General features: G+C 42.9%; 116 protein-coding genes and 2 pseudogenes (1 of these 118 running past the window's edge). 16 read left to right on the plus strand and 102 right to left on the minus strand.

Annotation, left to right across the window (positions count from 1 at the left end; all coding sequences use genetic code 11):
* Window positions 1–302: 302 nt before the first annotated feature.
* The 4 genes from JMF81_RS05375 to JMF81_RS05390 form a co-directional block, all read right to left on the minus strand.
* On the minus strand, window positions 303–1931 hold the full coding sequence (locus tag JMF81_RS05375; protein WP_201310426.1) for an IS1182 family transposase: 1629 nt from the start codon (window positions 1929–1931) through the stop codon (window positions 303–305).
* Window positions 1932–2117: 186 nt separating this feature from the next.
* Entirely contained in the window at window positions 2118–2765 is a 648-nt protein-coding gene (locus JMF81_RS05380) for a hypothetical protein (protein WP_201310427.1), read from the minus strand.
* Between the two features lie 79 nt (window positions 2766–2844).
* Complete coding sequence (locus JMF81_RS05385; protein ID WP_243282547.1) at window positions 2845–4230, minus strand: MATE family efflux transporter; 1386 nt, start codon at window positions 4228–4230, stop codon at window positions 2845–2847.
* Window positions 4231–4404: 174 nt separating this feature from the next.
* Window positions 4405–5502 (minus strand): iron-containing alcohol dehydrogenase family protein, encoded by a 1098-nt coding sequence (locus tag JMF81_RS05390; RefSeq protein WP_201310428.1) that lies wholly within the window; start codon window positions 5500–5502, stop codon window positions 4405–4407.
* Window positions 5503–5677: 175 nt separating this feature from the next.
* Between JMF81_RS05390 and JMF81_RS05395 the strand changes: the two genes are divergently transcribed.
* The 3 genes from JMF81_RS05395 to JMF81_RS05405 all read left to right on the plus strand — a co-directional run bounded on the left by JMF81_RS05395 (window position 5678) and on the right by JMF81_RS05405 (window position 6774).
* Window positions 5678–6076 (plus strand): SdpI family protein, encoded by a 399-nt coding sequence (locus JMF81_RS05395; protein WP_201310429.1) that lies wholly within the window; start codon window positions 5678–5680, stop codon window positions 6074–6076.
* A complete protein-coding gene (locus tag JMF81_RS05400) occupies window positions 6076–6225 on the plus strand; it encodes a hypothetical protein (protein WP_201310430.1) in 150 nt (49 codons plus the stop codon). The genes JMF81_RS05395 and JMF81_RS05400 overlap by 1 nt, the downstream gene beginning before the upstream one ends.
* Before the next feature lie 186 nt (window positions 6226–6411).
* Window positions 6412–6774 carry an ArsR/SmtB family transcription factor gene (locus JMF81_RS05405; RefSeq protein ID WP_201310431.1) on the plus strand — a complete coding sequence of 121 codons (363 nt, stop codon included), beginning with the start codon at window positions 6412–6414 and terminating at the stop codon, window positions 6772–6774.
* A 92-nt stretch (window positions 6775–6866) separates the two neighbouring features.
* On the opposite strand, the gene JMF81_RS05410 is transcribed toward JMF81_RS05405, so the two are convergent.
* From JMF81_RS05410 to JMF81_RS05425, 4 genes are all read right to left on the minus strand, one after another.
* On the minus strand, window positions 6867–8777 hold the full coding sequence (locus JMF81_RS05410; RefSeq protein ID WP_201310432.1) for an FtsX-like permease family protein: 1911 nt from the start codon (window positions 8775–8777) through the stop codon (window positions 6867–6869).
* Window positions 8774–9535: an ABC transporter ATP-binding protein gene (locus JMF81_RS05415; protein ID WP_201310433.1), complete on the minus strand. Its 762-nt coding sequence runs from the start codon at window positions 9533–9535 to the stop codon at window positions 8774–8776. Before JMF81_RS05415 ends, JMF81_RS05410 begins: the two co-directional genes overlap by 4 nt.
* Before the next feature lie 111 nt (window positions 9536–9646).
* Complete coding sequence (locus JMF81_RS05420) at window positions 9647–10624, minus strand: sensor histidine kinase (protein ID WP_201310434.1); 978 nt, start codon at window positions 10622–10624, stop codon at window positions 9647–9649.
* Window positions 10621–11301, minus strand: coding sequence for a response regulator transcription factor (locus JMF81_RS05425; protein WP_201310435.1), 681 nt, complete (start codon window positions 11299–11301; stop codon window positions 10621–10623). The genes JMF81_RS05420 and JMF81_RS05425 overlap by 4 nt, the downstream gene beginning before the upstream one ends.
* A 184-nt stretch (window positions 11302–11485) precedes the next feature.
* Between JMF81_RS05425 and JMF81_RS05430 the strand changes: the two genes are divergently transcribed.
* Window positions 11486–12823, plus strand: a complete 1338-nt coding sequence (locus tag JMF81_RS05430) for a uracil-xanthine permease family protein (protein ID WP_201310436.1) — start codon at window positions 11486–11488, stop codon at window positions 12821–12823.
* Window positions 12824–13049: 226 nt separating this feature from the next.
* Here the strand turns inward: JMF81_RS05430 and JMF81_RS05435 are convergent, their stop codons facing one another.
* The 28 genes and pseudogenes from JMF81_RS05435 to JMF81_RS05570 all read right to left on the minus strand — a co-directional run bounded on the left by JMF81_RS05435 (window position 13050) and on the right by JMF81_RS05570 (window position 41668).
* Window positions 13050–13610, minus strand: coding sequence for a chromate transporter (locus JMF81_RS05435; RefSeq protein WP_201310437.1), 561 nt, complete (start codon window positions 13608–13610; stop codon window positions 13050–13052).
* Window positions 13607–14197: a chromate transporter gene (locus tag JMF81_RS05440; RefSeq protein ID WP_201310438.1), complete on the minus strand. Its 591-nt coding sequence runs from the start codon at window positions 14195–14197 to the stop codon at window positions 13607–13609. Before JMF81_RS05440 ends, JMF81_RS05435 begins: the two co-directional genes overlap by 4 nt.
* A 194-nt stretch (window positions 14198–14391) precedes the next feature.
* Window positions 14392–14973, minus strand: a complete 582-nt coding sequence (locus JMF81_RS05445) for a hypothetical protein (protein ID WP_201310439.1) — start codon at window positions 14971–14973, stop codon at window positions 14392–14394.
* Window positions 14974–15178: 205 nt separating this feature from the next.
* Window positions 15179–15448: a hypothetical protein gene (locus JMF81_RS05450; RefSeq protein WP_201310440.1), complete on the minus strand. Its 270-nt coding sequence runs from the start codon at window positions 15446–15448 to the stop codon at window positions 15179–15181.
* 152 nt (window positions 15449–15600) lie between these two features.
* A complete protein-coding gene (locus tag JMF81_RS05455) occupies window positions 15601–16200 on the minus strand; it encodes a sugar O-acetyltransferase (RefSeq protein ID WP_201310441.1) in 600 nt (199 codons plus the stop codon).
* 118 nt (window positions 16201–16318) lie between these two features.
* On the minus strand, window positions 16319–16462 hold the full coding sequence (locus JMF81_RS05460; protein ID WP_201310442.1) for a hypothetical protein: 144 nt from the start codon (window positions 16460–16462) through the stop codon (window positions 16319–16321).
* A 2-nt stretch (window positions 16463–16464) separates the two neighbouring features.
* Window positions 16465–16701 (minus strand): LytTR family transcriptional regulator DNA-binding domain-containing protein, encoded by a 237-nt coding sequence (locus JMF81_RS16890; protein WP_378171626.1) that lies wholly within the window; start codon window positions 16699–16701, stop codon window positions 16465–16467.
* 15 nt (window positions 16702–16716) lie between these two features.
* Window positions 16717–17217 (minus strand): LytR/AlgR family response regulator transcription factor, encoded by a 501-nt coding sequence (locus JMF81_RS05470; protein ID WP_201310444.1) that lies wholly within the window; start codon window positions 17215–17217, stop codon window positions 16717–16719.
* A gap of 82 nt (window positions 17218–17299) precedes the next feature.
* Window positions 17300–17857, minus strand: a complete 558-nt coding sequence (locus tag JMF81_RS05475) for a VanZ family protein (RefSeq protein ID WP_201310445.1) — start codon at window positions 17855–17857, stop codon at window positions 17300–17302.
* 171 nt (window positions 17858–18028) lie between these two features.
* The gene (locus tag JMF81_RS05480) at window positions 18029–18715 is read right to left on the minus strand and encodes a putative ABC transporter permease (RefSeq protein WP_201310446.1); all 687 of its coding nucleotides are present in this window, start codon (window positions 18713–18715) and stop codon (window positions 18029–18031) included.
* A gap of 43 nt (window positions 18716–18758) precedes the next feature.
* Window positions 18759–19463 (minus strand): gamma-glutamyl-gamma-aminobutyrate hydrolase family protein, encoded by a 705-nt coding sequence (locus JMF81_RS05485; protein WP_201310447.1) that lies wholly within the window; start codon window positions 19461–19463, stop codon window positions 18759–18761.
* A 123-nt stretch (window positions 19464–19586) separates the two neighbouring features.
* A complete protein-coding gene (locus JMF81_RS05490; protein WP_201310448.1) occupies window positions 19587–21815 on the minus strand; it encodes an ABC transporter permease in 2229 nt (742 codons plus the stop codon).
* A gap of 13 nt (window positions 21816–21828) precedes the next feature.
* Window positions 21829–22527: an ABC transporter ATP-binding protein gene (locus JMF81_RS05495; RefSeq protein WP_201310449.1), complete on the minus strand. Its 699-nt coding sequence runs from the start codon at window positions 22525–22527 to the stop codon at window positions 21829–21831.
* A gap of 68 nt (window positions 22528–22595) precedes the next feature.
* Complete coding sequence (locus JMF81_RS05500) at window positions 22596–23264, minus strand: TetR/AcrR family transcriptional regulator (protein ID WP_201310450.1); 669 nt, start codon at window positions 23262–23264, stop codon at window positions 22596–22598.
* 122 nt (window positions 23265–23386) lie between these two features.
* Entirely contained in the window at window positions 23387–24022 is a 636-nt protein-coding gene (locus tag JMF81_RS05505) for a TetR/AcrR family transcriptional regulator (RefSeq protein ID WP_201310451.1), read from the minus strand.
* Window positions 24023–24137: 115 nt separating this feature from the next.
* Window positions 24138–25295, minus strand: a pseudogene (locus tag JMF81_RS05510) (iron-containing alcohol dehydrogenase).
* 55 nt (window positions 25296–25350) lie between these two features.
* Window positions 25351–25905 (minus strand): flavin reductase family protein, encoded by a 555-nt coding sequence (locus JMF81_RS05515; RefSeq protein ID WP_201310452.1) that lies wholly within the window; start codon window positions 25903–25905, stop codon window positions 25351–25353.
* 167 nt (window positions 25906–26072) lie between these two features.
* The gene (locus tag JMF81_RS05520; protein WP_201310453.1) at window positions 26073–27476 is read right to left on the minus strand and encodes a glycoside hydrolase family 1 protein; all 1404 of its coding nucleotides are present in this window, start codon (window positions 27474–27476) and stop codon (window positions 26073–26075) included.
* 12 nt (window positions 27477–27488) lie between these two features.
* Window positions 27489–29369, minus strand: a complete 1881-nt coding sequence (locus tag JMF81_RS05525; RefSeq protein WP_201310454.1) for a beta-glucoside-specific PTS transporter subunit IIABC — start codon at window positions 29367–29369, stop codon at window positions 27489–27491.
* Window positions 29370–29654: 285 nt separating this feature from the next.
* Window positions 29655–30542 carry a MurR/RpiR family transcriptional regulator gene (locus JMF81_RS05530; protein ID WP_201310455.1) on the minus strand — a complete coding sequence of 296 codons (888 nt, stop codon included), beginning with the start codon at window positions 30540–30542 and terminating at the stop codon, window positions 29655–29657.
* Entirely contained in the window at window positions 30520–32889 is a 2370-nt protein-coding gene (gene hemC / locus JMF81_RS05535) for a hydroxymethylbilane synthase (protein WP_201310456.1), read from the minus strand. The genes JMF81_RS05530 and hemC overlap by 23 nt, the downstream gene beginning before the upstream one ends.
* A complete protein-coding gene (gene hemA / locus JMF81_RS05540; protein WP_201310457.1) occupies window positions 32886–34133 on the minus strand; it encodes a glutamyl-tRNA reductase in 1248 nt (415 codons plus the stop codon). Before hemA ends, hemC begins: the two co-directional genes overlap by 4 nt.
* Window positions 34115–35395, minus strand: a complete 1281-nt coding sequence (gene hemL / locus JMF81_RS05545) for a glutamate-1-semialdehyde 2,1-aminomutase (RefSeq protein WP_201310458.1) — start codon at window positions 35393–35395, stop codon at window positions 34115–34117. The genes hemA and hemL overlap by 19 nt, the downstream gene beginning before the upstream one ends.
* Window positions 35396–36367, minus strand: a complete 972-nt coding sequence (gene hemB / locus JMF81_RS05550) for a porphobilinogen synthase (protein ID WP_201310459.1) — start codon at window positions 36365–36367, stop codon at window positions 35396–35398.
* Complete coding sequence (locus JMF81_RS05555; protein WP_201310460.1) at window positions 36346–36993, minus strand: precorrin-2 dehydrogenase/sirohydrochlorin ferrochelatase family protein; 648 nt, start codon at window positions 36991–36993, stop codon at window positions 36346–36348. Before JMF81_RS05555 ends, hemB begins: the two co-directional genes overlap by 22 nt.
* Before the next feature lie 83 nt (window positions 36994–37076).
* Window positions 37077–38621: a nitrite/sulfite reductase gene (locus tag JMF81_RS05560; protein ID WP_201310461.1), complete on the minus strand. Its 1545-nt coding sequence runs from the start codon at window positions 38619–38621 to the stop codon at window positions 37077–37079.
* Between the two features lie 95 nt (window positions 38622–38716).
* Entirely contained in the window at window positions 38717–39928 is a 1212-nt protein-coding gene (locus tag JMF81_RS05565; protein ID WP_330611479.1) for a MalY/PatB family protein, read from the minus strand.
* A 15-nt stretch (window positions 39929–39943) separates the two neighbouring features.
* Window positions 39944–41668, minus strand: coding sequence for a B12-binding domain-containing radical SAM protein (locus JMF81_RS05570; protein WP_201310462.1), 1725 nt, complete (start codon window positions 41666–41668; stop codon window positions 39944–39946).
* Window positions 41669–41872: 204 nt separating this feature from the next.
* Between JMF81_RS05570 and JMF81_RS05575 the strand changes: the two genes are divergently transcribed.
* The gene (locus JMF81_RS05575) at window positions 41873–42655 is read left to right on the plus strand and encodes a DeoR/GlpR family DNA-binding transcription regulator (RefSeq protein WP_201310463.1); all 783 of its coding nucleotides are present in this window, start codon (window positions 41873–41875) and stop codon (window positions 42653–42655) included.
* A 39-nt stretch (window positions 42656–42694) separates the two neighbouring features.
* Here JMF81_RS05575 and JMF81_RS05580 read toward each other — a convergent pair whose 3' ends face one another.
* Genes JMF81_RS05580 through JMF81_RS05615 form a run of 8 tightly spaced genes read right to left on the minus strand, consistent with a single transcriptional unit; the run spans window position 42695 to window position 49652 of the window.
* Entirely contained in the window at window positions 42695–44143 is a 1449-nt protein-coding gene (locus JMF81_RS05580) for a xylulokinase (protein ID WP_201310464.1), read from the minus strand.
* 6 nt (window positions 44144–44149) lie between these two features.
* Window positions 44150–44995 carry a class II aldolase gene (locus JMF81_RS05585; RefSeq protein ID WP_201310465.1) on the minus strand — a complete coding sequence of 282 codons (846 nt, stop codon included), beginning with the start codon at window positions 44993–44995 and terminating at the stop codon, window positions 44150–44152.
* Entirely contained in the window at window positions 44973–45212 is a 240-nt protein-coding gene (locus JMF81_RS05590; RefSeq protein ID WP_201310466.1) for a hypothetical protein, read from the minus strand. The genes JMF81_RS05585 and JMF81_RS05590 overlap by 23 nt, the downstream gene beginning before the upstream one ends.
* Window positions 45212–45703, minus strand: a complete 492-nt coding sequence (locus tag JMF81_RS05595) for a PTS sugar transporter subunit IIB (RefSeq protein WP_201310467.1) — start codon at window positions 45701–45703, stop codon at window positions 45212–45214. The genes JMF81_RS05590 and JMF81_RS05595 overlap by 1 nt, the downstream gene beginning before the upstream one ends.
* Window positions 45704–45716: 13 nt before the next feature.
* Window positions 45717–46832: a 2-hydroxyacid dehydrogenase gene (locus JMF81_RS05600; RefSeq protein ID WP_201310468.1), complete on the minus strand. Its 1116-nt coding sequence runs from the start codon at window positions 46830–46832 to the stop codon at window positions 45717–45719.
* A 15-nt stretch (window positions 46833–46847) separates the two neighbouring features.
* On the minus strand, window positions 46848–48452 hold the full coding sequence (locus tag JMF81_RS05605) for a PTS system mannose/fructose/sorbose family transporter subunit IID (protein ID WP_201310469.1): 1605 nt from the start codon (window positions 48450–48452) through the stop codon (window positions 46848–46850).
* Window positions 48453–48482: 30 nt separating this feature from the next.
* The gene (locus JMF81_RS05610) at window positions 48483–49190 is read right to left on the minus strand and encodes a zinc metallopeptidase (protein WP_201310470.1); all 708 of its coding nucleotides are present in this window, start codon (window positions 49188–49190) and stop codon (window positions 48483–48485) included.
* Between the two features lie 21 nt (window positions 49191–49211).
* Window positions 49212–49652 carry a PTS sugar transporter subunit IIA gene (locus JMF81_RS05615; protein WP_201310471.1) on the minus strand — a complete coding sequence of 147 codons (441 nt, stop codon included), beginning with the start codon at window positions 49650–49652 and terminating at the stop codon, window positions 49212–49214.
* A 221-nt stretch (window positions 49653–49873) separates the two neighbouring features.
* On the opposite strand from JMF81_RS05615, the gene JMF81_RS05620 reads away from it, so the two are divergent.
* Window positions 49874–50659, plus strand: a complete 786-nt coding sequence (locus JMF81_RS05620; protein WP_201310472.1) for a DeoR/GlpR family DNA-binding transcription regulator — start codon at window positions 49874–49876, stop codon at window positions 50657–50659.
* 36 nt (window positions 50660–50695) lie between these two features.
* On the opposite strand, the gene JMF81_RS05625 is transcribed toward JMF81_RS05620, so the two are convergent.
* The 4 genes from JMF81_RS05625 to JMF81_RS05640 form a co-directional block, all read right to left on the minus strand.
* The gene (locus JMF81_RS05625) at window positions 50696–51424 is read right to left on the minus strand and encodes an alpha/beta fold hydrolase (RefSeq protein WP_243282548.1); all 729 of its coding nucleotides are present in this window, start codon (window positions 51422–51424) and stop codon (window positions 50696–50698) included.
* Window positions 51414–52379, minus strand: coding sequence for a sugar-binding transcriptional regulator (locus tag JMF81_RS05630; protein WP_201310473.1), 966 nt, complete (start codon window positions 52377–52379; stop codon window positions 51414–51416). The genes JMF81_RS05625 and JMF81_RS05630 overlap by 11 nt, the downstream gene beginning before the upstream one ends.
* Window positions 52380–52442: 63 nt before the next feature.
* Window positions 52443–53489: a zinc-dependent alcohol dehydrogenase gene (locus tag JMF81_RS05635; protein WP_201310474.1), complete on the minus strand. Its 1047-nt coding sequence runs from the start codon at window positions 53487–53489 to the stop codon at window positions 52443–52445.
* A gap of 13 nt (window positions 53490–53502) precedes the next feature.
* The gene (locus tag JMF81_RS05640) at window positions 53503–54384 is read right to left on the minus strand and encodes a class II fructose-bisphosphate aldolase (protein ID WP_201310475.1); all 882 of its coding nucleotides are present in this window, start codon (window positions 54382–54384) and stop codon (window positions 53503–53505) included.
* Window positions 54385–54608: 224 nt separating this feature from the next.
* On the opposite strand from JMF81_RS05640, the gene JMF81_RS05645 reads away from it, so the two are divergent.
* Window positions 54609–55271 carry a Crp/Fnr family transcriptional regulator gene (locus tag JMF81_RS05645; protein WP_201310476.1) on the plus strand — a complete coding sequence of 221 codons (663 nt, stop codon included), beginning with the start codon at window positions 54609–54611 and terminating at the stop codon, window positions 55269–55271.
* Here JMF81_RS05645 and JMF81_RS05650 read toward each other — a convergent pair.
* From JMF81_RS05650 to JMF81_RS05670, 6 genes are all read right to left on the minus strand, one after another.
* Window positions 55266–56960, minus strand: a complete 1695-nt coding sequence (locus tag JMF81_RS05650) for an FAD-dependent oxidoreductase (RefSeq protein ID WP_201310477.1) — start codon at window positions 56958–56960, stop codon at window positions 55266–55268. The genes JMF81_RS05645 and JMF81_RS05650 overlap by 6 nt on opposite strands.
* A 14-nt stretch (window positions 56961–56974) precedes the next feature.
* Window positions 56975–57280, minus strand: coding sequence for a thioredoxin (gene trxA / locus JMF81_RS05655; RefSeq protein WP_201310478.1), 306 nt, complete (start codon window positions 57278–57280; stop codon window positions 56975–56977).
* Window positions 57281–57371: 91 nt separating this feature from the next.
* The gene (locus JMF81_RS16505; RefSeq protein ID WP_279323882.1) at window positions 57372–57503 is read right to left on the minus strand and encodes a hypothetical protein; all 132 of its coding nucleotides are present in this window, start codon (window positions 57501–57503) and stop codon (window positions 57372–57374) included.
* Window positions 57500–57871 carry a hypothetical protein gene (locus JMF81_RS05660; protein ID WP_201310479.1) on the minus strand — a complete coding sequence of 124 codons (372 nt, stop codon included), beginning with the start codon at window positions 57869–57871 and terminating at the stop codon, window positions 57500–57502. Before JMF81_RS05660 ends, JMF81_RS16505 begins: the two co-directional genes overlap by 4 nt.
* A 703-nt stretch (window positions 57872–58574) precedes the next feature.
* Window positions 58575–59585, minus strand: coding sequence for a GGGtGRT protein (locus tag JMF81_RS05665; RefSeq protein WP_201310480.1), 1011 nt, complete (start codon window positions 59583–59585; stop codon window positions 58575–58577).
* A 13-nt stretch (window positions 59586–59598) separates the two neighbouring features.
* A complete protein-coding gene (locus JMF81_RS05670) occupies window positions 59599–60291 on the minus strand; it encodes an iron-sulfur cluster assembly scaffold protein (RefSeq protein ID WP_201310481.1) in 693 nt (230 codons plus the stop codon).
* A gap of 188 nt (window positions 60292–60479) precedes the next feature.
* Between JMF81_RS05670 and moaC the strand changes: the two genes are divergently transcribed.
* Window positions 60480–60956: a cyclic pyranopterin monophosphate synthase MoaC gene (gene moaC / locus JMF81_RS05675; RefSeq protein ID WP_279323883.1), complete on the plus strand. Its 477-nt coding sequence runs from the start codon at window positions 60480–60482 to the stop codon at window positions 60954–60956.
* 69 nt (window positions 60957–61025) lie between these two features.
* On the opposite strand, the gene JMF81_RS05680 is transcribed toward moaC, so the two are convergent.
* The 10 genes from JMF81_RS05680 to JMF81_RS05725 form a co-directional block, all read right to left on the minus strand.
* Complete coding sequence (locus JMF81_RS05680; RefSeq protein WP_243282550.1) at window positions 61026–61916, minus strand: hypothetical protein; 891 nt, start codon at window positions 61914–61916, stop codon at window positions 61026–61028.
* 17 nt (window positions 61917–61933) lie between these two features.
* Window positions 61934–62602, minus strand: coding sequence for an acyltransferase (locus tag JMF81_RS05685; protein ID WP_201310483.1), 669 nt, complete (start codon window positions 62600–62602; stop codon window positions 61934–61936).
* A 13-nt stretch (window positions 62603–62615) separates the two neighbouring features.
* Window positions 62616–63518, minus strand: coding sequence for a cysteine synthase A (gene cysK / locus JMF81_RS05690; protein ID WP_201310484.1), 903 nt, complete (start codon window positions 63516–63518; stop codon window positions 62616–62618).
* 14 nt (window positions 63519–63532) lie between these two features.
* The gene (locus tag JMF81_RS05695) at window positions 63533–64603 is read right to left on the minus strand and encodes an endonuclease/exonuclease/phosphatase family protein (RefSeq protein WP_201310485.1); all 1071 of its coding nucleotides are present in this window, start codon (window positions 64601–64603) and stop codon (window positions 63533–63535) included.
* An 11-nt stretch (window positions 64604–64614) separates the two neighbouring features.
* Entirely contained in the window at window positions 64615–65367 is a 753-nt protein-coding gene (xth, locus tag JMF81_RS05700; protein WP_201310486.1) for an exodeoxyribonuclease III, read from the minus strand.
* Window positions 65368–66237: a DMT family transporter gene (locus tag JMF81_RS05705; RefSeq protein ID WP_201310487.1), complete on the minus strand. Its 870-nt coding sequence runs from the start codon at window positions 66235–66237 to the stop codon at window positions 65368–65370. It lies immediately after the preceding gene.
* Window positions 66237–66794 carry an elongation factor P gene (gene efp, locus JMF81_RS05710; RefSeq protein WP_201310488.1) on the minus strand — a complete coding sequence of 186 codons (558 nt, stop codon included), beginning with the start codon at window positions 66792–66794 and terminating at the stop codon, window positions 66237–66239. Before efp ends, JMF81_RS05705 begins: the two co-directional genes overlap by 1 nt.
* Before the next feature lie 62 nt (window positions 66795–66856).
* Window positions 66857–68041 (minus strand): iron-containing alcohol dehydrogenase, encoded by a 1185-nt coding sequence (locus JMF81_RS05715; protein ID WP_201310489.1) that lies wholly within the window; start codon window positions 68039–68041, stop codon window positions 66857–66859.
* A 42-nt stretch (window positions 68042–68083) separates the two neighbouring features.
* Window positions 68084–68863: a shikimate kinase gene (locus JMF81_RS05720; RefSeq protein ID WP_201310490.1), complete on the minus strand. Its 780-nt coding sequence runs from the start codon at window positions 68861–68863 to the stop codon at window positions 68084–68086.
* Between the two features lie 104 nt (window positions 68864–68967).
* Complete coding sequence (locus JMF81_RS05725; protein ID WP_201310491.1) at window positions 68968–69855, minus strand: LysR family transcriptional regulator; 888 nt, start codon at window positions 69853–69855, stop codon at window positions 68968–68970.
* A 135-nt stretch (window positions 69856–69990) separates the two neighbouring features.
* Between JMF81_RS05725 and JMF81_RS05730 the strand changes: the two genes are divergently transcribed.
* Window positions 69991–71979, plus strand: coding sequence for an oxidoreductase (locus JMF81_RS05730; RefSeq protein WP_201310492.1), 1989 nt, complete (start codon window positions 69991–69993; stop codon window positions 71977–71979).
* 103 nt (window positions 71980–72082) lie between these two features.
* On the opposite strand, the gene JMF81_RS05735 is transcribed toward JMF81_RS05730, so the two are convergent.
* A complete protein-coding gene (locus JMF81_RS05735) occupies window positions 72083–72592 on the minus strand; it encodes a YqeG family HAD IIIA-type phosphatase (RefSeq protein ID WP_201310493.1) in 510 nt (169 codons plus the stop codon).
* Between the two features lie 262 nt (window positions 72593–72854).
* On the opposite strand from JMF81_RS05735, the gene JMF81_RS05740 reads away from it, so the two are divergent.
* Window positions 72855–73922 (plus strand): hypothetical protein, encoded by a 1068-nt coding sequence (locus JMF81_RS05740; RefSeq protein ID WP_201310494.1) that lies wholly within the window; start codon window positions 72855–72857, stop codon window positions 73920–73922.
* Between the two features lie 90 nt (window positions 73923–74012).
* On the opposite strand, the gene JMF81_RS05745 is transcribed toward JMF81_RS05740, so the two are convergent.
* From JMF81_RS05745 to JMF81_RS05780, 8 genes are all read right to left on the minus strand, one after another.
* On the minus strand, window positions 74013–75029 hold the full coding sequence (locus JMF81_RS05745; RefSeq protein WP_201310495.1) for a TRAP transporter substrate-binding protein: 1017 nt from the start codon (window positions 75027–75029) through the stop codon (window positions 74013–74015).
* A gap of 1 nt (window position 75030) precedes the next feature.
* Entirely contained in the window at window positions 75031–76329 is a 1299-nt protein-coding gene (locus JMF81_RS05750; protein ID WP_201310496.1) for a TRAP transporter large permease, read from the minus strand.
* On the minus strand, window positions 76317–76817 hold the full coding sequence (locus JMF81_RS05755) for a TRAP transporter small permease (RefSeq protein WP_201310497.1): 501 nt from the start codon (window positions 76815–76817) through the stop codon (window positions 76317–76319). The genes JMF81_RS05750 and JMF81_RS05755 overlap by 13 nt, the downstream gene beginning before the upstream one ends.
* A gap of 13 nt (window positions 76818–76830) precedes the next feature.
* Window positions 76831–78135 carry a GntP family permease gene (locus JMF81_RS05760; RefSeq protein ID WP_201310498.1) on the minus strand — a complete coding sequence of 435 codons (1305 nt, stop codon included), beginning with the start codon at window positions 78133–78135 and terminating at the stop codon, window positions 76831–76833.
* An 18-nt stretch (window positions 78136–78153) separates the two neighbouring features.
* Window positions 78154–79074 (minus strand): alpha/beta hydrolase, encoded by a 921-nt coding sequence (locus tag JMF81_RS05765; protein ID WP_201310499.1) that lies wholly within the window; start codon window positions 79072–79074, stop codon window positions 78154–78156.
* Window positions 79075–79156: 82 nt separating this feature from the next.
* Complete coding sequence (aroD, locus tag JMF81_RS05770) at window positions 79157–79918, minus strand: type I 3-dehydroquinate dehydratase (RefSeq protein WP_201310500.1); 762 nt, start codon at window positions 79916–79918, stop codon at window positions 79157–79159.
* Between the two features lie 39 nt (window positions 79919–79957).
* Entirely contained in the window at window positions 79958–81148 is a 1191-nt protein-coding gene (locus JMF81_RS05775; RefSeq protein ID WP_201310501.1) for an MFS transporter, read from the minus strand.
* Between the two features lie 37 nt (window positions 81149–81185).
* Window positions 81186–82061, minus strand: a complete 876-nt coding sequence (locus JMF81_RS05780) for a shikimate dehydrogenase (RefSeq protein WP_201310502.1) — start codon at window positions 82059–82061, stop codon at window positions 81186–81188.
* Between the two features lie 219 nt (window positions 82062–82280).
* On the opposite strand from JMF81_RS05780, the gene JMF81_RS05785 reads away from it, so the two are divergent.
* A complete protein-coding gene (locus JMF81_RS05785; RefSeq protein WP_201310503.1) occupies window positions 82281–83171 on the plus strand; it encodes a LysR family transcriptional regulator in 891 nt (296 codons plus the stop codon).
* A gap of 136 nt (window positions 83172–83307) precedes the next feature.
* Window positions 83308–85305 carry an oxidoreductase gene (locus tag JMF81_RS05790; protein ID WP_201310504.1) on the plus strand — a complete coding sequence of 666 codons (1998 nt, stop codon included), beginning with the start codon at window positions 83308–83310 and terminating at the stop codon, window positions 85303–85305.
* 77 nt (window positions 85306–85382) lie between these two features.
* Here JMF81_RS05790 and JMF81_RS16510 read toward each other — a convergent pair whose 3' ends face one another.
* From JMF81_RS16510 to JMF81_RS05800, 3 genes are all read right to left on the minus strand, one after another.
* A complete protein-coding gene (locus JMF81_RS16510) occupies window positions 85383–85505 on the minus strand; it encodes a hypothetical protein (protein WP_279323884.1) in 123 nt (40 codons plus the stop codon).
* On the minus strand, window positions 85498–85671 hold the full coding sequence (locus JMF81_RS05795) for a hypothetical protein (RefSeq protein WP_201310505.1): 174 nt from the start codon (window positions 85669–85671) through the stop codon (window positions 85498–85500). Before JMF81_RS05795 ends, JMF81_RS16510 begins: the two co-directional genes overlap by 8 nt.
* Before the next feature lie 230 nt (window positions 85672–85901).
* Entirely contained in the window at window positions 85902–86825 is a 924-nt protein-coding gene (locus JMF81_RS05800; protein WP_201310506.1) for an alpha/beta hydrolase, read from the minus strand.
* 230 nt (window positions 86826–87055) lie between these two features.
* Here JMF81_RS05800 and JMF81_RS05805 point away from each other — a divergent pair, with 230 nt between their 5' ends.
* On the plus strand, window positions 87056–87481 hold the full coding sequence (locus JMF81_RS05805; protein ID WP_201310507.1) for a MarR family winged helix-turn-helix transcriptional regulator: 426 nt from the start codon (window positions 87056–87058) through the stop codon (window positions 87479–87481).
* 8 nt (window positions 87482–87489) lie between these two features.
* Window positions 87490–88788, plus strand: a complete 1299-nt coding sequence (locus tag JMF81_RS05810; protein WP_201310508.1) for a cytidylate kinase family protein — start codon at window positions 87490–87492, stop codon at window positions 88786–88788.
* Between the two features lie 101 nt (window positions 88789–88889).
* Here JMF81_RS05810 and sigK read toward each other — a convergent pair whose 3' ends face one another.
* The 10 genes from sigK to mtaB all read right to left on the minus strand — a co-directional run bounded on the left by sigK (window position 88890) and on the right by mtaB (window position 97454).
* Window positions 88890–89513: an RNA polymerase sporulation sigma factor SigK gene (gene sigK, locus JMF81_RS05815; RefSeq protein WP_201310509.1), complete on the minus strand. Its 624-nt coding sequence runs from the start codon at window positions 89511–89513 to the stop codon at window positions 88890–88892.
* A gap of 108 nt (window positions 89514–89621) precedes the next feature.
* On the minus strand, window positions 89622–90803 hold the full coding sequence (locus tag JMF81_RS05820) for an iron-containing alcohol dehydrogenase (protein ID WP_201310510.1): 1182 nt from the start codon (window positions 90801–90803) through the stop codon (window positions 89622–89624).
* Between the two features lie 144 nt (window positions 90804–90947).
* A complete protein-coding gene (locus JMF81_RS05825) occupies window positions 90948–92171 on the minus strand; it encodes a peptidase U32 family protein (RefSeq protein WP_201310511.1) in 1224 nt (407 codons plus the stop codon).
* Window positions 92158–92823 carry an O-methyltransferase gene (locus JMF81_RS05830; RefSeq protein ID WP_201310512.1) on the minus strand — a complete coding sequence of 222 codons (666 nt, stop codon included), beginning with the start codon at window positions 92821–92823 and terminating at the stop codon, window positions 92158–92160. The genes JMF81_RS05825 and JMF81_RS05830 overlap by 14 nt, the downstream gene beginning before the upstream one ends.
* Window positions 92823–93218, minus strand: a complete 396-nt coding sequence (locus tag JMF81_RS05835) for a hypothetical protein (protein WP_201310513.1) — start codon at window positions 93216–93218, stop codon at window positions 92823–92825. Before JMF81_RS05835 ends, JMF81_RS05830 begins: the two co-directional genes overlap by 1 nt.
* Before the next feature lie 28 nt (window positions 93219–93246).
* Window positions 93247–95031: a ribonuclease J gene (locus JMF81_RS05840; protein WP_330597321.1), complete on the minus strand. Its 1785-nt coding sequence runs from the start codon at window positions 95029–95031 to the stop codon at window positions 93247–93249.
* A 42-nt stretch (window positions 95032–95073) separates the two neighbouring features.
* Complete coding sequence (locus JMF81_RS05845; RefSeq protein WP_201310515.1) at window positions 95074–95340, minus strand: DUF1292 domain-containing protein; 267 nt, start codon at window positions 95338–95340, stop codon at window positions 95074–95076.
* 6 nt (window positions 95341–95346) lie between these two features.
* Window positions 95347–95772 carry a Holliday junction resolvase RuvX gene (gene ruvX, locus JMF81_RS05850; RefSeq protein WP_201310516.1) on the minus strand — a complete coding sequence of 142 codons (426 nt, stop codon included), beginning with the start codon at window positions 95770–95772 and terminating at the stop codon, window positions 95347–95349.
* Window positions 95773–95781: 9 nt separating this feature from the next.
* Window positions 95782–96036: an IreB family regulatory phosphoprotein gene (locus tag JMF81_RS05855; protein ID WP_201310517.1), complete on the minus strand. Its 255-nt coding sequence runs from the start codon at window positions 96034–96036 to the stop codon at window positions 95782–95784.
* 83 nt (window positions 96037–96119) lie between these two features.
* A complete protein-coding gene (gene mtaB, locus JMF81_RS05860) occupies window positions 96120–97454 on the minus strand; it encodes a tRNA (N(6)-L-threonylcarbamoyladenosine(37)-C(2))-methylthiotransferase MtaB (protein ID WP_201310518.1) in 1335 nt (444 codons plus the stop codon).
* 85 nt (window positions 97455–97539) lie between these two features.
* Here mtaB and JMF81_RS05865 point away from each other — a divergent pair, with 85 nt between their 5' ends.
* Complete coding sequence (locus JMF81_RS05865; protein ID WP_201310519.1) at window positions 97540–97773, plus strand: HPr family phosphocarrier protein; 234 nt, start codon at window positions 97540–97542, stop codon at window positions 97771–97773.
* Here the strand turns inward: JMF81_RS05865 and thiI are convergent.
* From thiI to JMF81_RS05945, 16 genes and pseudogenes are all read right to left on the minus strand, one after another.
* The gene (thiI, locus tag JMF81_RS05870; protein ID WP_201310520.1) at window positions 97757–98935 is read right to left on the minus strand and encodes a tRNA uracil 4-sulfurtransferase ThiI; all 1179 of its coding nucleotides are present in this window, start codon (window positions 98933–98935) and stop codon (window positions 97757–97759) included. The genes JMF81_RS05865 and thiI overlap by 17 nt on opposite strands.
* Window positions 98936–98950: 15 nt before the next feature.
* Window positions 98951–100093, minus strand: a complete 1143-nt coding sequence (locus tag JMF81_RS05875) for a cysteine desulfurase family protein (RefSeq protein ID WP_201310521.1) — start codon at window positions 100091–100093, stop codon at window positions 98951–98953.
* 17 nt (window positions 100094–100110) lie between these two features.
* Complete coding sequence (locus JMF81_RS05880; RefSeq protein WP_201310522.1) at window positions 100111–100848, minus strand: 16S rRNA (uracil(1498)-N(3))-methyltransferase; 738 nt, start codon at window positions 100846–100848, stop codon at window positions 100111–100113.
* Window position 100849: 1 nt separating this feature from the next.
* Window positions 100850–101812: a 50S ribosomal protein L11 methyltransferase gene (prmA, locus tag JMF81_RS05885; RefSeq protein WP_201310523.1), complete on the minus strand. Its 963-nt coding sequence runs from the start codon at window positions 101810–101812 to the stop codon at window positions 100850–100852.
* Window positions 101813–101909: 97 nt separating this feature from the next.
* Window positions 101910–103496 carry a potassium/proton antiporter gene (locus tag JMF81_RS05890; RefSeq protein WP_201310524.1) on the minus strand — a complete coding sequence of 529 codons (1587 nt, stop codon included), beginning with the start codon at window positions 103494–103496 and terminating at the stop codon, window positions 101910–101912.
* Window positions 103497–103639: 143 nt separating this feature from the next.
* Entirely contained in the window at window positions 103640–104257 is a 618-nt protein-coding gene (locus JMF81_RS05895) for an ATP-binding protein (RefSeq protein ID WP_201310525.1), read from the minus strand.
* A 140-nt stretch (window positions 104258–104397) separates the two neighbouring features.
* Complete coding sequence (locus JMF81_RS05900; protein WP_201310526.1) at window positions 104398–104679, minus strand: polysaccharide deacetylase family protein; 282 nt, start codon at window positions 104677–104679, stop codon at window positions 104398–104400.
* Window positions 104680–104873: 194 nt separating this feature from the next.
* On the minus strand, window positions 104874–105377 hold the full coding sequence (locus JMF81_RS05905; RefSeq protein ID WP_201310527.1) for a VanZ family protein: 504 nt from the start codon (window positions 105375–105377) through the stop codon (window positions 104874–104876).
* A gap of 99 nt (window positions 105378–105476) precedes the next feature.
* A complete protein-coding gene (locus JMF81_RS05910; RefSeq protein WP_201310528.1) occupies window positions 105477–106376 on the minus strand; it encodes an ROK family protein in 900 nt (299 codons plus the stop codon).
* Between the two features lie 65 nt (window positions 106377–106441).
* On the minus strand, window positions 106442–106762 hold the full coding sequence (locus JMF81_RS05915) for a PTS lactose/cellobiose transporter subunit IIA (protein WP_201310529.1): 321 nt from the start codon (window positions 106760–106762) through the stop codon (window positions 106442–106444).
* A 15-nt stretch (window positions 106763–106777) separates the two neighbouring features.
* Window positions 106778–108073: a PTS sugar transporter subunit IIC gene (locus JMF81_RS05920; protein ID WP_201310530.1), complete on the minus strand. Its 1296-nt coding sequence runs from the start codon at window positions 108071–108073 to the stop codon at window positions 106778–106780.
* Window positions 108074–108095: 22 nt separating this feature from the next.
* Complete coding sequence (locus JMF81_RS05925) at window positions 108096–108404, minus strand: PTS sugar transporter subunit IIB (RefSeq protein ID WP_201310531.1); 309 nt, start codon at window positions 108402–108404, stop codon at window positions 108096–108098.
* Window positions 108405–108424: 20 nt separating this feature from the next.
* On the minus strand, window positions 108425–109849 hold the full coding sequence (locus tag JMF81_RS05930; protein ID WP_201310532.1) for a 6-phospho-beta-glucosidase: 1425 nt from the start codon (window positions 109847–109849) through the stop codon (window positions 108425–108427).
* 124 nt (window positions 109850–109973) lie between these two features.
* Entirely contained in the window at window positions 109974–111866 is a 1893-nt protein-coding gene (locus tag JMF81_RS05935; protein ID WP_201310533.1) for a BglG family transcription antiterminator, read from the minus strand.
* Between the two features lie 119 nt (window positions 111867–111985).
* Window positions 111986–113344: an MATE family efflux transporter gene (locus tag JMF81_RS05940; protein ID WP_201310534.1), complete on the minus strand. Its 1359-nt coding sequence runs from the start codon at window positions 113342–113344 to the stop codon at window positions 111986–111988.
* A 280-nt stretch (window positions 113345–113624) separates the two neighbouring features.
* Window positions 113625–114647: pseudogene (locus JMF81_RS05945) on the minus strand (IS110 family RNA-guided transposase).
* A 276-nt stretch (window positions 114648–114923) separates the two neighbouring features.
* Here JMF81_RS05945 and JMF81_RS05950 point away from each other — a divergent pair.
* Window positions 114924–115343: the 5' portion of a Cof-type HAD-IIB family hydrolase gene (locus JMF81_RS05950; RefSeq protein ID WP_201310536.1), read on the plus strand. Its footprint extends 396 nt past the window's final position; the window shows 420 of its 816 coding nt (coding positions 1–420); the start codon lies at window positions 114924–114926; the stop codon falls past the right edge of the window.

The following is a 115343-nucleotide window of genomic DNA, read 5'->3' on the forward strand; positions in this document are numbered from 1 at the left end:
CCTGAAGCCGTGGGTACCATTGAGGTATTCCATAAGAATATGCTCTTTTTCTTCGTAGGAATACTTATGTTTATATGCCATAATAATACTCCCTTCTAAGTGACAAGTTTTTATTATTTCACTTGTCTACCTAGAAGGGAGCATATCAAATGATTAAAAAAAATCATAGATGCGGCAGCATCTTTTTGTCATTTTTGAGCCGAAATGTCTTCTCCATTTCCACTGTTTTTAAAAAAGGCGAACTTTAATAAACCTTTCACAAAAAAAGGTTTTTTTTGAAATCTATTTTTGACCAGTCAAAATCAGCGGCTCTTTTTGAGCGGGAATAAATGCTGCCCTATCCTCCCTGACTGGATCTTATGATGTAGTTTTTTCATGTTATATCCGATCGCCAGCAGGATACTCTGAGCCGTCACATTTTCTTTCCCTCGATAGAGATATCTCCGGAATCCCATATCCTCTTTGATATCCGCAAAGCTTCCTTCTGCCTGTATGCTCCGGTTCATCCGAAGCTGTGTCCCATATTCACTGGTGATCCGTTTTAATGTCTCCTGTCGTTTCTCTTTCATCTTTTTTGAAACATACAGCACTTTCTGTCGGTCTTCCATTGGAGTCTTACAGTGATTCCCCTTGATACACTTTGTTTTGAATGGGCACCCATGACAGTTGCTACATCGATACACGGTGACTGTCCTGCGGTAGCCGCTGGCTGTTTTTTCATGCTTTTCATACTGTTTTGTCAATACCTGTCCATTTTTGCAGTGATAACAGTCCGCTCCCTCATCATACTCCATGTTTTCCATCCGTCCGATATCCTGACGATATTTCCGAGTCTTTGAGATCTCATAGTTCTGAGGTTTGATATAGGCCAGTTGGTCGTTTCCTTCCAGGAACAGATAATTCTCTTCGCTTTCATATCCTGCATCTGCTACGATCTCTTGATATTTAAATGGGAGATATGCTCCCATATCTTTTAGAAAGGGGATCAATGTCCTTGTATCTGTGGGACGGGGGCTGATATCCAGCCATGTGACGTATTCGGAATCGACTCCATGCTGGAGATTATACGCTGGTTTTAACTGTCCGTTCATCATGGCATCTTCCTTCATCCTCATAAAAGTCGCGTCAGTATCTGTCTTGGAATAGCTGTTACGCTCTCCACAGATATGGAGTTTTTGATCGTACTCTTTCAACTTCTCGATATAGGACTCCAAAGTCTCTAACGATCTCTGGAGATGTGTTTTTCTATGCCCACGTCCATGGACAAACACGATCCCTTCCTCTCGTTTGAGCCTGTACAGTTTCTTGCGCAGTCTCTTTAAGGTATGGAGAGAAACTTTTCTATGATGGACGATCCTCCATCCATAAAGTTCTTCACATTCTTTTACAAGGAGAAGGATCTTATCAAAAAGTCTTGCCTGATGTTTGGTGACAGCCTTTTTCCAGATAAAAGTATATTTGTTTGCGGCTGATTCTATCTTAGTCCCATCAATAAAGATGGTCTTCCCGGAGATCTCGCCAAGGGAATATAAGAGTTGTGACAGCTCGGCCAGTGTCTTTTTTGAGCACTGTGCGAAATGCAGGGAAAGGAACCGGGCAAAGGTTGCGTGATCCGGTACAGGTTTTCCCTCTAAGAGATACATGAAATTGATATCCCTGTGACATGCAGTTTCGATATCCCGGCTGGAATAGATCCGGTTCATGCTGGCGTAGACCATGATCTTGAACAGCTGTCTCGGAGTCGCCCGATTTTTCTTTATCTTTCCGTATGTCTGATAAAGATCGCTGAGTTCCATTCCCTCCACAAAAGCGCTCAGAAGGCGGACCGGATCATCTGCCGGGATCAAAAGTTCCACATCCAGCGGAAGTTTGATTTGATAATACAGAGAAGATAGAGTATAATCTTTCTGTAAAAGTTTATTTGGTAGCATAAATAAATTTTACATCAAGAGCCCGGTCTTGCACAGACCGGGCTCTTATTCTTTACAAAAAAAGTGCTGCCACACTAATTTTACTTAGTGCGACAGCTCCTTTCAGATATTTCCTGTTCATTTTATTCCATTAACTTCCAATTACCGGCATAATACAAGGAAAAACATTTCTGTCCTTCCTGATTCTTAATCTGCTGTCATCTTTGAGATTACCCACCGGTCATCTTTCCGGATCACGGTTGCTTCAGCTGTCCGCTCCTCCGGTTTTTGTCCATCGATCAGCTTCTTCATCTCTCCCAGAACAATGCCCATTGTGTCTCCCATAATCTTCTTCTCAAAGGCATCTTCTCCCTGCTGGGTATAAACTTTTTCCAGTTCGTCTTCATTGTCTTTGACATACTGCTGCAGCTTCTGATTGGCTGCTGCCTGCCCTGTCTCAATATCAATATCGCTGATATCCCTAAACTTAATGGAAACCGGTACTGTATAAGCATCATCCCAGTCTTCTGATTTCTCCGCTTCACCAACTTCATAAGATTCTATGCTGCTTCTGATACAGTAATCAATAAATTCCTCGGTCTGTTTCTTTGTCTTCTCACTCAGATTAAGGGCTTCAAACTGTTTCTGAAAACCAGCCTTATAATCATCAAAGTCAAACTCATTGTCAACATTCGGCGAACAATACGTTTTCGCCTTGTCAAGATCCGCATCTTTTACCGCAGCGAAATACTGATTCACCGTCTTTCTGGCGTCCTCTTCATAAGATTTTTCGCATCCTGATAAAGTCAGAACAGCGCCTAAAATCATCATTAAGATCAAACATCGTTTCATCATCCATCTCCTTTTTGTTTTGTTTTAATCCTACCTTCGCCATTATCTCATATTTTGTTGTGTGATACAATCTTTTTTTATTTTATATTACTTTAAATTCCTTCCATTTTCCGCTTCGGAATCTGAAATAAAAAACCGCTGCCCGGATTCCCCAGTCCATGCACATGGCAAACGCAATCCCGATCACTCCCATCTGACATCCGATTCCCAGCACTACAGAAAACACAAGCCTGCATCCCAGGGTAGAAATCAGGCTGACCGCCATTGTAAATCTTACATCTCCTGCCGCGCGCAGTCCGTTGGATAAAGCACCGGACAATGGATAGAAACCAGCATTAAATACATTATGGATCAAGATCAGGATCAATACCAGCCGTACCGCCTCCTCTGACAAGGCATATCCCTGAAGAACCAGAGGTGATATGAGCAAAATGCATCCATTCCATACAATGGAAGCCAAAAAGGTAATCCTCAGCAGTTTCTTCATATAATAATCGGCTGCCTCCCTGTCTCCTGCCCCCATGCATTGTCCAATTACTGTGACAAAAGCCAGACCGACTGAAGTTCCCATTAAAGCCGCAACTGACCAGAAACTTTGGGCAACGCCATTGGCTGCGATCTGTACTGTTCCAAACAAAGCCGTAATACTGCTGAGAGCTACTTTTGTCAACTGAAAAAGTCCGTTTTCAATTCCATTTGGAATGGCAATTCCCAGAATTCTTTTCAGCATGGAGCTGCTCCAGCGAAAAATATCCGGTGCTTTTAAGTATACAGGATTCTTTTTCCTGAAACAAAGGCCTGTGATTACAACCGCAGAAAAACTTCTGGCAATCAGGGACGGATAGGCGACCCCCGCAACTCCTGCATGAAGAATAAAGACTCCCACCGCATTTCCTATGATATTGATCCCGTTAGACACTGCTGAAAGATACATCGTTACATTTGTTTTTCCCATACTGCGGTACATGGCAGCCCCGGCATTGTAAACAGCAATAGCCGGATAAGAATAAGCGGAAATTTTTAAATAAGTCACGCAGGCATTCATAACCGGTCCATCTACTTCTCCAAACAAAAGGCGAAGCAGATTACGATTAAAAATTAAAACTGCCGTCATAAGAAACACAGAAAAAACCACAGAAATCATAAGAAGCTGCCCGGAAGAAAAGTTTCCGTTTTTTCGATCCCGGCATCCAATATACTGACTGATTACCACGGCCCCTCCCGCTGCCAGAGCAGAAAAAAGATAAATAAAAACCGTATTAAACATATTCACAAGTGACACTCCGGATACTGCGGCTTCACCGGCATAACTCACCATAAAAGTATCCGACACCCCTACAAAAACTTCCAGAAACTGTTCCAAAAACAAGGGTATGATCAAAACTTTTAAGTCATGATCAGAAAAAAGTTTTCTCTTCTCTTCCAGTCCTTTTCCCGGCTCAATCAGCCGCCGTATGATTTCATTCATTTCTTAACTCCCATCTCCAGTATCCGCAGAATTTCTGCCTTTTAAATCCATTTTAAGAATCCGGAGTTAAAAAGTCTAATACTTATCTTTCATATCTCATCATGCTCCGAAAGTATAAGAAATGGCAGTCTGAATCAATCCAGACTGCCATAGTATCATCTGTGAGAACTTTTTCTATTTTGCTGCTTTAAACGCTTTTCCCGCTTCATTCTGTTCTTTCATGCACTGAATGAATTTTTCTTCTGTTACATCTTTTGGACGGAACTCCCATTCTGTACTGGTTACCGCCTTCTGAGCCATTGCGTCAAATTCGCTCTCGTCAATGCCGAGATCGTCAAAGCATACCGGAAATCCCATATCATAGTTAAACTGCATGATACGGTCTCTCTGCTCCAGCTGTCCGTCATAAGTAAGCAGACAGAGAACTCCCAGCGCTACGATCTCTCCATGGAGATGTTTATGTCCTTCTGCCGTTACTGTCGCTCCATAATATACACAGTGTGCCAGAGAGGCATTATAATAGTAGTTTGGCATTTGTGTCGTCATGTTGGATACCAGTCCGGTAGAAATAATAATATCGAGTACAACCTGTTCCAGAGCATCGGTTACTTTCTTTTCCTTACAGGCTTTCAGCGCTTCTTTGCCGTAATCCACCAGCGGTTCCGTACAGATCCTGCTCAGCTGGACTCCCATCAGCGGAGTGTGAGACAGATCATCATTCTTGCTTGAGAAAACAGCTTCACATTCTTTGGATAAGGCATCCCCTATTCCTGCCCACAGCAGTTCATAAGGAGAATCCGCAATGATCTCTGAATTAATAAATGTATGTTCTGCAAGCTTTGGATAGTAGTATTCCCTGAAACTTCCATCCGGATTATAAATAACACAGATTGCCGTTACAGAAGCACAGTTGCTTCCAACCGTTGGAAATGTAAACAAAGGTTTGTCCATCTCATTTGCCACATATTTACATGTATCACAGGCTCTTCCGCCTCCGACTCCGAAAATAATATCAGCTTCCTGCACCGTTGGATTGGCAATCAGAGCATCTCCATTCTCATACGTGGAATCTCCGCCATACCAGATAAAATCAAGAATCTCAATATCGGAATCGGCAACCCCGTCCAGCAGAGCTGCTTTTGCCTTGGACATGGCCGTTTTTCCTCCGATTACAACTGCTTTCTTTCCATAATATCTTGCAAAATATCCGATTTCCTTATAACAATCCGTTCCGATCGAATAATTTGGCAGACACACATTATAATGTTTCAATTTTATTCATCCTTCTTTCTGTTTCTAATTCCTGCTGTTTATTATATCACTGCATTGTCCCAGAGTAAAGCAGACATTCTGGAACCCTTTTACCGGTAAAGATTTCCCTGAATTTCTGATTTTCTTTCCGCAAAATGTTATAATGACGAAAAGAATGAACGAAGGAGGGGTTTTTATGAAGTTTGATCCGATTCTTTTTCTTACCATTATGCTGATTCCTCTTACTATGATTGGATTTGGTTTCTACTTTTTTAAAAGAGGACCTCAGACAATCAATGGTTTTTTCGGATACCGCACGAGCAGATCCATGAAAAATCAGGATACCTGGAGATTTGCCCATAAGCACTGCGGACGGATCTGGATGATATGGGGAACCGTACTCCTGGCCGCTTCCACAGCCGCATTCCTGTATGGCAGCCTGGCGTCACATCCACTGTTTTCCATTACCGATGACCATATTTTTTTCCTGCAGGTCCTGGTTCTGATCCTTTCTATCCTTCCAACAGAAGTGGCCTTAAGAAAAAATTTTGATAAAAACGGAAACCGCCGTTATGTTACAGGAAAAAAGTTCTGATGCATTTAAGCAGTTACGGGCCGGAAGACTGCCCTCATCCGGCAGAATTATTTTATGATACGATTCATGCCATAAACCAGGCTGACTGCAGTTATGGGCGATACAGGGCAGCTGAATTCTCTCTTCCGCTGCAGCAAAAACTTTTTTGAAAACGGAGGGGTTCGGGCAATTGAAAAGCAGCAGGTAATCCAAAATGGCATTGCCCTTACCAATTATATTATAAAGAAAAAGGATAATGATCAGGTCTCTTTCTCCGGCGTCTCCTGGAAATTGCGGTTCCTTTCTGGAAAATTATATGATAAAATATCCTTTAAGGTTAAGAAAGGAGACATCCTATGACATCAGTACAATTACCACATGATCACGGGCAGGATCTCAAAAAAAAATTTGACCATATGCCGGAGACGGAAGATTTTCAAACCGTATCCGAAATATTTAAACAGTTAAGTGACAGCAGCAGAATTCGCATTTTCTGGCTTTTATGCCACTGCGAGGAATGTGTTACCAACATTTCTGCCCTGGTCGGCATGAGCAGCCCTGCCGTGTCACATCACTTAAAGCAGTTAAGAGCCAGCGGGCTGATCACAAACCGCAGAGACGGCAAAGAAGTTTATTACAAAGCGGCCGATACAAAACAGGCAGATCTGCTGCACCATATGATTGAAAAAATGGTGGAAATCACCTGCCCGGATCAGTAAACTGACACATTTTCACATAGTTCTTTTATGTGAACCAATATGAAAAAGGAACCGGTGTTAAAAATATTCCGGTTCCTTTCTTTTATTATCTCTTACGGATGAATTTCTGCGTTCTTCAGATAAAAGCCCAGTGACAGTCTGTAGCACAGATAAAAACATACAAAAATAATTCCAATGCTGATTATCTGAATTCCGAGAAGATCCGTACTCATCATTTTTGCCAGAGCATGAACAGAAAAATAAGACGATACCGCCATAACCAGAAACGGCGCCGCATAGGCAAATCTCATTTCTTTCTGAGCCGCTTTTTTCAGAGTTTTTTGCGCGATTCCCAGTTTCCTGAGAACTGCATATCTTTCTTTTTCTTCAAATGCATCATTATAAACTTTCATAAACAGAATGCTTCCGCTTGCCAGGATAAACACCATGAACATAAAGACACAGAAAGAATACATGACTTTGATCCACTCGATGTCACTGCTGTCTGGATCGATCGTAACCAGGGCAGTCTGACCGGAAGCCATCTCCTGTGTGAATGCCTTTAATTCCCCCTGTGAAGCTTTCACATTATAAATGTCCTTCAGTTTGTAATTATACACATACATTTTCTGTCCCAGAGATGAAAGTCTTTCAAATTCCTTATCATTTACAATATAATATGAACTGGCCAGTTCCTGGAGATATCCAAGATACGGTTCCGATGTCTCCGCCGTTTCCTGATAACTTTTCTTATTGATCGTCACTTTTTCCCCGGAATGATCTGTAATGATACTTAAGAGGTACAGCCTCGAAACATCAATGATCTCATTGTCTTTCGGTTCTTTCAGATCAAAATCCAGGCCCGCATCTTCTGCCAGTTTTTTTACCTGAGAATAAGCCATCAGTCCATATGTGCTGTCCTGATATCTGGTATCAAAATAAGAGCTGTCCAGATTTAATATCTGTATTTTTGTCTGATAATCAATCTTATTTTCTTTCTCAATGATCCCTGCAATCTTCCCTTCAAGGTGATCCTTAGTGCTCATAATCTGGAAAGAATACGTATTTCTGAAATGAACGATTCCGTCATATCTCTGTTTCATGGCAAAAGAAGTTGCAAGCGCTGTCACAGAACAAAGCATCAGCACGCATACAATGGCATAAGTCCGATAGTTTTTCCGAATCCGGAAAATCATATTGTTAATCCAGAGATTTCTTTCCTTCCGATAGAGAAAGTGCTTATTTCCGGCAAGTTTCTGGAAAATCAGCGGGATCAGTCCCCCAAACAGCAGATAAACTCCAATAACGACAAAAACAACCGCTGCCGTAACATTTCCCATAACTTCCATTCCGCCTTCTTTGACCGCAAGATAATAGCCGGTTCCCAGAATTCCCACACCCAGTACCGATTTTAATATCAGCACTGCAGGTTTCTGTCTTACATATTCATTCTGACGAGACGCAGACACCATATCAAGGACACTGCTCCGTACAATATTGATATATCCTTTTAAAATAAAAATAAGGTATATGATCAGGTACACAACTGCGGATGTCAGAATCGGCTGCAGGGAAATCTGGAAATGAATGACTGTGCTGATCTCGGAAATCCGCATCAAAATCATCTGGAACAGCTGAGTTGTCAAAATTCCAAATCCTATCCCAAGAATCATGGCAGCCAGTCCGGTCATCAGTGTTTCCAGCATATATAGTTTTCCGATTTTCTGATTGGTCAGCCCCATGAAAATATAAATGCCTATCTCTTTTTTTCTTCTGGATAAAAAGACATTAGTAGAATACCAGATGAAGAAAAACATAAAACATCCTAAGACAAATGTGACTGCCCGGATCATAATATCTACGTTCTCTTTATTCATTTTCCCAAGAACATCCATTGCATCGGAATACAGCAGATTCTGAAAATTAAGAAAAATCAGAATCGTAAATGCCAGTGACAAAATCAGTGACAGATAATTCCGAATGCTCTGCTTAAAATTTAAATACGCTAATTTTATCACACTCATGAAAAATCACTCCCCATTGATGCCTGCATATCTACAATCCTGTCATAAAAATCCTTCCGGCTTTTTCCACGAGTCAGCTGACATTTCATCATTCCATCATTCAGAATATAAACGTCTTTGGCATAAGAAGCGCTGAATGCATCATGGGTCACCATAAGGATCGTTGCATTTCCCTGATCATTGGCCGCACTTAAACAGTCCAGCAGATCCCGGCTGGACTTTGAATCCAGCGCTCCGGTAGGCTCATCTGCAAAAATGATTTCCGGATCCGTGATCATAGCTCTGCATGCAGAACCTCTCTGCTTCTGCCCTCCGGATAACTGATAGGGGTATTTCTTCAGATGCTGTTCCAGTCCGAACATCTCTGCCAGTTCCCTGGTCCTTCGGATACAGGTATCTGCCGGTACTCCGTTTAAAGACAGCGGCAGCGCAATATTATCCTGAAGAGTCATTGTATCCAGCAGATTATAATCCTGGAAAATAAATCCGATCTTATCTCTGCGCAGTTTGGACAGTTCCTTATTTTTCAGTTTGGAAATTTCTTTCCCATCCAGAAATACAGATCCCTGTGTCGGTTTGTCAATGGTGGAAAGAATATTCAGCAAAGTAGTCTTCCCAGATCCGCTGGGTCCCATGATCGCAATAAAATCATGCTGAAAAATCATAAGATCAATGCCCTTGAGTACTTTCGTCTGAAATCCTCTGGTCCCATAAGTTTTTGTGAGGTTTTTTATTTCGACAATTTTTTTCTCTGTCATTGTCTCATCACTCCTTTTCTAAAAGATCTGATTTCATTATAGAAAAATTTCATACAAAAATCCTTACATTCCCATTACAAAAGAATCTCCAACCTTACACTTTATGTAAGATTAGAGATGAAAAAATCTGCGGTTATCACGAAATGTAATCGTAAACCTGGTATAGCTTCCCGGCTGGCTCTCTACTTCAATCTGATGTTCCAGCCGTTTTAAAATCTGTGACACCATGTAAAGTCCCATGCCTGTGGATTTATATTGTCCATTGCGATGACTGCTTCCTGTAAACCCTTTTTCCCAGATCCTGCGCATGTCTTCCGGCAGGATCCCTTCACCATGATCTTCCACTGCCAGCCGGATGCCATCTTTCGATTCCTCAGTCCAGATACAGAGTTTTGGTGTGCTGCCGGCATATTTCACCGCATTTGCGATCAGCTGATCCAGCACATAGATCATCCATTCTTTATCTGTATATACCGTAAGATCCTCTGCTGAAATATCCAGCTCAAAGTGTTTCTGGATCAGAAAAAACTGCTGATTGCGTATAGATTCTCTGACACATTCATTGATATGAACCGGCCGGATCTGAAGATCAAAGATCTGGCTCTGAACTTTGCAGCCCGCCAGAGCAGAATTCATCAAATGTCTGATTTTTTCCAAAGGTTCCCGCATGGACTGACGGATCTGGGGATCCTGAATCCTTTCACTTACCAGCAGCGCCGATGACAGCGGGATCTTCACCTCATGACACCATCTGGTAATATAATCCTGGAGATCTCCTTGAAGCTTCACCTGTTTTTCCAGCTGATCTGCCATGATCTGAAGATCATGCCGGACAATCTCTGCATTTTCGAACTCACCCAGATCCCGGGCAATCAGTCTGTCATAACTGAGATATTCCTCTTTTTTTCTCTCCTGCTGACGGATCTGATACATCCGGCCGGTCAGATAGCAGACAAAACAAACGCCAAGCAGAAGATCTAAATAAATCAGATTCCAGGTATCTGCATTTTCCATCAAAAATACAAAATACAGATTATAGGCAGCTGCCGGAAAAATAAACAAAAGGATTTCTTTTCTAAGTTTTCTCATTGAATAAAATATCCCGTTCCTTTCCGTGTCCTGATAACTTTGCTTCCGCTTACCTGTTCTAATTTTTTCCGCAGTCTTGAGATCATCGTAGTCAGTGTCCCGTCGGAGACAAATTCATCTGTATTCCAAAGCACCATCATCAATTCATCCCTTGTCACCACACCAGGACGCATTTCGATGAGTTTCTCCATGATTTTCTGCTCCGAACGAGTCAGTTCCACTTCTTTTTCTCCATAAAATACCGTAAGTGAATTCTGATCAAACATCAGATTTTCATCGATGGATACCCGGTCCCGTACCTGATACTGATAGGTCCTCCGCAGAGAAGCCTCTATTTTAGCTTTTAACAGTTCCAGGTGAAATGGCTTTTCAATATAATCATCACCGCCCTGGGCAATTCCCATGATCTTATCTCTGTCATCATTCCGGCTGCTGATATACAAAATCGGCACATGCGAAATCTCCCGGATTTTCCGGCACCAGTGATAACCATCATAAAACGGCAGATTGATATCCATCAGTACAAGCTGAGGCCGTATTTTCTGAAAATCCCCCAGGATATCTTCAAAATTTCTGCAGCTTACCGCACGATACCCCCACCGCTCCAGAAAATCACAGATTTCTCCCGAAAGAGATCGGTCATCCTCCACGATCATAATGCAAAGAACTTCCTGCATTCCTGCCCTGCTCCTTTCCGCCTGATTCGGCATTTAAATAAATATCATTGTATCATAAAGACTTTTTCCTATCAAATCGACAGATATTCCGACAGAAAGATACAATTTTTTCTATAATTCTATGTCATATTGCTCAAAGTATAGTATAATGAGATGAAAAATGAAAAAAATTTAGGAGGATTTTATGTCAAACTTTCAATCATCACCCAAAAAAGCACGAGCTTCCGTCTTTGATCTTCAGGGAGTACCAAGTTTTGGACAGGCACTGCCTCTGGCACTTCAGCATGTCGTTGCTATGATCATTGGATGTGTCACTCCGGCAATTATTGTATCCGGAGTCGCAGGACTCAATGACACGGACCGTGTTATTCTAATTCAGGCGGCACTGTTTACTTCCGCTCTCAGCACTTTGCTGCAGCTGTTTCCATTTATACGTGTTGGAAATTTCCAGCTGGGATCTGCCCTTCCTGTCATCATGGGAATCAGTTTTGCCTATGTACCAAGCATGCAGGCTATTGCTGAAACATCAGATGTGGGAACAATCCTGGGCGCACAGATTGTCGGCGGTGTGGTCGCTATCATCGTAGGATTTACTATTAAAAAGATCCGTATTTTGTTCCCGCCTATTATTACCGGTACCGTGGTTTTTACGATTGGACTTTCTCTGTATCCTACCGCGGTGAACTATATGGCAGGCGGAACTTCCAATCCAGATTACGGTTCATGGAAGAACTGGGTTGCCGCTTTATTCACTCTGATCGTAGTGACAGGCCTCAATCATTTTGCTAAAGGCTTTTTAAAACTGGCTTCCATCCTGGTAGGAATCATTGCAGGCTATATTTTTGCTTCCTTCCTGGGACTGGTCGATTTGTCCGGCATTGCTTCTGCCGGCATTCTGCAGTTCCCTCAGCCAATGCATTTCGGGGTAAAATTTGACCCATCTGCCTGCATTGCCATTGGACTGCTGTTTGCGATCAACTCCATCCAGGCCATCGGTGACTTTTCCGCAACAACCGTCGGAAGTATGGACCGCCAGCCGGAAGATCAGGAATTACAGGGCGGTATTGTAATGTACGGAGTATCCAATATTTTATGCGCCCTCCTTGGTGGGCTTCCTACCGCTACTTACAGCCAGAATGTAGGTATCGTTACAACAACAAAAGTCATCAATCGGTGTGTCCTTGGACTGGCAGCCATCATTTTAATGATCGCCGGCATTATTCCGAAATTTTCCGGTCTCCTGACAACCATTCCACAGTGTGTCTTAGGAGGAGCTACGATTTCCGTATTCGCTTCCATCGCCATGACTGGAATCAAGCTGATCACCCAGCAGAAAATGACATTCCGCACCACATCCATTGTCGGTCTTGCCGTTGCTCTGGGTATGGGAATCACACAGGCGCCGGATGCATTATCTTCTTTCCCATCCTGGGTTATGATGATCTTCGGAAAATCACCGGTTGTCATCGCGACAATTACCGCAATTCTTTTAAATGTCATACTTCCAAAAGAGGAAGAATAGAATAAAAAAGCTCCGGGACGCCAGAAAAAAAGTTCCCAGAGCTTTTTTTGTTCTACACTTTAGAAGCCTTCAGCCCCCTCTCTGCAAGTTTTTTTGATCCATGGGAGGCTCTTTTCCTCCCGTATGCCTGAAAAAAACCAAAAAAGATCAGATGCATTTTCACACATCTGATCTCAATCACAATTTTAAATTTATCTCCATATTTGAAAAAGAGCCTTTTTAAGACTTAGAAAAAGAGTCCCTGAACAGTCCGCAGAACTCCGGCCAGCACCATGACCACAATGGGATTTGTCTTCTTTTTTAACATCAGAAACAGACAGATCGCAAAAATCACTGCCATGGAACCATCAATTCCATTGAGAGATACCGCCTGCCCTTCTCCCCAGAAAGCAGATACAATGATCGTCAGTCCGGCTGACGCAATCAGCGCGATCACCGCCGGCCGGAGAGTATTTAATACTTTCTGAAGCATGTCCATATGCCGGTATTTCATATAAAAATATGCGATGATCGTCACGATCACACATGACGGGAAAACACACCCTATGGTTGCTGCCGCGGCCCCAAGAGGTCCTGCAATGCGAAGGCCTACAAACGTTGCCGCATTGATGGCAATGGGGCCTGGCGTCATCTGTGAGATTGTAACCAGGTCTGAAAATTCTTTGATCGTCAGCCAGTGATGCAGGTCAATCACTTGATGCTGGATCAGCGGCATTGCCGCGTATCCTCCGCCGAAACTGAACAATCCAATCTGAAAAAAGCTCAGAAATAACGTCAAATAAGTCATATCTGCCCTCGTCCTTTCTCCCATAATGCTTTCCCAATTCCATAAACAATACAGAACAGAAATATATATACTGCATTGATTCCAAAAAAGACATTCGCTAAAAACGCTCCCGCCATTATCACTGCCAGATCTACCTGACAATGACTGTGAAACAGATTCTGGATCATCTCAATGACTACTGCCGCAATGACAGCTCCGACACCTGCCTGCATTCCTTCCAGCATAAGCGCAATGATCTTATTTTGCCGAAATGCCTGATAAAAAACAGATACCAGCGCTATAATAAAAAACGGCGGCAGCACAGCACCGGTCACACTGACCAGCACCCCCGGAATTCCTGCCAGCTTATATCCGGCAACAATCGCCCCGTTTACCGCAATCGGTCCTGGCGCTGACTGGGCAATGGCTGTCAGATCAAACATTTCCTCTTCATCAATCCAGTGATATTCATCTACAAACTTTTTCTGCATCAGCGTAATAATGACATATCCTCCGCCAAAAGTAAATGCACTCAGATAAAAGGTTGCCGCAAACAGCTGAATCAGCAGTTTCCGGTCCTTTGGACGTGATATTTCTTTTTTCTTCATGGTTTCTCCAAATCCCCTTCATAATCCTAAGAATTTCTTCATCAAAATTTAGAAACTGTTTAGAATTGTTTAGATTCTTTCTATTGAATCATCGTCTTCCAATCAGTATACTAAAGACATAGTTTTTCATATATATTTTTTAATCCTCTCTTTTCATTAGCAGCCGCTTTCCAGCGGCTGCATTTTTATTGTCATTATAATACCTGTATTCTGTATGCTGCAGTCTGCGGCGGTATGCTGCTGGTTTGAAAATCAGCGTACTGCACTCTTACAAACTGCCCCCTCCTTAAATTCCATAAATGAATCTGCATTCCTCTCCGGCTCAAGATCCTGGTCTCTTTGGAAATTGTAAATTTGATCTGCCGTGATGGCTGACCAGGTACTCCTGTATAAAGAATATGATTCCTGACATCCACCATCAGGATTCTTGTCTCTGTTGTACGATACTTTTTCTCTTTTAAGATACGGATCTTGCAGACGGCTGTCTGCGGCGGAAGGCTCCTCGTCATCTCGGAAGACGCTATTGCGTCAATTCTCATGCCTTCCTTCAAATCTTTCAAAGACTTTTTCTTCCCGGATTCATCCTGTACCTCTGTATTTTCCCCCGCAGCCAAAGTCACTGTCGTTACAAACTTCAGACCAAACTCACCTGAGGTTTTATACGTAACTGTCACAAAAGACTCCTGTTCTCCTTGCCGGATCTCATCTATCACTCCATTTTTTATGCGAATGCAGCTGTCCGCGTTTTTACTGGAATTATGGTCACAACAACTCATAGCTTCCCCGCTTTCATTTTTTATTATACTATTCAGCAAAGCTAAGAAGTGACGATACAAAGCTTTTTTCTATTTTATCACAAGAAGAAATCTGATAACAAGCATGCTGATGTAAAATATGACCTTGAAATCTCAAATAGAAAAACAAAAAACCCGGTTCCTCTTGGAACCAGGTTTTCCCCTCTTACTTTTCCGCCTTATTATATTACTCTAAAAATGATGGTTTAGAATTCTGTATTTCCTGCATTTCTTCATCAATCGACAGTAATTTTTCCTTATAATATGGGCAGGACGTTTTACAGTAATCATGCTGGGTCTGCATCACCCTCTTACATTCAACATATGGAAGATCAAAACCTTTCGGTATATTGGCAAGTTCCCCACATGTAATCATCGTAAGTTCTTCTCTTCTATTTTTTAAATCCATCCATCTGTTTTTCAGAGCTCGTTCTGTTTTATTCTGATATTCTGCCATAACCTTTTCAGCTCCTCCTTGTGTACCACTTTATTATAACGTATACAAACGAAAAGGTAATTTGATTATCAAAAAGAAATTATTAATTTTTTATTAACATTTCTGATAATTTTATTTTACTCGATATTTTTTCAGTTTTTTCTTCTCATATCCTATAATAGTGTGCCATTTTCAGCAGAGCTGATCCTATCTTCTTCTGTAATTTCTCTCACTACCCTGCATGGATTTCCTACAGCGATCACATTAGCCGGGATATCTTTGTTCACAAGACTTTTGGCTCCGATCACGCTTCCTTCTCCGATCGTTACTCCCGGAAGAATGGTGACATCCGCTCCAATCCAGACATTATCTCCCACCGTAATCGGCTGGGCAAGCTCCAGTCCCTGATTTCTCTCTTCCACATTCAGCGGATGATTGGCGGTATACATTCCGCAGTTAGGTCCGATAAAGCAATGTTTCCCTATGGTGACCGGCGCTCCGTCCATCAGATAAGCATTGTGATTGATAAACGTCCCTTCTCCAATGCGGCAGTTATATCCGTAATCCGTGTAAAATGGAGGAAGAATGTCGACATTTTCCTCCCGGTTTGGAAGCAGCTCTTTCAGAAGTTCTTCCTTTTTCTTTGCATCCTTCGGACTGGCCTGGTTAAATTGAAAGTAAAGCGTCTCCGCCTCTTTTCTCTCCTTTAATAAATCCTGATCAAAATTGGCATCGTACCATAATCCGGCTTCCATCTTTTCACGTTCCGTCATTTTCCAAACTCCTTTTTCATTATTATTGATCAGACAAATGTCTCATCTGATATATCCTGTCTATTATACGAAATAAAACAGACAAGAACAACTGATTTCATATGCAATTCCATGATATTTAATATTCTGGCTGGCAGCTTCCTGTTTTTTCGCTTAATATCAAATTTAAAATTTTATTTTTGCAAAAAAATGCTTCTTTAAAATCTGCAATTCTCCCATTCATGTTTTGTATCACCGATATAATTTCATGATTCTGCTCCATCTTTATCCTTCCTCTCTTCTGTTTCTTCTGTACTTTTGTCCTAAATACTGAGAAAATCTTTTATGAAACCTCTCCTTTTTGGATCTCGAAATATTCAGCATTGTAGAATCTTCCAGCTGAATGGAATTATTTTTCAGACCAACAACCGCCTGAAAATTTACAATATAACTATTGTGGGCATACTCAAAATGCTGGTTTTTTAATTCCTCGTATATTACTTTCAATTTCCGATTGCAGATAAATTCCTCTGATTTTTATGTTTGTTTTGAGAATGTATGAATATTTGAACCATGTTTTCTGTTGGAAATATATAGAATGTCTCTGACCGGAACTTTATCCATCCTTCCGTCACTGCAGACAATAAGAAACGTTTCTTTTTTGTTTTCTATCATTTTCTCAAGAATAAGCCGAATTTCATATGTCAGTTTTTCTCTGGAATATGACTTCATTAAATAACGAAACGGATGAACATCGAAGAATTCGGGTTTTAGCATTTGAATGCCGCTGCAGAACACCAGAATTCCATCCTGATCAGATTCTCTGTATTTTAAAACCACAGCCATACCGTCAACCTTCTCCATTTTCATATCCAAAACCAAAAGATCAAAAGATGAAGCCGGATTTTCCAGAAATTCTTCTCCCGAATAAAATTTATAAATTATATTATCCTGCGGTTTTTCTGACACCTGACAAATGATTTGTTCCAGAAAATCCACATATTTTTTGTCATCATCGCAAATTGCTATTTTGTACATAAGTCCTCCCTGTTGTGAATCATATAATTACTATCTTTTTGTACAGAATATCATAATTTTACCAAAAGAAAAACTCCTCCGATCATCGGGGAGTTTTCAAATGCCATATTGTACTGCATATTTTATAAATTCCAAACCCTGTGAGCCCGCCAAGACAGTTCAGCAGAATATCATCAATATCTGCAATCCTTAAGCCGATTCCCAGAAATCTCTCCACCGTCTGGAAGATTTCAATGCAAAAAGAAACACAGAAACAAACAAGAATAATATAATAAACCGTTGTTTTTTTCTCTCTTAACAGCGGAATCAGAAATCCAAATAGCAGAAACAGCAATACATTTCCCAATAAATTTTTTACTGCAATGGAAACATAGAACGAATCCATTTGAATCGATGAATGGTACTCCTCAATGAAATGGAACGGTCTGATGTTTATATCAATAGAATCCCATGTCGGATGGTAACCGATTCTTATATATATCGGGAGTAAGGTGACTCCTATCACTCCGAAAACAAATTCAGCAAAAATAAATTGAATCCATTCTTTTTTGCGATTGCAGTTTCCCTTCTTCTTAATAGAAAAAATTCTGCTTCCCAGATAGATCAGGGTCATAAAACCAATAAAACATAGCTGCTGCATTTCTATACTCCTTACCTCATAAACTACATTCTTTATACATGAATTTTTTTCTTCTTTCTATGAAATGTCCAAAACAGCATATAATTCGTCCATAATCACCACAGAAAAAAACGGCCATGTCCGAAAGCATGACCGCCAGACTATGCAAACCAATATAAATAAAACTTTCCGTCATTTTCCCGGCACAATCCCTTTCATTTTCGGAAAGAAGCTTTGCAGCATCTGGTCACCGAAGTAATGATCTAATACATAATCAATGCGGCTGTCTGCTTCTTTTCCCAGCTGTCTTGTATGCATACGGAACAATGCAATGCCGGTAATCAGCTGAGTCAAAAGAATAAACATCAAAAATATCTTTAAAATCCATTGTGTCACTGTTTTTTCCGGCTTCTCACATTTTTGATCTATGACCGGACAGATTTTTCTTACCCAGATAATCCCAAATACGCCCCACATGAAGCAAAATGGAAGATTTACAAATCTTCCGATATGCAGAGGCATAGCAGAATAATCCCAGAAGGTTACTTCCAGTACGTATTCTCCCAGATATCCGCATAAAAATTCAAATCCCGCACTCAGACACGCACATTTTAAAAATATGTAAAGGCCATGATTCCACCGGTTTTTCATCGTGGCAAGATAAAGGATCACTCCTCCCAGTCCCCAAACCCAGCTAATTGGAAAAAATAAATCACTGGTCCTGCTGCTGAAATGCCGAAAGTCAATCCAGCACCAGATCGTTTCAATCACAAAACCTAAAGTTCCGCAAATGATATAAATCCAGAACAGTTTGTAAAATGTGTTTGCGTCCGCTCCTCTTTTTGTATTTTCTTTTCTGATCGTCAGAGCCTTTTCCATAAGCCTATTCCTTTCAGTCTTTTCTTTTGTGATCTATTTCCATCTATTTACAGTATGCTGTAAATTCCCGAAGTACTGCCTGGCTGTGCTGATCCGATAAATATGAAAACTCCGGATGCCACTGCACGCCCCATACAAATGGTTTATCAGGAACATATACTGCTTCGATTAATCCATCCTCCGAAACGGCCATAGAACACAGTCCCGTCCCCAGTTTCCTGACCGCCTGATGATGATAACTGTTGACTGCCAGCTTCCTGACTTTCAGCAGTTCATACAGAAGAGTATCTTCGATGATTTCTACCTGATGAGACGGTACATCGTAAGGCGGCTTCTGATGATGAATCACATCAGATGGATGCTCTTTGTCAAGGTCCTGATACAGCGTTCCGCCCATCAAAGCATTGAGCAGCTGAATTCCCCGGCAGATTCCAAGGATCGGCTTGTCCATTTCCATCGCATCCCAAAACAGGACTTTTTCCATCTCATCTCTTTCCGGGCAGCATTCTCCGCACCATTTCTTTTCTTCCTGTCCATAGACAGACGGTGACACATCATGGCCGCCGGTAAATAAAAATCCATCCATCATCTCTGCCATCTGACGGATCTCATTCCTGTCACCGGTAAGCGGCATCATCATCGGCAGTCCTCCTGCCTGACGAATTCCCTCCATGTATCCCGGAAGCATCCAGTAACTTCCTTTTTCTACGTCTATCAGGGGCACAACCCCGATCACAGGTCTTTTCATACTTGTCCTCCTCGTCAGTCAATCTCTTTGCTGCAAAAATGAGGCAAGAAAATTCATTTGAACGTTCTTGCCTTTTCTGACTTATTATAATATATTTTACCGGTAAGATTCAACTTAAAATGTCTATTCCCTTTGTTTCAGTACCTCTTCCGGCGTTATTTTCTTCAATTTTCCCATAACCAGAGCCTGTATGATCAGATAACAAATGATTACTCCCATATATACCGCAAAATATAACTGCCATTCCCACTCAAAATCCAGTCCACAGGCTATATTAGCAACAAAAGAAGGATACATCTGATCCATGATCCATTTTGCCAGAGGAACCATGAAAACGGCTCCGGCGCCCGTCACCGTAAAACAGCCGTTTAAATACAGCCGTTTCAGTTCTCTGTCGCGGTATCCAAACAATCTCATAAGAGAAAGACTGTGGCTGGCACGGTCAATCATTACCTTCACCATCTGATACAACACAATCAGAAAAATCAGAATTCCGCATCCTGTCATAGTGAAAAACATCGGCATCATAAGATCCATAAAGACAGCTCCGGTTTTTATTACATCTTTTTTCTCTGTGATTGTGTAAATCTGTCCGGCTTTCAAATCCAGGGAATGATCGGAATACAGCACATTATAGTCCTCCGGTCCGCGGCCGCAGACTGCCCGCATACCGTCAATATCCATAAAACAGGTCAGACCTGAATTATAAGAAACAATTTCCACAACTGTGAAAGAATGATTTTCCCCATCCGCCTTATCTTTCAATGTCAGTGTATCGCCTTTTTCCAGGTGAAATTTCTGGGCCACAGAAGAAGAAACACTGATTTCATCTTTTCCATGACTTTTTACTGCAGGGAAAAACGGATTGTTTTTTTTAAGCCCAATGACCGTCAGATTCAGTTCGTAACCCATATTTTCTTTGGAAAATGTTTCTGCATATGCCGGTTCACTGCCTTTGGGAATCGTATCCGGCGTCTGCTTCAGCTGATACATATATTCATATTTCGTGTCTTTCATGGTGCTGCGCCTGATCTTCTTGCAAAGCACATAACAATTCAGTCCCAGATCCAGAACCAGAAGCGAAATCAGCATTCCTGCCAGGATAGCAAGACAGCTTCTTTTTTCTCTCAGAATCCGCCGGATTTGAAAATTTCTCACAAAAGAGCGGGTTCTTAAGTGAACATATGAAACCTTTTCTTTCATGCCGCCCCGGATCAGAGAAAGCGCCGTCTCACCCAGCCGTCTCCGGATCACCAGCCAGTTGACTGCATAAGCGGTTACCGCAGGAACAGCTGTCCCATAAAGAATCAATGCCGGACGACAGCAAATCTCGATTTCCGGGATGGAATAATAATTGTAGGTTTCTCCTCCCAGGAAGGAAAGAGCCAGCGGCGAATATCCCAGAATGGTCCCGATAATACCTCCTGTGAAACAAATAAGAACCGGCAGCATGGTATATTGGGTCAGCAGTTCCTTTCGCTTGACCCCCATAGCGTACAGAGTTCCAATAACAGAACTCTCTTTATCAATTGAATGTACGACAAAAACAGAAATCACAAATGCCAGCATCATCAGAACGATAACTCCGGCAGCCAGTCCTGCCCGGATATTGATCTGGACATCTCCATTGGCTGGTTTGATCCTCGGATTATTTTCTGCTGTTTCAAACCGAAGCAGCCGGCCGGATAAATATTCTCTCACTTCATCCGCATCTGCATCTTTGCCCAGATGGTACGCATAGGTAAGATCCTCACTCTGCCGGACGGCTCCGCTTTTCTTCAGATTCTCATAAGCTTCCGGTGTCACGAAAGCTGTGCCGAAGATATCTCCATCTGCGGCAGCATCCGATGGATTCTGCACACACAATTCATAATCTCCTGTAGTTCCAATTCCGCAGATTGTAAAAGTCTTATCTGCCAGTGTTATTGTATCTCCCGGATTCAGATGATGAGCCGCCGCATAAATCCGCTCCACTGCAATTTCATCTTCTTGTTTCGCCTCCCTTCCCTGGGAAATATGAATTTTATTGATAGATCTACGATTCTTCATAACCCGTATTACAGAATTGTCTTTCTGTTTCAGATCCAAAGAAAACACAGCCTCCACTGTAACGCCCATTTTCTCAATGTTTTGAATGGCTTCTTTCCCCAGAGGCACAGCCAGTGTAAATTCACCATCTTCCAGATGGTCCTCTTCTGCTGTCTGATTTATCGTTTGAATCGTGCTCTGTGCAGAACTTACGATTCCTACAACGAGAAACATTGACAGAATCACCAGCATCCAAAGTGCAAAGTACCGGAGAAAGTTTTTCTTTAATTCCCGGAACGTGCGTTTCCAAAAGATCTTGCCCATGATAATCCCTCCTCTATAAACACAGCGAAGCCGCTGAAGCCGGATGTTCACATGTTTCTGTCTTTGATATCATCCCATCTTTCAAATAAATAATCTTATGTGCCATTTTCCGGATTTCCTCATTATGCGTTACTATAAAAATGGTCGTTTTGTACTGTTGATTGATCTGTTCCAGCAATATCAGAAGTTCCCCTGCTGTTTTGGAATCCAATGCTCCGGTCGGCTCATCGCACAGCAGAAGTTTTGGATTCTTTACCAGCGCCCGGGCCAGGGAACACCTCTGCTGCTGACCTCCAGACAGCTGAGCCGGAAATTTATCTCTATGTTTTGATAACCCCAGAACCCTGAGTAATTCTTCCAGATCCAGCGAATCCTCTGTCAGATAACGGCATACTTCTATATTCTCCTGTACAGTGAGATCCTGCACCAGATTATAAAACTGGAAAACAAAACCAAGGAAATCCCTTCGGTAATCAGAAAGCTTCTCTTCCGGCATTTTTGTGATCTCCTGTCCGCCAATCTGGATTTGTCCACTGTCAGCGGTCTCCAGGGCGCCGATCAAATGAAGCAGTGTGGATTTCCCGGAACCAGAAGCTCCCAGGATCACACAAATCTTTCCTTCTTCCAGTTCCATGGAAACACGAGAAAGAACCTGATTTCTATTTTCCTTCGTTCCGTAACTTTTTGAAATATCCGTGATTTTAATATACATTGTTCCCTCCTTTTAAATAACATTGTTATTTGATTGTTATTTAAAAAGGACCTTTCGGTCCCTTTTTATCATTTTTGATGATATATTTTTAACGAATTTCCATCCTGTACCAGAGCATAGAGTCCTCCTCTCAGAAAACGAACCATGTTTCTTACCTGAATCTCCGCCTGCTTTTCTTCCATTTCATGTTCAATCAGATAAAAAATCATATCCATCTGCAGATGAGAAAACCAGTGAATCATATCTTCCGAAAAAGCTTCTTCCGGATTCTCCTGTTCTCCTGCTCCTAACAATTTCGCAAGATGTTTTCCCTGCTCATCCAGCAGTTCGATCAAATCGTCAAAAAATCTGCTGACCGCCGGATGCTCTCTGTGATGAAATAAAATTGAACAGACATCCTGATGCCGAAAATAATAGTGAAGAATCTCCATCACAGCCTGAATATCATTCTTCTCACCCTGGGCATCCAGAAGTTCCCGTCCGGTTGACGCTCTCTCTCCCTTAAAATGCGTTTCGATTACATGAAAGATCTGCTCCATTACCGGCGCAACCACGCTCTCAAACAGATCATTTTTGTTCGCAAAAGAAGAGTAAAGCGCACCCGTAGTCACCTCTGCTCTGGAACAGATCCGGCGCAGAGAAGATTTCTCAAATCCATATTCAGCAAACTCTTCTGTGGCAGCTTTAATCAGTGCTGCTCTTGTTTCTTCCGGCACATTGCCTGTCTTTCTTGACATCTCTTTCATCTCCATTGCAGTTTTAAATAACGTTGTTATTTATTCTACAGCAAATCCGACTCTGTGTCAATTTCCCTATTGATTTATTTTATCATTATTGGGCAGAGGCTTTGTTTTTTCACCTATTTCGGAATAAATCCATGCAGTAATTTTACTGTAATTGATTCTATGATTTCATGGATGGAAAGGAACACATAATTTGCATGAGCCTGCTCCATCGCTTCTTTCTGCTTGTCTGTCACAACCGTATAAGGGTACACTCCAAATAAGAAAGGGAAAAAGGCATAAATAAACCCTTGTCTGTCATCTGGTGTCATTTGCGGAAAAAACTTTTTCAGACATCCTGCTACTGTTCTCATTGATTTTCCATACACCGTTTTGAATGCAACAAGATTTTCCATCCTGCTGTTGCTCTCCATATCATAATGATTCATAGACATCAGTTTCAGCAGCCGGTCGCGCCGTTCCAGAGAACGGGCCAGTTCATCAGCGAACTGTTCCACTGACATCTTCTGATGGCTTTGCTGTATAGAATTCAGATCCTGAATCCAGGCTTCATATTCCCTTTGGAGCAGCGCAAGAAAAATTTCTTCCTTTGTATGAAAATAATAATAGATCAAAGTACGGGAAAATGAGGTTTTCTTTCCAATCTCTTTCAGGGTAACATCTTTAAAATTCATAGTTTCATAAAGTTCTGCACAGGCATTGATAATTTCTTCTTTTCTCGCCCGTGTCAGTTCCGGGGATCCTTTTGGCATAGCTGGCACGCTCCTTATTTTCAGATTGATTGAAATTTATTATACCGATTTCCTGACATTGTGTCAATTAATGAAAGAAGAAGCAGCCGCAATAGCTGCTTCTCATTAAAATATATTACATACACATTTTCAGAATTTCCACAACATCTTTTTCATTCAGCGGAACATACGCCCCGTCAAGACGTCCCACTTCCACAGCCTTTGCTGCCATTTCTTCAAATCTGGAATCATCAATTTTGAATTCACCCGGCGTCACTGGCAGACCAATGGACTTAAAGAACTCCTCTGTAGCGTCAATTCCAGCATTTGCCACGGCAAATTTATCTTCTGCCGGCGTTACTCCCCATACGTTTACCGCATAAGTATAGAATTTGTCTACCGTCTCATCAGAAAGAACATAACGCATCCATTTCGGTGTCAGCATGGCAAGCCCTGCTCCATGTGTAATGTCATAATGCGCGCTCAGCTCGTGCTCGATGTAATGGCAGCTCCACATAAAGTTCTTGCCTGTCGTTACCAGTCCGTTCAATGCAAGAGAACTGGTCCACATAAGCTGGGCTCTGGCTTCATAATTTTCCGGATCTTTCAGGGCGATCGGCGCATATTTGATTACTGCACGAAGCAGACCTTCACTGATCGCATCCGGTACAAACGCCTCTTCCTAATCAAAATAACTCTCAAGGATATGTGACATCATATCAGCAGCTCCGGATGCCGTCTGATATGCCGGTACAGAAAATGTGTTTTCAGGATTCAGAACAGATACTTTCGGAAGAAGAAGCGGGTGTCCCATCAAAAGTTTCTCTTCTGTCTCTTCATTTGAAATAACCGCTGCACAATCCATTTCACTTCCGGTAGCCGCCAGCGTCAATACCACTGCCAGAGGAAGTGCATTTTCAATCGGCGCTTTTCCTGTTACCAGATCCCAGGCATCCCCGTCATAGTAGGCGCCTGCTGCGATTGCCTTTGAGCAGTCAATGGTGCTTCCGCCGCCAACTGCCAGAATCATATCGATTCCTTCTTTTCTGCAGATTTCCACTCCCTTATTTACAGTGCTGACTCTGGGATTCGGCTCAATGCCGCTCAGCTCAAAGATTTCAAAATCCTTCAGCAGCCCCAGCAGTTTATCATATAAGCCGCTGCGCTTAATGCTGCCTCCGCCGTATGTCATTAAAATTTTCTTCCCGTAACCTTTCAGTCTTTCAGGCAGATTGTCTTCCTGATTCCTGCCAAATAAAATATCTGCAGGAACAAAAAATTCAAAATTTTTCATTTACCATTTTCTCCTTTTTCTATCATTTTTATGATGGATTTTGTTTCGGCTGCTGTTATTTCTGTAAGTCATTTTTGAAAGACAGGCATTTTCCAATCACTTCCCCTGTCTTCAGATATTCATAGGTCGGAAATTCAAACAGTACAGGTTTCAATGTCTGATAGTTGATCTTATTATCTTCGTTCAAATGCTCTTCTTCCACATAAGTATGATCGATCGTGCAGATAAAGCTTTCAAACCCTTCGGTGTTGTAAACATCTGCCACAGAACATTCCATTGTAAGAGGCGCCTTGTTAATCACAGGCGCGCCGGATTCTCCCATCTCGTATTCAAATATCTGAGATTTATCTGTTTTTTCACCACTGACGGAACCTGTGTAATCTGCCTCCGGAAGCATATCCTCATTTACAAGGTTAACTGTCAGTTTGTTATTCTTCTTAATAAACTGGTTGATATAATGAGCAGAAGCTAAACTAACCAGAATTCTGTCATGTCCGATAATGCCTACATGCGCCACAAGCGTCCATGTAGGTTTATCACCTGTCATGGCGCCTACTACTACAACAGGAGTTGGATATAAAGCCAATGCTGAACCAATATTTTTCTTCATGATCATTACCTTCCTTTCTATTTTGACATCGTGTCAACACTTGTAATGTATCACTATTTTGACATCGTGTCAATATATATTTAAAAATTTTTTACCTGTCTGTTCTGACAATTTAAAAGAGCTCCGGGCAAATGCTGTTTTGCAGCCCGCCCGGAGTTTCTTTTCTGTTATTCTTCTATTCCATTGCGTTTGATTACTTCTTTGTACCAGTAATAACTGTCTTTGCAGATTCTCCGCATATCTTTCAAATCATCTTCTCCCCGGTTGACGTAGACAAATCCGTAACGTTTTCCATATCCCTGGTGAGTGCTTACCAGATCGATAAAAGCCCAAGGACAGTATCCGATCAGGTCAACTCCATCTGTAACGGCAAGCTGTGCCTGATGGAAATGACGCTTTAGATAGTCAATACGGTAATCATCGTGGATTTTTCCATCCTCTCCCAATTCATCTTTTGCTCCCAGCCCGTTTTCGGTAATCAGGATTGGCAGGTGATAGCGGTCATAAACCCGGCGCAAGGTAACCCGCATACCGATGGAATCTACCATCCACCCAAAATCTGTAATCTCCAGATGATCATTTTTCGCAGCTCTGTATACGCCTTCTTCTCCAATCATAACCTGCTGATCTCCGTTTCTCGGCTGACAGTCAGTTCCATCATTTCTGGCTGCGCTGACGGTTGCTGTAGCGTAATAATTCACTCCCAGATAATCTGGTTTCGCCTTCGCGATAATCTCCATATCTCCGTCTTCAATAACCGGAGTATATCCCTTTTCTTCCAGATACGCCCACACAAGAGAATTATATCTTCCATAAACAGCCACATCCAGATACAGCCAGCATCGGATGCTTTCCCAGTTATCGGCTGCAATCACATCTTCCGGACTGCATGTTGCCGGATAAATTGCTGTAATATTTGGCGCCGGTCCGATTTTTCCACCCGGACACATTTCATGGCAAAGAATTGTCGCCTTTGCCGCAGCCACAAACATGTTGTGGCACTGCTGATAGAGCTCCTTCTTTGTTGGAAGCCTTCCCGGGTTCATGGCGTTTGGATGATTGATCATAACATTCTGCTCATTGATGGTCAGCCAGTATTTAACCCGGTCTCCATAGTTTTCAAACAGTATTTTCGCATACTGTACAAAAGCATCAATGGTCTTTCGATTACACCATCCGCCTTGTTTATGAAGTTCGTATGGAAGATCAAAATGATACATAGTGACAACCGGCTCAATTCCATGAGAAATCAGTTCATTGATCAGATCGTTATAGAATTTTACGCCTTTTTCGTTCACCTCACCTGCTCCATTGGGAAGGATTCTTGTCCATGCGATGGAAAACCGATAGGCCTTCAGTCCCAGTTCCGCCATCAGTTTTACATCTTCTTTCATATGATGGTAGTGGTCACTGGCAATTTTAAAATCTGTAATTCCTTCCGGCGGTTCATGCACGTCCTGCACAGACATACCTTTGCCGTCTTCGTTATACGCTCCCTCCACCTGATATGCGGAAGTGGATGCGCCCCATAAAAAATGTTCCGGGAATTTTTTTAACTCTTTATAAAACATAACCTTTCTCCTTTACATCACGATCTCTAACATATCTTCTCCGGCCTGAGCTGCACCGGTCTTCAGCGGTTTAATTTCCTTACAGTCCGGCGTATTGCTTACCACAAACATCGTCTGTGTGGAATATCCGGCTTCCTGAATCTTCTTCTGATCAAATTCCACCAGTTTCTGGCCGGCTCTGACCGTATCTCCCTGATTGACAAATGCCATAAAATACTGTCCGTTTAAATCTACTGTATCAATTCCGATGTGGATCAGAACTTCCGCACCGTTTTCAGATACCAGCCCGATAGCATGTTTTGTCGGGAACAGGGCCGCGATTGTACCGTCAAACGGTGCCGTAACTGTAGTGTCTTCCGGATCGATAGCCAGTCCATCCCCCATTGCTTTTGCCGCAAATGCTTCGTCATCCGCCTGATCAATCGGCTTGATTCTGCCTTTTACCGGCACTTTGCAGATGGTCGTCCCGCCCTCTCCTGCTGCCGGGATTTTTGCTGCTGTTCCTTCTTTTCCCTCTGTCGTTTCTGCCTTTTCAAACCGAAGGCTGAGTACATAAGTAATGACAGCTGTTGCCACAATACTAATTACGATCGCTATAATGATATTGATAAAGAATGACATGGTATTGTCGCCGATATAAAGCAGTACTGCCGGAAGCCCGGAAGAACCTGTAGCAAAACGATGAGTATGGGTGATTCCCGCATACAATCCCCCAAGACCTCCGCCAATCATAGCTGAAATCAGCGGATATTTCTTCGGAAGGTTAATTCCATATAAAGCCGGCTCTGTAATTCCCATATAGGCTGTGATAGAACCAGATGCAGCCGTCTGTTTTGTCTTCTTATCTTTGGTGCGCAGAGCCACGACCAGCGCAGCTGTTGCCTGTGCCATATTAGAGCAGACGCATCCAGGACCAAAGATGCTGTCATATCCCAGATTAGACATCTGCAGTACACCCAGAGGCGCAACTCCGTTATGAATGCCAAACATAACCATAATCGGCAGGAATCCTCCGATGATCAATGCAGGAGCCCAGCTTGCATTTGTGCTTAGAAAGTTAAAGAAATCTGCCAGATAATCACCCACAATGGCACCGATCGGCCCCAATACAGAGAATGCAAGTGTTCCCATAATAAGGAAGGTCAGCATCGGTACAAAAACCAGGTTTACAGATTTCGGTACATGCTTATTCAGCCATTTTTCAACATAAGACTGTACAAATACAATCAGTACAATTGGAATTACACTGGATGTATAGGTTGCCAGAGTAAACGGTATCACTCCAAAAAACCGTACAGGATCTCCGGCTTCTACAAGAGCTGACCAGTTCGGATGCAGCAGCATCGCCGCAACACCGGCTGCCAGAACAGGATTGCATTTCAGTTTCTGGGCTTCTGTTACTGCCAGCAGAATCGGCAGGAAATAGAACACGCCGTCTGCAAACATGTTCAGCAGATAATAAGTCTGAGACTCTGCAGTGATCACACCAAAGACCATTAAGAGAGCCAGTACAGCTTTGACCATACCCGCTCCGGATAATGCCGGAATGATCGGCTGGAATGATCCTGCGATAAAGTCAATCAGAGCCTCTAAAAAATTCTTTTTCTCCTCTTCCGGCTCTTCTCCTCCTGATGCTTTTTTGATATCCGCAAATTTCTCAATTTCCTCAAAAACATCGGCAACATGGGTTCCGATCACAACCTGAAACACACCTGCATTGATCAGAACTTTCGTGACGCCATCCAGGTCTTCCAGTTTTTTCGGATCTGCTTTCCCTTCATCTGCCAATTTAAAACGGAGTCTTGTCTGACAATGATACACATCGTTCACATTTTCTTTTCCGCCAACAAACTCTACGATGGACTTTGCCAGGGATTCATATTCTTTGCTCATTTTTCTCCTCCCAAACTTTTTGAAAGTGCATTTCCTTAAACTGCAGATCTGCTTTACTGGTACCATGTTCAAGGAGTTCTATTTGTTTCTATGTCTGAAGTGTAGCACCGTGAATTTATGATTTCAATATAAAACATAAACACAAAACTTAGTTTCATAAAGGCTGCCAGAATCCATAAAAATCGTGAAAAAACATGAAACTTTCCATAAGAAAAGCCTTCAGAAGAAAAAATAAATCTTCTGAAGGCTTTCTCTTTTAAAATTTCATTTCCTATACAAAAGGCACTATAAATCCTGCATTTCTTTGAGGATCGCATTTCTGTCATATTCCAGCATTTTTGAATTTTTGATCTTAAATACCTTATTGTTCTCATAATCCTCAGCAAAATAGCAGGAGAACAATACATTCAATATGTAAATAATCGACTCCTCCGTGGCAAAGTTGGAAATTTTTGTATAGAGGCGTTCTCTGGATGACATAGTAAGCACACAGTTTAAACTTTTGCGGATATAATTATCTCCCCCGCTGGTGATTCCAATGACCGGAACATGATTGCTTAACATCGTTTTAATGTGGATTGCCGGTTCTGCGTATTCATTATTCCCGGAATAGGAAATCACGATAGCACAGTCCTGTTCCGTCAGCGTCCTGGATATGATCCCTGTCTCGCCAAGACCTGCAATATCAACCTGCTTTCCAATCGTTACCATTTTCCTTCGAAATAATTCCCCCAGATAAATATTGGGACTCAGGCCAAATATAACGATGTGCCGTGCATTCAGAAGATGTTTTACTGCCAAGTCCACCATGGCAGGCTCCATAAGATTATAAGTATCTTCTATGCTCTCAATCTGTACCTGTTTAATCCTGCGCATGATCACCTCCGTTGAATCTCCCTTCTCAAAAGGAAAATTAGCGTCTGCATTTCCCTGGTTCTCCATCTGATATCTTTGTTCCGCAACAAAGTCTTTCATAAAAGCTTTCCAGCCGCTGTAGCCCAAAGTCTTGGCAAATCGAGTCACTGTGGATTTTGAAGTATAGGTCTTTTCTGCGATTTCTCCTATCGTATATTTATGAAGATCTTTTTGTTCTTTCAGGACAAAGTCTCCTATGGTTTTCCTTGCGTCTTCATAGCGCATCATCATCTCTTCAATCTTCTGAAACAGATACATCTTCCACGTCCTTTCCTATCACAGCGGCAAGAGACTCATAATCCGCCTGCAAAGCCTCACAGATCTTCGCCGCACCAATCTGTTGAAGCGCCGATGTGGTTCCAGTTCCAATACTAAAGCATCGCATTTCCCGTTTCCACTTTTCTGCTGTTTTTGCTTCCATGGATCCAAAAAAACGCCTGACAGAAGACGCGCAGGTAAATACCGTTCCGGCATACTGATCTGGTGATCCTGGTTTTTCTATCTTTACCGGCTGATTCTCATAAACTTCTATTTCATGATACTTACACAGCGGCGCCAGCGTATCCCGAAGAACAGAAGTGCCTTCCTTCCCTTTAATATGGCATACCAGATCCTGCTTTCCGGCTTTCTGCTTCAGACACTGGGCAAGATGTCCGCTGTCATATATTTGGGGCACAAGATCTGCCAAAAGTCCGTATTTTTTCAGCCAATGTGCTGTCTTCTGCCCAATTGCCGCTATTTTTGTATGATGAAGACATCTGACATCCAGATCAGAATCCTGCAGATTTTTCATAAATCCTTTTACACCGTTTCTGCTGGTAAAGATAAGCCACGATGCTTTTTGCAGCATGTCTTTTGTAAATTTTTGTTCTGTCATTACAATGCTGCCGGTCTGGATTTCCGTAACTGAAACTCCTCTTCCACGAAGAAGTTCCGACAAACGAGATGGTTTTGTTCCGATTTTTGTAACCAGATATGGCTTTTGCTGTCTGACCGTTCCAATGAAAGCGGATAGTTCTACAGTTTTTCCTGCCACGATCACAGCCGGTGGTTCCATCCGATTTTTCCGGACCCGTTCCTCTATGGTTTCCAGTGTTCCAATGCATGTCTTCTGGTTCACAGATGCCGCTCTTGATATTACCGCCGCCGGCATATGAGGGGACATTCCGGCTTCCTGAAGTTTTTGAACAATTTCTCCGATTTTTGAAAATCCCATCAGAAAAATACATGTTTCTCCCGAACGAGCCATTCCTTCGAAATCAATGTCCGCCAGTTTATTGTTCCGGTCATGCGCTGTCACCACATGAAATCCCCCGGAAGTACCTCTGTGCGTCACAGGAATTCCCGCATAAGCAGGACCGGCGATACAAGAACTGATGCCTGGGATGATCTGCGCTGGAATTCCCAGCTTTTTAAGAAACATCGCTTCTTCGCCGCCTCTTCCAAATACAAAAGGATCACCGCCTTTTAATCTTACTACAACTTTATGTTCCATGGCTTTCTGCGCCAGAAGCCGGTTGATTTCTTCCTGTTCCATCACATGGTGACGGTTCTCTTTTCCCACATAAATCTTTTCGCAGTCCTTTTTTACATAGCTCAAAAGGCCGGGATCTGCCAGCCGGTCATAAATCACACAATCTGCCTGATGAAGGATTTTCCTTCCTTTTACGGTGATCAGATCGGGATCTCCCGGACCGGCTCCTGTCAGAAATACAGTGCCTGCCATTTTTCTCCTGATAGCTGCGGCCGTACTTTCTGCCAGTGTCCCGGGGTCGCTTCCCGCCGCAGATTCATATACAATCCTGCTGCCATCTTCTGTGCCGAACATTCCATAAAACCGATAGGTTCCGTCTTTCTGTTTCACACAGGAGGCTCCCACAGGAACATGGCATCCTCCGCCCATGGCTTCCAGAAACTGCCTTTCTGATGATGCTTCTTTCTGACTTTCTTCATCCGCACATGCGTCCAGCATCTTTCGAAGTTCTTCATTATTTTTCCGAAGTTCCAGGGCAAGAACTCCCTGAGCCGGCGCCGGAATCATCTCTTCTTCTGAAAAATACTGGGAAATCCGGTCTCCCATTCCAAGCCGGTGCAGCCCTGCCGCTGCCAGAACAATGCCGTCCAGTTTCTGCTCCTCCATCTTGCGGAGTCTCGTATCTACATTTCCTCTGATTCCGACAACCTGCAGGTCCGGCCGGAGTTTCTTCAGCTGAAATGCCCTTCTTTTGCTTCCGGTTCCGATCACCGCACCATGGCGAAGCTCCTGCAGCCTCTTCTTTTCTCTTAAGATCAGGACGTCTCTTGGATCCTCTCGTTTCCATACTTTGGAAAAGATCAGCCCTTCTGCCGGACGAGCAGGCATATCTTTCATACTGTGAACACCCATCTGAATTTCATCGGATAAGATCATTTCCTCAATTTCCTTGACAAAAATGCCTTTTCCGCCTACCTGGTCCAGGGGTTTGTCCTGTACCTTATCGCCTTTGGTCTTAACAATCACAATTTCAAATGTGTGTTCCGGATATCGTTTTTTTAATTCCCGGCACACAGACTCTGTCTGGGCAAGTGCCAGTTTTGATCCCCTGGATCCAATTTTATAAATCATACGTTTTTCTCCTCTGCCTCAAACTGAAACAATTGATGCACGATCTTCCTGTATGCATCCTGCTCTTTTTGATTTTCCAGATGTTTTAGCTGCTGGACAGGCTCTTTGATCAGTCTTTGAAGGGAAGCGTTCAGTACTTTTTGAAGCAGTCGTTTTTCCCTGTCGCTTAAATCCATTTTTCTGGAAAGATATTCATAGCTGTCCTGCGCGATCTCCCGGCACCGCTCCTGAAGAGAGCGGATCGTCGGATCCATCCGGCTGATCTGAAGCCAGTGCATGGTTTCATTTCCCGCTTCCGCAATCCACTGTTCACTGTCTTTTAAAAGCCGCATTCGTTCTTCCTGATTGTGTCTGGATATTTCCCGCAGCGTATCCAGATGAATCAAAACGGCGTCCGGACAGGTATCATAAACCGGGTCAATGTCCCTTGGCGCCGCAAGATCTAAAAATGCCACCGGTTTCTCCGGCCAGAACTCACTGCTTTTTACGACCAGATGCGGAGCGGAAGTGGCTGATACTACGATGCCGCATTCTCTCATAATCTGATACCGTTCCTGATATGGCACGACTGCCAGATCTTTCATCTGCTCCTGCAGTTTTCCCGCATGGGCATATGTACGGCTGCACACAAGGATTTCCCCTGCCTTGTATTCCCGAAGATATTTCAAAGCAAGAGCCGCAGTATTTCCGCTTCCGATGACCAGAACCTTTTTCCCTTCAATGGGACAGGCTTCATTTAATTTCTGAATTCCGATATATCCCACTGACAGCGGCCTTTCGCTGATCTTTAATTCACTTTTTATCTTCTTTGCACAGGTAACCGCATCCCGGACTACTTTATCCAGCTCTTTCCCACAGGCTCCCATCATTCTGGAAAATTCCTGAGCGTGTTTTACCTGTCCGAGAATCTGGTCTTCCCCCGCAACCATGGATTCGAGACCTGCTGCCACGCGAAACAGATACAATACCGCTTCTTTTCCCTGATCCTGCCGGATATAATCCTCTAATTCCACCTCTGGGAACATACTCTTATAAATCTTAAGGATCTGCTTTTTCTGTTTCTCTTCTTTCCAGAAATAAAAAACCTCACTCCGGTTACAGGTGGACAAAATCATACACTGCCGGATTCCCGCCTGTTCCGCCTCGTGAAAAAAGTCCATCTTCTTCTGATCCGTAAATGCTGCTTTTTCCCGTACTTCAAGCTCCGTATTCTGATAACTGATTCCTAAAAACGCAAACTGCATAACGCATCTCTCATAATCTGGCAGGTTGTTTCGATGTCTTCTTCCGTATGAACATCTGACAGGAACATGGCTTCAAACTGAGACGGAGCCGTATAAATGCCGTGATCCAGCAGATATCCGAAGTATTCCGCATACAGTTCCAGGTCGGATGACGCGGCACTTTCGTAGTCTCTGACTTCATTTTTTGTAAAGAAAACACTCAGCAGGGAGCCAATCTGATTGACTCGGACACGTTCTCCCGCCGCGTCTCTGACCGCCTGTGCCATTTTTTCTCCCCTGGCTTCCAGACGTTTGTAGATATCCGGATCTTCCTTCAGGATCTTCAGCGTCTCAATTCCGGCTGTTGTTGCGATCGGGTTTCCTGATAAGGTTCCTGCCTGATATACCGGGCCATCCGGAGAAATCATCTGCATGATCTCCCTTTTCCCTCCATAGGCTCCGATTGGCATGCCCCCTCCAACGATCTTTCCAAGAGTCGTAAGATCAGGGGTGACATGAAAATATTCCTGGGCGCCGCCCAGTGCCAGACGAAATCCCGTGATTACCTCATCAAAAATCAGAAGAGAATCATTATTTTTTGTGATATCCCGCAAGAACTCCAGGAATCCTTCTTCCGGCAGGACTACTCCCATATTGGCGGCCACCGGCTCTACAATCACCGCGGCAATTTCTCCCGGATTCGACTGGAATAAGGCTTCGACCGAATCCCTGTCGTTAAATTCCGCCACCAGTGTATTTTTTGTATAATCCGCCGGTACTCCGGCGCTGTCCGGCACTGATGTGGTCAGTGCTCCGGATCCCGCCTTTACCAGCAGCCCGTCGGAATGGCCATGATAGCATCCCCTGAATTTTATAATCTTATCTTTTCCCGTATATCCTCTGGCCGCCCGAACGGCGCTCATCACGGCTTCTGTCCCGGAACTTACAAGACGGCTGACTTCCATGGATGGAACCAGCTCCGCGATCAGTTCCGCAAGCTCTACTTCTTTCTGTGTCGGCGCGCCGTATGTAAGACCCAGATCACAGGCTTCTTTTACCTTTTTAATGACTCTTGGATCAGCGTGTCCAAGAATTCCCGGTCCCCAGGAACAGACATAATCAATGAATTCATTTTCATCCTCATCCCAGATCCGGCTTCCTTTTGCAGCTTTCATAAACCGCGGGGTCCTGCCAACCGCCTGGAAAGCCCTGACCGGACTGTTGACGCCTCCCGGAATATGTTTTTTTGCGCGTTCAAACAATTCTTTTGATTTTGTCTCCATCTACTTCTCCTCTTCTCTGATCCATTTTGCCGCGTCCAGCGCATGATACGTAATGATCATCTTGGCTCCGGCTCTCTTTAATCCGGTTAGATTTTCCATAACGATCTTTTTCTCATCGATCCATCCGTTGGCTGCCGCTGCTTTTACCATGGAATATTCTCCACTGACATTATAAGCAGCGATCGGTATATTATAGTTTTGTGAAATTTCTTTTATGATATCCATGTAGGCAAGCGCCGGTTTGGCAATGATCATGTCAGCTCCTTCCAGAATATCTTCTTCCACTTCCCGCAGCGCCTCTCTTCCATTGGCAGGATCCATCTGATACGTTTTACGGTCTCCAAATCCCGGCGCGGAATGTGCCGCGTCACGGAACGGTCCGTAATAGGCAGACGCAAATTTGGCGCTGTACGCCATGATCGGTATCTGGGAAAATCCATTTTCATCCAGAGCATCCCGGATTGCCGCGACTCTCAGATCCATCATATCACTTGGCGCTATGATATCGGCACCGGCCCTGGCATAGCTGACGGCTGTCTTTGCCAGAAGAGGCAGTGTCTCATCGTTTAGGATTACCCCGTCTTTTACCAGTCCGCAGTGTCCGTGAGAAGTATACTCGCAGAGACATACATCCGAAATCACCAGAAGATCCGGATACTTCTTCTTGATCAGGCGGACTGCCTTCTGGATGATTCCATTTTCATCATAGGCGCCGCTTCCCACCTCATCTTTATGATCCGGGATTCCAAAAATCAGGATTCCCGGAATCCCGGCTTCCCGGACCCGTTCCAGTTCTTCCCACATACGATCTGTGGAATACTGACAAATTCCCGGCATGGAATCCACCGGACTGCATATATTCTCTCCTTCTATTACAAACATTGGATAGATAAGCTCATCAATCCGTACATGCTGTTCCCTTACCAAATCTCTTATGGCTTCATTCATTCTCAGTCTTCTTGTTCTGTCCATATCTCTTTCCTCGATTTTCTGCTGTATGTTTCAATTAACTGCTGTATCTCTTCTTCCCCCGGCATTGGCTCTTCTTCCAGCCCGATCCGCAGGATTTCTTCATACAGATGTTTTCGGTCTCTGACATCTATCTGTTCTTTTACAGCCGCCCGGATGTCCCCCAGGCATTTTGTCAGTTCCCCCAGATGCTTTGTCAGCACCGGTTCCATCTGACGTTTCATATACTGTGCCGCCACAGGGCTGTTTCCCCCGCTGGAAAAGGCTGCCACCGCATCTCCCTGTTTTATGTACGCCGGAAAAATAAAACTGCAGTCTTCTGTCTGATCCACCGCATTTACCAGAATTCCTTTTTCCCGGCAGGCCATGCTGATTCTGTGGTTTTCTTCTTTCTCATCAGTTGCCGCAATGACCAGAGTTTTGCCCTCCAGATCTGAGATCTGAAAGGCACGGCATCTGCAGATTACATCCGGCATTTGAAGAATCGGCTGTATGATCTCAGGGCTTACAACTTCTACTTCGCCGCCAAACTCCCTTAATGCTCTGATCTTTCTCAATGCTACTCTGCCGCCGCCTGCCACCAGGCATTGCTGCTTCTCCAGCTGAAGAAACAGCGGAAAATACGCCATATGTCTTTCCTCCCTGTCTTTGGACGGAAAAACACTATAAACGCCGGTTTCACGGACGTTTATAGTGCTGCTGTTTCCATCTCTTATTTGATAAATTCTTCTGCTGCTTTTTCTATTTCATCCGGATATTTCTGACTCCACTCTTTATAGTCCATTCCGGAATCTTCTACGATCTTTCCAAGTTTTACAAAGAACTTCGGAATATCCTCTTCCAGGAGAACACCGACTTTCTCTCCCATTCGTTCTTTCCCCTGAAGATCGCATCCATTCAAATGAAGGGTAAAAGCCGGATGAGGGACTTTGTCCACTACCTTTACGCATCCATGGAATCCGATCTCTCCTGTCTGATGAGTTCCGCAGGAAGACGGACATCCGGAAATATGAATCTGCGGCAGGGCTCCGTCTTTGATGCCTGCCTCTCTGACTGCCTCCACACATTTATGAAGCAGCGCCTGAGAATCACGAATTCCCACCTGACAGATAGAGGCTCCGATACAGGAAACAGATGTTTCAAATAATGTTCTGGCTCCGTCACTGGTTGCTTCCAGAACTTTCTTCGCCTCTGATCCTGTAAGATTGATAATGTACATCGTCTCATCCGGAGCAACCCTTGCTTCCACGTCTTCCATATCCTGAATCACATGATAAATCTCACCCAGCTTTTCCGGAGCAGGGCATCCTCCAATTGGATGATATGTCACAGCATAAAGACCTTCCTGTTTCTGAGCGATCACACGAGGATCCTCTACTTCAGATCCATCTCCCTGCTTTTTCACTTCTTCTGCCGTAATATCCAGATCCAGATTCTCTCCTGACGCAAAAACTTCATCCAGTTTCTCCAGGTACGCTTTCTTATATCCTTCTTCTCCCAGGGTTTCCTGCATATATCTTGTTCTTGCTTTTCCCCTCTGTTCATAATTTCCATATGCAATAAAAGTCTCTCTCATAGCGCAGATATAATACAAAATCTTAGATGGCTCCACTGCTTCGGCAACTTTTACTCCAAATCTTGGATTATTTCCCAGACCTCCTGCGCTGTACACATCAAACAATCCGTCCGGACGGGCAACGAATCCCAGATCCCGGAATGTTGCGTGCGTCCTGTTTGCCGGACTGTTTGAAAAACAAACTTTCAGTTTTCTTGGCATCATTTTCTTCGGGATAAATGTCATCAGATATTCTCCGGCTGCCTCCGCATACGGAAGAACATCAAAATACTCTCCCTTCTCAACTCCTGAAAGCGGAGATACCATTACATTTCTTGGGAAATCTCCTCCGCCTCCCATGGTCACAATATCATGATCCAGAGCGCCTTCCATAATGCCATAGATGGCCTCCGGGCGCAGGTTATGAAGCTGGATCGTCTGACACGTGGTAAAATGCACTTTATTTACTTTATATTTTTCAATGCTGTCAGCAATAAACTTCATCTTATCCTTTGTCAGGCGTCCTCCGGCCATTCGCAGACGAAGCATGCTTGCCTTTCCGTCTTTCTGCGCATAGCTTCCAAACCGTCCGGAAAAGCCTTTATAGGAAGCCTTATCCAGCTCTCCTGCATAAAACTGATCTGTTTTTTCTTTAAACTCACCAAAATCTTTTTTCCATACTTCATTTTTGATTTTTTCCATTCTTATTCTCCTTAAAAAGAAATGTTATACCTCAGACACATTATAACATACCTTGTCCGGCCTGTCAGTTTTCCAATTCCCAGATAACAAAGTTTTTAAAAAACATGCTCACTCATCAGCATACAAACTTTTTCAATCTGTGACAATGGAAGCGCCAGATTCATTCGAATATGACAGTTCCCTCCAAAATGCCGTCCATCCTGCCATCCGATTCCTACATCCCATCCGGCATTTATGACATCATCCAGCGTTTTCCCGGTTTCTCTGCAGTATTCCGTGCAGTCCAGAAAAATCATATAAGTCCCCTGCGGCATGGTTACATCAACGCCATAAATTTCCTGATTGATAAACTCACAGGCATACCGGCAGTTTTTCTCCAGCACCTGCCGGAGTTCTTCCACCCATTCATACCCCTGAGGACTGTAGGCCCCAATCTGCGCATGCATGGAAAGAACATTCTGGCTGTTATAATGAGTATTCTCTCCATAAGTCCGGATTCTGTCCCTGAGGTACGGATTATAGATAATATGGTAGCTTCCGATCATGCCTGCTAAATTAAAGGTCTTGCTCGGTGCGTACGCTGCTATGGTATGCTGTCTTGCCCATTCATTGACCATCTGGGTTGGTATATGCTGATGTCCTGAAAAAGTCAGATCCGCCCATATCTCATCGCTGATCACATAACATTTATTTTTCTCAAAAATCTCCATGGCCTTTTCCAGTTCCCACCGCTCCCAGACACGGCCGGTCGGATTGTGCGGAGAACAGAAAATCACCAGATGAATTCTGTATTTCTTAATTTTAGCATCCATATCCTCAAAATCCATCCGGTAAATGCCGTCTTCATCTTTCTTCAGATCACTGTAGATGGATTTCCTGCCTATGGTCTCAATATCCTCTGAAAAACCAAGATAAAAAGGACGATGCAGCAAAATACAGTCTCCCGGCTGCGACAGCACCTGCACCGCACTGGTCACACAGCCATGGACCCCGTTTTCATAGCCTATGGCTTCTTTGGTAAGTCCCGCTGCCTTGTGGTGTTCTTCCTGCCACCGGATCGTGGCGTCAAAATATTCCTCACGGGGAGTAAAATAGCCAAAGGCCGGATGTTTCGCCCTCTTGATAATCGCCTCCGTCACTGCCGGGCAGGTCGGGAAATTCATATCAGCAACCCACATTGGCACAAAATCAAATCCATCTTCCGGCGGCTGCGGTTCATTTCCCCACATATGCTTTCCTACATTATCCACAGCAATGGCATCCATACCCTTCCGTTCCATAATGGATGTAAAATCATATTTCATCATATTTTCCTTTCCAGTCTACGTTTCTATCGGCAGACGAATCACTTTTGCCTGATGATTCAGCGGATTTCTCTTCTGATAATCCAGCAGAATCAAAGTTTCTCTTTTTTCTTTCCGCTCGGACAGGATATCATATTGAAACTTTTCAATATGGATCATCTTTCTCTGATGCTTTCCGGCATATCCGGCCAATGCTTCTTCTCTTGGAAATACTTCGTCATACAAATGGAACAGTTCTTCTTTTTCCACCGTATAGTCTCCTGCAAAGGCCGGTCTGTTTTTCACATTTTCCCTTAAATACAGATCAAAAGTCAGCAGCTCCTGGAAGAAAACCAGACTCTCTTCCGGCACCGCTGTTTTGATAAACTCCAGTAAAATTTCATATCGTCCAATTCTTGAATGGCTTCTTTTATGATATCCTTGTTCCTCATAAAATCTTCCCATCCGGCAGTACATTTCAAACGCGGAAGAAAAATACTGCTCCAGATGTTCTATTGTACTGCCAAACTGACCGCTGTTATAAAACGTCTCCACCATCTCTTCCACTGATTTCAGCACAAGAACATCGTCATAGGAAAGCCATTTCGTTGACAATACTTCATAAGGCGGTTTATCCTTATGAATCATCTTATATTCCTCCTGATGCTCTGCCATGTAAGATCCCTTTAATACTTTTAAAAATCCCAGCTGAAGCTGTTCCGGCCGGACAGCATACACTTCATCAAAAGATTTCTGAAAAGAATCCAGTCCTTCATAAGGAAGTCCCGCAATCAGATCCAGATGCTGATGAACATTTTTCCCGGCATTGATCTGCCGCACGATTTCGGCAACTTTTTGGAAATCCATCTTTCTGTGAATCTCTGTAATCGTATCCGGATTCGTAGACTGCACTCCAATCTCCAGCTGTACCAGTCCGGGGCGCATTTTATGAAGAAGTGCGATCTCTTCTTCCGTCAAAATATCCGCCGCCACCTCAAAATGAAAATTTGTGATGCCATTGTCGTGTTCATAAATGTAAGACCAGACAGCCATGGCATGTTTCTGATTGCAGTTAAAAGTCCGGTCTACAAACTTCACCTGCGGAATCTTGTGATCCAGGAAAAACTGAAGTTCCTTTTTCACCAGATCCAGATTTCGAAACCGAAGGCATTTATCGACAGAAGACAGACAGTAGCTGCAGGAAAACGGACATCCCCGGCTGGATTCATAATAGATGATTTTATTTTCAAATTTATCAATATCCTGATAAACGAAAGGAACTTTGCTTAAATCCATGACCGTACGCCATGGATTCTCTCTGATCTGCCCGTCTTCACGATATGTAAGCCCCGGAATGTCTGACAAATTACTGCTTTTTCCATGATAATAATCCAGAACTTCCAGAAAGGTTTCCTCTCCTTCTCCTTTCATGATTCCCGTAACCTGAGGATATGATTCCAGAACCTGCGCCGCATCGTAGGAAACTTCCGGTCCGCCAAGCCAGATCGGCACTTCAGGGAGCAGTTTTTTGATTTCCACAATCAATTCCGTGACATATTCGATGTTCCAGATATAACAGGAAAAACACAAAATGTCCGGCTGCTTCTTGTAAAGATCCATCAAAATGAAATCTGTCGTCTGATTGATCGTATATTCGGCAATTTCTATTTCGTCCAGATATGGTTTCGCATAGGCTCGAAGAGAATATACCGCTAAATTTGAATGAATGTATTTTGCGTTGACCGCAGTTAAAATAATGTTCATAAGCTCTCCTGGTTTTGATTTCTTCACTGCCTACAGTATACCACAACCGTCCTGCTTTCAAAATATGGAAAAGTTCTCTCTGTCTGATATATTTCTTTCCTGCTTTAAAAATCGTACCAAATTTTACCGTTTTGCCCATCTCCTTGTTGACACAATTTTAGTCTTTTTTTTATAATAAATGAGAGAAAAAAGAGAGGTGATATTTTGAACAACAGAAGATACCATATTCTTGAGGTGATCAATCAGCGCGGCTATGTTCGATTTGCAGATTTGTGCAGTGAATTTGAGGTTTCCGCCGCGACCATGCGCAGAGATCTGGTTGTCCTGGATCAGGAAGGATTAATCCACCGAGTTCACGGAGGTGCCAAGTCGATCAATCCTCCTGCGGAACAGCCGGCGGTTCTGTCCACTTATGAGCGCTCGATCCTGGCTCCCCAGGAGAAAGTCCTGATCGCACAGTGCGCTTTTCAATTGCTGCATAATGGTGATTCTATTATCATAGATGATTCTACAACTTGTCTCGAACTGGCCAGAATCATTGCTTCTTCCAATTTAACTTTAAATATTATTACCAACAGCTTCGATATTGCTCTGTTGCTAAAAGAACATATGTCGATTGAATTATTTTTTATCGGCGGTATTGTACATAAAACAACAGCAGCTACTTACGGCGCCATTGCAGAACAAACGACAGAGAATCTAAGCTGTAATATTTTATTTGCCGGTGCAGATGCTGTCCACCCTGAAAAAGGATTCCTGAATAACCGACTGGATATCATCCCTCTGAAGCAGGCAATGATGAAAGCTTCTTCCAAAACTGTTGTTTTGGCGGATCATACAAAATTTAACCGCAGCGCCATGATGCAGATTGCACCATTTGACAAAGTCGATTATGTCATCACAGATGATCAGCTGGAAGATGATATCTATCATTCTTTTGGAGAAAATAAACCCAAAATAATACGTGCTTCGATTGATAAAATATAACTTTTTATGTCAAAAGAGAGACGGCTGACCGTCTCTCTCTTATCTGATTTCCATTACCGCATCATGAATCCTCTGATATTTTCTATATGTTTTTTCATATTTCTTTATCGTTTCTGTATCCGGCATGTAAATGTTTTTTTCTTCCGATTCTGTCTTCCTTTTCTTCATCCCTGTATCCGCCATTGCGGCCAGAAGACAGATTCCGTATCCCGGACTTTCTTTTGTCTCATGTACTTCAATCTGCGTTCGCAGAACATTGGCCATGATCTCCATCCAGACAGGACTTCGGCTCCCTCCGCCGCTGACCCGCATCTTTTCCGGCGTTTCTTTCATTCCCATTGTTTCCAGTACTTCTCTGACTGCATAGGCGACTCCTTCCAGCACAGCCTGTGTCATATGTTCTCTCCTGGTATAACTGCCAAGATTCAAAAAAGCGCCCCGGAGACCTGCATCTGAATATAATGTTTTATCTCCGGCGATATGAGGATAGAATAAAACCTGATTGTCTCCCAGGACCTCCATTCTATCCTGATCAATACCCATCTGATCTGCCGAAAGAATCTGTTCAATCCACCACTTGTGAGCGCCTCCTGCTGCCTGCACCACACCCTGACAGATGTTAATCATCTCATTTCCTTTCGCACAAAACAGAACATTCTTTCCTTTTCCGTCAAAGTCTCCATCTTTTTTCGGATAAATGACAACTCCGGATGTACCAAGAGAGATAACAGGTTCTTTCTGGTCCAAAATTCCCATAGCTGCCGCTGTTGCGGGGTTATCTCCTGTCCCTGCAATTACTTTCACCGGATACGATATTTTCAGCTTCGCACACAGTTCCGGATGAATCATTCCTATCACATCACAGCTTCTGTGAATTTCCCCAAGCATCTCTTTTTTGATTCCTGTATACCGGAGCATGGTCTCTGACCACCTCTTAGTCTGAATATCATAAAAAGAACTTGTGGATGCCCCGCAGTAATCACAGCTGCAGCGGCCGGTCAGACGATAAACGATGTAATCATATGCTGTCATGATTCTGACAGTTTTTTTGAAATGTTCCGGTTCATTCTCCTTTATCCACAAAACATTCACCGCCGGACTCCCGGTAGAAATTATCTTTGAAATATAACGGGTTTCCTGATGCTCTGCTAGTTTTTTCTTTAAATCGTCAATTTCATCTTTTGTTCTTGTGTCATTCCACATGATCGCGGGACGGATGACCCTGCCCCATTTGTCCAAAAATACCGTTGTGTGCATCTGTCCCGTCACTCCGACTGCCGCTATCTTCTGTTCCCTGAATCGGGCCGTTACATGCTTCAGTTCGGAATACACTGCCTGAAACCAGATTTCCGGATTCATTTCTTTATACCCTTCTTCCGGTTCATCATATTGATAGTTTTGGGCAGAGTCATATAAAATTTCCTGATACTCATCCATCAGTATGGTCTTTAATGCGGAAGTTCCGATATCAAATCCCAAATAATACACTTTATCTCATCCTTCTTCAAATCCATTGATGATTCTGACCAGATCACACGCTGTCTGACGTACATTTTCTACTGCTTTCATACTTAATCCATACAGATCAGCTTCTTTGTGGTTGACTTCATATGCTTTTCCGAATGTTTTTATGTACGCCTGCCTGAGATCCGATCCATAATTGATTTTTGACATTTTATATGTTTTCATATTTCGTATCAGTTCAAATGAAATTCCCGAACCACCATGAAGTACAAGAGGGACTGGGGAAACTTCTGCAATTTCTTTCAGGAGCGGCAGATCGATTCTGGGAATTTCCTCTAATCCGTGTACATTTCCTATGGACACCGCCAGTGTATCGCACCCCGACCGGTCGACAAATTCCTCCACCAGAGCGGGATCTGTCTTACAGTCGGCTTCACTGCAGTTATCATCTTCCTTTCCGCGGATCGCGCCAAGTTCCGCTTCCACCGGTATATCATAGAAATGGCAGTATTCTGCCGCTCTGCGGACTGCTCTGATATTATCTTCAAATCCATATGCTGACGCATCCACCATGACGGAAGTAAATCCCGCGTCTACACATCGTCTGACATCTTCAAAACTTTTTCCATGATCCAGGTGAAGCCCGATGGGCGTTTCCGTATTTTCAAGAAAATCGCGGACCAGATCTGCGATCATCCCCGGATCTGATAGTTTCAGATTATTGGAGGAAATTTGTATAAAACCTGGAAGATGTGCGTCATTTAATCCAAGGATAATCGCTTTTGTCATTTCCAGATTGGTTGTATTAAACGCCGGAAGCAGCAAATTTTTCTTTTTTGCATATGCAAATAAATCAAATCCGTTTACTATTTTCATAAGCCTGTCTCCTCTGCTTTAAACCAAAGGTTTTTTTCTCTTTTTTTATCTTTGTCTTCTGCAGTACACAGAGCCTTAATGCAATCGCTGCGATTGCGGTCACAGCGATCACGGCTCCCCAGGGTCCATTTCGGACTGCCTGCTCTCCAACGGCAGGTATGATCAGTATCGCGACAGCCAGCAGAATCCAGCTGATCCTAAATATCAATTTTTCCATCAGAATTTATCTCCTATCTTCTTTATAACAGAATCCAGCTGTACTTCCGGTTTTGAAATTTCCTGACGGAAATATACATACACCCCTTTCTGATCCAATTCCTTCAAATGATCCAGGTCCTCTTTTGACACATATACTGTTGCCGTCGCATGAACCTGATTGCTTTCTCTCGGCGTCTGCCCTACATTGATTGATTCAAATTCAAATCCCTGCATGTACGCCTGATACGCCTGTTCGATGGATCGGAAAATAACAATGATTTTTCCATTTCCGAATTGATCTTCTTTATATTTCGCAACACCGTCTTCTACATTATAAAATTCTACGCTTGTTCCTTTTGGCGCCGCAAAGGTCAGAATCTGCTGCACAAATGTATCTTTGCTCGTTGTGTCATCAATAATGACGACTTTGGTCGCACTGTAATGAGGAATCCACACGCTTGCAACCTGCCCGTGAATCATTCTGAAATCTACTCGTGTCATACAAATCATAACCATTACCTCCTCATGACTCGATTATCTTAATGAGCTCCTTTCTTTCCTCTGCCCATTTTTTATATACATCCATTTCCAAAACTTCCGGATTTAATACACCGAAAGACGAAATATGATGGATGGTATTTGATATCCTCTGAAAAACATATTTCCATGAATTGATGACTGCGTCTGTCGTACTGCCGGCCAGATGAGCGGACAGTGTAATATTATCCAGCTTCCGAATCGGATCATCTTTATCCAGAGGCATTTTCGGATATACGTCTGTAGCCGCTCCGGCGATTTTCCGCTCCTTTAAAGCTTCTATCATTGCATCATAATTTACCATGGATGCCCTGGCTGTATTAATAAAATATGCCGTTGGTTTCATCATTTCAAACTGCTCTTTATCAAATGTATTCTCGTTTTCTTTCGTCTGTCTGGCATGAAGACTGATAAAATCTGACTCTTTACACAAAGTATCAAGGTCCGTCTTTTCAACATTATATTTTTTCATCTCGTCTTCTGTAACATACGGATCCACCGCAATGATTTTTACATGAAATCCGGACAGTTTTTCTGCCATCAGCTTCCCGATATATCCGAATCCAAACAGACCCACTGTCTTTCCATACAGATCCGGCATGATTGCATTATTTGAAAATTCTTTTACCAATCCGCCTGCTTTCATCAGAGCATGCTGTCTTGCAATATTTCTTGCTTCCGCGATCATCAGCCCGATCGCATAATCTGATACTGCATTTGCATTTCTTCCGGCGGCGTTTACAACCAGAATTCCTCTTTTGGTCGCCGCCGGGATATCAACATTTTCTGTTCCCGTTCTTGAGATTCCAATGACTCTCAGATTATGGAAACGATCCATCATAGCTCCTGACACGGGAGAAAATGATACCGCCAGCACTTCTGTATCCAGATTTTCTTCATATGCCGGCACCACAGGCTCAGGATCCGGCCCGAATTTTTCCAGCCGGTAAATATTCTTTATAAAATCCACTGATGGATCCGGATCAGTATATTCCCCGATCACAACAGGTTCCTCTGTAAATTTCTCAGCATATTCTCTCGAATACGTAATCTGTTCCCTGTAATTTTTATATAGTCCGTCATACATGCAAAGTACTTTCATTTTATCACCTCGTTTTTATCCTAAGATTCCTGCAAATCCGCATAACAGTCCAATAATAGTTGTTACGAGAAGCATTTTTACGAACTTGCCTCCCTTTGACATATAATTAAATCCACACCAGCAGAAAATCATCATCAATGCACCTGGCAGAGCTTCATCTAAGAATCCCTGAATCGTATAGTCATTGGTAATTCGGAAGACCGCATTGATATGTGCATTGCTCGCTGTCATAACTCCCATCATCGTAAATCCAATGACGCTGACTGCCAGCAGAATTTTCTGGAAAATCCCTTTTTGAAGAAGCTGTATAATAGACTGCCCTCCCAGATTATATCCAATCAGATGTGAGAACCAGCCAATCACGTTGGCCAAAATTCCCCACAGCATAATTCCAAATGCAGCATACCAGTGTCCGGCGATCGCTCCGGCAATGCAGATAGATTTTATAATAGAAATTGCAGTTGTCCAGAAAATAGAATCTCCCAATCCGGCCATCGGTCCCATCAGTGATGTTTCCATTGTAATAATATCCTGGCCCTCAATCGGCGCACCTTTTGATTTCTCTTCTTCCATTGCCAAAGATAAGCCATGAATACATGCTCCCATACAAGGCTCTGTAATAAACGGGGTCAGATGCCGGAGCATTGCTTCCTGGTATCCGTCTGGATCATTCTTATATAATTTCTCCAGTGCCGGCTTCATAATATACATATATCCAACACCAAAGAAATACTCAAGACTCTGAGATTCACGGAACCATAATAACGTTCTCATGTAAAGACGCGCATGATCTCTGATGGTCAGCTCACTCTTGGAACTGTCTACCTTCATCAGTGCTTTAAAGTCGATATCAAGTCCCTCGGATGACTCGTCCGGATTACTTGTAAATCTCATATAAAACAGTGCAAAGATAACAGCGAAAACTAAGATTGTCAGAGTTGTCCATCCGCATAAAGTGGACATGTAATAGCCTATGATAAAGAAAGGATACAATTCTTTACGTCCCATCATGGCACAGCATAAAATCAAACCAAGCGCAGGAAGCAGTCCTCCAACAACTGTAAATCCATTCATAATCCATTCTGGCAGTTTTGACACAATATCGCCCATCTGTGTTCCACCAAAATAGATCAATAAAGTCAGTGGAACCGCACGCACTATGTATGCAACCACCCATGGTCCCGCAAAAGCATCAATCCAGAGACTTTTATACTTTCTTTCCTTGATTCGTCTTTCCGCATCTCTGTGCCAGTAGGAGTTAATCAATCGGCGAAACGTGTCCACGAAAGATCCAACCAGACCAAAGGCGGTTGCAACAACCAGTGCCGTATTGGCATCCCAGTTAAATTTCAGGGCAATCGGAATGGCAATGATACTTGCAAGAGATACATCAGATCCCAGATTTCCTCCGACAGAATTCGCTCCGATAAACACCAGCCCAATGGTACCTCCAAGATACAATCCCTGCTGAACATCGCCGTACGCAAGGCCAAGAACAAATCCGACCAGTACTGAATCCTGCCATGTTGCCCAGGAATTCAGCGGTGCAATACAAAAATCCATCCAGGTAAACCAGTAAAAGGTTCCCAGTAAAAACGCTTCTAATAAAGTAAATTCCATAGTTTTTCCTCCAAATATTTTTTAACAGTTTCAGCGTTCCGTACTTTTTATCGGCTCACCCCCTCTTCTCCCGAGCAGGCATCCCGGCAGTTTCAAAATCAGGGAAAGAATACTCCGGATTCCTTTCCACAAAACTGCCCATTCGGCAAATTCTATGCTCCGATAGAACCTCTCTGCCTCTTTCTCTTCTTTTTTTCCTAAAGAGTCATGGCTTTTTATAAACATCATGGCTTCTTTTGTGATCGTCATTTCTATCCCTGTATTCAGCAGCTGATAACCCAGAAATATCAGAATCTCAATTCCTGCTGCTGTTATCCACATTCTGTTTCGTAAAAGAATCCCTGCCAGCAAAAGCACCAGCATGACCGGTCCTGATATCCTCAGCAGCATTAAAAAAGCTGTTTTCAAAGCATACAGTTTTTTCTTCTTTTGTCCTCTGATCCCAAAAACAATCTGACGCAGCGCATGACAGTAAAAATAAAGAGAGGATGAATTTTTACTCAATGAGCATATGTTCAATGTTTCACTTTTTATATCGTAATAATCAAACATACTGTGAAAATCGTATTTTATTTTCATCTTTCCGCCCATCTCTTTCAGAAACAATCGGACTGCCTGTTCTCCTGTCTGTCCCTTTGTTCCGTAATCCATGACCTCTTCTGTTATTTTCCTTATTCTCCTGTCACAAAGCAGCGAGATCAGAACTCCTGCCCATATAAAAATCAGGATTATTTCCATATTTCTCACCCTTTTCACATATCACTGTTCATTCCACTGCTTCCCTATATTTATGACAGCCTCTTTTCCCATTTTCGTAATCTCTTCGATCATATCGGAATCATTATTCTGTCTTGCATTCACCGCTGCCATCAGCATTCCCAGATTCATTCCGGATACCGCTCTTATTTCTTTGCTGTTCTCCAGGAAATACTGTATTACCTGGTTGAAAGGACTTCCCCCGAAAATATCCATTAAAAACACGGATTTTTCCGGCATGGCTTCCGCAATTTCTGCTATCCTCTTTCTGTATTCTTCCGTATGGTCGCCTTCTTCCAGTTCCAATGCCGTTACGTTCTCAACAGTTCCTAACACCATCTCCATGGTTCCTAATAATCCGGAAGCCAGCGGACCGTGGCTTAAAAGAATAATTCCCGGAATATCAGATTGGATTTCATTGATTTTTGTTCCTGTTTCTTTCATGTTTCACTCCTTTTCTTTCTTACTGTTTATCATTTCCATTTCTTAAGTTTATTATAGATTTGTTATGAGCGATTGTCAATCACATATTTCGCTCATTTTGCCATTATTATGATTATTTTGAGCGTTATTTTTGCAATATGAGCGTTTTGTGTTGACTTTTCCATCATTTTTGATATTATATATAATATAAATGAGCGATAACAATAGGAGGTATGACTATTTTGAACAATCGAAGACGCAACGCCGTCCTGCAATATATAAATGAACATAGAAAAGTTGTTTTCTCAGAATTATATCTGACATTTGATGTGTCTCCAGCCACTATGAGGAGGGACTTAACGGCATTGGAACAGAAAGGTCTGATCAAACGAACTCATGGCGGAGCCGAATCTCTTTCACCGGATTCGGAATCCTCTGCTTTTCCCAAAATCGACCGCAGAATCGGCCAGTGTGTCGCAGAGAAAGAATCCATTGCTCATTACGCTCTGGATCTGATCCAGGATGGATCTTCTATCATATTAGATGCGTCTACAACATGCCTCACACTGGCGCAGACAATTAAAAATACAAAGCTGCATCTGACAATCATTACAAACTATTTTGAAATTGCAAACATTCTGCTGAATACAGACACCATTGATATGTTATTTATTGGAGGATATGTACGAAAAGGATATTCTTCTACTTCCGGGATCATTGCAGAAGATAATCTTATGGATATGAACGCTGATATTGGTTTTATCGGTGTAGATGGCATAACGCCTGAGAAGGGATTATCAAACAATCAGCTGGATGTGATTGAATGGAAAAAACTGATCATAAAGAATTCCGGTGTTACTTATGTCCTGGCAGACCATACAAAATTCCATGCGGCTGCAATCCTTCAGATTGCGCCCTTATCTGATATTACAAATGTTATAACTGATGAAAAATTGCCCGATGAGCTATTGGATCGATTTGGAGAAGAAAAAAATAAAATCATACGGCTACATGGAAAACCGCATTAATTGAAAAGGAGAGGCTCGAACCTCTCCTTATTATTCTCAATCGATTCCTGACAGAGCATTTATAAATTCCGTGATAATCCGGGCAGCCGCTTCGGTATTCGACACGATTGCCGGATGTCCTCCTGTCGGAAAGAGATATACATGTCCGTTTTGAACCTGCTGCTTTATCTGTTCATATTCCTCTGCCAGATTGCTCCGGACCATAGGATCTTCCAGGCTTCCCAGAAATAAAACAGGAACCTCCAGATGATCCAGTGATTTTTGAAACAGGGGAAGTTTTCTCTCTGCGCATTCCATCAATGCTTTCGTGTCCAGGTCAACCACCTTTTCCCAGTCATCTCCCTGGCACCATTCATAAAACTGCCTTGCAGATGCATCATTTTTTGCAAAAGTTCTCTCGGCGATCAGTTTCTCTGCGAAATCATCTGCAAGCGTTCTGCCATCAAAACTGTCCGCAGCAACACTTTTTATCAAATCCGGTCGTTCCATTGCCGCATTGACAGCCGTCCAGGCGCCGCCGCTTGTGCCGGCAAGATTTACTTTCTGATACTTTAAATGCTCGATCAGTCCAATTACCTGTTTTGCCTGATTCATCCATACATCTGCCGGAAATTCATCCACTCTGTCTGATTTTCCATTTCCGAGAAAATCCATCAAAATCACCTTAAAATTGTCCTGATACAAAGGAAGCAGCACCTCAAACATTACAGAAGATGCCCATAATCTCTTCCTCCTTTTTCTCTGCTTCTTAACATTAATTTTCAATCAGATATTCTGCCACATGCTCATCTGTGATCAGAACGTTCACCAGTTTTTCTCTCAGTACGGCGCGGATTGCTTCTTTTTTCCGCATCCCATATGCGACACCGATCCGAATCGGGATCTTCTTGAAATCTTCCAGGCGGATGCAGGTAAGTCTGCCCTCATAGGAATCGTCTATGACCTTTCCGTCGGCATCAATAATATGAAGCAGGAATTCTCCGATTCCTCCTTTTGCTCTCAGACGGTCGTACTCACTCTCGTCTGCAATCCCTACGTTAGCCCCGAAAGAATCTTTATCCAGTGTGCCGATTCCCGTCACTGCCATATCCACATTCTGAATCTTTGTCATAGTCTCCCTGATGCAGGGTTCTTCCAAAAGTTCCCTGCGGATTTTTTCGGAGGACACGATCGGCGGCACCGTAAAATGATAACTGTGTCCATGGAACAGTTCTGCGATCATTTCCACATTTTGGTTGGAATAAGCAATCCGGTCTTTTTCGTCTGTATCCGGAGGCATATTATACTCCGCAAACAGCGGCAGCACTTCGATTCCTTTTGTATTCAGAAATTTCAGCCGGACATCCTCTTTCATGCAGTCTGCGATTCCATACAATGTATGCCCATTAGAAAAAGCAATCGACATTTTCTTCTTTAGTACCCTCAGGATATAATCGGCCGCATAGGAGGCAATCTCTTTCCCCATGTCTCCGTCTGATTTTTCACACACAATGACGGCTTCTTTCAATCCGTATTTTTCCTCCAGAAGTTTCTCCTCTCCCGGTTCGATATCGTCCGGATAGTTTACTTTGAATTCAATATAGCCTCTCTGCCTGGCCTGGGCTACCGTTCTTGATATGGTCGTCCTGGAAACGCCCAGTTTCTTCGCGATTTCTACCTGGGATAATCCCTGGATATAATGCATTTCCACTACTTTGACAATAAATCTTTCCTCTCGCAATATGTCCACCTTCCACTCGTATCATTTCTATCAGTATAAGCAGAGACAGAAGCATTGTCAAATCTAATCCAGGAGAACGCTGACCCGGTATCTTCCCGGTTCGCTGGCATAAGCGTAGGCTTCCTGAATCTGATCCAGCCGGAATGTTTTCTCCTCAATCAATTTGGAAACGTCGATAATGCCTGAACTAAGCGCCCTGGCTGCTTCTTCAAAATCTCTGTTATCTGCTCCGAAAGTTCCCAGAACTTCCATTCTGCGGTAATGCACGGTATTGGAGTCAATCTCGATCTCCGGCGCCGGATAACCCGCGGCAAACAGGAGAATTCTTCCATCTTTTTCTTTCAGCATGGAAAGGCCCTGCTGATTGGCGCTGGTAGCTCCGACCGCAACGATGACCGCATCGGCTCCTTCTCCGTCAGTGAGCTTTTTCACCGCCTCCACCGGATCCTGTCTGCTGCAGTCAATGACTTCAAATCCCATAGAGCGGGCGGTTTCTATTTTTTTCTCCAGCATTTCAGATACAATGACGCGGCATCCATAGGCTTTTGCCGCCTGAGCATTGATTAATCCCATGGTTCCGGCGCCGATGACAACAACCGTCTCAAAAGGTTTTACTCTCAGTTTTTTCATTCCGTGGAGCACGGTTGCCAAAGGTTCCAGGAACCCTGCTTCTGACGGTTTCACGCTGGATCTGATCTTAAATAATTCATTGATTGATTTTACCGTATAATCAGAAAATCCAAAAAATCCCCACTTATATCCATCTTCCGTATCACTGGCATATTCATCGCACTGATTTGGCTCTCCGTTTCTGCAGGCTGCGCAGTGTCCGCATCCCGGATATCCTGCAGCGACCAGATCGCCCGGAACCAGATCCCTTACTTTTGCTCCTGTTTCCTTCACAATTCCCGCTGCCTCATGACCGCCTGCCATAGGATACCCCTGATGCTCTCTGAGTCCCAGCCACTGCTGATAATCGGTCGTACAGATATTACAGGCTTTCATATCCAGCAGCACATCGTAATCTCCCAGTTCCGGAAGAGGTCTTTCTCTGACCTCCGCTGTTCCTTTTTTCGTCAGACACGCAAATCTCATTTTCCTATCGCTCATATCATTCACCTTCCTACTGATCTTTTCCGTCGCTTCCAAATAATTTTATATAATGCTGCACTTTCGCTTTATATCCTTCGGCTGCCGCAGCGTCCGCATCCCACATATTAGCGGAAGGATTTCCAAATTCACCAAGTTCCCTGTTTTTTTCCATACTCTCAAAATCCACGCCAAGATACTTTTTCATGGATTCCAGTCCTGCATTGCTCAGATCTGTACAAAGATTGACTTTCTGAATTCCTGTACGAACCGCCCTGGCAAGATTATCATCTCCGGTTCCTGAGCCTCCGTGCAGAACAAGCGGAATATCCACCAGCCGGTCCAGCTCTGCCAGAAGTTCAAAGTCCAGCTTCGGAGTTCCTTTATAGGTTCCGTGTGATGTTCCCACAGATACTGCAAGACAGTCAACTCCCGTCTGTTCTACATATTTTACTGCTTCTTCCTTATTGGTCAGTCCAGCATCTCTTGTGGCTTCATACTCATATCCCTGTCCCACATGACCAAGTTCCGCTTCCACGGAGACTCCCAGGGCATGGGCAGTCTTAACGATTTCCGCAACTTCTCTGACATTTTCTTCAAAAGGGAGAGTCGAGCGGTCCACCATAACAGAACTGAATCCAAGCCGGAGCGCCTGAATGATTTCCTCATAATCTCCGCCGTGATCCAGATTCAGCGCCGCTGTCACATCCGGAAATTTCTTTTCGTAAAAACGTACCGCATCCACTGTTTCTTCTATTTTATGGATTGCTGCCACATCCAGTATGACCGGCGCCTTTAATTCCTGCGCGGCCTCATATGCAGCCTTTACCGTATTGAGACTCCATACATTGGGAGCCGCAACTCCATACCGTTCCTTTTTTGCCCGGCAAAGCAATGTTCCCATGTCTATGATCATCGTCATTCCTCCTTTCGAAATGTGTATTAATTTCTTTATAATGTAATTATGTATCAATTTTTATCTGCTGTCAATTCCTTTTTGCGAAATGTTTAAAATATATGATAAAATTACTCAAAAAGAAAGATTTTTCCACATTGCATTTTACCCGGATGATTTGAACTCTGCGGCGGGGAGCTGTATAATAGATGTCAGCAATATTTTCATTTCAGGAGGACTGCACCATGGAATTCAAAGATTACTTCCCTGTATGGGATCAGTTAACCGCAGAACAGAAAAAAAAACTGTCCGAGCATATAATCTGCCGGACAGCCAAGAAGGGTGACGTCATACACAGCGGAGATTCTGACTGCCTGGGGCTGCTGCTGATCCGAAAAGGACAGCTGCGGGCTTTTATCCTGTCTGATGAAGGCCGTGAGATTACCATTTACCGGCTTCTCGACATGGACATCTGCCTGTTTTCCGCTTCCTGTATGATGCACAGTATTCAATTTGAAATTACGATCGAAGCAGAGAAAGATACCGATTTCTGGATCATTCCTGCTGATGTTTATAAAGAAATTATGGCGCAGTCCGCTCCGCTGGCTAATTATACTAATGAAATCATGGCTGCCCGGTTTTCCGAAGTCATGTGGCTGATTGAACAGATTTTATGGAAAAGTTTTGACAAACGTCTTGCCCGCTTTCTTCTGGATGAATCATCCCTGGAAGGAAGCTCTGTCTTAAAAATCACTCATGAAACCATTGGCAATCATCTCGGATCTGCCAGAGAAGTTGTAACACGAATGCTGCGCTATTTTCAAAACGAAGGCATAGTAAAACTTTCCCGGGGGAAAATAGAAATTCTGTCACCGCATAGGCTGGAATCACTCTGCAGTGATCTATGACAGATCCATGCCGCATAATGTTTCTTTTTCAATCAGACACCGATCCTGTTTTATTGTACTGTACAGACGATATCCGCCAGCAAAATTATAACATTCGTATCCATAACCCGATAAAATCCGGCACGCGATATAACTTCGGAGGCCGCTCTGACACATTACATATACCGGCCGGCTTTGTGAAATTTCATCCAGATGATCCCTCAATTCATCTACAGGAATATTGACGAACCCATCCACATGGCCTCCGGCATATTCCATTTTTGTTCTGATATCCAGACGAATGACTCTTTCGTCCTGGGAAATTTTTTCTATGTCCTCCATATGGAACTGATGCAGCCTGCCTTCCTCTATATTGTCAATCATAAATCCCGCCATATTGACCGGATCTTTTGCTGAAGAATATGGCGGCGCGTAGGCAAGATCTAAATCTTTTAGATCACTGGCTTTCATGCCTGCATGAATTGCCGCTGCAATCACATCAATCCGCTTGTCCACTCCTTCATATCCCACAATCTGAGCTCCCAGAAGGCGGTATGTTTTTTTCTCAAAAATCACCTTCATAGTCATTACTTTTCCGCCGGGATAATATCCCGCATGACTCATAGGAGAAAGTATTACATAATCCGCATCGATGCCTTCCTGCTCTGCCGTTTTCATATTGATTCCGGTTACGGCCGCTGTCAGGTCAAAAACTTTGATCACAGAACTGCCCAGAGATCCCTGGTAATGACTGTCGCCTCCGCAAATGTTATCAGCGGCAATCCTTCCCTGTTTATTGGCGGGACCCGCAAGAGAAACCAGCGCATCCCGACCGGTCACGCAGTTCTTTATCTGTACGGCGTCCCCTGCAGCATAAATATCCGGAATGGACGTTTCCATCCGGTCATTGACTGCAATGCTGCCCCGGATTCCCAGTTCTATGCCTGCTTCCGCCGCAAGATGTGTATCCGGCGTCACTCCGATTGCCAAAATCACCATATCAGCGCGAAGAGGCGCTTCATCCTCCAGAAGGACGTCAATTCCTTCTTCTTTCTGAACAAATCCTTCTACCGTGTGCCCCAAAGCCAGTTTCACTCCATGTTTCCGAACTGTTCCATGAATAAATGCTGCCATATCCGGATCAAAAGGGCTCATCAGCTGCTCCGGCTGCTGGACAATGGTCACATCCATTCCCAGTTCCCGCAGGTTTTCCACAAGTTCCAGCCCGATAAAGCCGCCTCCCGCCAAAACTGCGGATTTCGGCTGATTTTCATCGATATATTCCCGGATCCTCAGGGTGTCTTCCACGGTGCGGAGCGTAAATACCTGCGGCAGTTCCATGCCGGACAATCGTGGTTTTGTGGGAACCGCTCCCGGAGAAAGCAGCAATTTATCATACGTTTCTTCGAATTCCTGTCCATTTTCCAGATTTTTTACAGAAACGATTTTTCGCTCCGGATGGATGGCAGTTACTTCATGCTGTACTTTCATTTTAATCTGAAAACGTTCCAGAAAACTTTCCGGCGTCTGAAGCGTCAGTTCTTTTGAGTCTTCAATGATGCCGCCAATATAATATGGCAGCCCGCAGTTTGCATAGGATACATAACCGGAGCGCTCAAACACCGTGATTTCCGCTTTTTCATCCAACCTGCGGATTCTGGCGGCGGCTGTCGCGCCGCCTGCCACTCCGCCGACAATGATTACTTTCATATTTCACGCCCTCCCTACAGCATTTTCAAAATCTGATCCTTTGGCCTCGCGCCTACAGATTTATTTACAATCTGACCATCTTTGATCACAACCAGCGTAGGGATACTCATTACCTGAAACTGGGATGCCAGTTCCGGCTGCTCATCTACATTGACTTTGGCAACTTTAATATCATTTCTTTCTGCCGCGATTTCCTCAATTACCGGCCCGAGCATCTGGCATGGTCCGCACCATGCGGCCCAGAAATCCACCAGAACCGGCTGATTTGCGTTCATTACTTCTTCCTGAAAATTGTTTTTATTGATATTGATTACAGACATTTGATCGTCCTCCTTTTTCTTTTGTATTTTATGGTTCCATTATAACAGGAGGGCCATTCCTTTTCTGTGATTTTGTCACATAAGTGAATTCTCAGCTGATCGGCACATCGAACTTTTTCAATTTTTCAAAAAGTTCCTGTGTTTCCGTTTTTTTATCTTCCGCTTTCTCCAGCTGTTTCCGGATTTCCTGCATTTCAATATCAGTTTCAACACAATTTTTCACTGCTGCAGTCCTTTGGTCAGAGGAATCAGGCATAACAGCAGAATGATTCCGACAAGTCCGATAACGATTCCAAGAATCATATTGCTCCATACCATTGTCAGGCACATACCAACTCCCAATGTCAGAGCTCCGATAACACCGAGAAGTATCGTACCAATGGTCTTTGCTGATATATGAATCGGATCTTTGTGCTCCATCTTTCTCCATACAATTACCATAATAATAAGAACAGCGATGCCAATAATGCCCATAATGACGCCCGGACGGAAGGCATTCCACTCCAGAATCAACGCCATACACATACCAAGGGCAAACAATACCGCTCCTATGGTTCCCAAAATCATTGCTGCAAAATTACTCTTTTTCATTTCTATTTCTCCTTCCTTTTGTTTCTCTTGATATACATAAGATACTCTTAAAGCATTGATAAAACGTTTCTGTTTTATTTCCGAAATGTTAATCCCGGCAATTTTGCAGCGATTCCTCCTCCTTTGATTTTTTACACCTCCGGAGGTTCTTCTTTCTTGGTTTCATCCTCCTGAAAAAATTTTCTAATCCATGAGAGACTTTTTCCCACAGCTTATCTCCTCTTCTTGCCGATCTATTCCTCCTGGGAGGTTCTTTCTCCGTACTTATTTTCTCCTATATAAGCTTTTTAACCCACAGGAGGTTTTTTATCTCCTCCTATATATTTTTGGTGATCCACAGGAGGTTCTTTACCAAGTTTATCTCCTCCCATATGGTTTTAGGAATCCATGGGAGGTCATTTCTTTATAATGGTGTCCTCCCATATGAGATTTTGATCCACCGGGAGCTTTTTCTTCATAATTACTTCCTCCTGCACAGACTTTTTAATTTTCCGGATGCTCCCTCCCAGAAAAACAGTTCTATTCCTTACTTCCCCTATATCGGACAAAGAGCCGAAAAAGATCAGATGTATTTTCACACATCTGATCTTGATCACAATTTTAAATTTCCCCCCCCCCATACTTGACAAAGAGCCAAAAAACTTAAGGCTTCCGGTCACGAATGACCGAAAGCCTCAGTTTTACGTTATTTTTTTGTTATGAATTAGAACTTTCCTGCTTTAGCGGCTTCTTCAATAGAAACAGCTACAGCAACAGTAGCACCTACCATTGGATTGTTACCCATTCCGATAAGACCCATCATTTCTACATGGGCTGGTACAGAAGAAGATCCAGCGAACTGTGCATCACTATGCATACGTCCCATTGTATCTGTCATACCATAGGAAGCTGGTCCTGCAGCCATGTTGTCCGGATGAAGTGTACGTCCTGTTCCTCCACCAGAAGCTACAGAGAAGTATTTCTTGCCCTGCTCGATACATTCTTTCTTGTATGTACCTGCAACCGGATGCTGGAAACGTGTAGGGTTTGTAGAGTTACCTGTGATAGATACGTCTACACCCTCTTTGTGCATGATAGCAACACCTTCTCTTACATCGTTTGCTCCATAGCAGTTAACCTTAGCTCTTAATCCGTCAGAGTAAGATTTTCTGAAGACTTCTTTTACTTCGCCTGTGTAATAATCCATTTCAGTTTCAACATATGTAAATCCGTTGATTCTTGAGATGATCTGAGCAGCGTCTTTTCCTAAACCATTCAGGATAACTCTTAAAGGTTTTTTACGAACTTTGTTTGCTTTTTCAGCAATTCCAATAGCTCCTTCAGCAGCAGCGAAAGACTCATGTCCTGCAAGGAAAGCAAAACATTCTGTTTCTTCTTCCAGAAGCATCTTTCCTAAGTTTCCATGTCCAAGACCTACTTTACGCTGATCAGCTACAGATCCTGGAATACAGAATGCCTGAAGTCCTTCTCCAATTGCTGCAGCAGCATCTGCAGCTCTTCTGCATCCTTTTTTGATTGCAATTGCTGCACCAACTGTATAAGCCCATTTTGCGTTTTCGAAACAGATCGGCTGAACTGATTCTACCTGAGCGTATACGTCTAATCCTGCAGCTTTTGTAACTTCAGCAGCTTCTTCAATAGAATTGATTCCGTACTCTTTTAATACAGCAAGAATCTGTTTTTCTCTTCTTTCATATGATTCAAATAAAGCCATTCTTCGTTACCTCCTATTGTTCTCTCGGGTCAATGATCTTAACGGCGTCATCTACACGTCCGTACTGACCTTTTGCCTTGTCCATAGCTGTCTGCGCATCGTCTCCGCCTTTGATGAAGTCCATCATTCTACCAAAGTTAAGATACTGGTATCCGATGATTTCATCATCTTCGTTCAGAGCGATTCCTGTTACGTAGCCTTCAGCCATTTCCAGATAACGAGGACCTTTTTTGAGAGTTCCGTACATTGTACCAACCTGAGATCTAAGACCTTTTCCTAAGTCTTCAAGTCCGGCACCGATTGCAAGTCCATCTTCAGAGAAAGCACTCTGAGATCTTCCATATACAATCTGTAAGAATAATTCTCTCATTGCTGTATTGATTGCATCACAAACCAAGTCTGTATTCAAAGCTTCCAGGATAGTTCTTCCTGGTAAGATTTCGGATGCCATAGCAGCTGAATGTGTCATTCCGGAACATCCGATTGTTTCTACTAATGCTTCCTGAATAATACCTTCTTTTACATTAAGAGTTAATTTACAACCTCCCTGCTGAGGTGCACACCAGCCAATACCATGTGTCAATCCTGAAATGTCAGCAACATCTTTTGCTTTTACCCATTTTGCTTCTTCAGGAATCGGTGCAGCTCCATGGTTTACGCCCTGGGCTACTGTACACATTTGTTCTACTTCATGTGAATAAATCATGTTGAAACTCCTTTCAGTATTAAAAATAACAACCTTATTTTAGCATATCGTTAAAAATAAAACAACAAAATCTATGAATATCTTCGAAAAGTCAAAAATTTAACTTTTCTTTGTTTTTCTCTTATCTTTTTTGCTATAATACCTGTTGAATAAAAACGATCAATAATAAGAATGAAAGGATAACCATCATGGGATTTACACATTTTGATGAAAATGGAAAGGCCTTTATGGTAGATGTTACAAACAAAAAGGAAACTGTACGCACCGCTGAAGCCGTTGGGACGATCAAAGTCAGTAAAGAGGTTTATGAGGCTGTAAAAAGCGGAACTGTAGGAAAAGGAGATGTACTTGGTGTTGCCACCACTGCAGGAATTATGGGTGCCAAGCACACTTCTGATCTGATTCCTATGTGCCACATCCTGCCGATTACCAACTGCAGCATCCAGTTTGAACTGGATCCGGAAGAATATGCGATCCACTGTACCTGCACGGTTAAAGTAACCGGAAAAACAGGTGTGGAGATGGAAGCTCTGACCGGAGTCAGCACTGCACTGCTTACTGTCTATGATATGTGCAAGGCAATTGATAAATCAATGGAAATCAGCGGCATTTATCTGCGCAGAAAAACCGGAGGAAAAAGCGGAGAAATTATAAATATGAAATAATTTTAATATCAAAAAGCCATTGTAAAATAGAAATTTATCTATTCTACAATGGCTCTTACGTTCTCTCTACTATTTCAGTATCTTCTCCAGGCTGGTCAGATTTTTCTCAGAAATCCGATAGAATGTCTGATTTCCGCCTTTATTTTCTATGCAGATGATCTTGTCATCACTGTTAATCTGAACTTTCGTCACTGTTCCTTTTGTGTAAAAACGGTATTCATCCCAGTCATCGGTATCATAATTTGCATTATCAATCTTATTATTGATGATTCCTGCAAGTATTTTAGAAGCGTTAATTGCATCTGTGCTGTATTTCAGCTTTTCATCTGTAACAATCAAATCCGCGTCTGCGATCCGATCTGCAAAATCATCATAAGATTTCTGCACTGCTGCATCAATCAGGGCGTCTCCAAGAACGGATGCTCCATTATAAGCATATACATTCGATGGAATATCATCGAATACAAGAAAACTATCTCCATACACTTTAAATTCAAACGTTGTATTATCCTCATCCATAAGAGCATAAGAATAATAATCATCGTAAGTGTCTTCCAGATCATCCGGTGTTACCCCAAGAACCCGGTTGCAGCCTGTTATGATCTCTTTGGCATAATCACAGACCGGTGTATTGGTCACAGCAAATGTTTTTTCTTTGACAGAATCTGCCGTAAAATCCACTTTTCCGATGATACTGTCTTTGATCTGACTCTTATAATCGGCAAGCTTTTCATCTCCTGAAGCTTCCTGGATTGACTGAATCTGCTTATTCAAAGAACTGGTTTTTTTCTTTTCATCCTTCAGCTGCTGTGAAACCTTGTCATAGTCATCCTTCAGATCCTGATAGTATTCTGATTCTTCTACAGAACTTTTGGAAGGCTTAAAACATCCGGTTACTCCCAGCGCAAGACCGGCAAGCAAAACAGAAGCTGCCAGTTTTTTTATTGGTTTCTTTCTCATAAGCATTCCTTTCCGGGTTAGTACTTTTCTGCGATCTCCCCTGCTCTTTTATAAATACTTTCCGGCTTGATATATCCTCTCACCATAGAAAGCGGATATATATTGGTGTGTCTTCCTACAACAGAGCCAGGATTTAAAATGGTTCCGCATCCAACTTCTACATAATCTCCAAGGATTGCTCCGATTTTTTTCCTGCCTGTTTCGATTTTTTCATCCCCGTTTTTGATCACTACGTTGGTTTTATCAGATTTCACATTTGAAGTAATGGATCCTGCTCCCATATGGGACTTATATCCCAGAATGGAATCTCCTACATAATTATAATGAGGAACCTGAACACAGTTAAACAAAATGTCATTTTTAATCTCTGTGGAATTTCCTACCACACATCCGGCTCCGATCAGGGCATTCCCCCGGATAAAGGCTCCCGGACGAACTTCTGTATCCGGTCCGATAATCGCCGGCCCGCAGATTGTCGCTGTTTTAGCAATGGCTGCGCTTTTTGCAATCCAGATATCCTCTTCCACCTGATCATATTCCTCTTTTGGCAGTTTTGGCCCCGCTTCCAGAATAAAATCTTTAATCAGCGGCAAAATTTCCCATGGATATGTTGTCTGCTCAAATAACTCTCCTGCAATCGTCTGATCCATGTGCAGAAACAATTTCTGATTTGTCATTTCTTCCATATCATTTTCTCCTTTAAAATAATCCCACACTGAAGTAACGCTCTGCCCGGTCTGGAAGCACCGTTGCAATTACTTTATCCTTTCCATACTTTTCTGCCATCTTTCTGGCTGTATAGATATTGGCTCCGGAAGAAGTGCCGCACAGGATTCCATAGACTTCCGCAAGTTCCCTGGCAGTTGCAATTGCATCTTCATCTGACACTTCCACAACTTCCGTCACAATCTCAGGATTCAGGATTGCCGGAATAAATCCATCTCCAATTCCCTGAATCTGATGAAGTCCCGGTTCCTGCCCCAGAAGAGCAGATACCCCTTTAGGCTCAGCTGCGATGATCTTTGTGTCCGGGTTTTGTTCCAGCAGATACTTAGCGATTCCTGCCATAGTTCCACCGCTTCCTACACCGGAAACAAAAATATCAATCTTTTTGCCAAGCTGTTCGCACAGTTCTCTGGCGGTTGTCTTGTAATGAGCATCCGTATTTGCCGGATTTTCAAACTGCTGAGGCATAAAATACTCATCGGATGACGCGGCGATCTCCTCTGCTTTTCGGACTGCGCCGTCTACATTTTCATCTGCAGGAGTCAGAATAAGCTCTGCTCCCAATGCCTTAATCAGCTTTCTTCTCTCTTCGCTCATATTTTCAGGCATTACGATGATGACTTTGTATCCCATCCGTACACCGCAGAACGCCAGCCCGATTCCCGTATTGCCGGAAGTCGGTTCGATGACTGTCATGCCTGGTTTTAATTTCCCGCTTTTTTCAGCTTCTTCCAGCATGTTTTTAGCAACCCGGTCTTTGATGCTTCCGCCCGGATTTAAAAACTCAGCTTTTGCATATATCTTATATCCCATCATTTTCTCAAAACTGATCAATGGTGTATTTCCAATTAAATCCAACATATTTTCAACATACATTTTCAGAAAGCCTCCTATTTCAATTTGATCTTTATCTGTACCGGATTATGATCGCTGTTTTTAAAATCTTCATTTAGAGTTTTTACCTGCTCCAGTTTTACATTCGGTGATAAAATAAATCCATCAATAACATAAAACTGAGTTTTCTTATCGCTCCGGTCATAAGGACGATTCAGCAGTCTGCAGGTTGGCAGACTGTCATCTGCTGCGAACTGCCATCCTTCTTCAAAAAGATCCTCCTCAACTTTTCCAGCCTGAAAATTATCATCATCCCAGACCGGATATTTGTCTGCATCCACCTGCTCAAATGTCTGATTAAAGTCTCCGCCTGCAATCACATAATTTCCAGCCTCATATTCTTCTTCCAGAACCTGTGCCAGTAATTTTGTCTGAGCTTCTTTGCCGCTTCCATCGTCATATGCCTCCAGATGGAGGTTGACAAATACCACCTGCCGGCTGGAGCCCTCAATCGGAACTCTTTCAAGAAAGAGACATCGCTTCAGCTGGCAGATTCTGACCGGCCATGAAAATGGCGTTGGCAGAGATATCCTTTCTGCCTGGTCTGACTGGAACTGATTCAGGGTCAGCAGTCCTGCATCTGCCTTTCCGATCGTTGGAAGAGGGTATGGGATGTAATCACAGAGAAAGTTCCTCGCATATCCCGTACTTCCATTCCATCCGTCAGAAAAAGCTTCGGTCTCATTTATATAATATGAACGTTTTGAATTTCGGTCAACCTCCTGAAGAAAAACAACCTGTGCTCCGCTTTTCTTTATGACCTTCTTCATTGCTTCAATATTATCTGTTACCAGCTCTTTGTGATCCGGACGGACCTTTTCTCCTCCATCCATAAAAAAGTCTTCTGTTTCACTCAGCGCACCATACCCTGTATTCCAGGTGAGAACTGAAATTTCCTGATTCTCTGATATCTTCTGATCAGGATTATTGGATATTTTCACAGTCTCTCTTTCCTTTGGGCGGTATTCCCTGACTGACAAAATGATCAGCAGGAGAGCCGCCGCTGTCACAGCAGCGCCGATCACTCCTGCGGCTGCAGACAGGATTCTCCTGACACTCCTCTTCAATGCTTCCCTCCTTATGCAAAGTCCAGTTCAATCGGACAATGGTCTGACCCCATAACATCTGTCAGAATCTTTGCGTCCTGCAAACGGTCTTCCAGGCATTTGGATACAAGGAAGTAATCAATTCGCCATCCGGCATTATTTTTTCTCGCATTAAACCGGTAAGACCACCAGGAATAGATTCCTTCCTGATCCGGATAGAAATAACGAAATGTATCAATAAACCCGGCATCCAGAAGCTGGGTCATTTTTGCTCTTTCCTCATCGGTAAATCCTGCATTTTTCCGGTTTGTCTTCGGATTCTTAAGGTCAATTTCCTTATGAGCAACATTAAGATCACCACATACGATCACAGGTTTTGTTTCTTCCAGTTTCTTTAAATATTGAAGGAAATCATCTTCCCACTGCATCCTGTAGTCAAGTCTTGCCAGTTTACTTTGAGAATTCGGTGTATAAACAGTCACAAAATAATAATCTTCGAATTCCAGTGTAATGACTCTTCCTTCCTGATCATGTTCTTCAATTCCCATGCCGTAAGAAACAGATAACGGTTCCTGTCTGGTAAAAATTCCTGTACCCGAATATCCTTTCCGCACTGCGTAATTCCAGTACTGATGGTATCCCGGCAGGTCCAGCTCCAGCTGTCCTTCCTGCATTTTACTTTCCTGAATACAGAAAATATCTGCGTCAGCTTCCTGAAAGAAATCCAGGAACCCTTTTTTCACACATGCCCGAATGCCATTGACATTCCAAGAAATAAATTTCATCTAATCTCCTCCATGTTTTTTATTGTAAAAAAACATTGTTACTCCCGCTATGACAATTACAATATATCCTACAAAACTCCATCCATCCGGGACTTGTCCGAAAAAGAAAAATCCCATGATCGCAGAAAACATAATCTGACTGTAATCATAGACTGATATCTCCCGTGCCGGCGCATAAGTATATGCTGCGGTGATTCCGAACTGTCCTCCTGCCGCCGCCAGACCTGTCAAAAGCAAAAATACAATCTGCTGCCCGCTGATTGGATGAAAATCGGCAATCATAAACGGAATACAGGCGATCATGGAAAACAGAGAAAAGAACAGCACGATCATTGGTCCTCTTTCTCCTCTGACTCCCAGTTTTCTGACACAGGCATAGGCAAATCCTGCGGACATTCCTCCAAGAAAACCAATCACTGACGCTCCCAGGGAACTCGAAGCAAAACTTGGTTTTATGATAAAGAGACTTCCGATAAATGCTGCCGCCACACATCCGCTCTGAAACAATGTAATCTTTTCCCTTAATAAAAAGTAAGAAAAAACAATAACAAAGAAAGGCGATAATTTATTCAGACAAGATGCATCTGACAACAACAGATGATCCACTGCGTAAAAGTTGCAGAAAATACCTAAGGTCCCTGCAAGGGACCTTAATATAAATAAATATAGATTCTCTTTTTTTCGAATATGAAACCTCTCTTTGCTGCGTACCAGCATAATAAATGCAAACACAGCGGAGACCAGATTACGAAAAAAACTTTTCTCAATCGACGGCAGATCTCCTGCCATTCTGAGAAACAATGCCATAAATGCAAATGACAAAGATGACAGGATAATGCATATAATTCCCCGATTTCTTTGATTTGCCATTATACTCTGGAAGAATATTCTCCGGTTCTCGTATCAATCTTTAACGTATCGCCTTCGTTAACGAATAACGGAACCATTACCTGTGCTCCAGTTTCAACTGTACATGGTTTTGTTGCTCCCTGTGCTGTGTTGCCTTTTTCTCCCGGCTCACACTCTGTTACAAGAAGTTCTACTGTGATCGGCGGCTCTACCTGGAATGCTTTGCCGGCATGAGATACGATCGTAACATTTTCATTCTCTTTTACAAACTTCAAAGAATCTCCGATGACATCCGGTCCGAGAGCGATCTGGTCAAATGTCTCATTGTCCATAAAGTAGTAAAGTTCTCCATCGTTGTACAGATACTGCATCTCTTTTCTTTCAATATGCGCATTCTCGAACTTCTCTGTTGGACGGAAAGTTTTCTCAACAACGCCGCCGCTCTTGATGTTCTTTAATTTACAGCGAACGAAAGCAGCTCCCTTTCCTGGTTTTACATGCTGAAATTCAATGATCTGATAAATATTCCCTTCAAATTCAATCGTTAAACCGTTTTTAAAATCTCCTGCGGTAACCATATAATTCTTGTCCTCCTTTAATAATCTTTCTTAATTTTATACTAAATGTATGGTCGAATCAACTATTTATTTGCTAATTTATAGATTTCGAAGATATCATCCTTGTCACAGACTTTAAATGATCCAATACTTCTTGTTCCGCCGTATGAACATCCATCGGCCATTTTTTTAAGTTCTTCCTCTGTCTTAATACCTATTTCTTCTGCTTCGCTAAAACAGGTCGGCATATCCAGAGAAGCAAAATACGCAACTGTTTTTTTGATTGCTTCTTCTGCTGCCTTGCTGCAGTCCTTCTCCTCGATTCCCCATACTCTTTCTGCGTACTGCACAAATCTCTGAGGTTTTTCCTGATAGACATACTGCGCCCATGCTCCCCATACAGCAGACAAACTTGCCCCGTGAGCAATGTCAAATTTTGCGCTCAGCTCATGTCCCAGCTGATGAACCGCAAAATCCTTTTCCGCTCCAAGACCTGTCAGTCCATTATGGGACAGGCTTCCTGCCCACATAATCTCGCTCATGGCATTATAATCATGGGAATCCTTGATTGCGGCTGCGCCATTGCGGATCACCGTCCGGAGCAGTCCTTCCGCGATCTCATCTGTCAGCTCATTATTCTCTGTCGGCGTAAAATAGCGATCCAGAGTATGCATCATAATATCTACAATACCGCATCCAACCTGGTATTTTGGTAATGTATAAGTAAGTTCCGGATTCATGACCGCAAATGCAGGGCGGTTAAAATCTGTACTAAGCCCTCTCTTAATCTGTGTTTCTTCATTGGTAAGAACTGCTGAGTCACTGGTCTCGCTGCCGGCCGCTGCCAGAGTGAGAACAACTCCTACAGGCATGGACTTCTCTACTGTCTTCTTTCTTGACCAGAAATCCCAGATATCTGTATCCGGATTTGCTGTTCCATGGGCTACGGCTTTTGCCGTATCAATGACACTTCCGCCGCCTACCGCAAGCACAAAATCAGAACCGAATTCTTTTGACATCTCCACTGCCTGTCTGGCAAATGATAATCTCGGATTCGGTTTTACTCCTCCCAGAGCCTTATATGTAAGCCCTGCCTCTTCCAAAGATGCTGTTACACGATCCAGAAGCCCGCTTCTTACGACACTCCCGCCGCCGTAGACAACAAATACCCTGGATGCTCCGCACTGTTTCGCAAGCTGCCCTGTCTGTTTTTCTGTTTCCTTTCCAAACACGATCCTTGTCGGTGTGTACTGAGTAAATGAATGCATATCTTATCCTCCATTCCTTTATCATCTTATGAATTAGAATCGTCATTCTCCTCTTGTCAGTTTTACAACGATCTCTTCTGCGATTTCCTCAACCCTCTTATGATCTGTGTTCACGATGACATCGGCTGCCGCCTCATATTTCGGACGCCGTTCTTCCATCAGTTTTGAAATATACTCCGTATTTTTATGTCCTCTAAGAAGCGGTCTCTCATCACTGTCTTTGACTCTCTCCAAAATGACTTCCGGTGATGCCGTTAAAAGAACAACCTTCCCATTCTTCTTCATCTCTGCAACGTTCTCATCTCTCATGGCAACTCCACCGCCGCATGAGATGATCTGATTATTGCCTTTCTGAAGTTCAATCAGAAGGTTTGTCTCGCAGTTGCGGAAATATGTCTCTCCATATTCTTCAAATATCTTATTAATGGACATACCTTCTTTGTCTACAATTTCCTGATCCATCTCCACATAAGGAGACGCCAGGATTTTGCTCAAATAACTGGAAACTGTGCTCTTTCCGACTCCCATAAATCCAATCAAAAGAATATTATGGGTAAACAATGTTCTTGCCTGGATTCTTCTGCTGTTCTCTAAAATATATGCAAAAATATCCAGAATTTCATTTTTGTATGTATTCTCGCTTACATGGGTCATCAGCATCTTGCGCTGATGCTTCTCCTGTTCCGGCTGCAGGATTGGCAGTCCATTCTCTTTCTTGTAGACCATAATCTCTTTGATGATATCCATTCTCTCTTCCAGAACAGAAACTATCTTTTTGTCGCAGAGATCCAGTCTCTGTCTGATTTCTTCTAACTGGTTCATTATAATGTTTCCTTTTCTATCGCTCTTTTTTCTGCCCTTCTGATTTCAAAGGGGCAAATCTTCATTCAGTATAGCATAAAGGAACCGTTATTTTCAATGGTTTCTCACAGCACAGAATAGTTCTTTTTCACAAATTCAGCAAAATCTTTCGCCGCCGGCGCAAGATATTTATTCTTCTTTATTACAAGATAAATATACCGCTTGATTTTCGGCGAAGTTATATTAAGAATAGACAGATCCATGGTTTGAAGAAGCGGAATCTTTGGAATGATCGCAATTCCAAATCCTGCCGCGACAAGACCTGCCACAGATGAATCTTCTTCTCCTTCATACACGATCTCCGGCTGTCCGTGAATCTGAGAAAACAGCTGATTGATCACCGGACGCAGACCGCTGTTTTTTGCAAATGCGATATACGGATATTGTATCGTATCCTGCAGATCTATGGACTGATATGCTGCCAGAGGATGGTCTCTCGGGACAATCAAAACAAGTTCCTCTTCTGCCACCGGATAAAATTCCAGATCATTTTCTCCTTCCACATAAGATGAGAACACAAAATCATAGACCCCTTCTTTCAGCTGATCCACTACCTGCCTGGTTGTCCCCTGTCCAAAAGAAAAATGGATCTGATTTTCCCCTTTTTCAGACATATAGTGATTAAGCATCTCCGGGATAAAATGACTGCCCAGCGTATAAATATAACCAATATCAAGAAATCCTCCCTGAACTCCGGATGCTTCCATCAGAATCCGCTTTCCTTCATCCAGCATCTCCAGAGACTGCTCCACATACCTTAAAAAAATCTTCCCATATTTGGTCAGCTTGGCGTTTCTTCCGTGCTTTTCAAAAAGCTGGACTCCCAGCTCCTCTTCCAGACAGGAAATGGCGTGGCTGAGGCTCGGCTGAGTGATAGACAGGAGCTTTGCGGTTCTCGTATAATGCTCCTCTTTCGCCAGTGCCCGAAAATAATATAAATGATTTAAATTCATTGCTTTATCCTTTCATTCTTCTTTCTTATTTTATCATATGGGCTTTAGAAACTAAAGGGAAATTCATTGCATTTGTATACACACTTTGCTATAATTATGGTAAAAAGAATCAAAATCAATTTGGAGGAATAAAATATGGCAGCGAAGAATTTCCGTAAATTATTTGAACCCTGTACAGTAAAATCTATGACCCTGAAAAACCGAATCGTCATGACTCCAATTGGAACCAATTTTGCTGAACATACCGGGGAAGTCAATGAAAAGATCATTGAATATTATAGACAGCGTGCAAAAGGGGGAACCGCCCTTATCACTGTAGAAGGTGCCAGCGTTTACTCTCCGCAGGGAGCGGCTGGAGCCTATCAGCTGAGAATTGACCATGACAACTATATTCCGGGACTTTACCGTCTGTGCGAAAAGGTTCATGAATATGGAGCCAAGATCAGTATTCTGCTGAACCACGCCGGAGCGGCAGCTAATGGAAGCATGACAAATATCCAGCCGGTTTCCGCTTCTGACATCCCAACCAGCAGAGGAGGAGATATTCCAAGACCTTTGTCTAAGGATGAGATTTTAACCATTGTAGACAAATTTGCAAAAGCAGCGCAGCGTGCAGTTACCGCTGGATTTGACGCTGTGGAAATCCAGGCAGGACATGGATACTTATTGAATCAGTTCCTTTCTCCTCTTACCAATGATCGTACCGATGAATTCGGAGGATCCAAGGAAAATCGTGCTCGTTTTACAACTTTAGTACTGAAAGCTGTCCGCGAAGCAGTCGGAGAAAATATTCCTATCTTCCTCAGCATAAGTGCAGATGAACTTGCAGAAGGAGGAAATACGCTGGAAGATACCAAAGAAATCGTAGAATACTTCAAAGAATATGTTGATGTATTCAGTGTATCTGCAGGACTTACCTGCTCCATCCAGTATCAGTATGATGCCGATTACCTTCCAGACGGATGGAAATCTTATATGTCCAAAGCTTTAAAAGAGGCAACCGGAAAACCTTGCCTTACCAGCGGCAATATCCGCGAACCGGAAGTTGCCAACCGTATCCTGGAAGATGGAGAAGCTGACTTTATCGCCATCGGCCGCGGTCTGATCGCAGATCCTGAGTGGGTGAATAAAGTACAGTTTGGCAATACAGAAGATATCAACCGATGCATCTCCTGCAACAATGGATGTACCGCAACTCTTGGTGATGAACCAATTCGATGCACGATCAATCCGTCCATCGTTTCCGGTGAATATTACAAGAATTATAAATTGAAGAAGCCTTGCAATGTTGTTGTAATCGGCGGCGGAACCGCAGGACTTGAAGCTGCCTGCACAGCTGCGGAAGTTGGATGCTCTACCGTATTGATCGAAAAAACAGGACAGCTTGGAGGTCTGGCAAGACGCGTTGGAAAAATGCCAAACAAACGCCGTCTTGGATATTTTCCTGAATATCTGGAACACCGCGCTTCCAAATTAAAGAATTTATTTGTAATCAAAAATACAGAGGCTACCATTGATCTGATCGAAGGCTGCAAACCGGACATCGTAGTCAATGCAACCGGTTCCTTCCCTCTTCTTCCGGATATCAAGGGTCTGAAAGAAAACCTGAAAGCAGGCAATGTATCCACTATTTTCGACTTAGTCGACAATGTGGAATCTTATGAAGAAAATCTGGAAGGCAAGAAAGTCGTTGTCATCGGCGGCGGAAATGTCGGCCTTGACGTTGTTGAATTTTTCGCTCCAAGAAAAGCTGATGTTACCATTGTAGAACAGAAATCACGGTTTGGAGAAACCCTGGACTTTATTACGAGAACCGGTTCTCTTGCCATGCTCAGCAAATACGGTGTTCACCAGTATCCAAACGCTTCTCTTCTGGAAGTAAAAAATGACCGTTTTGTTGTACGCCATGACTATAAAGATATTGAGCTCGAATTTGATTACGGATTTATCTGCCTTGGAATGGAATCCGCAACGCCTGCCCTCAAAGAATTATATGATCACTTCATTTATGAAGGCATTGAAGTTCTGAATATCGGAGACAGCGCTCAGACACGCCGTATTATCGAAGGTGTTAAAGAGGGTCGTGATATCATTCTTTCTCTGGAAAGACTGAATTTCATTTAAACATTTATCATAATCTCTGATTATAAAAAGTACCGGTCTGTATTTTGTCAGACCGGCACTTTTTGTTTTACAAGAAAGTGCTTTCCTATTTTTATCAATCAGATTATCTGCGTTTGCTTTTATCCCGATAATATTTCCAAAGAATGATATTTTCAAAATATCGTTTGATCACGATCTGAATTTCTTCTTTTGGATGGATCGGGCGGACAAGGATGCTGTGTATTCCGGCGCGGTTTGCTCCAAAGATATCAGTAAACAGCTGATCTCCTACAAACAGTGTATTGGATCTGTCTGTTCCCATCATCTGCATCGCTTTTTCGTAGCCTTTCACCGATGGCTTATTCGCCTTATAAATATAATACTGCCCTCCTACGTCCTGACAGAATCTTTTAACTCTTGGTTCCTTGTTATTGCTGGTAAAGCAAAACTGAAACCCTATCTTTTTCAGCCGCCGGAACAGCTGCTTCGCCCTTTTGTCCGCCGGCATATCATGACGCACCAGTGTATTGTCAATATCAAAAATCACTCCCCGGTAGCCTCTTGCGTAATAATCTTCAAAATCAATATCATATGTACTTTTTCTATCTTCTACAGGATAAAATTTCTGAAACATTTTTTATCTCCTATCTTATCTTCATTTTACTTTTTTTATTTTATAACACCCCTATTTAATGTGCAATATATTTTTCATTTGTATGCATGTTTTTTAATCTCTATCTGTTTTTATTAAGATTTGGTTAAAATTGAAATATTTTCCCTCTTTTTTCACCGGAACCACTTTCATTCTCTGACATTTTCATATATGATATAAATAGTTAAAAGTGTAACAAAGAACTTCCAATGTATCATTCTCACAATGGAAAGGGGGAATTTTATTGAATCCGAACCATTTAACAAGTGCCATGATCGATAAGATTGTGGAACGTAAAATCGAAGAAATGGCAAAATCACCGGATACAGCAATCCGGCAGCTGTTAAACTACTCCAGTCATTTCTCATTCAGCCGTTTTCAGGTTCCGATTTTTTCTATTTTACAGCACCTTCTTGCAAACAAAGACAGTCAGTATCATATCATGCTTCAGAATCTGCTAAACAATACCTCCCACTCGGCAATCAAGAATTTAGGAATCAATCTCGGGTACAACAGCTGGACCAAGGGAGCTCAGGCTGTACGCGCCACAGCTCAGAAAGCCGGGTATTGTATCCCATGGATCATCATTTTCCGCTGGAATCCAGAAAAATCCAATACTGTTAATCTGAAAAATATGAGCCGTTTTATCCGGGACGGAAATAAAATCGGCATCTACGCTTTCTGTATCCGTCAGGAAGTTCCGCACCAGTCTTTTGGTGAAATTTTTAACATATTCAGCAAACATTCTGACAGCACATTTTTCTGGCTGCTGCCGAATCAGATGCTGGCTCCGGTTCATCTTGATATGATACGTAAATGCGAGAATGTCCTGACACTGTTTGACGGCGAAGATTCCTACAGTCTGAGAAATTCTTCCATGCTCCGGGAACGAAAAGCTTTATATGGCATTTACCATATTTATTCATCTTTTAATACCAGTGAAATGCGCCCGGATCAGTGGCTTGATTATTACAAAATGTACCAGAGTTCATTTATCTTCATGCTGCCAAGTGATTCCTGCAGTGAAGAAGATCAAAAAGAGGCTTCCTCTTTCATATATGATGCAAGACTTCATCAGAAATTCCCTTACTATATTGTTGATTTTTATTCTGACATCAAGGAAATCAGCCGCATGATATCCGGTACCGACTGTTACCTGGAAATTGATTCTTCCGGACAGGTCCTGCACCCTTACACTTCCCAGGTATTTGTCCCTGATTCAAGGCTGGCGGGATATCTTGCTTCTTCCATGCCTGCGATTGTCCAGACCGCTGATCATCGGCTCTGGCATCCTGCGGCAAGATCTGTATGACAATCCGGCAGGAAATCATTCCTTTCACAGGTCTATTGCATAAATAAAGAACGTCTGCACCTGATACAGGCACAGACGTTTTTTGTTTCTCTATTTTTCCGCATTCTTCAAATATGCGTCAACTAAGTCTTTTGATACATCATCTTCAATTTCTTTATAAATATCAGAGGCCGCTTCCCTTATCTGCTTCCGGGTCCTGCTGCTTAATTTTATGATCTTAGTTCCGCTGTCTTTAATTGTTTTGATTCTGTCCTCAATTCGTTCGTCTGATTTTTCCCGGGCATATTCTTTTGCAGTTTCCGCTGCCTGCGTTATAATTTTCTGCTGATCTTCCGGAAGATTTTTAAAAAACTCATCGCTGACGATCAATGAAATATAATGCGGAAGATGATTTGTCTCCACAACATAGTCCTGCTGTTCATACAGCTTGCTGGAAACGATGACTTCGTATGGATTTTCCTGAGCATCGATCGTTCCCTGCTGCAGTCCAATATACACCTCGCTGAAAGTCATTGGTGTCGGATTCGCCCCGAGGTCTTTCCAGAACTCTAAATGATACGGATTCTCCATAGTACGGATCTTCTGTCCTTTAAAATCACCGATGTCTTTGATTTCCTTATTCGTGGACATAACACGGAATCCCTGATCCGCATATCCAAGGAGTTTATATCCTCCTTTTTCATAGACTTTTTCCATCTTCTGATAAAATGCAGGATTATCTACTGCTTTACGTGCTTCTTCAATGGTATCAAACGCACTTGGCAGATCGAACACTGCCGTATCCGGGAGAAATGTCACCTGAGGCGCTGTATTCTGGACTACAAACGGAATATCACCGTCTTTGCAGCTTTCCAGCAGCTCACGGTCTCCTCCCAGAGTACTGTTCGGATATACTTCAATTTTCATTTTCCCATTGCTCAGACGGCTCACTTCATCCGCAAATTTTTCTGCATAAATCTGCGTTACCGTATCTTCCGGACTGGAGGTTCCAAGAGGCCAGGCATAACGCTGCACCTCATCGGAAGACTGTTTTTTCTTACATCCCGATAACCCAATTCCGATTACCAGAACACTTAATACGATAAGACATACTTTCCATTTTTTCATCTTACGCACCTCCCAGCAAAATAAGACTGATCTGAGGAATAAAAGTAATCAGCACCAGCGCCACAAGGAAACACAGGATCAACGGCATTGCTTTCCTTGCAATCTGCATGATTGGAATATCCGTAAGCGAAGAAGCCACAAACAGATTGACTCCGATCGGCGGAGTAACGAATCCAATCGCCAGGTTTACTACCATCATCACTCCAAAATGAATTGGATTCATTCCAATTGCCGTTGCAATCGGCAGAAGGATCGGCGTCAGAATTAAAATTGCCGGTGTCGTATCCATGACCATTCCTACAAATAACAGGAAAATATTGATTACGATCAAAATTACGATTCCATTGTGGAAATTTCCAAGGATCCACTCACTGATGGTCTGAGGAACCTGCATCAGAGTCAGGACTCTGGAAAAGGCAGTTGACGCTGCCAGAATAAACAAGATCGGCGCATATGTCTTTACCCCTTCTACCAGCATCGGCCACAGATCTTTTACTTTCATGGAACGGTATACAAACATGCTGACGATAATGGAATAAAAAACAGAAATTACGGCTGCTTCCGTAGGAGAAGCGATTCCCGCATAGATACACCCGAGGATGATCACCGGACTCAGAATCGCAAAAAAGCTGTCCTTAAACACTCCAAAAAATCCCTTTTCGTGAAGTTCATCCACTTCTTTTCGAATCTTTTCTTTATCTTCTCCATGAGTTCTGCAGTAGAACACCGCATATGCCATTAACAGCAGTCCAATCAGGATTCCCGGAACAATTCCCGCAATAAACAGATTACTGACAGATTCCCCGGACGCCATACCAAACATGATAAACGGAATACTCGGCGGAATAATAACTCCAAGTCCGCCGGCTACCGCAACAATGGAAGTGGCGAATACTTTGTCATATCCCAGTTTGATCAGGATTGGTATCGTCATGCTTCCAACTGCCGCAACCGTAGCCGGACCGGATCCGGAAATTGCCCCATAAAACAGGCAGGTGACAATAACCGCACAAGGCATTCCTGCCGTAAATTTTCCAATAAAAAATACAAATACATCAAAAATCTTTTTCGAAATTCCGCCTTTTGCCATGATCATTCCAGACAGAACAAACATTGGAACAGCAAGCAGCGGAAAACTGTCGATCCCTCCCAGCATGGAACGAATCACAAATGTACCGCTTGCCGTAAAAGACGGATCAAACGCTCCCGGAAGTACAGAGACGATGCCAAGACCGATCGAAATCGGAATTGCTATGACCAGGCATAAGAAAAATATGATAAATACCGCTAATGCTGACATCCTTCCTCCTCCTTATCTTTTTTTACTGCAATCTTAAATTCAATAATCCAGCGCTGTATGATCCGAAATGCCACTAAAATAAAACTGACCAAAGGTGCGGCCTGAATATAATACATAGGAATTCCGCATGCCGGACTTACCTGTCCGCTTTCAAACGCACTCTTCAAATACAGCACAGCATAAGGAATCAGATAAAAGAAGAAAATCAGTTCAATCGTATGATTTACGACTTTAAAGACTGCCTGTCCTCTTCGCGGAAACATTCCTACAAACTGTTCAATTTTAATTGAAATACATTTTTTCGTACAATAACTAACGCTTAAAAAACCAGACCAGATAAACAAATATCTTGTTATTTCCTCTGACCAGGATAATGATGCACCCAGGGCATATCTGGCAAATACCTGGATGCCCATGATCACCGTCATGGCGATCAGCAGTGCCACCATGAGAAATTCTTCCAAATTCTCATTCAGCCATTTTAACATAATACTGCTCCTTTTAATATAATATTATTGCTACGATCACTGCGCACAGTGAACCGATCATCGGTGCCAGAACTGAGGTAACGAACACGTACCAATAGCTCTCGGCAAGGCTTAAATTCATCCATCGAAGCTGTGCTACCATTCCGCCCGCATTTGGAAGTGTATTCATTCCAGTTGCGCAGGCAGGCGCCAGTCTGTGCAGCGCTCCGGCATGAGCCCCATGGGCCAGAAGTCCGTCAGAAAGATGTTCAAAAAACATGGCGATCGCGGAGGTTCCGCTTCCAAGAATTCCTGCCAGTACATTTAATCCGATAAATTCTGTCACATACGCATTCAGATCCAGGTTCATGGCAAAATCAATGATGCCCTGGAATCCCGGACAGCTTTGCAGAACACCGGAAAATCCAAGGATGGCTGCAGCCATCATCGTTGCGCCGATTCCATTGTTTACACCTTTATCAAGAATCTTCCTTACGGATTTCAGCTGTTTCCAGCAAAATACTACGATCGCCAGAGAACCGATAAACAGACTAAATACTACGATCGCATTGGTATCCATTTTCGTCAGATTAGACAACGCAAGCACCAGTCCTACAGATAACACCAGCGGAATCAGGGCAATTCCAAATCCCGGAAGATCATCTCTCGTTGGAACAATCTTTACAGGCTTTGACTCATCGATAGCCGTTCCTTCTTTTACTGCTGCTTTTCTGGCTGCATATACCATGTAAAAATATCCTATGCAGATTGATACGATAAAAGCGACCCATCCCAGAATCGGAGCAGATCCCATGGAAGTTCCCAGATACTGGGCCGGCATAATATTGGTAATATTGATCGCATATGGAAGCATGGCGGAACAGGTTGCCCCGATAAATATAATTCCCGGAATCATCCGGTATGGATACCCAGCCTGTTTCATCATAATCGTTGCAATCGGCGCCAGGACAAACAATACAACAAATCCTGAAACCCCAACATACACAAAGACAGTAGAAAGCAGTGTGATCGATAAGATAACTCTTTTTGCCCCAAGCTTTTCTGTAATAACATTGGCAATGGTTTCCGCACATCCGGAATCTCCCATTAATTCACCAAACACAGCTCCTATAACCAGTACAAACAGGTTTCCCTTTACAAAACCTACATATCCATCCGCATAAGAGCCTAACGCACTCCACCAGTCCAGCCTGCTGGTCAATATAATAATAAATGAAACCAGGATTGTTGAAGTAAATACATCAACACCCTTCCATACGACAATGACAAAAATCACTGCCGCAAGCAAAAGTCCGATTACTGAAATTGTTGTTGCCATTTTCTCTCTTTTCTACTCCTATTCTTCTGTGTCATCTTCTCCTGCAATAAGAATCCTGCGGAATGGTTTCCTGTACGGATTACTGCCTTCAAAGAAATGTTTATCCAAAAAGTCAATGCACTTTTTAATGTTCTCATCACTCTTCATCTTTGGCGATCCATGAGGCTCCCCCTCAAAAAGATCCAGAACCGCACGGTCTTCCCCGCAGACTTCCTTGATTTTTTCATACATATAAACAGACTGATGGTAATCTACAACTGCATCATCCATTCCATGCTGCAGCAGCATCGGAGGACAGTGTTCATCGACATACCGGATTGGGCTTACCCTGCAGGTTCTTTCCGGATACAAAACAGGATGATATCCGAGAAGTTCCGTAAATTCCGTTCCAAACTGCTCAGCCGAACATAACTCGCTCATTGTATACCAGGCAATCGCACACTGGATTTCAGAGGATGCCCTCTCTCCTACTGTAAGATCATCACAGTCCGCACGATCCCCGGTCACCGCTATCAGCTGAGTTGCAAGTCCGCCGGCTGAATTGCCCCAGACTGCAAAACGCTCCGGATCCAAATCAAGTTCTTTTGCATGTCTTCTCAGATAACGGACTGCGGCTTTTCCGTCAATCAGCTGTGCCGGCCATTTTGCTTCCTGACAAAGCCGGTATTCTATTGTTGCCACCGCATATCCCTGGGTCACAGGAAGACACATGGATTTGATATAATGACTTCTCTTATGTCCCGTTACAAAAGCTCCGCCATGAAACAGCATAACCAGCGGAAATGGTCCCTCACCTTCATCCGGATAAAAAATGTCCAGAATCTGATTGACCGACTGATCTGCATATGGAAGGTCCAGACGAGTCTTCCTGAATTGTTTTACATCAATTTCCGGTTCTTCTTCCAGAAACTGTTCCCGGTTTCGAAATATTTCTGTCATTTTCTGATCCTCCTTTCTCTCATAAACAAAAAACTGACAGTCTTTCTTTTGTCCTGCCAGTTTTTTGTTTTACATCTAGTTCTTAAAGGCTCTTATGCAGTAATTCCAAAACAGTTTTCAGATCTTCCACACCCATCTGTCCTGGTGCAGATGCTTTCTTTGCTGCGCCAAATGTCAGCGCAGATCCGAATACCTCTCCGCAGAGACGGCTGATAACTCCGGTTCCTGCCATTGACATGGTGATGATCGGCCGGTCTGCATAATTAATATACATCTCTTCTGTAGCTGAAAGCAATGTTAAAACATCTTTTTTGCAAGTCGGCATAACAGCGATCTTAGGAATATCCGCATTCAATTCCTGCATTTTCTGAAGTCTTCTCACGATCTCATCCTTTTCCGGTGTCTTATCGAAATCGTGATTGGAAGCTACCACTTTTACTCCGCACGCATGTGCGTTCTCTATAATCTCTTTTACAATCTCGTCTCCTGTAAATACTTCCACATCTACAAGATCTACATATCCGGATTTTGCCGCCTGAATATTTAATTCTTTGTAAGGCTCCGGCTCAATTGCTTTTTCTCCGCCTTCTTTTGATGTACGGAATGTAAAGAGGATCGGCGTCTCTCCAAGAGCTTCCCTCAAATCTTTCAGAACATCTTCTACTTTATCAAACTCAAAAACATTCTCAAACCAGTCAACACGCCATTCCACCACATCGACCGGAATGCTGTCAAAAGTTTTTGCTTCTGCGATGATTTCTTCTTTTGTTACTCCAACGATTGGAACACAGATTTTTGGAATTCCGGCTCCGATCTCAATATTTCTTACCTTTACCGTATTCATTGGCACTTCCTCCTATTTCTTACCGATTGGCGATCCTTTTTATTTTGCAGATTCCTCTGCGTTTTTCAGCAGCACTCCATATCTTGCATTTACAAAGACAGCCAGAAGCACACCAATGACTGTGATTACAATGTTCATAATGATAACCTGAGAAGAAGTCATCTTCGCAGCTGCTGTAAGAATCGTATAATTACATAAACTTGACGCGATCATAACCAAACTTGTAATCGTTCCTTTGATTTTCGGGAACAGGTCGTTAACAACAGCTGTTGCCATCTGGAGAACTCCTCCTGCTGCAGCATAACCGATTACAAAAGCACCAACATAACAGATCATCGGTGATTTGATCAGATATACAAGAACAAGCATCACTGCTGAAATCGCCGGATAAATTACCAGGAATCTTACCTGTTTAAATTTTGTGATCAGAAGACTTGTTACAACCAGCGCTACCATTGTTCCTGCTGAATAGTATGTCTGCATCATAGATACACTCTCAGATGGGATTCCAGCCACATCATTGGCAAATGTCTGTGCGCAGTTTAACCATAACTGGAATGTAGCTGTACTTGTAAATCCAATCAGAATCAAAGCAATGCTCTCGATTGAGAAATGAGCATTCTTCAGATTGCTGATAAAAGATTCTGACTTTCCGCTTTCAGATGCTGCAGGAAGCGGTGCAAAAATCGCAAGGATTCCAAGAACTGCAATCACAATACCGCATACCAGTGGAAGCATCAGATAAGACATGCTTGTTCCTGCTGCTACTCCAAGGAAGAAAGGCATTAACAGCTGTGCAACAGAAATAAAGAATTTAATTCCCATTGTAGCAATACCTGTATACTTATAAATAATCTCAGCAACTGCAGGATATGTAGCGGTATCAAGGAAAGAGTTTGCGATTCCTCCTAAAACTGCCGCAATATAAGCAATCGTTGTGTTTGGTGAGAACGCGATTCCTACAAAAAAGATAACATAAGAAGCGCATCCAATCAATACAGAAAGACGGCGTCCCAGTTTATCAGACAATGGTCCTGCAAATGGAAGGGAAATCAGACGTCCCAGTCCTAATGCCGCAGCGATGGATGTTACTGCCATTACATCATTTAATCCCCACTGCTCAGAAAGCATTTCTTTTACAACCTGCTGACTTAAAATGGAGCATCCAATTCCATGTATGAAATAGTTTAAATAAAGAATTAACGCACTCGGTAAATATTTTTTATCCATTTTTTATGATTCCTCTCAATTTTTCCTAATTCGTATTTTAGTCGTATTTAATATCCAGTACTTCTTTCATATGATCGATCGGCATATGTTTTCCTGTCCACAGATGGAATGCCGCATCTCCCTGGAATAACATCATTCCAAGACCGTTCATTGTCTTGCATCCTGCTTCTTTTGCCATCTTAAGAAGTGCTGTCTCTCTTGGAGCATAAATTGTATCAGTTACGATCAGGTCCGGGCGGAAGAAAGATTTATCCGGCACAACAGACTGTCCTTCCATCGGTTTCATTCCAACGCCAGTTGCCTGTGCAAATAAGTAACTGTCCTCAATTTCTTCTCTTAACTTTTCTTTGTCATCCAGATCATAAAGGTTTACGATACAATCTGTATTCGCGCGGATCTTTTCTACTGTTCTTTCTGCGTTCTCCCAGAATTTATCTTTAATATTGAAGATTGACATTTCTTTCACACCATCCAGTGCTGCCTGGATTTCAATTGCTGTTGCAGCTCCTCCTGCTCCGGCAATTGTCATTTTTTTGCCAATCACATCAATATCATTGTCTTTTAATGACTGCATATAACCGATTCCGTCTGTGATATGTCCGATCAGTTTTCCATGATCATTTACAATTGTGTTGACAGCGCCAGCCATTTCTGCAGCTGGTGAAAGTTCATCCAGATACTGTCCTACAACTGTCTTATTCGGCATAGATACGTTAGATCCTACCATTTTTAAAGCTCTCAGACCTTTGATCGCATCTTCCAGAGTGTCATTGTCAACCTCAAACGCAAGATATGCGTAATCCAGTCCTAATGTAGCAAATGCTTCATTGTGCATTGCCGGTGAGCTGGAATGTCTGATCGGATAAGCCATCAGACCGATCAGTTCTGTGTGTCCTGTAATTCTTTCTGCCATTTTCTTTTTCTCCTTTATATCTTCATTTTTTTGTTTACGTTACTCTCACCCAAAAGTTAATTTTTTAACAACCTTACGTCCCTCATTATATACGAATTGAACTGATACTTCTAATATATCTTTTCATGATTATTAATAGCTTTTTGCTATCATTTGTGTTAAACTGATAGCAGATGATATATTTTTTGATAGCGAATCAGAAAGGATAGGATAAATGACATGAATTTAAATCAGCTGTATTATTTCCAAAAAGTTGCTGTGCTGCAGCACTACCACCAGGCCGCAAAAGAACTGAATATTTCTCAGCCGAGCCTAAGCCGTTCTATTTCCAACCTGGAAGATGAACTCGGTCTGAAACTCTTTGTTAAAAAGGGGCGGAATATTGAACTGACCAAATATGGACATCTTTTTTTAGAGCATGTTAACCGCATTTTGGAGGAAGTAAAAATTACACTGGATAAGATGCATTCCCTCTCCTCTTCCTCCGGCGGTCATATTGATATCGGGTATGTATTTCCTCTGGCCAAATCCTATATTCCTCATATGGTACGCAGTTTTTTAAATAAGGATCATAACCATGAGATTACATTCTCTTTAAGCCAGGAGATTACAAAAGAGCTGATCACAGCCCTTAAAACAGAAAAATATGATGTTATCTTTGGCTCAAAAGTTCCAGACGAAACCGAAATTGAATTTATTCCTGTTGTAAATCAGGAAATGGTCATCATCACACCTCCGGGACACCCATTAAAATATAAGAAGCCTCTGGTTCTGGAAGATTTGATGGACTATCCTGTCATTGGTTATGACCGGACCTCCGGACTGGGACAGTACACGACTTCTATTTATAAGCAGAATCATATGAAACCATCCATCGCATTTGAAACCTCCGATGAAAATGCGATCGCAGCCCTTGTGGCAGAAAATTTTGGAATCGGTTTTGTCGCACATGTAGAATCTCTGAAAGAATATAATGTAGATATTCTTCATTTAGATAATGTCAAACCATACCATACTGTCTATATGGCATATTTAAAAGATCATCCCAGAATACCGGCAGTACAAAAATTTATTGATTTCGTTCAGGAAACCATAGATAAAATTTATTGATTTTCAAAAAAATATCAATTTGTTAAATATTTGACCAGATGTTATAATGATTTCATCGAAACACACCCAAAAAGTTTTTATATACAGCCTCATAAAGAAAACAAAATTCGTTTATTTTTTTGGAGGTTCCAATTCTATGAAATCTAATTATAAGAATATTTTTTCACCACTGACAATTAAAAACATGACAATGAAAAACCGCATCATGATGACTCCAATGGGAACAAACTATGGAGAACAGACAGGCGAAATGAGCTTTTTGCATATTAACTATTATGAAGAAAGAGCAAAAGGCGGCGTAGGACTGATCATGGTAGAGAATGCAAGTGTAGATTCTCCTCTTGGATCAAACGGTACTACCCAGATTCGAATTGACCATGATAACTTCATGCCTCGCTTTTTTAAACTTTGTGAAACGATTCACTCTCATGGAGCATGTATTGGTCTGCAGTTAAATCATGCCGGAGCTTCTGCTCAGTCTAAAAGAACAAATATGCAGCCGGTATCTGCCTCCGACATTCCTTCCAAAGAAGGCGGAGAAATCCCTCGCCCTCTGGAAAAAGATGAGATTTATGCAATCGTAAAAAAATATGGAGAAGCTGCTGCCCGCGCTCAGGCTGCCGGATTTGACTGTGTGGAAATCCATGCGGGACATTCCTACCTGATCAGCCAGTTTATGTCTCCTACGACCAATAAGAGAACAGACGAATTCGGCGGATGTCCGGAAAACAGGGCCCGTTTCGCAAAACTGGTCATTGAAGAAGTCCGCAGACAGGTGGGACCGATGTTCCCAATCTTCGTGCGTCTCAGCGCTGATGAGTTCGTAGAAGGCGGAAATACACTGGAAGATACATTGGAGCTCATTTCCTATTTTGAAAAAGAAGTGGATGCTTTTGATGTATCCGCAGGATTAAACAGTTCTATCCAGTATCAGATCGATGCAAATTATCTGAAAGACGGATGGAGATCTTATATGGCAAAAGCCGTAAGAGAAAAATATGGAAAACCATGTATTACTATGGGAAATATCCGTGACCCGAGAGTCGCAGATGATATCCTCGGCAGAGGTGACGCTGACATCATCGGAATGGGCCGCGGACTGATCGCAGACCCTCACTGGGTGAAAAAAGTTGCCACTGGCAGAGAAGATGAAATCAGAAAATGTATTTCCTGCAACATCGGATGTGCCGGAAACCGTATCGGCGTAAACCGTCCGATCCGCTGTACTATCAATCCGACTGTTAACTCAGGATATGATTATAAAAAGCACAAAGTAAATAAGCCTTGCAATGTTGTTGTAATTGGCGGAGGAACCGCAGGACTGGAAGCTGCCTGTACAGCTGCCGAAGTCGGATGTACAACTTTCTTATTTGAGAAAAAAGATGTACTGGGCGGATTATCCGTAGAAATCTCCAAGATTCCGGATAAAAAACGTCTGGGAGACTTTCCGGCATACCTGGTAAACCGCGCTTCCAAGCTTACCAACCTGTTTATCTTTAAAGGACAGGAAGCAACTCTGCCGCTGATCAAGGCGCTTCACCCGAATATTATTGTGAACGCTACCGGATCTAATCCGCTGCTTCCGCCGATCAAGGGACTGCATGACCATATCGATAAGGAAGGCTCCAAAGTCGCTTCTATCGCCGGCATGATCAACAGCCTGGCTGAATATCCGGAAGACTGCTCCGGCAAAAAAGTCGTTGTAATCGGAGGCGGCGCTGTAGGTCTTGATGTCGTTGAATATTTCGCTCCAAAAGGCGCTGATGTCAGCATTGTGGAAATGATGCCTCAGATCGGTAAAGATCTGGACCCTGTTTCCAAGTGCGGCACTAACGCTTTGATGAAGAAATACAATGTAAATCAGATGCCGAATACTGCTCTCTGTGAAGTTAAAGCAGATTCCTTCGTTGTAAAAGCCGGAGAAGAAGAAAAAGAACTGCCATTCGACTATGGATTCGTATGTCTTGGAATGCGCGCCAATGCGCCGATCCTTGATGAAGTCAGAGAGGCTTTCGCAGACACTGACGTGGAAATTCTTAATATCGGTGACAGTGTACGCGCAAGAAGAATCATCGACGGCGTTCAGGAAGGACATAACATTTTAAGTACTCTTGCAGATATGGATTATCTGTAGAAATTCTCTATCCTCTATATATAGTATAACTCATGGAAAAGAGCCATGAAATCTGCGGGTTTCATGGCTCTTCCCAACTATAAATATTTTTTCATTACTGCTTTCTTCATATCCAAATAAGGCTGATATTTATCCTTTTCAAACAGCAATACCTCTTCTTTTTCTGCATCTTGAAGAGACAAACTTTCTCCATTATCCATATAAGTCCAAACCTATCTGCGTTTCCCTGTATAATTCAGGCATACTGGTGTCTGCTCGATATTTTCCATAAGTCATACTAACCGGAATATATACATACTGATCTTCACTAAAATGTGAATTTTTCACTTTACGTAAAAATAATATATATTCTTCTCCTCTTGCCATCGGCGTGTATCCTTCCTGACACAGCACAGGGTTTGTAAATCCTGTACAATTTACCGGTTCAAATAAGTGTATTTTCTCTCCCGATTTAATAGTTCCTTTCCAACATTTTATCACGTCTGCCTGAGACAAAATACATTCTGTATAGATTGTTTTCTTTACAGACTTTGTTTCGGCGTATCGATCGGATAGTGGAAGTCCCCCCCTTCCCTTATCCTTCATGAAATGCACAGCTAATTACGGTATGGGTCAGATACACAGCGGTTTATGAAATCAATTACCACATCTTTCACTGCCTGGCACCAGAACAGGCTCCCTCCGTGGTCCGCCCCTTTTACCTGATAGAATTCCACCGGGTCAATCTTTAATTCTTTTAACCGTTCATATAAAATCACACTCTGGCCAAACGGCACCTGCGTATCTTTAGAACCGTGCAGGATCAGCAGCGGCGGTATGTTCTGACGCTCCTTAAAATAAGCAACCGGAGAACAGCGGTACGCCAGTTCCGGTTTGTCCACTACATCATATCCTCCGATTTCCAAGCCTTCCGGTGAATGTTCTCCTCTGTGCTCCACCAGAGACGGTTCATAATTCATCTGTTCCAGATGCGTCGGGCCGTAAAAATCAATACAGCCTCTTAGTGCCGGAAGCGGTGTTCCTTCATCATCCAGCCGTCCATCTTCCCATGTGGCCAGGCTGCAGAGAGCCGTATGTCCGCCGGAGGAATCTCCCGCCAGAAAAATGTTATTGATATCAATCGGATATGCCGGTGCGTGCTGTACCAGATAACGCACGGCGCTTTTGGCATCCTGCACCTGAGCCGGAAACGGCGCCAGCGTACTTGGTCTGTACTGTACAATAGCTGCGGCAACCCCTGATTTTACAATCTCATAGAGATCCATCACATGATTGTTCATGGACTGTTCTTTCCACGCAGAACCCTGGATAAACACCAGCAGAGGATATTTTTCCTCCTCATGTCCCTGGTGCACCGGGAAAATAAACCTGATATGCAGTTCCTTCCCGTCTTTTACAGCATATACCGGCTGAATATCCTGTACTTTTGGCTCTATATTGTTTTGGTCTCCCTGAAGTACTTTCATCCCTTCGGATGATTTTTCGGATTCCGGGAAATCTTCGAATTTCTGTGTCGTCATACGTTTCACCTGACATTCCTTTCTGCACAAAATATCTGCTTATTTCTTCATATTCTGATATTTTCATGATTTATTTTACTACATTCCAATAAAACAGCGCAAGTTTCCTTTATCTTCCATATATTAACCTGCGGTCATACTTGACATTTTCTTCCTGTCCTTATAAAATAGTCTATGCCAATAATTAGAATCCTAATTATTAGAATCCTATTTTTATTCAGGAGGACCTTATGGATCATCATTCTTACCATTATCTCATCATGTCCGTTCACATGATGTTTCAAAAAGAATTATTCAACGCTCTGAAAGATACCGGTCTGTCCATGGGACAGCCCAAAATCATTGATTATCTGAAAGATCATGACGGCGTCAGTCAGAAGGATCTTGCTTTTGGATGTCATATCGAGCCTGCATCTCTTACTTCACTGCTGAACCGCATGGAGAAGCAGAAATTGATCGAACGCCGAATGCTCCACGGCAACCGCCGTTCCCTGTATGTTTTTCTCACAGAAAAAGGATGGGAGATGTCTTCCATTATTTCCAGAACATTTGACCGTCTGGAACAAAATATTTTTGAGAATATCCCGGATTCTGACCGGGATCATTTGATGAAAATATTAGAAAAAATATATGAAACTATGCTTGAAAAGGAGTAACTTATTATATGGAAAAACTAAAACGTTATCTTGTATTTTTTATTGGACTTTATATTAATTCTTTTGGAGTTGCCATGATTACCAAAGCTGCTCTCGGTACATCTCCGATTTCCTCTATTCCATATGTACTGAGTCTGCAGTTTCCGTTTTCACTGGGAGAATTTACAATCTTCTTCAGTCTGTTTCTGATTTTGCTGCAGCTTCTGATCCTTCGCAGAAATTTTCACCTGGAACATCTGCTCCAGATTCCGATTTCTATTTTGTTCGGATACTTTATTGATATTTCCATGGTTCTTTTAAATTTTGTAAATCCTGAATTATATTTGATGAAGATCGTGTACCTTCTGATCGGAGGCCTGATTCTCGGATTCGGTGTCTACACAGAAGTTCTGGCAGACGTAGCCATGCTTCCGGGAGAATCTTTCGTCCGTGCCATTGTTACCGTGTGGCATACAGAATTCGGTATCACCAAAGTCTGTTTTGACGCGTCTATGACAATCATTGCAGCTGTTTTATCTGTCATTTTCTTTCATCAGCTGAATGGCGTACGGGAAGGCACCATCATTGCCGCCTTGCTGGTTGGTTTTATCGCCCGGTCTTTTGGCAGAATTCTCTCCTTCCTGGAGCCAAAATTATTCCCAGCGCAGGAAGCTGACTCTTCCGAGACAGCCCCTGTTTCCGGCATACCGTCTGTCATTACCATCGACCGTCAGTACGGAAGCGGCGGCCGCGAGATTGGGAAAAAACTGGCTGAACGGCTCGGCTATAAGTTTTTCGATAATGAAATCATCCAGATGACTGCCGGATCCACCGGATTTTCTCCTGATTTTGTGCAAAAAAACGATGAAGCCATGTCAAACCGCCTTCTTTATAATCTGGCTGCTCAGATGTATTCCTACGCCCCAAATACTCCTTCTCCAAAAGATGCCATCTTTGAAGGAGAATCCCAAATTATCCGCGCTCTTGCCAGAGGCGGAAACTGCGTCATTATGGGACGCTGTGCTGACTATATCCTGAAAGATGATTTCCCGTGTTTCAGAGTCTTTCTGCAGGCTCCTTCTGATTATCGGATTCAGCGCATTGCAGATACAGAGCATCTTTCAAAAGATAAGGCAGCTGCAAAAATACGTCAGATGAATCGAAAACGGGCTGATTATTATCATTATTATACCCATCGTTTATGGGGAATCGCAGGCAATTATCACTTGACGCTGGATACTTCTTTAGGTACAGATTATGTATTGAATTCTATCACTCACGGATTCTGGCAGTATCAGGAAATGGCTTTTTCCAATGAGAATGACTAATCCAGAGGCAGGAAATTTATGAAATAGTATGTTACGGTCCAGGAGCGAAAAAGCATCCTGGCCGTAAAATTGAATATAATATCTTCTGTTATTTTTTTGTTCTACAGATCCATCTGCTTTCTTAAAAGATGTACCGCTTTCTTTTCAATCCGGCTGACATAAGATCTTGATATATTTAATCTTGCCGCTACTTCTTTCTGTGTCATGGGTTCCGTTCCATATAATCCATACCGCATGACCAAAGTTTTCTTTTCTTTTGTTGATTCCATTTTCTCAAGAAGATCATAGATCTGTTTGATTTTTTCGTCCTGGTCAATCTTTTTTACCAGATCGATCTCATCCGCTCCCAGTACATCCAGAAGATGGATTTCATTTCCTTCTTTATCAATTCCTATCGGCTCATAAAGCGATGTATCTTTTGATGTTTTTCTTTCCTGCCGCAGCATCATCAGCAGCTCATTTTCTATGCACCGTGATGCGTAAGTAACCAGTCTGTGCCCTTTTTCCATCTTATACGTATTGATCGCCTTGATCAGCCCAATGGTTCCAACTGAAATCAGATCGTCTTTTTCCCGGTCAAAATTATGGTATTTTTTGACGATATGGGCAACCAGACGAAGATTATGTTCCACCAGCAGATTCCTTGCTTCCATATCTCCTTGATGGCTTAGTTTGAGATAGTGACGTTCCTCTTCCGGTGATAATGGTTCCAGAAATGCCTGCAAAAGAAAAGCACCCTTCTAAGCCTTTTTATCATATTATGATTTCAGACTTAAAAAAGTGCTTTTCCCCTATTGATTCCATTGAAATCCTTTTACCATATGGCAGGTATTTTAACGATAAGATTTCCGGTAAATAGAAACTGTATCTTCCTCGTTTAATTCAATGCGGTCTGCCGCATATAAGCCACCCATGGTATCTTTTGCTTTTTTTGCCATCTCCGGAAATTCTTCTGGTTTGAATCCGTAATCTGACATCTTAAGGTCATCAACTCCGCAGGCTTTCTGAAGATCTGCCAGCGCACGGACGAAATCCATCGGTTCTGACGCATCTTCTCTGCCAAGGGCCTTTGCCATTCGGATAAATCGTTCATCACAGGCGTGATGTTCCACAAAATATTTATAATATTCCAGGCTGATCATGATCAGACCTGCTCCGTGCGGAAGTTCCGGATGCATGGCTGACATGGCATGTTCCATGGAATGCTCGCTGCTGCAGGCACTCAGCTCCATAACATGGCCGGATAATGTGTTGGCAAATGCCACATGCTCTCTTGCCTCCATATCACTTCCATCCTGAACCGCCCGGGCAAGATATCTGCCGATATTTTCGATTGCTGTAATCGCAAACATATCACTCATTAAATTGGCCGGACTGGTAATATAACATTCTGTGCTGTGGAACAAAGCGTCAAATCCCTGAAAAGCTGTAAACTTTGGCGGTACAGTCGCCATCAGTTCCGGATCTACCACTGCCAGTACCGGATGGCTCGCATCGGCTCCGCCCAGACCGATTTTTTCATCATATTTTTCGTTATTCACAACGCCCCAGGCGTCGACTTCGGATCCGGTTCCGGCTGTTGTTGTGACTGCCACTACCGGAAGCGGAGTTTCAAGGTAAGGTTTGCATCCTCCATGGCCTCCGAAGGCGTAATCCCATACATCTCCCGGATTGGTTGCCATAATGGCAATGATCTTTGCTGCGTCCATGACGCTTCCTCCGCCAAGAGCTACGATAAACTCACAGTGATTTTCTTTCATAAAGGCAGCGGCTTCCATGATTGTGGATGCCAGCGGATTAGATTCTACTTTATCAAATATAACCGTATCGATTCCGGCATCTTTCAGCTGCTTTTCTGTTCTGTCCAGAGATCCGCTCTCCTTTGTTGATTTCCCATTGGATATTACGATGGCAGCCTTTTTACCGAGATTTAAATTTTTTATATTTTCTCCCAGTTCATTGAGACGTCCCGGTCCGAATAATACTCTGGTTGGCTGATAAAAATTATAACTCATGGAAAATTCCTCCCGTTCTGTTTGTATTTTTTAAGAGAAGATTTTATACTCTCTTCCTGGTTATTATTATACCGCCAGCCGGATTTCATTGTCTAATACCTGGTTTCTCTATTTTCTTATGCTTCTGGAGCATGATGACAGCCCCTATTCTTTTCTCCTTAAGAGATATCCTTCCTCGATCTTCTGTCCGAAATCGACATAGATCATCTGCTTTGGATGCGGAGCTGATTCCATCGGGTTTCCGTCCTCATCTTCAATTGCTTTCACTGTCACTTCCAGATTTGTTCCGTCTGGAATCATAACCTCAATCGTCTCTCCCACAGAAAACTTATTTTTCTGTTCCAGAAGAGCATACCCTTTATCGTTATGTCCCTGGACAATTCCAATATACGTATAATTTTTAATGTACGTATTATTATCATAAATCTGAGAATTCTCATCGGTTTTTCCAAAATAAAATCCTGTGGTAAACTGACGATATGTGCATTTTGCGATTTCTTCCCGGTAATACTCCATATTTGCTTTATACTTTTCTGCGGATTCTTCACAGTCATTGATGGCTTTCCGGTATGTTCTGGCAACCGCTGCCACGTAAAGAGCGGTCTTCATTCTTCCTTCAATCTTCAGGCTGTCAATACCTGCGTCCAGAATCTGATCAATATATTCTATCATACACAAATCTTTGGAATTAAAAATATAAGTTCCTCTTTCATTTTCATAAACCGGCATATATTCTCCCGGTCTTGTTTCTTCCATCACCGCGTATTTCCATCTGCATGGATGCGTACATTCACCGCTGTTGGCATTTCTTCCGGTAAAATAATTGCTCAGCAGACAGCGCCCGGAATGAGAAATGCACATGGCTCCATGAACAAATGCCTCAATTTCCATATCTTCCGGAATCTGTGCCCGGATTTCTTTGATTTCTGCCAGCGATAATTCTCTGGCTGCAACGACCCTGGAAGCTCCCTGCTGATACCAGAAATTGTAAGTCGCATAGTTTGTACTGTTAGCCTGTGTACTGATATGACGGTCAATGTCCGGACATTCTTCTCCGGCAATCATAAACACTCCCGGATCTGATATGATCAGGGCATCTGGTCCGATTTCCTTTAATTCTCTGAAATATTCCCGGATTCCTTCCAGGTCTTCATTGTGAGCCACAATATTGGCCGTAATATAGACCTTAACCCCATGCTGATGGGCAAATTCCACTCCTGCTTTTACATCTTCCATGGAAAAATTCTTTGCTTTTGCCCGAAGTCCATACATTTCACCACCGATATATACCGCGTCCGCTCCGTAGAGAACCGCAGTTTTTAAAACTTCCAGGCTGCTTGCCGGAATTAATAATTCACTCTTTCTCATGATCTTCTCCTATTTTCTGACTGACGGCAACGCCGTCTCCTACAGTCAGTATCGCCGTTTCCAGCATACTGTGATTTTTAATGGTATATAAATAATCCCGCATCCGTTTATGAATGGTGCGGTCCCGCCTTTCTATAGCGTATCTTGACTTTACGATATCTCCATCCTGAAGGACATTGTCCGATACCAGCAGACCTTCCGGCGCCAGAAGCCGCATCACTTCATCAAGAAAAGCAATATACTGCCCTTTTGCCGCATCTACAAAAATAAAATCAAATGAATCATCGATTTTTTTCAATAGATCTGCCGCGTCACCTTCCAGCAGAGTAATCTGATCTTCCCGGCCCATTTTTCCGATATTCTCTTTCGCTTTCTGGATCCGTTTCTCATTCCGCTCGATCGTGACGACTGTACCTCCATCCGGCTGATACATATTCATATAGAGGGAAGAAAATCCTACTGCCGTCCCGATTTCCAGAATCTTTTTCGGACGCTTTAAAAGGACCAGGATCTTCAGCAGTTCTTTGGTTTCCGGTTTTACAATCGGCACATGCTGATTCCTGGCCTCTTCCTCTATATGACAGAGTTCCTGATGACTGTCTTCTTTGATCAGGGAATGGAGATAATCGGTAATGTGTTCATCAACAATCATTATTGAATCTCCTCTGTCTCATGTTCTCCACATAGTATGGATATGATATCATCCATTCCCTGGGACTGATAAAAATAGTATGTCCCGGGAACAAATGATTCATCTTTGTATCTTGAAAAATATTTTCGAATTCGAAACCTCCAGGTTCCGTTGATCAGTTTTTTATCTTTCAGCTGATCTGCCACATCCGTTTCCGTATCCGAATCCTTTATGACAACTTCGATCGCCCGATCGCCGTTTCTGTCATAGGCCGGATTGGAAAAGGTGTCTTCTGCCACAAAATACGCGATACAAAATATGCCGAAAATTGCGCATATGATCAAGACTCTTACCATCGTCTTAAAAAAGAGACGGACAGATTCTGACATGATAAATTTTTTTCCTTTTTTAAGCATATTTCATATCTCCCCGCTTATTCTGGAATTATACTTCCGTTATGATCGGAAGAATCATTGGATTTCTCTTCGTATTTTTCCAGATGTAATTGCTCAGAGCTTCCTTAATACTGTTCTTAATTCTGGCCCAGTCCGAAATATTGCGCTCCATGCACTCTTCTACTGCCGCCAGCGCAACTTCCCTGGCTCCTTCCATCAAAGATTCTGATTCTCTTACATAAACAAAACCTCTGGATACAATATCCGGCCCGGCAAGAATCTGTCTGCCGTGCCGCTGCAGCGTTACCGTCGCAATAATCAGACCGTTTTGTGACAGCATCTTACGGTCATTAAGAACAATATTTCCTACATCTCCAACGCCCAGTCCATCTACCAGGATTCCTCCGGCCTGTACTTTTCCTGTTACCTTTCCCTGTCTCTTATTCAGTTCCAGCACATCACCTTCCGCAAGTACAAACGTATTTTCTTTCGGAATTCCCATCTCAATGGCAAGCTCTTTATGGCGCATCAGATGACGATATTCTCCATGAACCGGAATCGCATATTTAGGCTTGGTCAGAGCATAGATCAGCCTGATCTCTTCCCGGCACGCATGCCCTGAAACATGAGTATCCTGAAATACTACTTTGGCTCCCTTGATTGCCAGTTCATTCATAATCTTTGATATATTCTTTTCATTTCCAGGAATCGGACTTGAACTGAATATGATCGTGTCAGATGGCACGATAGATACTTTTCTGTGAGTTGAATTCGCCATACGGGATAATGCTGCCATCTGCTCTCCCTGGCTTCCTGTCGTGATTAAAACAATCTGATCATCCGGATAATTTTTAATTTGATCCGTTTCAATTAAAGTATTTTTCGGGATCTTTAAATATCCCAGTTCAGAAGCCGTGGTAATGATATTTACCATGCTTCTTCCTTCTACCGCAACCTTCCTGCCGTATTTATGCGCAGAATTAATAATATGCTGCACACGGTCAACATTGGATGCAAACGTCGCGATAATCATACGCCCCTTCAGGTGCTCGGCAAATATGCCGTCCAGACGTTTTCCTACGTTCTTCTCTGATAAGGTATAACCCTGCCGTTCCACGTTCGTACTGTCCGCCATCAGTGCAAGAACCCCTTTGCTGCCAAGTTCCGCAAACTTGGCAAGGTCGATTGCCTCTCCAAACAGCGGTGTATGGTCAATCTTAAAATCACCCGTGTGTATGATAACACCCGCCGGTGTCGTGATTGCCAGAGCCGCAGCATCCGCGATGCTGTGATTGGTCTTAATAAATTCAACCTCAAAAATACCCAGCTTTACCTTATCCCCATGGGAGACGACATTCTTCTGCACCTGTTCTGAAATCCCATGTTCTTTTAACTTATTGTCGATCAGCGCCATCGTAAGTTTTGTCGCGTAAATCGGCATATTAAGTTCTTTCTCAATATACGGGATTGCTCCGATATGGTCTTCATGACCATGGGTAATTACAAGACCGCGGATCTTCTTCGCGTTTTCCTTCAGATATGTGACATCCGGAATGACCAGATCGATTCCAAGCATATCTTCATCCGGAAACGCGAGACCACAGTCGACCACCAGGATCTGGTTGTTGCACTCAAACGCCGTAATATTCATTCCGATCTGTCCAAGTCCTCCAAGAGGTATGATCTTGACAGAACTTGGCTTTCTGCGCACAGCGCCATTACGGCGTCCTCTCTGATTATGACTGCCGGTTCTGTTATACGTTCTTCTTTCCTTTGTGCTGTTGTCTTTCTTTTGTCTTACTTGTTGTCTTTGTTGCTGTTGATTGTCTCTCAAAGTTTTTCCTCCATCTTTCCTCCGGGATGACAATCGATTGTTTTATAATCTCACTTCAAATTCATCTGTTAATTCATTAAAAATTCCTGAAATTATCTTCAGTTCTTCTTCGTCCTCTACAAATTCATAGGACACCATATCATCTTCTAATTCAACTTCTTTCATGATCATGACGACTCCATCGTCTTCCAGGGAATCCGCCGTCAGCAGATAATTCTTCCCGGCCAGTGTTGTCTGTTCCAGGACATATAATTCAATCTCCTGACCCTCATCATCTAAAAGAAGTATCTTGTTATCGTTCTTTCCCATTCGTCCTTATCCTTCCCTGCGGGAATCCAGATATCCCTGTAAAATAAAAGACGCAGCAATCTGATCGATCACTTTCTTTCGGTTTTCACGCCTTACGCCGCTCTCCATCAATACTTTCTCTGACGCAACGGTTGTAAGCCTCTCATCCCACATAATGACAGGAATTCCGATACGCCGCACTAAAGCATCGCGGAAATCCATTGCGGCATCTCCGCGTTCACCGACTGTATTGTTCATATTCTTCGGAAACCCAAGCACAATGGCCTCGGCCTGATACTCACGCACAAGCTCCTCAATCCTTGCATAAGTCCTGCGAAGCTTGTTGGCATCTTTCCGGGTAATCGTCTCCAGCGGCTGTGCCGTCAGTCCAAGCTCATCACTTACCGCAACCCCCACTGTCTTCGTTCCGTAATCCAATCCTAATATTCTCATAGTCCGGCCTTATCTGAGCTTTGTATCAATGTAATTCTCCAGCAGAGCCTCAATGATCTCATCACGCTCTACCTTGTTGATAATGCTCCTGGCATTCTTATGACTGGTTATATACGTAGGATCTCCTGACATAATATATCCTACCATCTGATTTACAGGATTGTAACCTTTTTCCTGCAGCGCTTCATACACACGTGCCAAAATCATGTGCACATCAAGCTCTTCTTTTACAACCGAAAAATGTTGTGTACGATTGTTATCCATATTATCACGTCCCTTTCATGTATTCTTATTCTAATATAAAAATTTAAAAATAGCAATGGCAAACCATAAAATTTCACCTGTGCTTAACATTTTTTCTTTTGTGCTGCAAGGGTTCCTTCTACATATCCATCTTCTGAAACCGTCTTCAGCTGTACTTTTACAATCTGATGATCGACCGGTGTTTCAGAATAAGCTGCAGTTCTGATATATTCTCTGGTATGTCCCACATACCAGTTTTTCCTTCCCCGTAATTCTTCTTCCATCAGGACTTCTTTTTCCCTGCCAAGCTGGGCTTCTTCAAAAGCTTTTTTATTTCTTGCTGCCATGGCAAGGAGAATATCGCTTCTTTCTGCCTTGATCTGATCAGGAACCTGATGATCCATAACCGCCGCTTTTGTTCCTTTCCGGACGGAATATTTGAAAATATGCATTTCATACAGCTGGATTTCTTCCAGGAATCTTCTTGTTGTCTCAAATTCTTCTTCCGTCTCCCCCGGAAATCCTACAATAATATCTGTCGTCAGCGCCGGCGTATCAAAGAACGTCCGGATCATACGGCATTTTTCCCTGATATCTTCTGTCGTATATTTTCGGTTCATCCTTGCGAGCACAGTGTCACATCCACTCTGAAGAGACAGATGAAAATGCGGACAAAAGTTCTTAAGACGGCTCAGTCTCCCCAGAACATCTTCTGTGATAAATCCCGGTTCCAGAGATCCAAGACGAATCCGCTCCACCCCTTCAATCTGTGATATTTCTTCCAGCAGATCAATGAGACGGATATCCCCAAGATCCGTTCCATAGGAGGTCACGTGAATTCCTGTTATCACAAATTCACGGCAGCCTTTCTCCGCAAGATTCCGGATTTCTTTCAGAACATCTTCTTTCTGCCTGCTGCGGACCCGCCCTCTGGCATAAGGGATAATGCAGTAAGAACAAAACTGATTGCAGCCGTCCTGTACTTTAATATATGCTCTTGTGTGAGTCTCGAGATGATCGACACAGAGATTTTCAAAACTCCGGTCTGATGCAATGTCCAGCACCTCGGCCTCCGGCACGCCTTCCGGTTCATAATCCTCTAAAATTTTTATAAGATCTTTCTTTTTATTATTCCCAATAATCAGATCAATATGACCATCTGCTGCCAGTTCTTCTTTTCCGACCTGGGCATAGCAGCCTACAGCCACAACAATGACATTCGGATTTTTCCGTTTTGCCCGATGAAGCATCTGTCTGGATTTTCTCTCTGCCATATTCGTAACAGAGCAGGTATTCACGATATAAATATCCGGTTCATCCCCGGCATCTGTAATTATCACCCCTGCGTTTTCCAGCATTGAACGCATGGCATCTGTTTCATACTGATTGACCTTGCATCCCAAAGTGACAATTGCCGCCTTTTTCCCATGTATATCCATAAATTTCCCTTTCTATTGACTTTTTAATAAAATGCGGGTACACTAATCCTTGAATTCTGAAACCAACGGATCTAAGGAGATTATTATGTGTTCTATCATGATTCAACTTCATTCAATCAAAGAACTTCATTCTTTTATTGATATTATCAATGAATATCCTGGCAGTTATGAAATCGCCAAAGGTTCCTACGCAGTCAATGCGAAATCACTGATGACCCTTCTGAGTCTGGATCTTTCAAAACCTTTTAAACTTATCATTTCCTCAGAAAACGCGGACGAGGTTCTTAACAAAATTCAGCCGTTTATTTTACATGAATAACTTCTGTTGTGTCAATGGCTTCTTTCATCAGATCATCGATCACATCTTTCAGATGCTCTTCTGATTTCTGAATTCTCTTTAAATTTCCTTTTGTTACCGGATGTTTTGCCACGAAAATCGTACAGCAGTCTTCAAACGGCTGGATGGATGTTTCAAACGTTCCGATTTTTTCCGCGATATCCACAATTTCCTGCTTGTCCATTCCAATACATGGACGGAATACCGGAAGTTCACATACTTCATTGGTGATTGCCAGGTTGTGGATTGTCTGACTTGCTACCTGTCCGATGCTTTCTCCTGTGATCAGCGCCAGATCTTCCCTTTCCTTTGCAAAGTGTTCTGCAATCTTCATCATATATCTGCGCATGATGATCGTTAATTCATCATGAGGGCATTTTTCATAAATTGCAAGCTGGATATCTGTAAAGTTGACTACATGCAGATCGATCGGTCCTGCATACTGAGCCACGATTTTGGCCAGGTCTACTACCTTCTGTTTTGCCCTCTCGCTTGTGTACGGCGGAGCATGGAAATAAGTAGCATCAATCCTTACTCCTCGTTTTGCGATCATATATCCTGCTACCGGGCTGTCAATTCCTCCGGACAGCAGAAGCATGGCTCTTCCATTGGTTCCTGCCGGCATTCCGCCTGGGCCCTTGATCTCCTGAGAATAAATGTAAATATATTTTCTTACTTCGATATTCACCATAACATCCGGATGGTGTACATCCACTTTAAGTCCCTCAAACGCATCCAGCAGCTTTTCTCCAATATCCATATTCAGCTCCATGGATGTCATTGGAAACTGTTTGTCGCCTCTGCGGGCATGGACTTTAAATGTGAAATCTTTGACCGGATACTGTTCATCAATAAATGCCAGAACAGTTTTTCTCAGATGGTCGATATCTTTTGTCTCTTCTACCACCATCGGACAGATTCCCACAATTCCAAAAACTTTCTGCAGGGCTTCTACCGCTTCATCGTAATCAAAGTCTCCCCTGCCTTCCACAAACATACGGCCGGATTCTTTTCTGACATCAAAGTCTCCCACCGGTTTCATGGCAAAACGAATCTGACGCATCAGAGCGTCCTCAAACATAAAGCGATTTTTTCCTTTGATCGCAATTTCTCCATACTTGATCAAAAAGGCTGTTACCTTCATTTTCTTCTCCTTTTCTTATCTTCTTACAAACCTCCGAAGCATTGGTACCAGTTCTTTTAGTGCTTCGATCGTTTCATCTACTTCTTCTTTTGTATTCTCTAACGAAAAACTAAACCGGAGGGTTCCGTCTTTATATTCATCCGGAAGTCCGATTGCATTTAAAGTGCCGCTGACCGGCTGCTTTTTATTGGAAGAGCAGGCAGAACCTGAAGATACATAAATTTCTCTCTCCTCCAGAGCATGAAGCAGGACTTCACTTCTCAGCCCTTTAAAACTAATGCTCGCAATATGAGGCGCTTCCCCTGAGTTATCAATAATATCATCAATTTCCTGAATTCTTTCCTGAAAATACTCTTTGATCTTCCGAATCTTGTCCGCATTCTCATATTGTTCTCCGATCATCAGTCTGCATGCGCATCCAAGTCCGGCAATTCCAGGTACATTTTCTGTTCCGGAGCGCATTCCTTTCTGCTGACCTCCTCCGTAAATCAACGGCTGTATTTTCGTACCTTCTCGTACATAGAGAAAACCAACCCCCTTCGGTCCATGAATTTTATGGCCGCTCATGGAAAGAAGATCAATTTTCATATTTTTCGGCGTGATTGGCATTTTCCCATAAGCCTGGATCGCATCGACATGAAATACTGTTTCCGGATTCTTTTTCTTTATAATCTCACCGGCTTCTTTTACCGGCTGCACGGTTCCGATTTCATTATTGACAAACATCAGTGATACCAATGTTGTATCCGGGCGAATGGCTTCCTCCAGCTCATCCAGACGAAGATATCCTTTTTTATCTACGTCCAGATATGTAACCTCAAATCCCTGTTCTTCCAGAAACCGCATTGGTTCATAGACTGAGGCATGTTCAATCCTGGACGTGATAATATGTTTCCCGCGTCTGTGATTTTTCATTGCTGTGCCAATGATCGCCGTATTGTTGGATTCTGTGCCTCCAGAGGTAAAAAAGATCTCTCCGGGCTTTGCTTTCAGCGATTTTGCAATTACATCCTGCGCCTCTTTTATCAGATTTTCCGCTTCCATCCCTTTGATATGTTTTGCGGATGGATTTCCATAGATCACCTGCATTGCCTCTTCCATTATTCTGACTACTTCAGGAAAAGCTTTTGTTGTGGCCGCATTATCAAAATATATCATCCTGTTTTCCTCCATCTCTATTCTTCCAGCAAAAACATCAAAATAGACAGTACTGTCATTCCAGCTGTTTCTGTCCTCAAAATTCGTTTCCCAAGCGTGATGATATCTCCTCCGGCTTCTTTGGCCAGTTCAATTTCTTCCCGGTCAAATCCGCCTTCCGGTCCGATTATAATTCCTATGGATGCTTTTTTCTTCCCTTGTCTCAAAATTTTTCTGGACTCTTCCATTCCCCTGGCCTCTTCATAAGGAACCAGAAGCATATCAAGCCCCTCTGCATCTTTCACGGCAGTCTGAAAGTCCACAACTTCAGATACCTGCGGAATCACTCCTCTTCTTGCCTGTTTCGCTGCGCTTTGAGCAATTGCATTCCACCGTCGGATCTTCTTTTCTGCCTTCTTTTCATCCAGCCTGACAACACATCGTTTCATGCGGACCGGAACGATCCTGGCGGCTCCAAGTTCTACGGCTTTTTGTATGATCCATTCCATCTTATCGCCTTTTGGCAGCCCCTGATACAAAACAAGTTCTGTCTTCAGTTCCGTTTCCATTCCATGAATATCCAGAATCCTTGCACGGATCCCATCTTCTGAAAATTCTTCCAGGCTGCATTCATATTCCAGATCATTTTCACAGCTTAAGAACACTTTATCCCCTGTTTTCATCCGAAGCACATTTTTAATATGGTTTACATCTCCGCCCCGGATCCAGATTTCATCCTGACCGATCTGTTCTTCTTTTATAAAAAATCGATGCATTCTATTTCCTCTTTCCCGCTGTAATGGATACCCAGTCTTTCATCCGCCTGGTTTCCAGAATATCAAAACCGTAATTTTTCAGTTTTTCTGCGATTTCCTGCTCTTTTGTATCAATAATTCCGGACAGAACAAAAACCCCGTCTTCTGTCATAAACTGATCCGCAATCTCAATCAGCGGAAGCAGGACATCCGCCAGTATATTTGCCACGACCAGCGGATAACGTTCCTTCCCGATCATCCGGGCAAACTCCTGATCCTCCAGAATGTTTCCCTGGTATACTTCATATTGATCTTCTGAAATGTGGTTCACCTCAAAATTTTCCTTCGCGGCGGCAATCGCATTTGGATCAATGTCTGTCAAGACCGCATGAGAAGCTCCCAGTTTCAACCCGATGATTGAAAGAATACCGCTTCCGCATCCCACATCCAGCATCCTGGATCCCGGTTTGATATATGGCTTCATCCCTTCAATGCATAATTTTGTTGTCTCATGAGATCCTGTCCCAAAAGCGGTCCCAGGATCAATTTCTATAACAATCGTATCTTTTTTTGGATTTTCAAGCGTCTCCCAGGTTGGTTTTATAACAATCTGCTCATCCAGCTGAATTGGCTTAAAATATTTCTTCCAGTTGTTGACCCAGTCTTCTTCTTTTGTTTTGTCAAAGGAAATGGTTCCTTCTCCAATCTCCATAAACTGACTGAGCCGGTGAAGCATCTCCTGAATCTTCCATGTAATATCTTCCAGGTTTTCTTCCTCATCAAAATAGCAGTGAATTTTTGCGGTACCATCATCGGGAGCGATCTCATCCGGCAGAAGATCCACATACATAACCTTCATTTCTTCTTCCGTCAGCGGAACATGATCTTCTACTTCAACACCTGCCGCTCCCAGCTCTGTCAGTTCATAACTGATCATGTCTTCTGCTGTTGTAACCGTATGGATCGTAATCTTATTCCATCCCATGTATTACTAACTCCTTTCCTGTTTTTTTCCGTATCAAGGCATATCAATTTATTAGTGTATCATAGAAGTTTCTTTCATACAAGGGATATCCCGCATTTTAATTATAGACGACCACCACATCTCCTTCCTGGATTTTTGTCTGTCCTTTTGGAATGATATTCCGATCTTCCCTTTTGATCATAGCCACCAGTACATGATCCTCCAGATCCAGATCTTCAATCCTGCAGCCGTTCCACGGATGGTCTTTGTCTATGGTGATCTCTCTTAATTCGATATCATTCACAGATTCATAAGCTGGCACATTTAATACAACTTCATCTCCTGCCAGGATCCTGGTGTCTCCCTTCGGTATGATCGTTTCATCCTGTCTGCGAATCAGCATTGCCAGAGAGCCTTCTGGAAGATTCACATCCCGGATCAGCTGATTCTGCCATCCATGGCCTTCATTGATATGAATCTGCATCAGATTCATGGACGCATCATCCTGGTAATCATTAAATGTCGTCAGCACATCATTATTATTATCAATCAGATTTAATTTCTCCGCAACGGCCGGAAGCAGCGTACCCTGAACCGCAACTGACAGAATTGCCAGGCCGAATACAATATGAAATACATACTCTCCCTTATATATGCCGCTTACCGTGGCGAAAATCGCAAAGATGATCGATGAGGCTCCCCTGAGTCCTGCCCATGAAATAAAGATTTTTTCCCGGATTGAATATTTTTTCCCGGTCAGAAGAAATACAGCCAGCGGCCGGGCAACTAACGTCAGAAATAAAATGATGATCAGTGTATTTGGAAGAAAGCCAATCATCTGTGATGGAAATGACAACAGTCCCAGCAGAAAGAATGCCGCCATTTGTGCCAGTGTCGTAATGTTATCCAGAAAATGTATGATATCCGCTTTATTTTTCATTTTCGTATTTCCCATGATAATTCCTGTCAGATAGACAGAAAGAAATCCATTTCCATCCAGCACGACTGCCAGGGCATAAGATACCATAGCAACGGCGATCATAAAAATCGAATCGAAGCCGCCCGCATAAAAACGAAATTTACGGATAATCCGGGGCGCTATGATTCCCACAAGGACTCCCACCGCGATTCCCACAGATAATTCCAGGATAATTACAACTCCCAGAGAACTGACCGCTTTTCCTTCCATGATCGTCAGAGCAATGACTGTCAGCATATACGCCACCGGATCGTTGCTTCCACTTTCAATCTCAAGCAAAGGTGCCAGATCACCCGCAAGATTCAGATTTTTCGAACGAAAAATAGAAAAAACTGCCGCTGCATCTGTACAGCTTACTACAGAACCGATCAGAAAACTTTCTGCAAATGGAAATTTCAATAAGAAGTGACAGCACAGGGAAACCAATCCCGCCGTCATAATAACCCCGACCGTAGATAAAAGAAGCGCTCTCGGAGCGGCCGGCCTGGCATGTTTCCAATTGGTAGAATAGCCTCCATAGAACATGATAAATACCAATGCGGCCGTACAAATGTCTTCGGCCACAGCAAAATCAGCAAAATCTATTTTGAAAATGCCATCTGACCCAAATAACATACCAAGCAGCATAAAAATCAAAAGGCTGGGAACTCCCAGCTTATTGGAAATCTTATTGGAAAAAATGCAAAGGATCAGTACGGCTGCACATAATAAAAAAAACGTTTCCATTCGTCTTCTCCCCTTTCTGTAAGTTCGTTTTATATCAAAAAACACAGTTTCCTATAAAACAGAAAAACCGGCGAAGCAGTCACAAAACATCCTCCGTCGGTTATATAGATTTATTTTATCATAATTTACTGTCTTTTTTCAGTTTATTTTACTTCTTTTTGAATCCTTCCATCTACAGAAAGAACAAAAACCGGAACCGGAAAATCCTTTCCGGAAAGTTCTGCCGCCTTTTGAACCGCAAGTTCCATTCCCCTGCAGCATGGAACTTCCATACGGACAACTGTTATGCTTTTGATTTCGTTTCGCTTTAAAATCTCTCCCAGTTTTTCGGAGTAATCCACTCCATCCAGTTTCGTGCACCCGATCAGAGTTACCTTGTCTTCCATAAATGTTTTGTGGAATTTTCCATAGGCATACGCAGTGCAGTCTGCGGCAACCAGAAGATCAGCTTCCTGAAAATAAGGCGCCTGAAGCGGCGCAAGCTGAATCTGTACCGGCCACTGAGCCAGCATAGTACCTGATTTCTTCTTCATATTTTTCATAACGGCTTCTCTGTCATAAGGCGCTGCTTCTCTTTCTGCGAAAGAAATGGCATCCTGCGGACAGACCGGAAGGCAGTCCCCTAAGCCGTCACAATAATCGTCCCGCAGCAGCCTGGCTTTGCCATCCACGATTCCAATCGCTCCTTCGTGGCATGCTTCTGCGCAAAGGCCGCATCCGTCACACTTTTTTGTATCAATCTGTATCATCTTTCGAATCATATTCCTTTTCCTTTCTCAACTCTGTGATGATACCATTGTAATCCTTGTTTTATAAAAAGTCTGTTGTAATTACAACACTGCCGGGACATTATCAGTCCCGGCAGCAGCCAGATCCAGCCGGATATCAGCCGGCTGTTCTCTTACACTCTCCATGAGATTTTACAAAAAAAATGGTTTTCTCCGGAAAGTTCCTGATATTTCTGCTTCATCATATAAATAATCTCATGGAGCGGAGCGGATTTTTCTTTGTTGACTTCTTCACGGATCATCTCTTTGATTGCCGCGTCTCTCGCTTCCCGAAATGTACTATAAGTTCCAAGATGACTACAGCTCATCTCTTCTCCTTTTTTGTTCATTCGTTTTTTTAATATATATTCTGTTTGATTCTTCTCGATAAAAAAGTTTTCTTTAATATGCATCATTATCAAATCTCCTTTCTTATACATCGGATCAATGGCATTATATACCATTTTTGTGCCTGATTTGTATCAATTCTATTACCTCTTTTTAAAAATTTTCTTAAAATATTATGATGTACACAGAACACAATATGCAAATCTTACACTTATTTATAGTATTCACAAGAAAATATTTTTGATACAATGCATCTATCTGATTAGAAATTATTGGCCAGAAGCAGCAGCGCAACCAGTCCCGCGACTGCAAAGGTTCCAATTCCTGTGCATATGGAAATAACCAGAATGAACCGGTCTTCTCTTCCACATATCTTTTCAATAGCCGCGCAGACCATGATTCCGATGATGCCTCCGATCGTATTGGCAAGGACATCTGTAATATCTGTTCTGCCGATCGCCAGAATAAACTGCAGGGTTTCATATGCTATGCTGATCAGAGCTGCTGCAGCAATCTCCCGTGATAAATTTCTTTTCCCTGCCAAAGCCCGGATAAATACCCCAAGAGGGATAAATGCGATTACATTCTGCAGAATCTCCCCGGCATCCAGCTTTCCATTTACAATTACAGATCCTTTCAAAGGAATCAGATTCAGGCTTCTTATATGTCCTAATTCTTCCAGCGAAAAACTCATCTTGAAAACAATGATCCATGTTAATATAAGAAAATACACAACAAACATGACTGCCAGAAAGTTCTTTTTCATTAATACCACCTCCATTTTTTCTCATCTTACCAAATAAATTCAAAGAATCATGGAGATTTCTCTTACATTTTTATTACGATTTCTTTCTAGTTCAATATGCTATTTCCCAAGCTGCTGCCTTACAAACAAGACCGCTCCCAGCAGATTCGCATCATTGTCATATCGGCACCGCTCAATTCTCGTGTCTGCGATATCTTTAAAATCATGTTCTACCACATTTTCCATCATATAACGAATCTTATCGATAAACCAGTCTTCTTTGGAAATCCCGCCACCAATGCATATAATTTCCGGACTGTAAAAGGTAATGATAATATACAGCCCTAATATAATATTTTTGCACCATTCATCCATGGCCTGGATCGCCGTTTCATCTCCGGCAAGATAAAGATCAGTAATTTCTTTTCCATATTTCAGCTGCTGTTCTTCTTCTACTTTTCGATTGTAAATCTCAATCAGTGCCGTCATGGAAGCGATCTCACACAGGCCTTTTAGTTTGTTCGGCTCATCCTCCAAAAAGCCAATTGGAAGCTGGGAAAATTCACCGGCAATCCGGTTCTGTCCCTCAATTACTCCCTTTTCATCACAGACGCATCCCCCGATTCCTGTTCCGATCACAAAATAAACAGAGGATTTGCTTCCCTTCCCATTTCCAATCTTCATCTCACATAATCCGGCGCTTTTTGCATCATTAACTGCCCGGGTTGGAATCTTTAATCTGTCTTCAAATTCTTTATTGACATTGGTTCCATACATCACACAGACGTTCGGCGCCGCTTTTGAGATGATCGTAGAATCTTCCGCCAGCACTCCCGGCGCGCTAATTCCGGCGCATGCCACATTTTTCAAATCCAGCCCGTCGCAGATATAGTCATAGAATGCATCTTTCTCTTCAAACAGCAGTGTTTCTTTTTTCCATTGACGGATAATCGTATTATTTTCATCTATCATTCCATATTTTATATATGTTCCGCCGATATCGATTCCCAAATATTCCATATGCGTCCTCCTTTTATGCAGCGCAGCCGAGACCTGTGAATATCAAGCCCCGGCTACTTCTTTTATTATTTAGACAATGTATCTATTTTTTCATACAGGTCGATCACCTGCTCTGCCATCATTTTAAACACTTCCGCACTCATCATCTGATCTTCGGCATGTGCCAGAATCAGAGAAATCACAGATTCGTTGGAACCCGCTTCCTGCTGTATCAGGTCGGTATGCGGTCCATGCCCTTCTTTGAGCATCTTGTCTCCTTCTTCAATCATAGCTCTGGCTTCATCGTAAAGACCTTCTTTGGCCTTATTTACAGCTTCCATGTAGGCCGATTTTGCACCGCCGGCAGCTGTGATGATCTGAAAACAAATTAATTCTACACCTTCCATAATGATATAATCTCCTTATTCCTGGTTTTGAGCTTCCTGTTCCTGTTTTACATATGTTCTGTCAACCATACGGACAAATGGCAGGTACACAAAGAAGCTTAACACTAAAATCAAAAATTGTAAAATCGCTGTTCTTACTCCGCCGATCAGCAGTCCGGAAATGATTGGAGGACATGTCCATGGCAGAACGACTCCTCCGTACATCGGACAGATTCCTGTATAGATTGCAAAATACTCAATCAGGCCGGAAAGCACAGGCATCAGTATAAACGGTACCGCAAGCATCGGATTTAATACGACCGGAACACCGAATAATACCGGTTCATTGATATTAAAGAATGCCGGAGCAATTCCTATTTTACCAATCTGTCTCAGCTGAGCAGATTTTGAGAAAGCAAACATGTATAGTACCAGTCCGATAGTCAGTCCTGCGCCGGTTACTGTCATAAACTGATCAAAAAACTGCTGTGTTACAATATGTCCGCCGTTGGCAAGAGTCAGTTCTTTTCCTGCATCCAGGATTGCCTGGTTTGCTGCAGTATTAGATGCAAGCATAGGACTCATGATTCCTCCGATGATCGTAGAACCATGAACACCGAAGAACCATAAAAATGGTACCATAAGACCCATTCCGATCACGCCTCCTACAGAGTCTGTCATTCCCTGTAAAGGTGCCTGGATTACGCTGTAGATCCATTCCATCGGAGTTGAATGCAGTCCAAGATTTACAACCGCGTATAAAATCGTTACGCCAATGATGATAACCGCACCAGGAATCAAAGCTACGAATGCCTGAGATACGCCTTCTGGCACACCTGCCGGCATCTTGATCGTAATGTCTTTTTTCATGAAGATGGAATAAATCCATCCAACGATCAGACCCATACCAAGGGCTCCTACCATTCCCTGTCCTCCAGTCCATGTTCCCTGGATGGCATTGACGGCACTTCCGTCTGCCAGAGTGAGGCTCTGAGGCTGCAGAATCAGATAGCAGCATAAGGATATAACACCTGCCGGCAGTCCTTTATAACCTTCATTCTGTACATATGTAAATGCGATACCAACAGATGCGATCATGGACATAATTCCGAATGTAGAATTATACGCCTGATTCAGAACCGGTGTTACGCCGACTTCCGCAAGCCATTCCGTGAATGCCGGAATCGGGAAATTAGCGATCAAAAGGAATACGGCACCCACGATCATCATCGGCATGGAATACAGCAGTCCGTCTTTCAATGCCTGAATGGCTTTTGTATTGATAAATGCCATAACCTTTGGAACAACTTTTTCATTCATAAAATCTTTCATCTTTTCTACCTCTCTTTGTTTCCTATTTTCCTGCTAATTTTTTCGCAAAAGCAAGTACATTTTTTCCGTTGCACATACCGTAGTCCTGCATTGGAATTACATCCATCGGAACTCCCAGCTGCTGACAGGTTTTTGAGGCTTTGGCTTTCAGATATCCTACCTGAGGTCCGAGAAGCGCACAGTCGATTCCTTTGGCTTTATCATCCAGATCATTGATCGGATACGCTCTGATGTCCACCTCGGTTCCTTCTGCTGCCGCTGCCTTTTTCATTTCCTCAACAAGTAAACTCGTTGACATCCCTTCATTGCAAAAAAGTCTGATTGTTAACATTGTTACATCCTCCTTTAATCTTATAAAATTTCACCGTTACTTTTGATAACGTTTTTATACCACTCAAAGCTGTCTTTTTTGCTGCGCTTTAATGTACCGTTTCCCTGATTGTCTTTATCTACATAGATAAATCCATATCTTTTCTCCATCTCTCCGGTTCCCGCGGATACCAGATCGATGCATCCCCATGGGGTATATCCTATTAAATCCACGCCGTCGGCATCCACACATTTTTTCATTGCCTTAATATGCTTCCTCAGATACTCGATGCGGTAAGGATCATGGATGGATCCGTCTTCTTCTACTTTGTCATAAGCTCCCATGCCGTTTTCTACGATAAACAGCGGAAGCTGATAACGGTCATACAGCCAGTTCATAGACCAGCGCAGTCCTTCCGGATCCACGGCCCATCCCCAGTCTGTGGTCTCGATATACGGATTGTCTACTTTACATTCTTCCTCATGGTAAATGTATTCCGGATTATTATCTGCTGCTTTAACCACAAAACTCATATAATAACTGAATCCAATATAGTCGACACATCCGTTCTTTAAGATTTCTTTATCTTCTTCCGTCATATCAAGTTCAATGTGGCGGCTTGCCAGATATTTTAAAATGTATGCCGGATATTCCCCTCTCACATGGACATCCGCAAACCAGAACCTTTTCTGCATTCCGGAAAGCGCCATCATCATATCTTTCGGATTGCAGGAATACGGATAGATCGGCGTCATAGCGATCATACAGCCAATCTGGAAATCCGGATTGATTTCTTTTCCAATCCTCACTGCCTCCGCAGATGCAACCAGTTCATAGTGAGCTGCCTGGTACATCACCGCTTCTTTGTTCTCGCCTTCTTCATATACGATTCCTGAATTCGTAAACGGCGCCCATGGATTTTCATAACTTGCCTGATTGTTGATCTCATTAAATGTCATCCAGTATTTTACTTTGTCTTTGTACCGTTTAAAACATACTTCAGAAAATCTTACAAAAGCATCGATACATTTTCTGCTTCTGAATCCTCCGTATTTTTTCACCAGTGCAAATGGCATTTCAAAATGAGACAATGTCACGACCGGTTCAATTCCATACTGAAGACAGGTATCAAACATGTCATCATAGAATTTCAATCCCGCTTCATTCGGCTGTTCTTCCTCGCCTTCCGGAAAAATCCTTGTCCATGCGATGGAAGTACGGAAACATTTAAATCCCATTTCAGCGAATAATTTGATGTCCTCCTTATAATGGGAGTAAAATTCAATCGCCGTATGGTTCGGATAGTTCTCTCCGTCCAGTACACCGTCTGTGATCTTTCTTGCTGTTTTGTAATCACCGGCTGTCATCACATCCGCAATACTAATCCCTTTTCCGCCTTCCTGCCAGCCGCCTTCCAGCTGATGAGCCGCAACCGCGCCGCCCCAAAGAAAGTCTTCTCTCAGCATCTTTCATCCTCCTTTTGTCTGCTTCATTTTTGAACTACACTTATTGTATATCCGGCCGGATGCAAACTCCACAGACGAAAATACCACATTGAATCTGGTAACTGCCAGTTCAATGTGGTACTTTTCAGGACTCTATCAATTTCATTAACGTCTCATAATCCGGATGATCAATCAGCTGCTGAACAGATTCTCTGTTCAGGGCAAACTGCGCCGTCGATTTATAAAACTTCTGACGATTGGAATCATCCCCTCCTTTTACATCGCTTACAGACGTCAGAAAAATTACCTGGACATATTCCCCATTCCACAGCACTTCTTCCGGCAGAACCGCCACATACGCGAAGGTATACGGCGAGCAGATTCTGTTGGGATGAGGGATGGCAATCTTATTGCCGTATTTCATCTGCGCGTATTTCTCTCTTTCCAGTACCAGCTCATAAAAGTCGTCGTCCACCTGCTCCTGTTTCATGATAATATCACAGATTTCCTTCAGGATGGAATCCCTGTCCCGCCCTTTTATATCCGTCAGGAATCTCTCCGGCGTATAATATTTTCTCAGCACGTCGGTGATACCTCTCTCCAGTATATTGGTGATTGCCTGGACATCATTTTCACCCAGGAAAACACTGATTTCAAAAATCGGGCACGGTATCTTCCATGTAATCGGAACTGTGGTAAACACATAATCCACAAGGGAAAAATCAAACTTCTCAAGGCCGATCTTATCTTCCACATAAATCTGATCCACATAATCAGAAAAACTCTGCTCATACTGATATTTCAACAGCTTTAACAGATTTTTTCCGGAATTGCAGACAACCAGAATGTTCATTTTCTCACGGTTGGTATCTTTATTCAGCGCCAGCGCAAAAATCAGCGCAATATAACCGACTTCATCCTCACAGATTTCGGTCTTGTAATAATCCCGCAGTACGGCAGACGCCTGAAGGGCCATATCATAAGCAAGGCAGTACTGTTTTTTAATTTCGTCCAGCATTGGATTGGTCAGCGGCAGTCCGTACTTCAGTCTGACATCCAGCGCCACAAGATGCTGATTCAATGTCATTCTCAGTTCAAAGTTGCTGCAGAAATCCATATGATATTCCTGCTTGATCCGTTCCATCATTCCCAGAGCCAGACGGTCTATTTCCTCCCGTATGACAAAATTATAATCATTCTCGATCGCATTTCCAACTCTTTGCTTCCCAGCCAGATAAAGCAATATGTAATTCTTCTCATCTTTCGAATATCTCAGATGATACGTCTCTTCAATCTTTTCTACCAATTCTCTCTGAAAGCTGATTTCCTTGACCCCGATCGTCGGAAGACTGACGAATTGGAGATTCAAATGATATCCTCTTCTGGTTCTGGAAAACCCAATATATACGTAATCAATAAAATTATCAAACGCTATCTCTGTCAGATGAATTTCATATTTTATCAGAAGCTCCTGCACGTTCTGGGCAATCCACATAAAAGCCTCATTATCTCTTGCTCTGAATTCCTTAAAAGATTTATTCTTAATAAAATAATGGCACAAAAGCCTTCTGAGATCAAATTCGTCTCCTCTGACGGAAATTCCATAATTAGGCTTCCTTTCAATCGTAATGTTGTATTGGTTCATTATCTTTTCCACATTACGAATTGAGCTGGAAAGTGAAGATTTGGAAATGTAAAGCATATCGCACAGGTCATCCATCTTGACCCAGCCATCCAGTTCCAGGAGATATTTCAAAAGAAAGATATTTCGCTCCTGGATGGTTTCCGGAATGTTGCTTTCATTTTCTTCCTGCAGGAAATGCTTAAACTTCTTTTCATCTGTTACTACTAATTTGTATCCGTATCGGGACTTGGAAACGATATCCCCGCCGTGCTGATTCAGCACACTTTTCAGTTCTTTAATTCTGTTCCGGACAGTTTTTTCGCTGACGGCCAATTGCTTTGCCATCAGACTGGCCGGATGATATTCATCCAGCTCCATCATGTTAAGCAATTCTTGTAACTGTATGCGAAGCACCTATATCCACTCCTTTTACAATCAATTCGTTAAATATCATAATATAATGGACTTATTTTTACCATAACCATTTTTACCAGATTGAGAAAATAAAATTACCAGATTAATTTCTGCTTACCTCAAAATTTTACCACATTCCCCCTGCCGCCGGTTATGTATGGATCCCTGTAAAAAGCAAAAAGGAGCTGAACGCACATAAAGCACCAGATCACCGGTTCACAGAGAATCACGCCAAAATACCCAAGAACCGGGATACATGCAATGACAAATATGATCTTTCCAAAAAACTCTATTCCGCTGGAAATCAGCGGCACCACTTTTTTCCCGATTCCCTGCAGAGAATTTCTGAGAATCAGAAGAATTCCCAGGACAGAATAAAACGGAGCATTGATCATCAGATATTTTGCCGCATTCCGGAGTACTTCCGGCTGAGAAGAACCTGAAATCAGTGCCGCTAGTTTTTCGGCGGACAGCAGCATGATGACCGCTGCAGCAGCGCCCCATATAATAGAAGCGGCGCTGCCGATTTTTATGACCTTTAAGATTCTGTCTTTCTTTCCTGCGCCGAAATTCTGGGACACAAAATTTGAAATTGCCAGCGCCAGGGCAGAACACGGCATCATGCAGAAAGAATTGATCTTCCTTGCTGTCGTATGTCCCGCAATGATCAGATAACCGAATCCATTGATGGATTTCTGCAGAATAATAGTTCCGGCAGATACAATCGCCATCATACATCCCATGGAAAATCCCTGACCGGCCAGTTCACCGTACAAATTACCCTCTATCTTAAAATGTTTTCTCCCGGGAACCAGAATCGGCGCTTTTTTATAAATATACAGCATGCATAAAATAGCAGAAACTGCCTGGGCTATGACCGTTGCCACCGCCGTTCCCTGAACCTCCATCCGGAACTGCTTCAGGAAAATCAGATCCAGCCCCACATTGATCACAGAAGAAATGATCAGGAAAATCAAGGGCATCAGGCTGTTTCCAATGGCTCTGAGACATCCCGATAAAAGATTGTACAAAAACATAACGCCTGCAAACATGGCAATTATTATGATATAAGAATAGGTTTCTTCAAAAATATTGGATGGTGTATCCAGAAGTATCAGCAGAGGTTTCATTCCCAGCATTGACGCTGCCATGATTCCAAGAACGATACCGGCTCCGATTACCATTGAGCCTGCCGCCGACCGTTTTACCATATCTTCATCGCCTGCGCCGTAATATCTTCCGATCACAAGGCTGAATCCGTTTCCCACTCCCACGGAAAAACCAACCAGCAGTTCATAGACCGCCCCTGCCGCCCCGATTGCCGCCAGAGATTTATCCCCCAGGACATTTCCCACGATCATAGTATCGGCGGTATTATACAATTGCTGAAATGCATTGGATATAAAAATCGGCACCGCAAAAACAAGAATTGACCATAAAATAGGATCTTTCGTCAGATCTGCTTTTTTTGTCTTCATATTCCATTCCCCTCTCTTGAAAATTTCTTTATTATTATGCTTCCTGCGTTTCCGAAAATCAAGTTTTTCTTTTTATACTCTTTCACAACTATTCTCCCGGATATTGCGCCAGCCGGATTGTTTGATGTATACTTATTTTGACAAAAATTGCAGAAAGCCTGCTAATAAAAAGTCAAGTGCTTTTTGAAGGGAATTTTAAAAAGCCGATCTGATATTTTGGGGCACAACTTTTAAGCCGCCATAAATGCCCGCTTTGAAAGAGGTGATCTGAAAAAAGATCTTATGATTCCCGCTCTAAGTTACGCAGGCACTCTTTGACTTTGCCATAGTAGATGCGGAAGAACTTATTCGCTCCAGCTGTCATGTAGACATAGTAAGGTTTTCCCTGAGAAGGTTTTTTATCAAGGAAACGATACACAGGGTCATCTTCCGGGGCATTTTGCAGCAAGGTTGTCATGATCTGGAATAATGTCTTACGCAATCTTGCAGATCCAACTTTAGATGCCCGGTTGCTCTTGGATCTGCGCTGACTGGACTCATCCACACTGGGATCCACGCCAGCAAAGTCCGTCAGAGCTTCCCTGTGGGTGAATCTGGATACATCGCCGATCTCAGCGATGAGCTGTGGGCCATAAGTCTTACCAACACCATAAATGCCCATTACTGTGTTGTATTCAGGGAGAGTGGAGGCCAATTCATTCATTTTCCTGCGGAGCTGTTCCACATGTTCAGAGATGAGGTTTAACTGCTGGATGCTCTGTTGGATCAGCAGCTTATAGGTCTTCTCCTTGGGAAAGACGGCTACCAGCTCTTTTGGGGCATGAAACAGTTTCTCCGGCTTGTCCGCCTGGAAGTTGTAATGATGTCTCTTGCAAAAGGCCCGGTAACGCTCAGTGAAAGCTTTTAAGCCAATCCCACGGACGCAGTCCACATGCCAGAAAGAATAGGCGTAATTCCGCCCAGTTGTCAAGGGTATAGCGAGCGATCTTTCTGGCGTCTGCGGATCGGATTTGACCTTGCGCAGGGAATTGTTGCCGAAATTTTTGATCAAATGAGGATTTACTGCGGAGACAAACAGACCAGCATCAGAGAGGAACTTTAGGATAGGTTCATGGTATCTGCCGGTACATTCCATAACGATCCTGGTATCACCATCCAGAGAGGTCAGATACTCAGCAAGATCATGCAGGCTCTGGGAAGAGTGGGAAACGACAAAGGGTTTGTGGATCACAGTGCCGCCGGGCTGCAGGACCGTCACGGTACTTTTTCCTTTTGAGACATCAATACCTACTGCATTATACATTCTAATGTACCTCCAAAAATATATTTGCATGGATTCCAGCCTTTCTCATTGCCGATTCCATCTCCTGGGGTATCAAACAAACGTATTGTAGTAGTTCAACCTGCATAAATCGAATGGCTGCAATGACAGGCTTTCTGACGGGCGCCTTTATGGTCCTGGGAGTTTTTGTCAGACCGATGCCTAATCATTATACAGCTTAAACAATGAGAGGATGAAGTCCCAACTGGCTGTTGGGTACTGAAACCCTACACTTATATATTAGGAGGATTTTTACGTATGAGTTACAAATTGATCGCACTGGACCTGGACGGTACTCTGTGCAATGATGAAAAAGCCGTTACCCCAAGAACTGCCGCTGCTCTGAAGCAGGCACAGAAACACGGGATTCGCGTCGCCCTGGCTTCCGCAAGACCGCTTCACGGACTTTTCCGGGAAATGCACGCCATTGACTGTGACAAACACCACGGAATTCTGATTGCCTACAACGGAGGCAAGATTGTTGACGCCTCAACTAAAGAAATTTTATCGCAGACAATCATTCCCCATGATCTGGCAGTGGAAGTTCTTCATTATCTGAAAGATTTTCCGGTTTCTCCGATCATTGATGACGGAGAGCAGTTTTACGCGGAATCTGAGGATACTTATAAGCTGGACCATGAATGCTCCAATAATGCTATGGACTGCACCATCGTTCCT

This window comes from Anaerostipes butyraticus, from assembly GCF_016586355.1.
GTDB classification, from domain to species: domain Bacteria; phylum Bacillota; class Clostridia; order Lachnospirales; family Lachnospiraceae; genus Anaerostipes; species Anaerostipes butyraticus.

What these genes read in the sequence shown, in the direction of transcription:
- JMF81_RS05375 (WP_201310426.1), bottom strand. Translation starts at nt 1,931, where the DNA reads ATGCTACCAAATAAACTTTTACAGAAAGATTATACTCTATCTTCTCTG.
- JMF81_RS05380 (WP_201310427.1), bottom strand. Translation starts at nt 2,765, where the DNA reads ATGATGAAACGATGTTTGATCTTAATGATGATTTTAGGCGCTGTTCTG.
- JMF81_RS05385 (WP_243282547.1), bottom strand. Translation starts at nt 4,230, where the DNA reads ATGAATGAAATCATACGGCGGCTGATTGAGCCGGGAAAAGGACTGGAA.
- JMF81_RS05395 (WP_201310429.1), top strand. Translation starts at nt 5,678, where the DNA reads ATGAAGTTTGATCCGATTCTTTTTCTTACCATTATGCTGATTCCTCTT.
- JMF81_RS05400 (WP_201310430.1), top strand. Translation starts at nt 6,076, where the DNA reads ATGCATTTAAGCAGTTACGGGCCGGAAGACTGCCCTCATCCGGCAGAA.
- JMF81_RS05405 (WP_201310431.1), top strand. Translation starts at nt 6,412, where the DNA reads ATGACATCAGTACAATTACCACATGATCACGGGCAGGATCTCAAAAAA.
- JMF81_RS05410 (WP_201310432.1), bottom strand. Translation starts at nt 8,777, where the DNA reads ATGAGTGTGATAAAATTAGCGTATTTAAATTTTAAGCAGAGCATTCGG.
- JMF81_RS05415 (WP_201310433.1), bottom strand. Translation starts at nt 9,535, where the DNA reads ATGACAGAGAAAAAAATTGTCGAAATAAAAAACCTCACAAAAACTTAT.
- JMF81_RS05420 (WP_201310434.1), bottom strand. Translation starts at nt 10,624, where the DNA reads ATGAGAAAACTTAGAAAAGAAATCCTTTTGTTTATTTTTCCGGCAGCT.
- JMF81_RS05425 (WP_201310435.1), bottom strand. Translation starts at nt 11,301, where the DNA reads ATGCAGGAAGTTCTTTGCATTATGATCGTGGAGGATGACCGATCTCTT.
- JMF81_RS05430 (WP_201310436.1), top strand. Translation starts at nt 11,486, where the DNA reads ATGTCAAACTTTCAATCATCACCCAAAAAAGCACGAGCTTCCGTCTTT.
- JMF81_RS05435 (WP_201310437.1), bottom strand. Translation starts at nt 13,610, where the DNA reads ATGACTTATTTGACGTTATTTCTGAGCTTTTTTCAGATTGGATTGTTC.
- JMF81_RS05440 (WP_201310438.1), bottom strand. Translation starts at nt 14,197, where the DNA reads ATGAAGAAAAAAGAAATATCACGTCCAAAGGACCGGAAACTGCTGATT.
- JMF81_RS05445 (WP_201310439.1), bottom strand. Translation starts at nt 14,973, where the DNA reads ATGAGTTGTTGTGACCATAATTCCAGTAAAAACGCGGACAGCTGCATT.
- JMF81_RS05450 (WP_201310440.1), bottom strand. Translation starts at nt 15,448, where the DNA reads ATGGCAGAATATCAGAATAAAACAGAACGAGCTCTGAAAAACAGATGG.
- JMF81_RS05455 (WP_201310441.1), bottom strand. Translation starts at nt 16,200, where the DNA reads ATGACGGAACGTGAAAAGATGGAAGCCGGATTATGGTACGATGCCAAT.
- JMF81_RS05460 (WP_201310442.1), bottom strand. Translation starts at nt 16,462, where the DNA reads ATGGAGCAGAATCATGAAATTATATCGGTGATACAAAACATGAATGGG.
- JMF81_RS05470 (WP_201310444.1), bottom strand. Translation starts at nt 17,217, where the DNA reads ATGTACAAAATAGCAATTTGCGATGATGACAAAAAATATGTGGATTTT.
- JMF81_RS05475 (WP_201310445.1), bottom strand. Translation starts at nt 17,857, where the DNA reads ATGCAGCAGCTATGTTTTATTGGTTTTATGACCCTGATCTATCTGGGA.
- JMF81_RS05480 (WP_201310446.1), bottom strand. Translation starts at nt 18,715, where the DNA reads ATGGAAAAGGCTCTGACGATCAGAAAAGAAAATACAAAAAGAGGAGCG.
- JMF81_RS05485 (WP_201310447.1), bottom strand. Translation starts at nt 19,463, where the DNA reads ATGAAAAGACCTGTGATCGGGGTTGTGCCCCTGATAGACGTAGAAAAA.
- JMF81_RS05490 (WP_201310448.1), bottom strand. Translation starts at nt 21,815, where the DNA reads ATGGGCAAGATCTTTTGGAAACGCACGTTCCGGGAATTAAAGAAAAAC.
- JMF81_RS05495 (WP_201310449.1), bottom strand. Translation starts at nt 22,527, where the DNA reads ATGTATATTAAAATCACGGATATTTCAAAAAGTTACGGAACGAAGGAA.
- JMF81_RS05500 (WP_201310450.1), bottom strand. Translation starts at nt 23,264, where the DNA reads ATGTCAAGAAAGACAGGCAATGTGCCGGAAGAAACAAGAGCAGCACTG.
- JMF81_RS05505 (WP_201310451.1), bottom strand. Translation starts at nt 24,022, where the DNA reads ATGCCAAAAGGATCCCCGGAACTGACACGGGCGAGAAAAGAAGAAATT.
- JMF81_RS05515 (WP_201310452.1), bottom strand. Translation starts at nt 25,905, where the DNA reads ATGAAGAAAAATATTGGTTCAGCATTGGCTTTATATCCAACTCCTGTT.
- JMF81_RS05520 (WP_201310453.1), bottom strand. Translation starts at nt 27,476, where the DNA reads ATGTTTTATAAAGAGTTAAAAAAATTCCCGGAACATTTTTTATGGGGC.
- JMF81_RS05525 (WP_201310454.1), bottom strand. Translation starts at nt 29,369, where the DNA reads ATGAGCAAAGAATATGAATCCCTGGCAAAGTCCATCGTAGAGTTTGTT.
- JMF81_RS05530 (WP_201310455.1), bottom strand. Translation starts at nt 30,542, where the DNA reads ATGTATCTGTTTCAGAAGATTGAAGAGATGATGATGCGCTATGAAGAC.
- hemC (WP_201310456.1), bottom strand. Translation starts at nt 32,889, where the DNA reads ATGATTTATAAAATTGGATCCAGGGGATCAAAACTGGCACTTGCCCAG.
- hemA (WP_201310457.1), bottom strand. Translation starts at nt 34,133, where the DNA reads ATGCAGTTTGCGTTTTTAGGAATCAGTTATCAGAATACGGAGCTTGAA.
- hemL (WP_201310458.1), bottom strand. Translation starts at nt 35,395, where the DNA reads ATGGAGACAAAATCAAAAGAATTGTTTGAACGCGCAAAAAAACATATT.
- hemB (WP_201310459.1), bottom strand. Translation starts at nt 36,367, where the DNA reads ATGGACAGAACAAGAAGACTGAGAATGAATGAAGCCATAAGAGATTTG.
- JMF81_RS05555 (WP_201310460.1), bottom strand. Translation starts at nt 36,993, where the DNA reads ATGGCGTATTTTCCGCTGTTTCTTCAGCTGGAGAAGCAGCAATGCCTG.
- JMF81_RS05560 (WP_201310461.1), bottom strand. Translation starts at nt 38,621, where the DNA reads ATGGAAAAAATCAAAAATGAAGTATGGAAAAAAGATTTTGGTGAGTTT.
- JMF81_RS05565 (WP_330611479.1), bottom strand. Translation starts at nt 39,928, where the DNA reads ATGATGAAATATGATTTTACATCCATTATGGAACGGAAGGGTATGGAT.
- JMF81_RS05570 (WP_201310462.1), bottom strand. Translation starts at nt 41,668, where the DNA reads ATGAACATTATTTTAACTGCGGTCAACGCAAAATACATTCATTCAAAT.
- JMF81_RS05585 (WP_201310465.1), bottom strand. Translation starts at nt 44,995, where the DNA reads ATGAAAATAGTAAACGGATTTGATTTATTTGCATATGCAAAAAAGAAA.
- JMF81_RS05590 (WP_201310466.1), bottom strand. Translation starts at nt 45,212, where the DNA reads ATGGAAAAATTGATATTTAGGATCAGCTGGATTCTGCTGGCTGTCGCG.
- JMF81_RS05595 (WP_201310467.1), bottom strand. Translation starts at nt 45,703, where the DNA reads ATGATTTGTATGACACGAGTAGATTTCAGAATGATTCACGGGCAGGTT.
- JMF81_RS05600 (WP_201310468.1), bottom strand. Translation starts at nt 46,832, where the DNA reads ATGAAAGTACTTTGCATGTATGACGGACTATATAAAAATTACAGGGAA.
- JMF81_RS05605 (WP_201310469.1), bottom strand. Translation starts at nt 48,452, where the DNA reads ATGGAATTTACTTTATTAGAAGCGTTTTTACTGGGAACCTTTTACTGG.
- JMF81_RS05610 (WP_201310470.1), bottom strand. Translation starts at nt 49,190, where the DNA reads ATGGAAATAATCCTGATTTTTATATGGGCAGGAGTTCTGATCTCGCTG.
- JMF81_RS05615 (WP_201310471.1), bottom strand. Translation starts at nt 49,652, where the DNA reads ATGAAAGAAACAGGAACAAAAATCAATGAAATCCAATCTGATATTCCG.
- JMF81_RS05635 (WP_201310474.1), bottom strand. Translation starts at nt 53,489, where the DNA reads ATGAGCGATAGGAAAATGAGATTTGCGTGTCTGACGAAAAAAGGAACA.
- JMF81_RS05640 (WP_201310475.1), bottom strand. Translation starts at nt 54,384, where the DNA reads ATGATCATAGACATGGGAACATTGCTTTGCCGGGCAAAAAAGGAACGG.
- JMF81_RS05645 (WP_201310476.1), top strand. Translation starts at nt 54,609, where the DNA reads ATGGAATTCAAAGATTACTTCCCTGTATGGGATCAGTTAACCGCAGAA.
- JMF81_RS05650 (WP_201310477.1), bottom strand. Translation starts at nt 56,960, where the DNA reads ATGAAAGTAATCATTGTCGGCGGAGTGGCAGGCGGCGCGACAGCCGCC.
- trxA (WP_201310478.1), bottom strand. Translation starts at nt 57,280, where the DNA reads ATGTCTGTAATCAATATCAATAAAAACAATTTTCAGGAAGAAGTAATG.
- JMF81_RS05660 (WP_201310479.1), bottom strand. Translation starts at nt 57,871, where the DNA reads ATGAAAAAGAGTAATTTTGCAGCAATGATTTTGGGAACCATAGGAGCG.
- JMF81_RS05665 (WP_201310480.1), bottom strand. Translation starts at nt 59,585, where the DNA reads ATGGCTTTATTTGAATCATATGAAAGAAGAGAAAAACAGATTCTTGCT.
- JMF81_RS05670 (WP_201310481.1), bottom strand. Translation starts at nt 60,291, where the DNA reads ATGATTTATTCACATGAAGTAGAACAAATGTGTACAGTAGCCCAGGGC.
- moaC (WP_279323883.1), top strand. Translation starts at nt 60,480, where the DNA reads ATGGGATTTACACATTTTGATGAAAATGGAAAGGCCTTTATGGTAGAT.
- JMF81_RS05680 (WP_243282550.1), bottom strand. Translation starts at nt 61,916, where the DNA reads ATGAGAAAGAAACCAATAAAAAAACTGGCAGCTTCTGTTTTGCTTGCC.
- JMF81_RS05685 (WP_201310483.1), bottom strand. Translation starts at nt 62,602, where the DNA reads ATGGAAGAAATGACAAATCAGAAATTGTTTCTGCACATGGATCAGACG.
- cysK (WP_201310484.1), bottom strand. Translation starts at nt 63,518, where the DNA reads ATGTATGTTGAAAATATGTTGGATTTAATTGGAAATACACCATTGATC.
- xth (WP_201310486.1), bottom strand. Translation starts at nt 65,367, where the DNA reads ATGAAATTTATTTCTTGGAATGTCAATGGCATTCGGGCATGTGTGAAA.
- JMF81_RS05705 (WP_201310487.1), bottom strand. Translation starts at nt 66,237, where the DNA reads ATGGCAAATCAAAGAAATCGGGGAATTATATGCATTATCCTGTCATCT.
- efp (WP_201310488.1), bottom strand. Translation starts at nt 66,794, where the DNA reads ATGGTTACCGCAGGAGATTTTAAAAACGGTTTAACGATTGAATTTGAA.
- JMF81_RS05715 (WP_201310489.1), bottom strand. Translation starts at nt 68,041, where the DNA reads ATGCATTCATTTACTCAGTACACACCGACAAGGATCGTGTTTGGAAAG.
- JMF81_RS05720 (WP_201310490.1), bottom strand. Translation starts at nt 68,863, where the DNA reads ATGAACCAGTTAGAAGAAATCAGACAGAGACTGGATCTCTGCGACAAA.
- JMF81_RS05725 (WP_201310491.1), bottom strand. Translation starts at nt 69,855, where the DNA reads ATGAATTTAAATCATTTATATTATTTTCGGGCACTGGCGAAAGAGGAG.
- JMF81_RS05730 (WP_201310492.1), top strand. Translation starts at nt 69,991, where the DNA reads ATGGCAGCGAAGAATTTCCGTAAATTATTTGAACCCTGTACAGTAAAA.
- JMF81_RS05735 (WP_201310493.1), bottom strand. Translation starts at nt 72,592, where the DNA reads ATGTTTCAGAAATTTTATCCTGTAGAAGATAGAAAAAGTACATATGAT.
- JMF81_RS05745 (WP_201310495.1), bottom strand. Translation starts at nt 75,029, where the DNA reads ATGAAAAAATGGAAAGTATGTCTTATCGTATTAAGTGTTCTGGTAATC.
- JMF81_RS05750 (WP_201310496.1), bottom strand. Translation starts at nt 76,329, where the DNA reads ATGTCAGCATTAGCGGTATTTATCATATTTTTCTTATGCCTGGTCATA.
- JMF81_RS05755 (WP_201310497.1), bottom strand. Translation starts at nt 76,817, where the DNA reads ATGTTAAAATGGCTGAATGAGAATTTGGAAGAATTTCTCATGGTGGCA.
- JMF81_RS05760 (WP_201310498.1), bottom strand. Translation starts at nt 78,135, where the DNA reads ATGGCAACAACAATTTCAGTAATCGGACTTTTGCTTGCGGCAGTGATT.
- JMF81_RS05765 (WP_201310499.1), bottom strand. Translation starts at nt 79,074, where the DNA reads ATGACAGAAATATTTCGAAACCGGGAACAGTTTCTGGAAGAAGAACCG.
- aroD (WP_201310500.1), bottom strand. Translation starts at nt 79,918, where the DNA reads ATGAATACGGTAAAGGTAAGAAATATTGAGATCGGAGCCGGAATTCCA.
- JMF81_RS05775 (WP_201310501.1), bottom strand. Translation starts at nt 81,148, where the DNA reads ATGGATAAAAAATATTTACCGAGTGCGTTAATTCTTTATTTAAACTAT.
- JMF81_RS05780 (WP_201310502.1), bottom strand. Translation starts at nt 82,061, where the DNA reads ATGGCAGAAAGAATTACAGGACACACAGAACTGATCGGTCTGATGGCT.
- JMF81_RS05785 (WP_201310503.1), top strand. Translation starts at nt 82,281, where the DNA reads ATGAATTTAAATCAGCTGTATTATTTCCAAAAAGTTGCTGTGCTGCAG.
- JMF81_RS05790 (WP_201310504.1), top strand. Translation starts at nt 83,308, where the DNA reads ATGAAATCTAATTATAAGAATATTTTTTCACCACTGACAATTAAAAAC.
- JMF81_RS16510 (WP_279323884.1), bottom strand. Translation starts at nt 85,505, where the DNA reads ATGGATAATGGAGAAAGTTTGTCTCTTCAAGATGCAGAAAAAGAAGAG.
- JMF81_RS05795 (WP_201310505.1), bottom strand. Translation starts at nt 85,671, where the DNA reads ATGGCAAGAGGAGAAGAATATATATTATTTTTACGTAAAGTGAAAAAT.
- JMF81_RS05800 (WP_201310506.1), bottom strand. Translation starts at nt 86,825, where the DNA reads ATGACGACACAGAAATTCGAAGATTTCCCGGAATCCGAAAAATCATCC.
- JMF81_RS05805 (WP_201310507.1), top strand. Translation starts at nt 87,056, where the DNA reads ATGGATCATCATTCTTACCATTATCTCATCATGTCCGTTCACATGATG.
- JMF81_RS05810 (WP_201310508.1), top strand. Translation starts at nt 87,490, where the DNA reads ATGGAAAAACTAAAACGTTATCTTGTATTTTTTATTGGACTTTATATT.
- JMF81_RS05820 (WP_201310510.1), bottom strand. Translation starts at nt 90,803, where the DNA reads ATGAGTTATAATTTTTATCAGCCAACCAGAGTATTATTCGGACCGGGA.
- JMF81_RS05825 (WP_201310511.1), bottom strand. Translation starts at nt 92,171, where the DNA reads ATGAGAAAGAGTGAATTATTAATTCCGGCAAGCAGCCTGGAAGTTTTA.
- JMF81_RS05830 (WP_201310512.1), bottom strand. Translation starts at nt 92,823, where the DNA reads ATGATTGTTGATGAACACATTACCGATTATCTCCATTCCCTGATCAAA.
- JMF81_RS05835 (WP_201310513.1), bottom strand. Translation starts at nt 93,218, where the DNA reads ATGCTTAAAAAAGGAAAAAAATTTATCATGTCAGAATCTGTCCGTCTC.
- JMF81_RS05845 (WP_201310515.1), bottom strand. Translation starts at nt 95,340, where the DNA reads ATGGGAAAGAACGATAACAAGATACTTCTTTTAGATGATGAGGGTCAG.
- ruvX (WP_201310516.1), bottom strand. Translation starts at nt 95,772, where the DNA reads ATGAGAATATTAGGATTGGATTACGGAACGAAGACAGTGGGGGTTGCG.
- JMF81_RS05855 (WP_201310517.1), bottom strand. Translation starts at nt 96,036, where the DNA reads ATGGATAACAATCGTACACAACATTTTTCGGTTGTAAAAGAAGAGCTT.
- mtaB (WP_201310518.1), bottom strand. Translation starts at nt 97,454, where the DNA reads ATGGATATACATGGGAAAAAGGCGGCAATTGTCACTTTGGGATGCAAG.
- JMF81_RS05865 (WP_201310519.1), top strand. Translation starts at nt 97,540, where the DNA reads ATGTGTTCTATCATGATTCAACTTCATTCAATCAAAGAACTTCATTCT.
- thiI (WP_201310520.1), bottom strand. Translation starts at nt 98,935, where the DNA reads ATGAAGGTAACAGCCTTTTTGATCAAGTATGGAGAAATTGCGATCAAA.
- JMF81_RS05875 (WP_201310521.1), bottom strand. Translation starts at nt 100,093, where the DNA reads ATGATATATTTTGATAATGCGGCCACAACAAAAGCTTTTCCTGAAGTA.
- JMF81_RS05880 (WP_201310522.1), bottom strand. Translation starts at nt 100,848, where the DNA reads ATGCATCGATTTTTTATAAAAGAAGAACAGATCGGTCAGGATGAAATC.
- prmA (WP_201310523.1), bottom strand. Translation starts at nt 101,812, where the DNA reads ATGGGATGGAATAAGATTACGATCCATACGGTTACAACAGCAGAAGAC.
- JMF81_RS05890 (WP_201310524.1), bottom strand. Translation starts at nt 103,496, where the DNA reads ATGGAAACGTTTTTTTTATTATGTGCAGCCGTACTGATCCTTTGCATT.
- JMF81_RS05895 (WP_201310525.1), bottom strand. Translation starts at nt 104,257, where the DNA reads ATGATTCGAAAGATGATACAGATTGATACAAAAAAGTGTGACGGATGC.
- JMF81_RS05900 (WP_201310526.1), bottom strand. Translation starts at nt 104,679, where the DNA reads ATGATGCATATTAAAGAAAACTTTTTTATCGAGAAGAATCAAACAGAA.
- JMF81_RS05905 (WP_201310527.1), bottom strand. Translation starts at nt 105,377, where the DNA reads ATGAAAAAGAACTTTCTGGCAGTCATGTTTGTTGTGTATTTTCTTATA.
- JMF81_RS05910 (WP_201310528.1), bottom strand. Translation starts at nt 106,376, where the DNA reads ATGGAATATTTGGGAATCGATATCGGCGGAACATATATAAAATATGGA.
- JMF81_RS05915 (WP_201310529.1), bottom strand. Translation starts at nt 106,762, where the DNA reads ATGGAAGGTGTAGAATTAATTTGTTTTCAGATCATCACAGCTGCCGGC.
- JMF81_RS05920 (WP_201310530.1), bottom strand. Translation starts at nt 108,073, where the DNA reads ATGAAAGATTTTATGAATGAAAAAGTTGTTCCAAAGGTTATGGCATTT.
- JMF81_RS05925 (WP_201310531.1), bottom strand. Translation starts at nt 108,404, where the DNA reads ATGTTAACAATCAGACTTTTTTGCAATGAAGGGATGTCAACGAGTTTA.
- JMF81_RS05930 (WP_201310532.1), bottom strand. Translation starts at nt 109,849, where the DNA reads ATGCTGAGAGAAGACTTTCTTTGGGGCGGCGCGGTTGCGGCTCATCAG.
- JMF81_RS05940 (WP_201310534.1), bottom strand. Translation starts at nt 113,344, where the DNA reads ATGAAGACAAAAAAAGCAGATCTGACGAAAGATCCTATTTTATGGTCA.